The 86,234-nt window shown below is 69.3% G+C and carries 68 protein-coding genes and 3 pseudogenes (1 of these 71 running past the window's edge); 30 read left to right on the forward strand and 41 right to left on the reverse strand.

Annotated elements, in window-relative coordinates; translation table 11 throughout:
- The 6 genes from BQ8420_RS25410 to BQ8420_RS25435 form a co-directional block, all read right to left on the reverse strand.
- Positions 1 to 306: the 5' portion of a DUF3040 domain-containing protein gene (locus BQ8420_RS25410; RefSeq protein WP_087101930.1), read on the reverse strand. 48 nt of this gene lie to the left of the window's left edge; only the first 306 of its 354 coding nucleotides appear in the window; its start codon is at positions 304 to 306; its stop codon lies beyond the left edge, outside the window.
- Positions 307 to 492: 186 nt separating this feature from the next.
- Positions 493 to 1,593, reverse strand: a complete 1,101-nt coding sequence (locus tag BQ8420_RS25415; protein ID WP_087102068.1) for an ABC transporter ATP-binding protein — start codon at positions 1,591 to 1,593, stop codon at positions 493 to 495.
- The gene (locus tag BQ8420_RS25420) at positions 1,593 to 2,417 is read right to left on the reverse strand and encodes an ABC transporter permease (protein WP_087101932.1); all 825 of its coding nucleotides are present in this window, start codon (positions 2,415 to 2,417) and stop codon (positions 1,593 to 1,595) included. Before BQ8420_RS25420 ends, BQ8420_RS25415 begins: the two co-directional genes overlap by 1 nt.
- Positions 2,414 to 3,265 carry a molybdate ABC transporter substrate-binding protein gene (modA, locus tag BQ8420_RS25425; RefSeq protein ID WP_087101934.1) on the reverse strand — a complete coding sequence of 284 codons (852 nt, stop codon included), beginning with the start codon at positions 3,263 to 3,265 and terminating at the stop codon, positions 2,414 to 2,416. Before modA ends, BQ8420_RS25420 begins: the two co-directional genes overlap by 4 nt.
- Positions 3,258 to 3,659 carry a molybdopterin-binding protein gene (locus BQ8420_RS25430; RefSeq protein ID WP_087101936.1) on the reverse strand — a complete coding sequence of 134 codons (402 nt, stop codon included), beginning with the start codon at positions 3,657 to 3,659 and terminating at the stop codon, positions 3,258 to 3,260. Before BQ8420_RS25430 ends, modA begins: the two co-directional genes overlap by 8 nt.
- A gap of 162 nt (positions 3,660 to 3,821) precedes the next feature.
- Positions 3,822 to 5,453 (reverse strand): glycoside hydrolase family 10 protein, encoded by a 1,632-nt coding sequence (locus BQ8420_RS25435; protein WP_087101939.1) that lies wholly within the window; start codon positions 5,451 to 5,453, stop codon positions 3,822 to 3,824.
- Between the two features lie 224 nt (positions 5,454 to 5,677).
- Between BQ8420_RS25435 and BQ8420_RS25440 the strand changes: the two genes are divergently transcribed.
- Entirely contained in the window at positions 5,678 to 6,961 is a 1,284-nt protein-coding gene (locus BQ8420_RS25440) for an isochorismate synthase MenF (RefSeq protein ID WP_087101942.1), read from the forward strand.
- 75 nt (positions 6,962 to 7,036) lie between these two features.
- Here BQ8420_RS25440 and BQ8420_RS25445 read toward each other — a convergent pair whose 3' ends face one another.
- Positions 7,037 to 9,061 (reverse strand): PhoX family phosphatase, encoded by a 2,025-nt coding sequence (locus BQ8420_RS25445; RefSeq protein WP_087101944.1) that lies wholly within the window; start codon positions 9,059 to 9,061, stop codon positions 7,037 to 7,039.
- 471 nt (positions 9,062 to 9,532) lie between these two features.
- On the opposite strand from BQ8420_RS25445, the gene BQ8420_RS25450 reads away from it, so the two are divergent.
- Positions 9,533 to 10,198 carry a Uma2 family endonuclease gene (locus tag BQ8420_RS25450; RefSeq protein WP_087101946.1) on the forward strand — a complete coding sequence of 222 codons (666 nt, stop codon included), beginning with the start codon at positions 9,533 to 9,535 and terminating at the stop codon, positions 10,196 to 10,198.
- 66 nt (positions 10,199 to 10,264) lie between these two features.
- Here BQ8420_RS25450 and menD read toward each other — a convergent pair whose 3' ends face one another.
- The 4 genes and pseudogenes from menD to BQ8420_RS31645 form a co-directional block, all read right to left on the reverse strand.
- On the reverse strand, positions 10,265 to 11,986 hold the full coding sequence (menD, locus tag BQ8420_RS25455) for a 2-succinyl-5-enolpyruvyl-6-hydroxy-3-cyclohexene-1-carboxylic-acid synthase (RefSeq protein WP_087101948.1): 1,722 nt from the start codon (positions 11,984 to 11,986) through the stop codon (positions 10,265 to 10,267).
- Between the two features lie 29 nt (positions 11,987 to 12,015).
- Complete coding sequence (gene iscB / locus BQ8420_RS25460) at positions 12,016 to 13,356, reverse strand: RNA-guided endonuclease IscB (RefSeq protein WP_087102070.1); 1,341 nt, start codon at positions 13,354 to 13,356, stop codon at positions 12,016 to 12,018.
- Between the two features lie 557 nt (positions 13,357 to 13,913).
- On the reverse strand, positions 13,914 to 14,894 hold the full coding sequence (locus tag BQ8420_RS25465) for an o-succinylbenzoate synthase (protein ID WP_087101950.1): 981 nt from the start codon (positions 14,892 to 14,894) through the stop codon (positions 13,914 to 13,916).
- Between the two features lie 14 nt (positions 14,895 to 14,908).
- Positions 14,909 to 15,052 (reverse strand): annotated as a pseudogene (locus BQ8420_RS31645) (1,4-dihydroxy-2-naphthoyl-CoA synthase); the annotation flags it as partial.
- Between the two features lie 184 nt (positions 15,053 to 15,236).
- Here BQ8420_RS31645 and BQ8420_RS25470 point away from each other — a divergent pair.
- The 3 genes from BQ8420_RS25470 to BQ8420_RS25480 all read left to right on the forward strand — a co-directional run bounded on the left by BQ8420_RS25470 (position 15,237) and on the right by BQ8420_RS25480 (position 19,026).
- Positions 15,237 to 16,487, forward strand: coding sequence for an AMP-binding protein (locus BQ8420_RS25470; protein ID WP_369825546.1), 1,251 nt, complete (start codon positions 15,237 to 15,239; stop codon positions 16,485 to 16,487).
- Positions 16,488 to 17,058: 571 nt separating this feature from the next.
- Entirely contained in the window at positions 17,059 to 18,468 is a 1,410-nt protein-coding gene (locus BQ8420_RS25475; protein WP_087101952.1) for an RNA polymerase sigma factor, read from the forward strand.
- A 204-nt stretch (positions 18,469 to 18,672) separates the two neighbouring features.
- Complete coding sequence (locus BQ8420_RS25480) at positions 18,673 to 19,026, forward strand: hypothetical protein (protein WP_200816095.1); 354 nt, start codon at positions 18,673 to 18,675, stop codon at positions 19,024 to 19,026.
- Between the two features lie 78 nt (positions 19,027 to 19,104).
- Here BQ8420_RS25480 and BQ8420_RS25485 read toward each other — a convergent pair whose 3' ends face one another.
- The 4 genes from BQ8420_RS25485 to BQ8420_RS25500 form a co-directional block, all read right to left on the reverse strand.
- Positions 19,105 to 19,521 (reverse strand): hypothetical protein, encoded by a 417-nt coding sequence (locus BQ8420_RS25485; RefSeq protein WP_087101956.1) that lies wholly within the window; start codon positions 19,519 to 19,521, stop codon positions 19,105 to 19,107.
- Between the two features lie 71 nt (positions 19,522 to 19,592).
- Entirely contained in the window at positions 19,593 to 20,078 is a 486-nt protein-coding gene (locus BQ8420_RS31650) for a hypothetical protein (protein ID WP_143847568.1), read from the reverse strand.
- Positions 20,079 to 20,292: 214 nt separating this feature from the next.
- Positions 20,293 to 20,655: a GntR family transcriptional regulator gene (locus BQ8420_RS25495; RefSeq protein ID WP_087101958.1), complete on the reverse strand. Its 363-nt coding sequence runs from the start codon at positions 20,653 to 20,655 to the stop codon at positions 20,293 to 20,295.
- Positions 20,656 to 20,805: 150 nt separating this feature from the next.
- The gene (locus tag BQ8420_RS25500) at positions 20,806 to 21,192 is read right to left on the reverse strand and encodes a hypothetical protein (RefSeq protein ID WP_087101960.1); all 387 of its coding nucleotides are present in this window, start codon (positions 21,190 to 21,192) and stop codon (positions 20,806 to 20,808) included.
- Between the two features lie 156 nt (positions 21,193 to 21,348).
- On the opposite strand from BQ8420_RS25500, the gene BQ8420_RS25505 reads away from it, so the two are divergent.
- On the forward strand, positions 21,349 to 21,981 hold the full coding sequence (locus tag BQ8420_RS25505) for a TetR/AcrR family transcriptional regulator (RefSeq protein WP_087101962.1): 633 nt from the start codon (positions 21,349 to 21,351) through the stop codon (positions 21,979 to 21,981).
- A gap of 38 nt (positions 21,982 to 22,019) precedes the next feature.
- On the opposite strand, the gene BQ8420_RS25510 is transcribed toward BQ8420_RS25505, so the two are convergent.
- The 6 genes from BQ8420_RS25510 to BQ8420_RS25535 all read right to left on the reverse strand — a co-directional run bounded on the left by BQ8420_RS25510 (position 22,020) and on the right by BQ8420_RS25535 (position 30,866).
- Positions 22,020 to 23,834 carry an ABC transporter ATP-binding protein gene (locus BQ8420_RS25510; RefSeq protein ID WP_087101964.1) on the reverse strand — a complete coding sequence of 605 codons (1,815 nt, stop codon included), beginning with the start codon at positions 23,832 to 23,834 and terminating at the stop codon, positions 22,020 to 22,022.
- A gap of 15 nt (positions 23,835 to 23,849) precedes the next feature.
- Positions 23,850 to 24,863 carry an ABC transporter permease gene (locus tag BQ8420_RS25515; RefSeq protein ID WP_087101967.1) on the reverse strand — a complete coding sequence of 338 codons (1,014 nt, stop codon included), beginning with the start codon at positions 24,861 to 24,863 and terminating at the stop codon, positions 23,850 to 23,852.
- Positions 24,864 to 25,063: 200 nt separating this feature from the next.
- The gene (locus BQ8420_RS25520; protein WP_087101969.1) at positions 25,064 to 26,878 is read right to left on the reverse strand and encodes an ABC transporter substrate-binding protein; all 1,815 of its coding nucleotides are present in this window, start codon (positions 26,876 to 26,878) and stop codon (positions 25,064 to 25,066) included.
- A gap of 90 nt (positions 26,879 to 26,968) precedes the next feature.
- Positions 26,969 to 27,994, reverse strand: coding sequence for an ABC transporter permease (locus BQ8420_RS25525; RefSeq protein WP_087101971.1), 1,026 nt, complete (start codon positions 27,992 to 27,994; stop codon positions 26,969 to 26,971).
- 172 nt (positions 27,995 to 28,166) lie between these two features.
- Entirely contained in the window at positions 28,167 to 29,855 is a 1,689-nt protein-coding gene (pgi, locus tag BQ8420_RS25530; RefSeq protein ID WP_087101973.1) for a glucose-6-phosphate isomerase, read from the reverse strand.
- A 144-nt stretch (positions 29,856 to 29,999) separates the two neighbouring features.
- Positions 30,000 to 30,866 carry an ion transporter gene (locus BQ8420_RS25535; RefSeq protein ID WP_087101974.1) on the reverse strand — a complete coding sequence of 289 codons (867 nt, stop codon included), beginning with the start codon at positions 30,864 to 30,866 and terminating at the stop codon, positions 30,000 to 30,002.
- A gap of 164 nt (positions 30,867 to 31,030) precedes the next feature.
- On the opposite strand from BQ8420_RS25535, the gene BQ8420_RS25540 reads away from it, so the two are divergent.
- On the forward strand, positions 31,031 to 31,354 hold the full coding sequence (locus BQ8420_RS25540) for a hypothetical protein (RefSeq protein WP_087101977.1): 324 nt from the start codon (positions 31,031 to 31,033) through the stop codon (positions 31,352 to 31,354).
- A 91-nt stretch (positions 31,355 to 31,445) separates the two neighbouring features.
- Here the strand turns inward: BQ8420_RS25540 and BQ8420_RS25545 are convergent, their stop codons facing one another.
- Complete coding sequence (locus tag BQ8420_RS25545) at positions 31,446 to 32,150, reverse strand: FadR/GntR family transcriptional regulator (protein ID WP_087101979.1); 705 nt, start codon at positions 32,148 to 32,150, stop codon at positions 31,446 to 31,448.
- 198 nt (positions 32,151 to 32,348) lie between these two features.
- Between BQ8420_RS25545 and BQ8420_RS25550 the strand changes: the two genes are divergently transcribed.
- From BQ8420_RS25550 to BQ8420_RS25580, 7 genes and pseudogenes are all read left to right on the forward strand, one after another.
- Positions 32,349 to 33,089, forward strand: coding sequence for a (Fe-S)-binding protein (locus tag BQ8420_RS25550; protein WP_087101982.1), 741 nt, complete (start codon positions 32,349 to 32,351; stop codon positions 33,087 to 33,089).
- A complete protein-coding gene (locus tag BQ8420_RS25555; protein ID WP_087101984.1) occupies positions 33,086 to 34,513 on the forward strand; it encodes a lactate utilization protein B in 1,428 nt (475 codons plus the stop codon). Before BQ8420_RS25550 ends, BQ8420_RS25555 begins: the two co-directional genes overlap by 4 nt.
- Positions 34,513 to 35,157, forward strand: coding sequence for a lactate utilization protein C (locus BQ8420_RS25560; RefSeq protein WP_200816096.1), 645 nt, complete (start codon positions 34,513 to 34,515; stop codon positions 35,155 to 35,157). The genes BQ8420_RS25555 and BQ8420_RS25560 overlap by 1 nt, the downstream gene beginning before the upstream one ends.
- Before the next feature lie 163 nt (positions 35,158 to 35,320).
- Positions 35,321 to 36,490 carry an acetylhydrolase gene (locus BQ8420_RS25565; RefSeq protein ID WP_087101987.1) on the forward strand — a complete coding sequence of 390 codons (1,170 nt, stop codon included), beginning with the start codon at positions 35,321 to 35,323 and terminating at the stop codon, positions 36,488 to 36,490.
- A gap of 223 nt (positions 36,491 to 36,713) precedes the next feature.
- A complete protein-coding gene (locus BQ8420_RS25570; RefSeq protein ID WP_087101989.1) occupies positions 36,714 to 37,505 on the forward strand; it encodes an SAM-dependent methyltransferase in 792 nt (263 codons plus the stop codon).
- Positions 37,506 to 37,583: 78 nt separating this feature from the next.
- Entirely contained in the window at positions 37,584 to 38,867 is a 1,284-nt protein-coding gene (locus BQ8420_RS25575) for a DUF2786 domain-containing protein (protein WP_369825547.1), read from the forward strand.
- Positions 38,868 to 38,953: 86 nt separating this feature from the next.
- Positions 38,954 to 39,436 (forward strand): annotated as a pseudogene (locus BQ8420_RS25580) (poly(A) polymerase); the annotation flags it as partial.
- A gap of 34 nt (positions 39,437 to 39,470) precedes the next feature.
- Here BQ8420_RS25580 and BQ8420_RS25585 read toward each other — a convergent pair.
- Positions 39,471 to 39,920 carry a pyridoxamine 5'-phosphate oxidase family protein gene (locus BQ8420_RS25585; protein ID WP_087101991.1) on the reverse strand — a complete coding sequence of 150 codons (450 nt, stop codon included), beginning with the start codon at positions 39,918 to 39,920 and terminating at the stop codon, positions 39,471 to 39,473.
- A 339-nt stretch (positions 39,921 to 40,259) separates the two neighbouring features.
- On the opposite strand from BQ8420_RS25585, the gene BQ8420_RS25590 reads away from it, so the two are divergent.
- Entirely contained in the window at positions 40,260 to 41,678 is a 1,419-nt protein-coding gene (locus BQ8420_RS25590; RefSeq protein ID WP_087101993.1) for an MFS transporter, read from the forward strand.
- A 403-nt stretch (positions 41,679 to 42,081) separates the two neighbouring features.
- On the opposite strand, the gene BQ8420_RS25600 is transcribed toward BQ8420_RS25590, so the two are convergent.
- The gene (locus BQ8420_RS25600) at positions 42,082 to 43,788 is read right to left on the reverse strand and encodes an ATP-binding protein (RefSeq protein WP_087101995.1); all 1,707 of its coding nucleotides are present in this window, start codon (positions 43,786 to 43,788) and stop codon (positions 42,082 to 42,084) included.
- A gap of 251 nt (positions 43,789 to 44,039) precedes the next feature.
- Positions 44,040 to 44,213 (reverse strand): FxSxx-COOH cyclophane-containing RiPP peptide, encoded by a 174-nt coding sequence (gene fxsA, locus BQ8420_RS25605; protein WP_087101997.1) that lies wholly within the window; start codon positions 44,211 to 44,213, stop codon positions 44,040 to 44,042.
- A 258-nt stretch (positions 44,214 to 44,471) separates the two neighbouring features.
- Between fxsA and fxsT the strand changes: the two genes are divergently transcribed.
- On the forward strand, positions 44,472 to 47,027 hold the full coding sequence (gene fxsT, locus BQ8420_RS25610; RefSeq protein ID WP_087101999.1) for an FxSxx-COOH system tetratricopeptide repeat protein: 2,556 nt from the start codon (positions 44,472 to 44,474) through the stop codon (positions 47,025 to 47,027).
- Between the two features lie 30 nt (positions 47,028 to 47,057).
- On the opposite strand, the gene BQ8420_RS25615 is transcribed toward fxsT, so the two are convergent.
- Both BQ8420_RS25615 and BQ8420_RS25620 read right to left on the reverse strand, forming a co-directional pair.
- Positions 47,058 to 48,371, reverse strand: coding sequence for an HEXXH motif domain-containing protein (locus tag BQ8420_RS25615; protein WP_087102001.1), 1,314 nt, complete (start codon positions 48,369 to 48,371; stop codon positions 47,058 to 47,060).
- Complete coding sequence (locus BQ8420_RS25620; protein WP_235006490.1) at positions 48,372 to 49,589, reverse strand: FxsB family cyclophane-forming radical SAM/SPASM peptide maturase; 1,218 nt, start codon at positions 49,587 to 49,589, stop codon at positions 48,372 to 48,374.
- A gap of 523 nt (positions 49,590 to 50,112) precedes the next feature.
- Between BQ8420_RS25620 and BQ8420_RS25625 the strand changes: the two genes are divergently transcribed.
- On the forward strand, positions 50,113 to 51,501 hold the full coding sequence (locus BQ8420_RS25625) for a hypothetical protein (RefSeq protein ID WP_235006491.1): 1,389 nt from the start codon (positions 50,113 to 50,115) through the stop codon (positions 51,499 to 51,501).
- A 98-nt stretch (positions 51,502 to 51,599) separates the two neighbouring features.
- Here BQ8420_RS25625 and BQ8420_RS25630 read toward each other — a convergent pair whose 3' ends face one another.
- Together BQ8420_RS25630 and BQ8420_RS25635 are read right to left on the reverse strand one after the other, a co-directional pair.
- Positions 51,600 to 52,943: an amidase gene (locus BQ8420_RS25630; protein WP_087102005.1), complete on the reverse strand. Its 1,344-nt coding sequence runs from the start codon at positions 52,941 to 52,943 to the stop codon at positions 51,600 to 51,602.
- A gap of 55 nt (positions 52,944 to 52,998) precedes the next feature.
- A complete protein-coding gene (locus BQ8420_RS25635; protein ID WP_087102007.1) occupies positions 52,999 to 53,484 on the reverse strand; it encodes a GNAT family N-acetyltransferase in 486 nt (161 codons plus the stop codon).
- Between the two features lie 158 nt (positions 53,485 to 53,642).
- Between BQ8420_RS25635 and BQ8420_RS25640 the strand changes: the two genes are divergently transcribed.
- Positions 53,643 to 55,265, forward strand: coding sequence for a hypothetical protein (locus tag BQ8420_RS25640; RefSeq protein ID WP_087102009.1), 1,623 nt, complete (start codon positions 53,643 to 53,645; stop codon positions 55,263 to 55,265).
- Positions 55,266 to 55,416: 151 nt separating this feature from the next.
- Here the strand turns inward: BQ8420_RS25640 and BQ8420_RS25645 are convergent, their stop codons facing one another.
- Positions 55,417 to 57,240 carry a choline/carnitine O-acyltransferase gene (locus tag BQ8420_RS25645; RefSeq protein WP_087102011.1) on the reverse strand — a complete coding sequence of 608 codons (1,824 nt, stop codon included), beginning with the start codon at positions 57,238 to 57,240 and terminating at the stop codon, positions 55,417 to 55,419.
- Between the two features lie 616 nt (positions 57,241 to 57,856).
- Between BQ8420_RS25645 and BQ8420_RS25655 the strand changes: the two genes are divergently transcribed.
- Together BQ8420_RS25655 and BQ8420_RS25660 are read left to right on the forward strand one after the other, a co-directional pair.
- A complete protein-coding gene (locus BQ8420_RS25655) occupies positions 57,857 to 58,594 on the forward strand; it encodes an SDR family NAD(P)-dependent oxidoreductase (RefSeq protein ID WP_087102015.1) in 738 nt (245 codons plus the stop codon).
- A 232-nt stretch (positions 58,595 to 58,826) separates the two neighbouring features.
- On the forward strand, positions 58,827 to 60,212 hold the full coding sequence (locus BQ8420_RS25660; protein ID WP_087102017.1) for a hypothetical protein: 1,386 nt from the start codon (positions 58,827 to 58,829) through the stop codon (positions 60,210 to 60,212).
- Positions 60,213 to 60,243: 31 nt separating this feature from the next.
- Here BQ8420_RS25660 and BQ8420_RS25665 read toward each other — a convergent pair whose 3' ends face one another.
- Both BQ8420_RS25665 and BQ8420_RS25670 read right to left on the reverse strand, forming a co-directional pair.
- Entirely contained in the window at positions 60,244 to 61,725 is a 1,482-nt protein-coding gene (locus BQ8420_RS25665) for a sodium/glutamate symporter (protein ID WP_087102019.1), read from the reverse strand.
- Positions 61,726 to 62,181: 456 nt separating this feature from the next.
- Positions 62,182 to 64,053 (reverse strand): hypothetical protein, encoded by a 1,872-nt coding sequence (locus BQ8420_RS25670; protein WP_200816097.1) that lies wholly within the window; start codon positions 64,051 to 64,053, stop codon positions 62,182 to 62,184.
- Between the two features lie 248 nt (positions 64,054 to 64,301).
- On the opposite strand from BQ8420_RS25670, the gene BQ8420_RS25675 reads away from it, so the two are divergent.
- The gene (locus tag BQ8420_RS25675; protein WP_087102020.1) at positions 64,302 to 65,654 is read left to right on the forward strand and encodes a hypothetical protein; all 1,353 of its coding nucleotides are present in this window, start codon (positions 64,302 to 64,304) and stop codon (positions 65,652 to 65,654) included.
- A 4-nt stretch (positions 65,655 to 65,658) separates the two neighbouring features.
- Here the strand turns inward: BQ8420_RS25675 and BQ8420_RS25680 are convergent, their stop codons facing one another.
- Together BQ8420_RS25680 and BQ8420_RS25685 are read right to left on the reverse strand one after the other, a co-directional pair.
- Complete coding sequence (locus tag BQ8420_RS25680) at positions 65,659 to 66,609, reverse strand: hypothetical protein (RefSeq protein WP_087102023.1); 951 nt, start codon at positions 66,607 to 66,609, stop codon at positions 65,659 to 65,661.
- 182 nt (positions 66,610 to 66,791) lie between these two features.
- Positions 66,792 to 67,229 carry a YchJ family protein gene (locus BQ8420_RS25685; RefSeq protein ID WP_087102025.1) on the reverse strand — a complete coding sequence of 146 codons (438 nt, stop codon included), beginning with the start codon at positions 67,227 to 67,229 and terminating at the stop codon, positions 66,792 to 66,794.
- Positions 67,230 to 67,660: 431 nt separating this feature from the next.
- Here BQ8420_RS25685 and BQ8420_RS25690 point away from each other — a divergent pair, with 431 nt between their 5' ends.
- Positions 67,661 to 69,727: an N-6 DNA methylase gene (locus BQ8420_RS25690; protein ID WP_087102027.1), complete on the forward strand. Its 2,067-nt coding sequence runs from the start codon at positions 67,661 to 67,663 to the stop codon at positions 69,725 to 69,727.
- An 80-nt stretch (positions 69,728 to 69,807) separates the two neighbouring features.
- Here the strand turns inward: BQ8420_RS25690 and BQ8420_RS25695 are convergent, their stop codons facing one another.
- The 3 genes from BQ8420_RS25695 to BQ8420_RS25705 form a co-directional block, all read right to left on the reverse strand.
- Positions 69,808 to 70,401 carry a DUF4352 domain-containing protein gene (locus BQ8420_RS25695; protein ID WP_235006492.1) on the reverse strand — a complete coding sequence of 198 codons (594 nt, stop codon included), beginning with the start codon at positions 70,399 to 70,401 and terminating at the stop codon, positions 69,808 to 69,810.
- A gap of 423 nt (positions 70,402 to 70,824) precedes the next feature.
- Positions 70,825 to 73,032 carry a rhamnogalacturonan lyase gene (locus tag BQ8420_RS25700; RefSeq protein WP_160049433.1) on the reverse strand — a complete coding sequence of 736 codons (2,208 nt, stop codon included), beginning with the start codon at positions 73,030 to 73,032 and terminating at the stop codon, positions 70,825 to 70,827.
- A gap of 277 nt (positions 73,033 to 73,309) precedes the next feature.
- Positions 73,310 to 74,167, reverse strand: coding sequence for an alpha/beta hydrolase (locus BQ8420_RS25705; protein ID WP_087102033.1), 858 nt, complete (start codon positions 74,165 to 74,167; stop codon positions 73,310 to 73,312).
- A 225-nt stretch (positions 74,168 to 74,392) separates the two neighbouring features.
- On the opposite strand from BQ8420_RS25705, the gene BQ8420_RS25710 reads away from it, so the two are divergent.
- Positions 74,393 to 75,199 (forward strand): hypothetical protein, encoded by an 807-nt coding sequence (locus tag BQ8420_RS25710; RefSeq protein ID WP_087102035.1) that lies wholly within the window; start codon positions 74,393 to 74,395, stop codon positions 75,197 to 75,199.
- 144 nt (positions 75,200 to 75,343) lie between these two features.
- Here BQ8420_RS25710 and BQ8420_RS25715 read toward each other — a convergent pair whose 3' ends face one another.
- Positions 75,344 to 76,033 (reverse strand): glycoside hydrolase family 11 protein, encoded by a 690-nt coding sequence (locus tag BQ8420_RS25715; RefSeq protein WP_087102037.1) that lies wholly within the window; start codon positions 76,031 to 76,033, stop codon positions 75,344 to 75,346.
- A gap of 331 nt (positions 76,034 to 76,364) precedes the next feature.
- Positions 76,365 to 76,738, reverse strand: a pseudogene (locus tag BQ8420_RS25720) (DUF1330 domain-containing protein).
- Positions 76,739 to 77,403: 665 nt separating this feature from the next.
- Here BQ8420_RS25720 and BQ8420_RS25725 point away from each other — a divergent pair.
- The 4 genes from BQ8420_RS25725 to BQ8420_RS25735 all read left to right on the forward strand — a co-directional run bounded on the left by BQ8420_RS25725 (position 77,404) and on the right by BQ8420_RS25735 (position 80,914).
- Positions 77,404 to 78,999: a sodium:solute symporter family protein gene (locus BQ8420_RS25725; RefSeq protein ID WP_235006493.1), complete on the forward strand. Its 1,596-nt coding sequence runs from the start codon at positions 77,404 to 77,406 to the stop codon at positions 78,997 to 78,999.
- A gap of 15 nt (positions 79,000 to 79,014) precedes the next feature.
- On the forward strand, positions 79,015 to 79,146 hold the full coding sequence (locus tag BQ8420_RS32920; protein ID WP_235006494.1) for a putative transporter small subunit: 132 nt from the start codon (positions 79,015 to 79,017) through the stop codon (positions 79,144 to 79,146).
- Between the two features lie 240 nt (positions 79,147 to 79,386).
- Complete coding sequence (locus BQ8420_RS25730) at positions 79,387 to 80,445, forward strand: type III polyketide synthase (RefSeq protein ID WP_087102042.1); 1,059 nt, start codon at positions 79,387 to 79,389, stop codon at positions 80,443 to 80,445.
- A gap of 37 nt (positions 80,446 to 80,482) precedes the next feature.
- A complete protein-coding gene (locus BQ8420_RS25735; protein WP_235006495.1) occupies positions 80,483 to 80,914 on the forward strand; it encodes a nuclear transport factor 2 family protein in 432 nt (143 codons plus the stop codon).
- A gap of 71 nt (positions 80,915 to 80,985) precedes the next feature.
- Here BQ8420_RS25735 and BQ8420_RS25740 read toward each other — a convergent pair whose 3' ends face one another.
- A complete protein-coding gene (locus BQ8420_RS25740) occupies positions 80,986 to 82,020 on the reverse strand; it encodes a methyltransferase (RefSeq protein ID WP_087102045.1) in 1,035 nt (344 codons plus the stop codon).
- Positions 82,021 to 82,342: 322 nt separating this feature from the next.
- Between BQ8420_RS25740 and BQ8420_RS25745 the strand changes: the two genes are divergently transcribed.
- From BQ8420_RS25745 to BQ8420_RS25755, 3 genes are all read left to right on the forward strand, one after another.
- Entirely contained in the window at positions 82,343 to 83,395 is a 1,053-nt protein-coding gene (locus BQ8420_RS25745; RefSeq protein WP_087102047.1) for a carbon-nitrogen hydrolase family protein, read from the forward strand.
- A 73-nt stretch (positions 83,396 to 83,468) separates the two neighbouring features.
- Complete coding sequence (locus BQ8420_RS25750) at positions 83,469 to 84,410, forward strand: helix-turn-helix domain-containing protein (RefSeq protein WP_087102049.1); 942 nt, start codon at positions 83,469 to 83,471, stop codon at positions 84,408 to 84,410.
- A gap of 206 nt (positions 84,411 to 84,616) precedes the next feature.
- Positions 84,617 to 85,051, forward strand: a complete 435-nt coding sequence (locus tag BQ8420_RS25755) for a hypothetical protein (protein ID WP_087102052.1) — start codon at positions 84,617 to 84,619, stop codon at positions 85,049 to 85,051.
- Positions 85,052 to 85,060: 9 nt separating this feature from the next.
- On the opposite strand, the gene BQ8420_RS25760 is transcribed toward BQ8420_RS25755, so the two are convergent.
- Positions 85,061 to 85,852, reverse strand: coding sequence for an SAM-dependent methyltransferase (locus tag BQ8420_RS25760; protein ID WP_087102080.1), 792 nt, complete (start codon positions 85,850 to 85,852; stop codon positions 85,061 to 85,063).
- Positions 85,853 to 86,234: the final 382 nt, after the last annotated feature.

An 86,234-nucleotide genomic window follows, 5' to 3' on the forward strand; every position in this document is an offset into this window, starting at 1 on the left:
CTCTGGGACCGGGTCCGGCACGGTATCGGTTCCCTCGCTGCTCTCCGAGGTTCCGGTGGCTCGTGGCTGGTCCGGTTGTGGGGCACTCGGAGTGAGGACGAACAACAGCACCAAGAGCCCCGCGGTGACCGCGGCGATCAAAGCGCAGGCCACCCATGGTCTCCAGCTCCGTAGCCCAGGGTCGGCCGGGGCGTCCGGATCGTCGATTCCGAAGGCCTCTAGACGGCCGGCCAGTTCCGGAGCGTCCTCGCTGAGCTGTTTCTCGATCTCAGCGAGAATCCTCCGTTCGTGTTCTCTCAGGGACATGGCACCCTCCTCAACCGCCGGGGAAGGACTTCGTCGTCGGGTGCTAACAGTCTCCCCCAGGCGGGCGGCGCTTATCCAAGCGTCCACAGGTTTTTCCGGGTCCCTTTTCTGCCGGTTCGCGAAATCGGGGCGAGAGCCCTCATCGCGCGAGGGCCATAGGTCCCCGACCAGAGGGGAAAGAGGCCCTCATCCGGGGTAGCACTCGACCTCGGTGGCCTTGACCCCGGCCCAGACCTCCTCGCCCCGGGCGAGCCCGAGTTCGGCCAGGGCCGCCGGAGTGATGTCGGCCGCCAGGGACAGAACACCCTCCAGGTTCACCCGCACCTGATCGCCGAAACGTTCGATCCCCTCCACCCGCAGCCGCCACATGTTGCGCGGGCTGCCGTGGGGACGCTCCTGGTACAGGGCCACGGCGCGCGGGGGGAAGGCCACCAGGACACGCCCGTGACGGGCTTCCCGGACCTCCACCCCGGCGGGCTCTCCCGAGCCGTCTCCGTCCAGGGTGACGGTGCCTCCTCGCGCCTCGCCCCGGAACAGGTTGAGGCCCACCAGTCGGGCGACGTAGGTGGTGCGGGGGCGGCGGGCCACCTCGGCCGGTGTGCCCTCCTGCACCAACCGGCCGTCCTCGATGACGGCGATGTGGTCGGCCAGCACCATGGCGTCGAGCGGGTCGTGGGTGACCAGGACCGTCACCCCGTCGAACTCCTCCAGAAGGTGTCTCAGGCGCGAGCGCACCGCCACACGCGTACTGGCGTCCAGAGCGGCCATGGGTTCGTCCATCAGCAGCATGCGAGGGCGGACCGCCAGGGCACGGGCCAGAGCGACCCGTTGGGCCTGGCCACCGGACAGCCGCGGTGGCCGGGACGCGGAGTGGTCGCCCAGGTCCATGTGGTCCAGCAGGGCACGGGCGCGTTCGCGTGCCTCGGCGCGCCCCACGCCCTGACAGCGCGGCCCGAAGGCGACGTTGTCGAGGGCGCTCATGTGCGGGAACAGCAGGTAGTCCTGGAAGACCATGCCGATGGGGCGGTGCTCGACGGCCGTGGTGGTGTGGTCGTCACCGTTCAGGCGGATGTGTCCGCCCGTGAGCGGGACCAGACCGGCCAGGGCGCGCAGAGCCGAGGACTTCCCGGCCCCGTTGGGCCCCAGCAGCGCCAGGATGCGGCCGGGCGGACAGGACAGGCGGACGTCCAGATCGAACGAACCCCGACTCAATCGCAGGTCCGCGTCCAGACCCGGGTGCGGCGAGGGATCGGAGTCGGTCGGGGCAGGGGTGGTCCGGGTGGCCATCAGGGGTTCACCCACCTCTCGCGCAGGGTGACCAGGACGGCCAGGGAGACCAGGAGCAGGACCAGACTGAGCACGATGGCGGCCTCGGGGTCGCGTTGCATGGCCATGTAGACCGCCAACGGCATGGTCTGGGTGGTACCGGGGAAGTTTCCGGCAAAGGTGATGGTGGCGCCGAACTCACCCAGGGCGCGCGCCCAGCACAGGATCGCGCCCGCGCCGATGCCGGGAAGCACCATGGGCAGGGTGACACGGGTGAAGATCGTGACGCGGCTCGCGCCCAGGGTCGCGGCGGCCTCCTCGTACCGTCGGTCGGCGCCGCGCAGCGCCCCCTCGACGGTGATCACCAGGAAGGGCATGGCCACGAACACCTGGGCGATGACCACGGCGGCGGGGGTGAAGGGCAGGGTCAGTCCGAACCAGGCGTCCAGGTAGCGGCCGACCAGCCCGTTGCGGCCCAGCACGAGCAACAGGGCCACACCACCGACCACCGGGGGGATGACCAGGGGGATGGTGACCAGGGCCCGCACGACGCGGCGGCCGGGGAACTCGGTGCGCGCCAGCATCCAGGCCAGCGGAACACCGAAGGACAAGGAGACGAGGGTGGCCACCGTGGCGGTGGACAGCGACAGCCACAGGGCGGCCAGCACCTCGGGTTCGGTGACGCGCTCCACCATGGTGGGCCAGGGCGCGCGGACGAGCAGCCCGGCGAAGGGCAGGATCAGGAACGACAGGCCCACCAGCGCGGGCAGGACGAGGATCCAGGGGACCCGCCCCGACCGGGTGCGCGGGGCACGCCGATCGGAGCGGGTCGCGACGGCGGTCACGGGGTGCCGAACCCCGCGTCCCGCAGGACCGGGGCACCCTCGGTGGTGACGAACTCGACCCAGGCGGCGGCCAGGTCGGTGTCGCCCGAAGCGGAGAGGACACCGATCGGGTAGTCGTTGATCGCCTCCTCGGACTCGGGGAAGTCCAGGCCCTCCACCCGGCCCTCGGCGGAGATGACGTCGGTGGCGTAGACCAGGCCGGCGTCCACCTCGCCCAGCTCGACCTTGGTCAGGACGGCCCGTACGTCCTCTTCCAGGGTGACGGGGGTGACGTCCAGGTCGGCGGCCTCCAGCGCGGTCACCGTGGCGGCGCCGCAGGGCACCTCCTGCGAGCAGAAGGCCACGTCGACGTCGTCCTCGGCCAGGTCGGCGAAGCTCTCGACGCCGGCGGGGTTGTCCGGTGGCACCGCGATCCGCAGGTTGTTGGTGACGAAGACCTGTCCGTCCTCGCTGTGTTCAGCGGCCCAATCGGCGTCCAGACCCTCGCCCTCCACGACCTGGCCCATGGTGTCGGTGTCGGCGGCGGCGAACACGTCGGCGGGTGCGCCGGAGTTGATCTGCTGGGCGAGTTCGCTGCTGCCGGCGAAGTTGAAGGTGACCTCCACCTCCGGGTTCTCCTCCTCGAAGGAGGTGGCGATCTCCTCGAACACGTCGGTGAGGGACGCGGCGGCGAACACGGTGAGCTCACCACTGAACGCGGCGCCGTCGGCCCCTCCCCCGGACCCTTCCTCGGTGTCGGCGCCCCCGCCGGAGCAGGCGGTCAGCGCCAGGACGAGTGCGGCCGTGGCCGCGGTCGGTCCGTGGGCGGTACGCCTCGGGCGGGGGGAACGAGCGGTGGGCTCACGCATGGTGTCCTCCGGTGGTCTCGATGATGACGTTGGTGGACTTGACGACCGCGGTGGCCACGGTCCCGACCTCCAGGCCGAGCTCGTCGGCGGCCTCACGGCTCATCAGGGAGACCACCCGGTGTGGTCCGGCCTGGAGTTCGACGGCGGCCATCACCTGGTCGCGGACCACATTGGTCACCAGGCCCTGGAAGCGGTTGCGGGCGGAGGAGACGCGACGGCCCGGGTCGTCGTCGACGCCGGCCCGCATGAAGGCCGCGAGTTCGGCGCCGTCGAGACGGCGACGCCCGGTGGTGTCGCGTTCGGCTGGCAGTCTCCCGGAGTCGACCCAGCGTCGGACGGTGTCGGCGCTGACCCCGAGCAGCTCGGCGGCCTCACTGATCTGGAAGGTGGGCATACGAAGAACCTACTAGCCGCAGTCGCGAGGCCATAATGGACCTTTGGCTAGCAGATCATAACTTTTTCCCTGTCCTCCTGTGGCATACGCCGACTCATCGCATACAAGACGGGCCCGTTCCCCGGCCGGGGAACGGGCCCGTCTCAGGTTCGGGCGATCGGATCAGCTGCGCACGTCGGCGACCTCGCTGACCGGCCCCTCGGCCCGGTAGTCGTCCAGCGCGGTGACCACGTAACCGGCGCCGTCCTCCAGGGGCTCGTTGTCGGTCAGGAGGGAACCACCGGTCATACCGACCAGGTTGTCCGCGGTCAGCGCCGTGCAGTAGGCGTCCTCGTCCCCGGACTCCAGGGCCTGGGCGGCCTCGGCCGACAGTCGGTACAGGGCGTAGAAGCGGGCGTCCTCGATCTCGTTCCACGCCACCTCGACGCCGCCGTCGACGCTCTGCGCGGCCACGTCGTTGACCGCTCCGACCAGGGGCTCCTCACCCTCGGGGTTCTCGATCACCGGCGGCAGCGCGGCGTTGGAGTAGTGACCGTCGAGCAGGTGGTCGACCACGTCGCCGTTCTCGCGCAGGTTCTTGATGGAGAAGTAGATGTCGCCGGAGACCTCGTCGAGCTCACCCGAGTAGTCGAGTTGGTTGCTCAGGGCGTCGTCCCCGGTCCAGCCGTCCTCACCCAGGCGGTAGGCGCCCTGACCGACGTACAGGTCGACGTCGGTGCCCTCGACCTCGTTCGACCACCAGTCGGTCATCGCCTCGTAGTCGGCGGTGTCGAAACCGCGCTCCCAGTACAGCTGAGGGGCGATGTAGTCGACCGTGCCCTCCTCGATCCAGGTACGGGTGTCGGCGTACTGGGCGTCGTAGGACTGCAACCCGGAGCTGGGCGAACCGGAGGAGTCGGTGTTGTCGTTGCGCCAGATGCCGAACGGGGACACACCGAAGCTCACCCAGGGCTTGGTCTCCTGGATCCGTCCGTGCACGTCCCGCATGAGCTGGTCGACGTTGTCGCGCCGCCAGTCCCCTCGGTCGTCGAAGTCGTCCCCGTGGGCCTCCCAGCTGGCGTCGTCGTCGAAGGTCGCGCCGTCCTGCGGGTAGGGGTAGAAGAAGTCGTCGAAGTGCATGCCGTCGACGTCGTAGCGGTCGACGACGTCCATGATGACCGAGGTGACCCACTCACGGACCTCGGGGTTGCCCGGGTCGACGTAGGCCTCGCTACCGAAGTCCACCAACCACTCGGGGTTCTCCTTGACCGGGTGGTCGTCGGCGAGGTTCTCCACGTCCGGGTCCTGTAGGCCCACGCGGTAGGGGTTGAACCAGGCATGCAGTTCCAGGCCGCGCTCGTGCGCCTCCTCGACCGCGTACTCCAACGGGTCGTAGCCGGGGTCACCGCCCTGCTCACCGGTGAGGTAGCGGGCCCAGGGCTCCAGCTCGGAGTCGTAGACGGCGTCGGCGGTGGGGCGAGCGTGCAGGAAGACGGCGTTGAGGCCCATCTCCACCGAATCGTCGAGCCAGGCGTCGAGTTCGGCCTTCTGCTCGTCGGCGGACAGACCGGGTTCGGAGGGCCAGTCGATGTTGCGCACGGTGGTGAGCCACGCACCGCGCATCTGGCGCTTGTCGTCGTCGGCCTGACAGGTGGCGGGGGCCGCGATGCCCTCGCCGCCGGGCTCGGGGGCGTCGTCGGAGGCGGAGTCGCCATCGTTGGCGGAACAACCCGCCAACAGCATGGTCGTGGCCGCGATCGCCGCCCACCGTCCCCCGGCGCGTGGCGTGGTCAGGGCCCGTGCCTTGGATCGCATCTACGTTCTCCTTCGGGGATGTCCGGCGCGTCGCCGTTCGGCCTGGCGCCACGCCGGGACCCAGATTAGGGCAAGATGTCAAGTTTCGGATACGATTCGGCCAATGTGTGGATAACATCGCACACGGTGGACCATGGGAATGTCGCCGCAGGTCAATGAAGCACCGTGGCGACGGAGTCGGGGCGGGCTCTGACCCTCCGACCGAGGTTCTAGACTCGATTCCCGTGAACGCAGTACAGAGCCCACCCAAACTCTTCGTCCGCACCATCCCGCTGGACGACCGCGCCGGCAGCCTGATCGACCAGCTGCCGCAGGAGACGCCCCTGGCCTGGTTGAGCGGAGACGACGGCCTCGTCGGATGGGGACGGGCGGCGCGGTTCGAACCCGAGATCGCCCCCGAGGGCACCACCCCCACCGACAACTCCCGCATCGGGCAGGGGGCCCGCTGGTTCGCCGACCTGCTGGCGAACGCCGAGGTCGAGGACGAAGTGGGCTTGCCCGGCACCGGCGCGGTCACCTTCGGCACGTTCACGTTCGCACCCACATCCCCCGGTTCGGCGCTCGTGGTGCCCCGAGTACTCGTGGGCCGGCGCGGTGACCACTCCTGGTTGACCACCGTCACCGACGAACCCGGCGAACGCCCCGCGCCACCATCGCGTTCGGTCACCGAGCCACGCCCTGTCGGCCCCTTGCGATGGCGCCCCGGTTCCCTCACCCCGGAGCAGTGGATGGACGTGATCGCCGCGACGATCGCGCGCATCCGCGCGGGCGAACTCGACAAGGCCGTGCTGGCCCGCGACGCCCACGCCGAGGCCGACGCGCCCTTGGACGTGCGGATGCTGTTGAAGCGGCTGCACGCTCGCTTCCCCGGCTGCTTCACCTTCTCCGTCGACGGCATGGTCGGCGCCACCCCCGAACTCCTGCTGCGTATGGAGGGCAGCGAGTTCGACTCCCTGGTACTGGCCGGGACGCGTCCGCGCGGAGAGGACGAGGAGTCCGACCGGCGTCTGGGCCGGGAGATGATGGCCTCCGCCAAGGACGTGGAGGAGCACGGCCTGGCCGTGGACTCGCTGCGCGCCGCCATGGAGCCGCTCACCGAGGAGCTCACCGTCCCGGACCGGCCGCACCTGCTCAAGCTCGCCAACGTCCAGCACCTGGCCACCAGCGCTCACGCGCGCCTGGCTCCCGGAGTCTCCGCCCTGGACGCCGTGGCGGCGCTGCACCCGACCGCCGCCGTGGGCGGTACGCCCACCGAGGCCGCGATGCGGCTGATCGCCGCGACGGAGGGCATGGACCGTGGCGGCTACGCCGGCCCCGTGGGCTGGCTGGACGGCGCGGGCAACGCCGAGTGGGGCATCGCACTGCGCAGCGCCCACGTGGACGGGGCGCGCGCCCGCCTGTACGCGGGCGGTGGGATCGTCGCCGGGTCCGACCCCGAGGCCGAACTCGCCGAGACCGAGGCCAAGTTCCGGGTGATGCGCGAGGCCCTCACCGACCCCGGTACCTGAACCGGCCCCGGTCCTCCCCCACGACGGAGGGACCGGGGCCGGTGGCCTCGTCCGGGCCGGAGCCCGGGCCCGGGGTCAGTTGCCGACGTCGCGGCCGCCCTTGTGCCAGGCGCACACCACCGACGGGCGTGGGAAGCCGCCGTCGGGCCACACGCTGGTGGGCTCTTCGACGGTGCCGTTCTCACCCGGGTGCTGCGGGGCGAGGAACACCGTCTTCTGGTCCTCGGAGATGAGCGGGCCACAGGCCTCGGCTTCGACCGGGACCGTGGCGAAGGTCCGCAGCTCGCCTCGGAAACGACCCTCGACCGGCATCACGTGCAGGGCGTCGTTGGTCTGCAGGGTGCCCGGCTGGCCATCGGTGGAGATCCACAGGTTGCCCTGCTTGTCGAAGGCCAGGTTGTCCGGAGCCGAGATCGCCATGACCTTGGACTTGTCGAAACCTGCGTAGTAGGTGGAGTCGTCCTCGGGTTCACCGCACACCAGGGGCACGATCCAGCCGAACGTGGTGGCCGCCGAATCGGCTCCGTCCTCGATGATCTCCAGGACGTGGCCGAACTTGTTGGGGCCGCGCGGGTTGGGCTCGTCGGCCTGACCCGGTTCGCGGGCGTCGTTGTTGGTCAGTGCGCAGTACACCTTGCCGGTGACCGGGCTGGGCTCGACGTCCTCGGGGCGGTCCATCTTGGTGGCGCCGACCGCGTCCGCGGCCAAACGGGTGTGGACGAGCACCTCGGCCACGGAGAAGCCGTCGACATGGCTCTCGGCGTCGGTGCACAGCGCGATCCACTCGCCGGTGCCGTCGAACTCACCGTCGGAGGGCAGTGTGCCGGTGCCGTCGATCTCCTCGGCGGGGCTGTTGCCCTCCAGACGGGCCACGTAGAGCGTGCCGCTGTCCAGCAGCGTCATGTTGTGTTTGTGGGAGCCCTCGACGTACTTCTTGTCGCTGACGAACTTGTACAGGTAGTCGAAGCGCTCGTCGTCGCCCATGTAGGCGGCCACCCGACCGTCCTCGGTGATGTTGACGTTGGCGCCCTCGTGCTTGAAACGGCCCAACATGGTGCGCTTGACCGGGGTCGAGTCGGGATCGTGCGGGTCGATCTCCACGATGTAGCCGAAACGGTGGGCCTCATTGGGGTGCTTGGCCAGGTCGAAGCGCTCGTCGACCCGGTCCCAGCGACGACCGGAGTAGTCGGTGGGGAAGCCGTAGCGGGCGTAGGACTCGGTGTCGGGAGCACCGACGAAGTACTGGTTGAAGTTCTCCTCACCGCTGAGGACGGTCCCCCACGGTGTCATTCCACCGGCGCAGTTGTTGAGCATGCCCAACACGTTCACGCCCTCGGGGTCGGCGTCGGTGCGCAGCAGCTCGTGCCCGGCGGCCGGACCCGTCACCCGGAACGGAGTCTCGTTGGTGATGCGACGGTTGAAGGGACGCTCGCCCTCGGTGATCAGCTTCCACTGGCCGGTGCCGTCGACCCGCTCCAGCTCCACCACCGAACCGCCGTGCGCGGCCATGGCGACCTTGATCCACTCCGGGTCGGCCGTCTCACCGTCGGTGTACCCGGCGAACATGATCTCTTCGTTGGTGTACTCGTGGTTGACCCACAGCAGACCGTGGTCGCCGTCGAGGGTGAAGAAACCGACGTAGTCGCAGTTGTAGCCGAACTGCTGCGCCTGGGCCTCACCGGTCTGATTCTCGAAGTCGAACTCCGGGGCGCCGGGCAACACGGGGTCGCCCCAGCGGACGATGACGTGGTGGTCGTAGCCCTCGGGGACGGTGATCTCGTCGCGGTTATTGGGCAGCACGTTCTTGAACGTGGGGCGCGGCGAGGGGTGCGGACGGTTCGGCCCCCGGTCCGCGGCGGCCGGGCTCAGGGCCGCCAGTCCCAGGGATCCGGCGCCGGTGCCGACCAGTGCCCCCTTCAGGGCGGTCCGGCGGGACAGCACACCCTGGAAGATGTCACCGAAATAGGGGTTGTCGCTCTTGTTGGGAGCAGGGTGGAAGCAGGCGTTGCCACAGCGGTACAGGCAGGTCTTCGCGGATCGACCACCACCGACACCACCGATGAGCGGCAGCAGACGACGGCGGGGCGCGGATTCGGGCACGCGTTCTCCTCGGGCTTGGTGAACTGCTCCGCGTTCCCGAGGGGGCTTGCGGGGCTCCGCTCGGGGGTGCGGAGTGGTGCGGGCAGTGGGTCCTGCCGGTCGCTCTCGACCTTGGCCGAGGTTTCACACGTTGGGGTGAAACCGGCGTGAACGCCCCTACAACTCCTCTACACGGCTGTGGTCATTCCACACAGGGCAGTCGCACGCGCACCCACAGTCGGACCTCGTGGTGATCCTCGCCTACCCGTTTCGTCACGTCCACAAGCCTCGCCCAGGTGAGGTGGGTCATGATTCGGTCATCCCCTCGAAGAGCCGCCCGATCGACTCCAAGCGCCGCCCCCGATGAGCGACACGGACCCGAGCGCCTCGGCGGGCCCGTTTCCCGTGTGGCACCCTCGGGGAACGTCCACCGGTATCGCACCGTGGTCCGGATGGGAAAATCGCCGAAAGCACCACGGCAAGGTGATGAGGATGGCTACCGTGAGCAACGAGAACGATCCGACCACCGGAGGCAGTCACGTGTCCGCTCCGACAGTTGCCCGGCAACGAGCGTCAGAGACCACCGACGGCGTGGTCATCCCCATGCCCCCACAGGACGGTTTCACCGCCGAGGACCTCGACCACATCCCGGATCTTCCACCGCACACCGAACTCATCGACGGAAACCTGGTGCTGGTGAGCCCGCAGAAGCTGTTCCACATGCTCGTCCTCGAACTCTTGGGGGACGCACTGAAAGCACACGCGCCTGAAGACCTTCGAGTGGCGAGAGAGTTCTCGGTCAAACTCGCCGAACGGCAACGGCCGGAGCCGGACCTGATGCTGGTTCGCGCAAGCGCTTTCCGGGAACTGGACCAAACGTGGTTTCCGCCGGAGGTCGTCGAACTGGCGGTGGAGGTGGTCTCCCCCGAATCAGAGATCCGGGACCGGGAGCGCAAACCCCAACTCTACGCACGTGCCGGCGTGCGGTTCTTCTGGCGGATCGAACGGGACGGGAACGACGCCGTGCTCTACGAGTACGAGAAGGACCCGGCCTCTCCGTCCGGTGACTACGGCAGGCCGACCATCCACCGGGGCACCCTCAAGACCTCCGTCCCGGTGAAACTGGAGTTCGACCTGACGGACATCCTGCGCCGTTGACCCACATGGCGAAGGGGAGACATCGGCGTCCGATGCCTCCCCTTCGTCGCGTCTGGGGACGCCGGGTCAGAACGTTCCGGTCACCGCGGTGTCGACAGCGTCCTGTAGCCGACGACGCAGGGCCGCGCTACCGGCGCGTTCGGTGCACACCTCGATGATCCGCAGTCCCTCGCCCAGGAGGGCCTTGGGCAGGTCGGTGGCCCACTCCACCCGGGTGTAGGGCAGGTCCGCCACCGCGGCCACCCGCTCCATGGACACTCCGTGCGGGGTACCGAACACTCTCTCGAAGTCCGGGTGTCCGGCCTGTTCGAGCCCGGAGAAGATCCCGCCGCCATCGTTGTTGACCACCACGATCGCCAGCTCCGGGCGAGGCTCGCCGGGGCCGATGATCAACCCGTTCTGGTCGTGCAGCAGCGCCAGGTCCCCGAGTAGAGCGTAGGCATGCCCCTCCCCCTCCCTCTGGTGGGCCAGCGCGGCGCCGATGGCCGTGGACACCGTCCCGTCGATGCCGCTCACCCCGCGGTTGCCCACCAGGCGTACCCCGCAGCGGGGATGCATGGTGGCGTCCAGGTCGCGGATGGGCATGCTGGAGCCGGCGAACAGCAGTGAACCCGCCGTCATCTGCGAGGCGAGGTCCCGGGCCAGGCGCGGCTCCGTCAAGGTCTCCTCGGCGTCCAACACCCCGTCGACGGCCGCGCGGGCGATGGCCTCGGCACGTTCCCAGGAACGCGACCAGTCGGTGCGCGCCGGCTCGTCCCAGTTCAGACCGGCGGGCGGGGCGACCGCGGCGACCACGTCGGTGGCGGTACGGACGGGGTCGGAGAAGTCGTTGAGCAGGCCCGCCGCGGGGTCACCGACCGTGGAGGAGGTGACCACCACGTGGCGTTCGGCGCGGCGCAGGTAGGCGAGGATCTGCCGGGACAGATTGGGCTTGCCCACGCTCACCACGAGTTCGGGGGCGTGCGCGTCGGCGAAACCCGGCACGGCCAGCAGTTGCCGAGAGGTGGAGATCGCACCCGAGCGGCGGGCGTTGGATGTGGGCTCGGCCAGCAGCGGCCAGCCGGTCAGTTCCGCCAGGGCCAGGAACGGCACCGGGTCGTAGTCGCCGTCACCGCAGACGATGACGCCGCGTTCGACGTCGGGCAGTACGTGGGGCGCGGGTTCGGTGTGCGGGCCGGGCCGTGAGATCCAGGGACCGCCGTCGTCGCGCCCGTCCAGGGGCGTGGTCCACTCGGGACCGCTACCGGCGGGCTGGTCGGGGGTCAGGGGGTCACGGAAGGCCACGTTGAGGTGCACGGGTCCGGGGCGTCCACCCTGGGCCGTCGCCCAGGCACGACAGCTCAGTGAACGCCAATAGGCGACCATCCCGGGCGCGGGGTCGGGGGTACCGACCTCGGCGAACATGCGTACCGCGCCGCCGTACAGGCCGATCTGGTCCACCGTCTGGTTGGCGCCGGTGCCGCGCAGTTCCGGGGGCCGGTCGGCGGTCAGCACCAGCAGCGGCACCCCGCTCTCGTCGGCCTCCATCACCGCGGGGTGGAAGTTGGCGGCCGCGGTACCGGAGGTGCACACCACCGCGACGGGGCGCCGGGAGGACCGCGCCAGTCCCAAGGCGAGGAAGGAGGCGGAACGTTCGTCCACCCGCACATGGACGCGGATCCCGGGGTGCGCGACCAGCGCCAACGCCAGCGGGGTCGAACGCGACCCGGGCGCGACGACGGCCTCGGCCAGCCCGCATCGGGCCAGCTCGTCGACGAGGACCCGCGCCAGGGCGGTAGACGGATTCATCGATTTGTTGGGCGTTTCCTCCCGGCCCTTCAGGGCCGGGAGGAAACGCCCTCTCCCTTCCAGGTGTAGCCGTAGCCGTCCGCTCGTTGGAGCAGACGCACGTGCTTGTGACGGATGCCTTGGACGGTGCCGTGGGTGGTGGTGATGTTGAAGTTGCCCGAGGCGCGTACCGCGACCCGGCCGGTGTGTGTACCCGTCTTTTTGCCTTGGGGGACCACGGCCCGGACCAGGTCGCCGGTGGTGAACCCGAAGAACCCCTTGGTTCGGGGCAGTCGCAATCTCGGGAATCCATGTTTGTCGGGTCGGGTGCGGGCGTAGGAGCCCCGACCGGCGCAGCCGGCGATCAGTACCCGGTTGGTGGTCTGGGTGATGGTGTCGACCTTGCCCACGGCCAGGGCGTCCAGGGTGTGCGATTTCGGCAGGTGGTTGCGGGTCCGGTTCCATTTGGTCCGTCCACCCGAACCGACATGGGTGGGCAATCGTTGGTCCAAGGCCCGCCAGAGCGCCCACCGGGTGGACTGCACCGCCGCCGCGTCCCGCAAGGGTGCTTTGGACCGGGCCAGAATCCTTGCTAGAGCGAGCTTGTCGGTGACGAACTCTTCCACGGGCCGGTCGCCCTTGGCCTGGTTGCAGGGCACGCACGCCAAGACCAGGTTGGACACCCGATCCGACCCGCTACGGGAGCGGGGGTGGACGTGGTCCAGGTTCAGCGGTGTATTCGTCGCCCCGCAGTACACACAGGCACGGTCGAACTTGGCCAACAGGTACTCACGAACCTCAAAGCCGTGCAGGGTGCCCCGCTGATACTCCGCACCCTCCAACGGCCGTCCAGCGGACAAGGCATGAGTGTCGAACGCCACCCGCTCCACATGCACCGCCTTGACCGGCGCCCACCGGGCGAGCCGGTCCACCCAACCGGTGGTGGTCTCCACCCGATGTTTGAGGGACGGGGGCAGCCACCCTTGAGGGCGGGTGCGATTGAAGAACCGGGGGGCACGGTAGCGCAGATTCGCTGTCCGGCGCCGTCGCCGATAAGCGGACCGTTGCCCCATCTTCTTACGGACCCGCGCACCACGATGGTCCAGCTGGATGCCGTACCGGCCGCATCGTTCCCCAGCCTGCTGGGTGAACACGGCGATGCCGGTGTGTTTGCTGCCCGGATCGACGCCGATCTCGACACCGTCCACCTCGGACTCGGCGATGGTGCGGTCCTTGAGTCGGATGGTGAAGGGGGTGTGTCGGGCCACGACCGCCCGGCCCTTGTTCAACAGTTTGCGTGCCCTGGCCGGGTGACAGGGTTGGAGCGGTGCGTGGTGTTTGTCCAGGACGAAGACGGACGGGTGCCTCTCACGCGGCCTCTCCCCAGCCAAAGGCTGGGAGGTGACGCCACCGACATCAGGTGAGATGTGGGTGGTCTCCCCTCGCACATGGTCCGCACCGGGTACCACCCTGGGGTGGTGCCGGAGTCCCGTTTCGTGCCCGATCCGGGGCGTGTCTATTGACTCCGATTCCAGAGCAGGCCGCTGAGGAAGCACGGCCTGGTGGGTCTTCTGTCCTGTGCGGAACGTAGCCATCGAGGTCACCTCCTCGTGGGTGATGGCTGGTGCTGGTAAAGACGGCTTTCAGCCACAAGGGGCTGAAAAGCCCGGCCCTTCAGGACCGGGATCCCTTTACTCAAAAACTTTCGTTCGTCAAAGTGTCGACCAAGTATCACCGCGCGGCCGGACCGCATCGCACGGTGCCCCGCATCCGAGGCGGCCACGCTCCCGCGTGCACGTGCGACGCCGGGGTTCCTCCCAGTGAACCCCGTTCCGCCGCATTGGGCGACCGAACCCGACTGTGATCTCATGCCCATCCGGTCGACCGCACCCAACGCTCCGATCGTCAGCGCAGGTCAAAACGGGGGTAAATCGCACTCTCCGGATTTTCAGAGTGTTTCCGCCTCGGCAGCGGCCCGGGCGCGTTCCCGCCAGGACGAGGCGTCGATCTCCACCGCGGACAGTGCGTCCTCCTCCACCTCGACCGGTCGGACCGGCAGGGAGCCGTCGACCGGTAAGAGCGGGTCGGCGGTGACGTCGGCGGTCAGCATCTGCATGGTCGCCAGCCCGCAGGCGTAGGGCAGTTCGGGCAGGGCGGCGGCCAGGGCCACTCCCGCGGCCAAACCCACCGAGCTCTCCACTGCGCTGGAGACCACGACCGGCAGACCGCAGGCCTCAGCCACGCGCAGAGCGGCCCGCACCCCGCCCAGGGGTTGGACCTTGAGCACCACGATGTCGGCGGCTTCGGCGGCGCGTACCCGGAGCGGATCCTCGGCACGGCGGATAGACTCGTCGGCGGCCACCGGCACGTCCACCCGGCGACGGACCGCGCCCAATTCCGCCAATGAGGCGCAGGGCTGCTCGACGTACTCCAGGTCGAACCGGTCCAGTTCGCGGACCATCCGCACGGCGGTGTCCACGTCCCAGGCACCGTTGGCATCGACCCGCACCCGACCCGAAGGCCCGAGGGTCGAACGCACGGCCTCGACCCGGGCGATGTCCTCGCTCGGGTCCTGGCCCTTCTCGGCGACCTTCACCTTGGCGGTAGCGCACCCTCCGGCGGCCACGATCGCCGCGGCGCGTTCGGGGTCCACGGCGGGCACGGTGACGTTGACCGGGACCCGTTCGCGCAGGGGTTCGGGCCACCCCTGGTGGGCGGCCTCACGACAGGCCGCCCACCAGCGGGAGGCCTCACGCGGTCCGTACTCGGCGAAGGGTGAGAACTCGCCCCACCCGGCGGGCCCGCGCACCAGTAGGCCCTCGCGCACGGTGATGCCGCGGAAGCGATTGCGCAGACCGATCGCGAAGGCTCGGCCCCGGGCGGAATCCCCCGCCGGACCGTGCTTCTCGGGTACCCGAGGCGTGCTCACGGGAGACGCGGGAACTCGTCGAGCTCCGGGCGACGCCGCTCTTTGAAGGCGTCGTGTCGCTCGGGCCGGTCGATCGTGATCTCGGCGATGCCCTCCGCTGTCTCGTGGATGACGTCGGAGTACTCGCCCGATCGCTGCCGATCGATCACACTGCTCACGGCTACTGTTTCTCCCTCGCACGGAAACCTCGGAAGACGTCCGGCGCACGAGGGATCCTCGAACCCCGGCGTCCGCACGTCGGCCCTACGCATTCTGCCAGGCGAGTCGAGGAGGACGGGCACAGGCCCGGCTCCGAGGCTCCGGCGAGCCGGTCTCTCCACCACCGGGCTACTCTGGGGCACCGTGGCAGCAGTCGAAGAACACCGGTCCCCGTCCCCTCGTATCCAAGGCGGACGTCCACTACAGGCCGTACGCGGCCTGTCCCCCGAACTCTTGGAAGGGATGCTCGGTGAGGCTCTGGAGGGCACAGGGCCGGCCCTGCTGCCCGTCCCCGACGGCACCCCCGACGCCCGTGCCGCCGAACTCCTCACCTCCATGCGTCCCTCGTCGCTGCGTACCCCGGAGGGGGTCGTTCCCCTCGACGGGGGTGTTCCGGTGGGGGCGGACGCGGCGCTGGTCATCACCACCTCCGGCTCCACCGGCGCCCCCAAGGGGGTGGAGCTCTCCGCGAGCGCGTTGTCGGCGTCGGCTCGCACGTCCGTGGCCCGGATCGGCGCGGCTCACGGCGACACCTGGCTGTGCGTGTTGCCGGCCGGACACATCTCCGGTGTGCAGGTGATGACACGGGCCCACGTCACCGGGACCCGGGCCGTGCACGCCCCCTTCGACGTGGACGGTGTCCTCGAATCGGCCGAGAGGCTGCGGCCCCACGTCTCCCTGGTCCCCACCCAACTGCGTCGACTCCTGACGGCCGGCGCCGATCTGTCGCTGTTCGGCACGATCCTGCTCGGTGGGGCTGCGGCCGAACCCGACCTGCTGGAGCGGGCCCACTCCGCGGGCGGTCGCGTGATCACCACCTACGGCATGAGCGAGACCTGCGGCGGGTGTGTCTACGACGGCGTCCCGTTGGACGGGGTGCTGGTGCGGATCGACTCCGAGGAGGAAGGGAGCCCCGGACGAATCCTGTTGGGCGGCCCGACCCTGTTGACCGACTACCGCATGCCCCCGGGAACGGCCACGGACCCCCACGTTCTGACCGACGACGGCTCCGGGCGGCGCCTGCTGCGCACCAACGACCTGGGCCGGACGGGTCCGGACGGCCGCCTCCAGGTGCTGGGACGCGTGGACGAGGTGGTCAACACCGGTGGGCACAAGGTGGTCCCCGGTCAGGTCAAGGCGCTCCTGAGCGAGCACCCGAAGGTCGCCGAGTCCGTGGTGGTGGGCCGTCCCGACCCCGAGTGGGGCGAACGGGTGTGCGCGGTCGTGGTCGCGGTCGACCCCGCCGACCCGCCCGTGCTGGACGAACTTCGGTCCCACGTACGCGAGCGGCTGCCGGCCTACGCCGCTCCTCGGGAGTTGGAGGTGCGTACGAAGCTGCCGATGCTCGCCTCCGGCAAGCCGGACCTGGTGGCGCTGCGCCGACCCGCTTCCTGATCGCCGCTTCCGGTCTGATCGACATCGCGGATCGGCCTTCAGGAATCGGCCCGGACACTGCGGCGTTACCGGTAGTACCCGAACCCGTGGGACCCTGGCCGCGGCGGATGCCGTCCCGGGCGATTCGGCCCACCACCGGTTCGGGGCGTCCCGGGGCCCACATGGTCGTTCCACCCCTTCGACCACGATCGATTCCGTTCGGGTCCGAAAAGGTGGGGAACTTCCCAAAGCTCCCTGACGTCTACCTGAGTATCCGGATGTCTTCGGTCCCGTTCCTAGGAGGTCCGCAGTTGGCGGCAGCCCTCGGCTCACCCGTACGCGTCCGTGCGGCCTCTCTCGTGTCGGGACGGTCCCGCCCCGGGGTACCCGAGGACCGACATGGAGCCGTCTCCATTACCCGCACGCTCCCGCTCACCGCCACTCACGACCCGGTGATCTATGCCACCATCCTCGATATCCAATCGAGACAGGGAACATTTGACTCGCCGACACGTTGGACATATTGGCGCGTCCAGTCGGCGGTGACCCTCCGCCACGTGCCATACGTCTTGGAAGGGAGGGATGTGCCCCAATGACGAGCACCGCCCTAGCAGCCTCCGGCCAATCGGCCCAGGCCCCCAACGGCGCCGCTCCGAACCCGGCCCCCGAGGCCCGCGCGGCCCTGACCGACCTGATAGCCCAGGGACGTGCTCAGGGACACCTGTCCCTCTCCGAACTACGTACCGCTTTCACCGCGGCCGGAGTCACCTCCAGTGACGGCCGCTCCATCCTGCGTGAACTCACCGACCACGGGGTCCGGCTCGCCGACGGGGGCGAGGAGTCCGTGAAGGTGGCCGAACCTGACGCCGAGGACGACGTGCTGGAAAACACTCTCATCGCGACGGTGCCCGACACCGACGAGGCACCCAAGGCCGCATCCGGCAAGGTCGCATCGCGAAAGGGCCCCTCCACCGGGAGGAAGACCCGCACCACGCGACGCACCAAGAAGACCGAGACCGCCCAGGCCTCCACCGACCCGGAGACCGGCGAGGCCGACCTCGACGACCAGTCACCCGCCATGGGCGACTCGGTCCACACCTACCTCAAGGCGATCGGGCGGCGGCAGCTGCTCACCGCCGAGCAGGAGGTGGACCTGGCCAAGCGTGTCGAGGCCGGACTCTACGCCGAGTACCGACTCGGACAGCACGGCGAGATCGACGAGTCCTTCAAGAGGGCCAAGGTCGGTCGCGAGGCACTCGAATGGGTGGCCGAGGACGGCCGCAAGGCCAAGTCCCACATGCTGGAGGCCAACCTGCGCCTGGTCGTGTCGGTGGCCAAGAAGTACAGCGACCGGGGGATGTCGCTGCTGGACGTGGTCCAGGAGGGTAACCTGGGTCTCATCCGCGCGGTGGAGAAGTTCGACTACACCAAGGGCTTCAAGTTCTCCACCTACGCCATGTGGTGGATTCGCCAGGCCATCCAGCGCGGGTTCGCCGACTCCGCGCGCACCATCCGCCTGCCCGTGCACGTTCTGGAGCTCCTCAGCAAGGTGAGCCGGCTGGAGCGCGACATGCACCAGGCGCTGGGCCGCGAGCCCACCCCCGAGGAGCTGGGGCTGGAGCTGGACAAGACTCCGACCCAGATCGAGGAGCTCCTGCGGGTCACCCGCCAGCCCATCAGCCTCGACTCGACCATCGGTGAGGACGGCGAGACCCGTATCGGTGACCTGATCGAGGACGTGGACGCCTCGGAGGCCTCCGAGGTGGTCGATCGTCAGATCATGGCCGACCAGCTGCGCAACGCCCTGTCCGACCTGGAGCCGCGCGAGGCGACCATCATGTCGCTGCGGTTCGGGCTGATGGACGGACGTCCCCGCACGCTGGACGAGATCGGCAAGCACCTGGGACTGACCCGCGAGCGCATCCGTCAGCTGGAGAAGCAGTCGCTGGCCAAGCTGCGCCACCCGAGCCGGGCCCAGCAACTGCTGGACTTCGCCAGTTAGCACCGCGCCAACCGAGGTTCACTCCGTCGCGGCACTGGGAATCACGACGGACACGGGGCCGTCCTCCACGCGGAGGACGGCCCCGTCCTCGTGTCCGAGGTTCCCACGGCCTGCCACGTGCCACCTCGGGGAGAACCCCGAATTCTCCCTGGGATCGACCACGATCCCTCACACGACCCGGTGCGCGGTGGGACGATGGCGAATATGACGAACCATCCCCGAGGGAACAAGGACGAGATCGCCGCCGCGCTGCGCGCCAGTCGCGAGCTGGGACCGGAGTACGACGACGCGATCTCCGCCTCCCTCGTGGAGCGGGTCGACGACGCCATCGAGGAGCGCGTCAAGCACCACGTCGCCCGCCAGATGAATGCCGGAGAGTCTCCGAAGGGCGTGGCCTCCAACACCGTGCGGATGGTCCTGGCCTTGGTGTGCCTGGGCATCAGCATCCCGATCACGGCCATCGTCGCCTCGCTGGTCGGTGGTGCCGGCCCCGTCTTCGTGGTGTGGCTGGGCCTGATCGGCTTCTACCTGGTCGCGGTGGGGGGCCTGCGCCGCTGACGGCCCGGTGGATGGCGCCGTGAGAACGCGGTGGGGCGGGGACCGATATGGTCCCCGCCCCACCTTTGTCTCCGCTCTCTAGAAGCCGCAGGCCTCCAGGATCATGTCGTGCGTTTCGGCGGTCCAGTCCAGGGCGTCCGCCAGTCCGTTCTCGTCGCCGTTGTCCAGCTCCGCCAGGACGGCGTCGACAGCGTCGGCTCGCTCGGTCGCGTCGTCGCGCAGATCGCCGCGGGCGGCCTCCTCCAAACGTTCGACGTCGTCCAGGTGGGCGGACAGTTCGTCGGCGTGCTGGTCCTGGTAGGGCACCCCGGCGACGAGGAGGTCCTGTTCCAGACTGGACGCGGCCATGTCGACCGCCGAGATGTTGGCCTGGATGTCGGCGCAGGCCGCGTCGATCTCGGCCCGATCGCCCGAACAGGCGCTCAGTACCAGCGGCAGGGCCAGAGCGCCGGCGACCAAGGACAGAACACGGGCGTTGATTCGGGGGTGGGACACGGGTGGTGCTCGTTCCTACTCGTGATTCTCAGTGGGGGAAGGGCCCGGTGTCCGAGCGGGGACCGCGCGGATCACAGAACGGCGATGGCGATGACCACGACCAGGGCCACCACGGCGAACGCCAAGCAGCCGATCGCGGAGGCGATGCCACCGCCTCGACGGCGCGGGGCGTAACCGTGACCGTCGTCGTAGTACCGGTTTCCGCCGTACCAGCGGCGCCGGTACCCGAAGGCCGGCGCGGCCACATAGGTGGAGTCGGATCGAGACGACCGAGAGGGCCTCGCGGATCTGGGGCTACGCGCCGGCCGGGCCGAGCGACCGCTACGGGAGTTGAACCCGCCACCGGAACGTGCGGCCCCGCCGCGGGCCGAACGGCCGCTGCGCGAACTGAAACCACCACCGGAGCGGGAGGAGCCGCCGGCACGGCGTCCGCTGAAGCCACCGCCGCCCGAGGAGCGGCCGCCGCCGGAACGACCACCGCCGGAGCGACCTCCACTCGAACGGCCACCACCGGAACGTCCACCCGATGACCGTCCTCCGCCGGATCTCCTGCTCATGGGGCCCTCCTTGGGGGATTTATCCTCATCGACACCGTCAGGGGAACGGTGCACCTCTGAGATTAGCGTTGGTCTTCGCAGTTCAGGGAGGATGCGAGCACTTTCGTCCGGTTATGGTCATCACCGCGTCGCAGTGGAACCGGAAGCGCCCAGGGTGCGTCGTGTCGGTACGGGGGACGTTCCCGGGATCGGTGTCGTTTCCCCGAGGGCCGGCTCAGCTCTCCAGGGCCGCCCTCAGGATCTCGACGGCCTCGTCGTGGTCCAGGCCCACCCTGGTGATGACCTCGGCGTACACCCGGGCCGCGGCCAATGCCTCGGCCCGTTGGTCGTCGCCGGCCGCCGCCACGAAGGTCCCCGAACGGCCCCGTGTCTCCACCACCCCGGCCTGTTCCAGCTCGCGGTAGGCGCGAGCGACGGTGTTGACGGCGACCGCCAGCTCTCCGGCCAAGGCCCGTACCGTCGGCAACCGATACCCGACCGGAAGTTCGCCATTGGCGGCCGCGATCGCGACCAAAGCCCTGATCTGTTCGTAGGGCGGCACCTTCGACGTCGGATCAATGCGGATGAAATCCGCCATGTCCCTTTTCGCTCCCTACGTGAATCGCCTGCTCCCGGCCCGGTCTCGACCGGGCACGCTCCCCCAACCTATCGCCCACCGATCGACATGTCGGGCGGCCTCGCGGGCCCCGCGCCAGGATCGGAGCGCGGGGCCCGCCGGGGGCACCGGTCAGATCACGCGGCGGGGCACGCGCTGGATGCCGTGCAAGCGGTGGGCCTCGCGTTCGGTGAGCAGACGCTCGGCGGTCCGCGTGGCCTGCTTGACCTGAGGACGGGCCATGCGCTTGCGGCGCTGGATGCGGTCGGCGTACCCCTTGGGGCCGACGAGTACGCGCTCGTGCGCGTAGGCCGCGCGCATGGCGTCGGTGAGCGCGGTGTCCAGGGCCAACCCGCGGTCCCGGAGCTCCTCCACCGTGACGTCGTGCTGACGGGCCGAGTCCAAGGCGTCCTCGGTCTCGGACACGCTCTTCAGCAGCTCGGGCAGCCGATCGGCCAACTCTTGGTCGTGGGCGAGCCTCTCGCGCACCTGGGTCCTGTCCTGCTTGGGAACTCGCATCTTGCGCTCTCCATCGGGCGTGACATCGGCGGTCTCGTCGCAACTCTAGACGTGACGCGGATCATCCGACGACCCGGGAGGTGTGTCGGTGCCGGCATTCACCGACCGGACCTGTCACCTTACTTTGTAGATCCCCTTGAGCCTCCGGAGGAACCCGTGGTCAGTAGGAACAACGCCGGTCTCAGCCGCGAGCTCATCATCGTGGAAGCCCTGCACATCATCGCCGGACGTGGTCTGGGCGGCCTGTCCATGCGCCGGCTGGGGGACGCCCTGGAGGTGGAGGCCATGGCGATCTACCACCACTTTCCCAAGGGCAAGGAACAGCTGTTCAACTCCATCGCCGCCTATGTCACCACCGCTCGGGTGGTGAGCGGACTGACCGAGGGCCAGGGGCCCGAGGAAGAGGAGCTGCCCGCCGCCGGGCTCGACGAGGAGGACCCCGAACAGGTCGAGAACGTGTCCTGGGACCGTCGGATCACGGCGTGGGCCGAGGCCTACCGCGCCCGGCTCCTGACCTACTCGGGGGCCATGTCGCTGCTGATGCACCGTGCACCGTTGACCTTGGCCGAACAGCGCACCATCGCCATGTTGGACGCCGCCCTAGCGGAGGCCGGCCTGTCCGGGGACGACGTGCCCCGGGGACGCGATGCCCTTTTCTCCTATTGTCTGGGCTCCGTGGGGCACCAGGTGCGCCACGAGGGCCGCGATGACGCCCCAGAGGAGGTCGAGGCCTTGGCCCGCTTCCTCTTCGGCCTGCGTGCCCTTCTGCGCGGACTCTCCACGTCCTGACCCGACCGCGTCCCGAGGCCCCCGCCTCGCCGAACCGTTCAGCCGGCGGCGCGCTGTCGCACGCGTTCGGCGCGCAGACGTCGGGCCTCGTCCGGGTCCAGGACCGGAGCGGCAGTGAGCAACTGCTTGGTGTAGTCGCTGCGCGGGGCCTCGTAGATGCTGTCGCTGTCGCCCATCTCCACGACCTCGCCCTTGCGCATGACGGCCACGCGGTCGCTGACCTGACGTACGACCGCCAGGTCGTGGGCCACGAAGATGTAGGTCAGACCGAAGTCGTCCTGCAGCTCCGAGAGCAGCCGCAGCACCTGGTCCTGCGTGGACACGTCCAGCGCCGAGACCGGCTCGTCACAGATGATGAGCTTGGGTTTGAGGATCAACGCGCGGGCGATGGCGACGCGCTGACGCTGCCCACCGGAGAACGCGTGCGGGAACCGGTTGTAGTGGTGGGGCTCCAGGCCCACCCGCTCCAGCAGGGACTGGACTCGGGTACGGATCTTCTTGCCGTCGCGCTCGCCCTGCACCTTCAGGGCGGTGCCGATGCTCTCACCGATGGTCAGACGCGGGTTCAGTGAGGAGTAGGGGTTCTGGAACACCATCTGGATCTGTTTACGCAGCGGGCGCAGGTGTCGCTCCGGCAGGTGGGTGATGTCGCGTCCCTGGAACTCCACGGTCCCGGCGGTGGGTTCCAGCAGGCGCATGATCATGCGTGAGAGTGTGCTCTTGCCCGAGCCGGACTCGCCCACGATGCCGAGCGTCTCGCCTTGGTACAGCTCGAAACCGACGTCCTTGACCGCCCAGAAGTCGCTGGAGCGGCCCCACATCCCCCCACGGACCTTGAAGCTCTGCGCGAGGTCGTTCACGCGCAGCAGCGGTTCGCCCTTCCCGCCACCTTCCTCGGCCGGGACAAAAGCCTGGAAAGCGCTTGCCCCTCCGGTCGACTCCTCGATGCCCTCCGTCGCGGGGCGAGGCGCCTCTCCCCCACCTTCCTTGTCCGCACGCTCCGCCCGATCCGCGCGGTCTTGGGCCCGGCGCTGGGCCCGGGAGACCTCCACGCGCGGCACCGCGTCCAGCAGCGCCCGGGTGTAGGGGTGCTCGGGCCGGGAAAGGACGTCGCGCACGTCGCCGCGCTCCACGGCCCGGCCGTGGCGCATCACCACGACCTCGTCCACCGAACCGGCCACCACGGCCAGGTCGTGGGAGACCAGGATGAGGCCCATGTTCAGGTCACGGCGCAGCTCGTCGAGCAGATCCAGGATCTGAGCCTGGACGGTCACGTCCAACGCGGTGGTGGGCTCGTCCGCCAGCAGCACCTTGGGGTCGCACATCAGGCCCATGGCGATGAGGACGCGCTGGCGCATACCGCCGGAGAACTCGTGCGGGTAGGAGTTGATCCGTTTGGCCGGCTCGGGGATGCCGACGCGTTCCAGCGACTCGATCGCCCGTTCGCGTGCCCCCGAGCGCGAGACCTGTGACCGATGCACCCGCAACGCCTCGATGAGCTGGTCGCCGATGGTGTACTGCGGGTGCAGCGACTGCATCGGGTCCTGGAAGACCATCGCGATGTCGTTGCCGCGCATCTGCCGCAACCTCTTGTCGGAGGCGGCCACCACGTCGTTGCCCACCACCTCGATCCCGCCGGTGATCTCGGCACGGGTGCCCCGGTGCAACCCCATCAGGGCCATCGAGGTCACGCTCTTGCCCGAACCCGATTCCCCCACGATGCCCAGGGCGCCACCGGCCGGGACCTCGAAGGACAGTCCCTTGACCGCGTGGACGTCGCCGTCCATCGTCGGGAACGTCACCCGCAGGTCGTCCACGCGGACGACGGTGTCGGCGGGAGCGGACTCACTCATTCAGGACGCCTCTCTTTAGTCGTGGATGCGCACGCGCGGGTCGATCAGCGGGTACACCAGGTCCACGATCAGGTTGCAGATGACGATGAAGAACGCGCCGAACAGGGTCACTCCGAGGATCACCGGCAGGTCGCTCTGGGTGATGGCCTGCACTGCGTACCGGCCGATGCCGTTGAGCGAGAAGACCTGCTCGGTGAGGACCGCACCACCCAGGACCAAGCCCAGGTCGAGACCGAAGATGGTGACGATGGGGGTCAGGGTGGGGCGCAGGGCGTGTTTGAGCACCACCTTGCGTTCGCTCAGCCCTTTGGCGCGGGCCGTGCGAATGTAGTCCTCGTTGAGGGCCTCCAGCATGCCCGCGCGGGTCTGGCGGGCGTACATGGCCGCGTGCAGGAACGCGAGCGTCAGCCACGGCAGCAGCAGGCCCTGGACCCAGCCGAACGGGTCCTGGGTGAAGGGGACGTATCCGGGGGTACCGAACAGGCCCCAGGAGTGCACGAGGAAGGCCAGGGCGAGCAGACCGGTGAAGAAGATCGGCAGCGACACCCCGGCCAGGGCCACCGCCATCGCCAGCCGGTCGAAGAGACTGCCCTTCCACACGGCGGAGACCACGCCCACCGCGATTCCGCCGACCAGCCAGATGATGCCGGCCCCCAGAGCCAGCGAGGCGGTCACCGGCAGCCGGGCCAGGATCTCGGGGAAGACCTCTTGGTAGGTCTGGAAGGAGTAACCGAAGCAGGGGGCGGCGCACTCGATGGTCTCGCCGCCGAAGCGGTACTGGGCGCCGAAGAAGATCCCGCGGACGAACTCGCCGAACTGCACGGCGATGGGTTGGTCCAACCCCAGCCGCTCGATGGTGGCCTGGATGGCCTCCGGCGTGGGTGCCCGACCCACGTACATGGTGGCGAGTTGTTCGGTGGTCCGTCCCGCCCAACGCGGCACCACATAGAAGATGGCGAAGGTGACCATGGTGACCACGGCCAGGAGCAGCAGACCGGCGCCCAGTCGGCGCAGGATGTAGGTCAGCAAGGCGCGTGCTTTCTGTCGTCGGATCCATGGCCCGGGGCCCGGGTCCTGGGCCGCGGTGACTCCACCCCGGAGCCAAACAGTAACCCAAGGGAAACATGCGATCACGTCTAGTCACCGGTGTGTGCGCGGGGGTTCACCCGAACAGGACGAGGGCGGCGCCCCCCGGAAGGAGGACGCCGCCCTCGGGCCCATCGCGCCGATCAGTCGGTGTTGCCGGTGCCCAGGCTCATGTAGTCGTACATGCTGTAGCCCGCGTGGTAGTACACGTTCGTCAGGTTGGCCGGCCGGTACAGCACCGTGCGCTCGAACACCGCCGGCAGGATCGCGGCCTGATCCATGGCCCGCTCGTCGATCTGCGTGTAGATCGACGCCCTGGCCTCGGGATCCTCCTCGGCGACGACCTCGTCGAACCATTCGTTGATCTGGTCGTCGTCCAGTTCGGCGATGTTGGAGTTGCCCGCGTCCTGGATGGCGTCACCGTCCAGGATCTTGCTCATGAAGCCGTAACCGCTGGCCCAGTCCGGCGCCCAGCCGTACACGGTCAGCCCCAGGTCGTTGTCGTGCACGAAGTCCGGGGAACCCGCCTGGGTGTTGGTGAAGGTGTCGGACGGGTACTGCTTGATCTCCGTCTCGATGCCCACCCGGGCCAACGCCTGCTGAAGTGCCTCGGCGGTGCTCACGTCGGCGGGGCGGTCGGCGCGAGCGCCGATGGAGGTGGAGAACCCGTCGGGTTGCCCGCACTCCTCCAGCTTCTCTCGCGCCATGTCCAGGTCGCCCTTGTTGTCCTCGGACGGGTACAGGTCGATGCTCGGGTCCGCCCCGGGCAGCGACGTCGGCATGATCTGGGTGGCGATGTCACCGCCGGTGTCCCCGCCCCAGGCACGCTGTAGGGCGTCCCGGTCGGCCGCGTACAGGATGGCCTCTCGGCAGGCGAGGTCGTTCAGGGGTTCGACGACGGTGTTGACGTTGACGTAGCGCAGGGTGCTGGTCTGCGGGTTGTCGATGTTGTGGCGCTCACTCTCGTCGGTGATCAGGGTGCCCTTCATGGCCGGGCCCACACCGGTACCGCCCAGGTCGACGTCGAGCTCGCCGTTGACCAGACGCTGGTCGATCTCGTTCTGGTCGACACCCAGCTGCACCTCGATCCGGTCGGGCAGCGCCTTGCGGATCGGGTCGGTGGAGGCGTCCCACTCCTCGTTGCGCACCAGGTTCAGGGAGGCACCGGGCCGGTACTCACCGTCGAACTTGTACGGTCCGGAGGAGACCACGCTGCTCTGGTACTGCTCACCGCGGTCGGCGTCGGCCGGCACCGGCGCGGTCTGCGGCTGGATGAGCACGTACGGGAACTCCGAGAAGCTCGTGTTCAGGTGGAAGACCAGGGTGTGGTCGTCCGGTGTCTCGATTCCGTCGAACCCTTCCAGCGGATCGTCCTCGTTGGCGTAGGGGCCCTCGTAGTCGTCGCTGTCGGCGAGCAGGTCCTGGAAGTACTTGGGCCCGTTGGGCATCGCCTGGTCACCGAAGTTGCTGCGCGCGATGGCGTACTTGATGTCCTGGGCGGTGATCTCCGAGCCGTCCTCGAAGCGCAGGCCCTCCTTGATGGGGACCGTCCACTCGGTGGAGTCGTCGTTGCCCTCGGGCATCTCCGCGGCGATGTCGGGCTGCAACTCCACGCCCTGTTCGCCGGGCGCCTCGGTGTAGGTCAGCAGGGTGCGGGCGTAGTAGCGGGAGAAGTTCCAGGAGAACGCGTAGTAGGTGTTGCCCGGGTCCGGTGAGTCGAAGTCGGCGGAGATGGCGTAGCGCAGGGTCCCGCCGGTCTCGTCGGAGGGGTTGACGACTGCGGTCTCGCCCTCGTTGAACTCCGCGTCGGACTCCCCCGCTCCGCCTCCCCCTCCCGCGCCGCCGCAGGCGGCCAGGAACAGGGCCAGGGCGGTGCCGGCCGCGGCGGATGTCGTGGTGCGTCGGAGCGCGCCGGACCGCCGGGGCGGTTCCTGGCGCGTGAAGTGATGGGTGGTCACCTTGCCTCCTGGTGGGATTCGGTAGTGGCGTGCGGCGCACGTCCCGGTGAGTGGGTCGATACCGACTGTGATGACCCTAGAGGGGGCCCGTCAGTCGGAGGAACGCGGGTCGAAGGCGTCGCGCAGGCCGTCACCGAAGAGGTTGAACGCCAGGACGGTGATGAAGATGGCCAGACCCGGGACGATCACGAAGTGCGGGGACGTGGTGTAGAAGCGCAACGCGTTCTCCAACATGCCGCCCCAGGTCGCCATGGGCGGGTTGATGCCCACGCCCAGGAAGCTCAGGGCCGCCTCGAAGAGAATGTTCGTGGGGATCAGCAGCGTGGAGTAGACGAGGATCGGGGTGATGAGGTTGGGCAGGATCTCACGGAAGACGATGTGGGTGTTGCCGGCTCCGAGGCTGCGGGCGGCCTCCACGAACTCGCGTTCCTTGAGGGTGAGGGTCTGTCCGCGCACGATGCGGCCGATGTAGGGCCAGTTGAAGAACCCGATGATGAACACCAGGACACCGATGCGCAGGTAGTTGCCCTCCAGGCCGAAGGCGCCGTCGGGGATGACGCCGACCAGGGCGATGGCGAACAACAGCAGCGGGAAGGCGAGGAAGATGTCCATGGTGCGGCTGATGACGGTGTCGACCCAGCCGCCGAAGTAACCGGCGAGGATGCCGAGGACGGTCCCGATGACCACGCACAGCAGGGTGGCGACGGTGGCGACCAGCAGTGAGGTCCGGGCGCCGTAGACGATGCGGCTGAACAGGTCTCGCCCGTTGACGGGTTCGACGCCCAGGAGGTGTTGGGCGCTGATGCCGCCCCAGGGGTCGAGCCCTTGGGAGACGTCGTCGGGGTCGCGCAGTACACCGCCGGTGAGCGGGTCGACGAGCCCCTGGTTGAACTGGTTGGGCGGGTGACCCAACCAGGCGGTGAGCAGCGGCGCGCACAGGGCGATGAGGATGAGCAGGATGACGATGACGCCGCCGGCCATGCCGACCTTGTCCTTGCGGAAGCGTCTCCAGGCGATCTGGCGCAGGGACCTGCCCCCGGCGCCTCGGTCGCCCGCGGCGACGGCTTCCGGGTCGGCGTGCTGGGACGACTCGGGCACGTCCATCGGCACGGTCATGTACCCCTGCCCCCGCTCTCTACGAGTGACTGAATCACCACACAGAGTGTGCATCAGGGGTCGTGGGGGTTTCCAGTGACCGCGCCGGAACCCGATGGGCCGGGCACCCCCTTCTCGGAAATGCCCGGCCCGTCCCGCCCGAGGTCGTTCGGTCGTCTATGACCTGTGGCCGTCAGCGTCCGCGCAGGTCCCGGTAGCGACGGACCAACCCCTTGGTCGAGGAGTCCAGGCCGGGCACCTCGGCGCCCTCGGTGAGCGCGGGCTCCACCTTCTTGGCCAGGACCTTGCCGAGCTGGACCCCCCACTGGTCGAAGGAGTTGATGTTCCACACCGCGCCCTGCACGAACACCTTGTGCTCGTAGAGGGCGACGAGCTGGCCCAGGGTGGAGGGGTCGAGCCGTTCGGCGAGGATCGTGGTGGTGGGCCGGTTGCCCGGGAAGGAGCGGTGCGGCACCAGTTCGGGGCGTACCCCCTCGGCGGCGACCTCCTCCTCGGTGCGTCCGAAGGCCAGGGCCTGACCCTGCGCGAACAGGTTGGCCATGAGCAGGTCGTGCTGGGGCACCAGTGTCTCGGCCAGGTCGGGAGCCGGTCGGGCGAAACCGATCAGGTCGGCCGGGACGAACCGGGTTCCCTGGTGCAGCAGCTGGAAGTAGGCGTGCTGGCCGTTGGTACCGGGGGTGCCCCACACCACCGGCCCGGTCTGCCACCTGACGGGGCGCCCGTCGCGCTGGACCGACTTACCGTTCGACTCCATGTCGAGCTGTTGGAGGTAGGCGGGGAAACGCGACATGTGGTGGCTGTAGGGCAGCACCGCGTGCGACTGGGCTTCGAAGAAGCCGCCGTACCAGACACCGAGGAGCCCGAGCAGGAACGGCAGGTTGCGTTCGGCGGGCGCGGTGGCGAAGTGGGTGTCCATGAGGTGGAACCCGGCGAGCATCTCCCGGAACAGCTCCGGGCCGAGCGCCACCATGAGGGAGAGACCGATGGCCGAGTCATAGGAGTAGCGGCCGCCCACCCAGTCCCAGAACTCGAACATGTTGGCGGTGTCGATGCCGAACTTCGCGACCTCTTCGGCGTTGGTGGACACGGCCACGAAGTGGCGGGCGATCGCGTCGTCCCCGGCGCCGAGCCCGGCGAGCAACCAGTCGCGGGCCACGGTGGCGTTGGTGATGGTCTCGATGGTGGTGAAGGTCTTGGAGGCCACCACGAACAGGGTGTGTTCGGGGTCGGCGTCGATGAGCGCCTCGTTCAGATCGGTGCCGTCCACGTTGGAGACGAACCGGAACTCCAGGCCGCGGTCGGTGTAGGGGCGCAACGCCTCGTAGGCCATGGCCGGGCCCAGGTCGGAGCCGCCGATGCCGATGTTGACCACGCGGGTCAGCGGCTTACCGGTGTGCCCGAGCCAGGTACGCGCACGCACCTTCTCGGCGAAGCCCGCCATCTTTTCCAGGACCTCGTGCACCTCGGGGACCACGTCCTGGCCGTCGGCTCGGACGACCTGCCCTCGGGGTGCGCGCAGGGCGGTGTGCAGGACGGCGCGGTCCTCGGTGACGTTGATGTGGTCGCCGCGCAGCATGGCGTCGCGCAGCCCGGCCACCCCGGTGGCGGCGGCCAGGTCACCGAGCAGCCCCAGGGTCCGGTCGTCGACGAGGTTCTTGGAGTAGTCGACGTGCAGCGACCCGACGTCGAGGCTGTACCGCTCGGCCCGCTCGGGGTCGTCGGCGAAGAGCCGGCGCAGGTGGGTGTCGCCCAACCCGTCCCGGTGCTCACGCAGACGGATCCACTCGTCCCTGCGGTCCAGCGGCGTACCGGCGTGATCGCCGGTGTCCTCGGTTCGAGGCAGGGGTGTGCTGGCAGACATCCGGTGGCTCCTCGTCGTCCATGGTCCGAGTGGGGGCGTGCGGGTCCACGGCTGCCCGGACCACGCACCGCGCCCACGGTTGGTGGCTGTGCCCCACCTTCCCACGAAAGGCGGCGGCCTTGTGGACCAGCGGGTCGAGGGAGGTCAGACGGGGCTGCGGTCCACGTTCTGGTCGACTCGCCGCTCTCGCAGGTGGGCGACCTCCTCGCGCAGGGACCGGAGTTCGGCGAGGATCTGGCGTTGGCCCTCGTCCGGGCCGCCCCGGGGACCATCGTCCGGCCCTTCGGAGCCCTGTCCGGACTCGCCACCGCCACCGGCTTCGCGTTCCTCGTGCCCGGCCTTGTCGAGCGCCTCCACCGCGACGGCGATGAACAAGTTGAGTGCGATGAGCGTGGACACCGTCACGAAGACCACGAAGAACACCCAGGCCAGGGGTTGATCCTTCATGACCTCCTGGGCGATGTTCCCCCAGCCATCGGCGGTGAAGATCTGGAAGAGGGTGAACAGGGACGTCCAGAGGTCACCGAAGTAGCGGGGGGTGTCGTCGCCGAAGAGCCTGGTGGCCATCACCGCCGACACGTAGAGCAGCAGCGCCACCAGCACCATGATGGAGGCCATGCCGGGCAGGGCCCGGAAGAGGCCCGTCACCACGTGACGCAGGGTCGGTATCACCGACAGCAGCCGGAGCACCCGAAGGACCCTGAGCACCCGCAGCACCGCGAACGGGCCGGTGGCCGGCAGCAGCGCGATACCGATGATGATGACGTCGAACCAACCCCAGGCGTCGCGTAGGAAGTCCTTGCGGTACGCGAAGATCCGCATGCCCAACTCGATGACGAACAGGGTCAGGATCGCCCTGTCGATAACGGTGAGCAGGTCACCGTGGTCCTCCATCATCGGTTTCGACGTCTCGATGCCGAGGATGATGGCGTTGATCAGGATGAGGGTGATGACTCCGGCCTGGAACCAGGATGAGTCGACGAGGGATCGGACCCGTTCGCGTACGGTCACTAGGAGGGGAACTCCGTCTCTTGATGTCGGACAGGCGACGAAAAAGCCTACCGTCGCGCGATGTGCCCCGTTACGCCCTCGTCGCCCTCGGCACGCGGCCCACTGGCGTCCGCCGCCGTGAACAGGCATGATCGACATAGGGAACCGAGGCGAGGGGGTCGCCTGTGACGGAATCCGCGAACGCATCCGGAGAGCTCGGCGGGGACGACGAGGACATCGACGACGTCGACGCCGAAATGGACGTGGGAGCACCGGACCAGGACACCGCCGTGGCGGAGTACCTGGAGGAGCACCCGAACGACTACCGCATCGAGGAGATCGAGGACCACGAGGTACTCGGTATAGATGCGGAAACGCGCCAGGAGGTTCCGGAACGGGCACCCGAACACGAGGAGGAGAGCCCGCCGGCGCGGGACCGCGGGGAGACGTCCCGTCTGCTGCGCGCCGAACAGTACGCCGAACGCGTGGAGCGCCGCCTGGAGCGGTGAGCGCCCCCTCGCGGCCGGCCCCTGGCGACCCGTCGTGGGCAAGCGGGCCGCGAGGGGGTCCAGCGTCCGAGCGTCCTCGTGGTCGACGGACTCACGGGCGCAGGTGGGCCCGGAGCCAGCGTTCCACCCGCAGGACGTGGGCAGTCGCCGCCGCCCGCGCGGCCTCGGGGTCACGATCGCGGAGGGCCTCCAGGATGCGCCGATGGTCCTCGTGCAGGTCCCGGGCGATCCCTTCCGCGTCGTGTCCTGCCCAGACCCGTTCGTTGAGAGTGGGCGAGGAGAGCCCGGCGTGCACGGCAGACAGGGTGGCGTTGCCGGCGCACTCGACGATCCTGCGGTGGAAACCCAGGTCGAAGGCGCCGGAGTCGCCGGGTTCGGCGGAGCGGTCGGTGTCCTCCAGCCGGTCCAGCACCTCACCGATGCGGTCCAGGTCCTCGTCGGTGGCGCGGGCGGCGGTGATGGCGGTGGCGGCGGGTTCGATCATCCGCCGTACCTGCAACACCTCCAGCAGGGTGGGGTCGGGGGAGACCTCCGAGAGGACACCGAAGGCCTCCAGGAGGTCGTCGGGGCGCAGGGCGGTGACGTACACGCCCGCTCCATGGCGGACCTCCAGGACGCCGAGGGTGGTGAGGGTGCGGATGGCCTCGCGCACCGAACCACGGGAGACACCGAAGCGGGCCGAAAGGTCACGCTCTGTAGGCAAACGCTGTTGAGGTCCTACCTCTCCAATGGCGATCATCGCCTTGATCTGTTCGACCGTCCGCTGTGTGACCGGCGTGCGCACCCCTTCACTCACGTAATTCCCCCTCCTTCTTCGCTGTGAACATGCAAGAATCCTACCCTCTCGCCCTGAGACCCCCTTGCTCACAGCGCCGAGTTATTGCAGAGTGGTCGGACCACTCGGCGTGCCGGTCACCCGGCGCGTCGAGCGCCCCCATCGGCGGCGAGCCCCGCATCATCATCGAGTGGGACCGATGGGGCACGAAGGAGGCACATGCGGATCGCGTTGTTCATCACCTGCGTCAACGACACGCTCTTCCCCGACACCGGACGTGCGGTCGTGCGGTTGCTGGAGCGGCTGGGCCACGAGGTCGTCTTCCCCACCGGGCAGACCTGCTGCGGCCAGATGCACTACAACACGGGCTATCGACGCCCGGCGGCCCGGCTCGCCGTGCGCTTCGTCCAGACCTTCGAGGGGGCCGACGCCGTCGTGGTCCCGTCCGCGTCGTGCGCGGCCATGATCCGGGAGCACTATCCGAAGCTGGGGCGGACCGGCAGCCGATTGTCCCGCCGAATGGCCGACCTGGGCCCGCGCGTGTACGACCTCACCGAGTTCCTCGTGGACGTGCTCCAGGTGACCGATGTGGGCGCCTACTACCCGCACAAGGTCGTCTACCACCCCACCTGTCACGGGCTGCGGTTCCTGGGCCTGGGCGACCGCCCCTACCGACTACTGCGCGCCGTCCGCGGACTGGAGCTGTTGGAGCTGCCCGGGGCCACCGAGTGCTGCGGATTCGGCGGCACCTTCGCGGTCAAGAACGGCGCCGTGTCCGCCGCGATGGGCTTCGACAAGGCCCGCCACGCGGTGGGGACCGGCGCCGAAGTGCTGTGCGCGGTGGACAACTCCTGCCTGATGCACATCGGCGGGACGCTGTCGCGCCAGCGATCGGGCCTGCGGATCACCCACATCGCGGAGATCCTGGCGAGCACGGAGAAGGAGTACGCGACCACATGAGCAGCGCGACGTTCCTGGGCATGCCGCCCTTCCCCGAGGCGGCCCGGAGTGCCGTGGAGGATTCACGCACCCGGCACAACCTGCACAAGGCCACGCACACCATCCGCGGTAAACGCGACGCCGTCGTCGGCGAACTCGGCGACGACTGGCAGCGACTGCGCGCCGAGGGCGAAGCGGTCAAGACCCACACCCTGCGCCACTTGGACCACTATCTGGAGAAGCTGGAGGAGTCGGTCCGGCGTGCGGGCGGAACCGTGCACTGGGCGGCCGACGCCGACGAGGCCAACGCGATCGTCACCCGTCTGGTGAAACAGACCGGCGAGTCGGAGGTCGTCAAGGTCAAGTCGATGGCCACCCAGGAGATCGAACTCAACAACGCCTTGGAGGCGGCGGGCATCACCGCCTACGAGACCGACCTGGCGGAGCTGATCGTGCAGCTGGGCGAGGACCTGCCCTCGCACATCCTGGTGCCGGCCATCCACCTGGGCCGGGCCCAGATCCGGGAGATCTTCCTGGACAAGATGGCCGAGTGGGGTGTCCCCGCGCCGGAGGGCCTGACCGACGACCCACGAGCGCTGGCCGAGGCCGCCCGGGTCCACCTGCGGGAACTGTTCCTTCGCGCCAAGGTGGCGGTGTCGGGCGCCAACTTCGCGGTGGCCGACTCCGGGACGCTCGTGGTGTTGGAGTCGGAGGGCAATGGGCGCATGTGCCTGACCCTGCCGGAGACGCTCATCTCGGTGGTGGGCATCGAGAAGATCGTGCCCACGTGGTCCGACCTCGAAGTGTTCATGCAGTTGCTGCCGCGCTCCTCCACGGGGGAGCGGATGAACCCCTACACCTCGACCTGGACCGGGGTGACTCCCGGGGACGGACCCCAGGACTTCCACCTGGTGCTGTTGGACAACGGTCGCACCGACGTGCTGGCCGACACCGTGGGGCGCCAGGCGCTGCGCTGCATCCGGTGTTCGGCGTGCCTGAACATCTGCCCGGTCTACGAACGCACCGGAGGGCACGCCTACGGTTCGGTCTACCCGGGGCCGATCGGCGCGATCCTCACCCCGCAGTTGAAGGGGATGTCCTCGGAGGCGGACCGGGCACTGCCGTACGCCTCGTCGCTGTGCGGGGCCTGCTACGACGTGTGTCCGGTGGCCATCGACATCCCCGAGGTGCTGGTGCACCTGCGCGAACAGGTCGCGTCCACCGAGGCGCCCCTGGGCGAGAAGGCCCTGATGGCGGGGGCCGAGGCGGTGTTCGGTTCCTCGACCGCGCTGGACGCGGCCCAGCGCGCGGCCGGGGTGATGCGCGGCGCGGTGCCCAAGCATCTACCGGGGCTCGCGGGCAAGTGGACCGACACCCGGGACATCCCCGACATCCCCGAGGAGTCCTTCCGGAAGTGGTGGAACGAACGAGAGGAGGGCCGGTGATGGGCGGCTCCCGTGAACGCGTGTTGGCGCGGGTGCGTGCGGCGCTGAGCGACGTGCCCGCCGACGAGCCGGTGGAGCGTCACCCGCACCGCTCCTACGCCGACGGCCATTTCGAGGGGGACACCCTGGAGGTGCTGGTGGATCGGTTGTTGGACTACAAGGCGTTGGTGGAACGGGTCCCGGAGAGCGAACTTCCGGGTCGGATCGCGGCGGCCCTGGAACGGCGCGGCGCCGCTCGTGTGGCGGTCCCGCCGGGGCTGCCGTCGGAGTGGCTGGCCGAGGCTTCGGTGGAGCGTGTGGGCGATGTCCCCGACGCCCCGCTGTCATCGATGGATCTGGACGCCACCGACGGGGTGGTGACCGGTTGCGCGGTGGCGATCGCCGAGACCGGCACCATCGTCCTGGACGCGAGCCCCGACCAGGGCCGCCGGGCGCTGACCCTGGTCCCGGACTACCACCTGTGCGTGGTCCGGTCCGACCAGGTCGTCGACGGGGTGCCGGAAGGGGTACGACGGTTGGATCCGGCGCGTCCCCTCACCTGGATCAGTGGTCCCTCGGCCACCAGCGACATCGAGCTCAACCGGGTGGAGGGCGTACACGGCCCCCGCACCCTGGAGGTGCTGTTGGTGGAGGCCGACGGCTGAGAGCGGCCCGGTCTTCGCAGGTGACGGTGGCCGGGGTAGGGCGTGCCTTACCGCGGTGGGTGAGGCGCGCCCTCCACCACTCCACCGGCCTGCCCTCTCGTGCGTGCCGGTCCCCGATCCCTAGCGTTGAGGGGAAACGGAGTCGACACGAGGGACGGATCGCATGCCATTCCCCCTACGAACGATCGGCGCCCTGGCCGGGGCGCTCAGCCTGGCCATCGTGGCCGCCTGCGGCGTCGAGAACGCCTCCTTGGCCGGTGCCGAGGAAGAGCACCCGGCGCCGCCCCTGGTGACCCTGCCCGAACCCACCGGTGAGTACACGGTGGGCGGCACCGACTTCCACTTGGTGGACGACGAACGCGAGGACCCGTGGGTCGGCGGCGCCCGGGAACTCATGGTGACGATGTGGTACCCGACCGAGGCCGACACCGGGGAGCGGGCGCCCTACCTGACCGAGGCGGAGGCCGAGGCGACCCTTGCCGAACTCGACTTGGACGACCTACCGGCCGAGGCGCTCATCCAGGTGGACACGCACACCTCACCGGGTGTGGGCCCCGTCGACGAGGCCGGACTGCCGCTGGTGCTGTTCTCCCCCGGTGCCGGGCTCTCCCGGGTGTGGGCGACTTCGCTCGCCACGGAACTGGCCTCGCACGGTTTCGCGGTGGCGGGGATCGACCACCGGTACGAGGCCGCACCGGTGGAGTTCCCCGACGGGCTGGTCGACGAGTGCACGGGTTGTCTGGCCGAGGACTGGGAGCTGGGCGCCCGTACCCGCGCCGCCGATGTCACCTTCCTGCTCGACGAACTGGAGCGTGGTGAGGCTCTGGACTGGTCGCCCGCCCTGGATACCGAGGCCGTGGGCATGATCGGGCACTCCTGGGGAGGGACCGCGGTCGCCCAGAGTCTGTTGGACGAGGAGCGGGTGGCCGCCGGGATCAACCTGGACGGGCCCTACTACCCCTCCCAGCTGGAGGGTGAGATCGACCGGCCTCTGGCATTGCTCGCCAACGACCAGGGGCGCCCTTGGCAGGGATGGGACGAGCGTTGGGAGGGACTGACCGATTGGCGGCAGTGGATCCGTGTCACCGACTCGGGACACTCCAACGCCTTGGACCGGGGCGTGGTCATGGACCGGTTGGGCCTGCGCGACCTGCTCACCCCCGAACAGTGGCGGGCGCAGTTCGGTGACCTGGAGCCCGAACACGGTGTGCGGCTGACGCGCGACTATTCCACCGGGTTCTTCGACCACCACCTGCGCGGCGGGGAGCAGCCGATCCTGGAGGACCCGGAGAGCGTCCACCCCGAGCTGGTCGAGGTGGGCCCGAAGGAGTGAGGCCGCTCTTCACCGGTCGTCGAGACACCGGCACGGGGTTCGGTGGGGCGCCGGCACGTCGATCCGGACGTGTCGGCGCCCCTCTTCGGTTCATCACCCCGTGCCGCCTGCGTGAATCCGCGAAGCCCGATGGGTCAGGGCTTTCGGCCTTGTGGGAGCGGGTTCCCCACGGGGAGAATACGGCTGTCCCCGCCACCGCGGCGGCCGACTATGAAGGGAACCCATGACCGACGCCACCCCCACCATCGACACGACCGTGCCCCACTCCGCGCGGGTATTCAACTACTGGCTCGGGGGCAAGGACCACTACCCGGTCGATCGAGAGCTCGGCCGACAGATCGAACAGGCCTTCCCCGAGATCGCCGACATCGCGCGGGCCGACCGACAGTTCATCAGCCGCTCCATCACCCACCTGGCCAAGGAAGAGGGCGTCCGCCAGTTCCTGGACATCGGCACCGGACTGCCCACCGCGAACAACACCCACGAGGTCGCCCAATCGATCGCGCCAGAGGCCAGGGTCGTCTACGCCGACAACGACCCGCTCGTGCTCACGCACGCCCGGGCCCTGCTCACCAGCTCCCCCGAAGGCGCGACCCACTACATAGACGCCGACCTGCTCGACCCGGAAGCGCTACTGGCCCAGGCCCGCGAACACCTCGACTTCACACAGCCGATCGGGTTGGCGATCATGGGTACCCTCGGGCACTTCCCCGCCGATGAGAAGACCTACGCGCTGGCCCGCGCCTACGTGGACGCGCTGCCCTCGGGAAGCTTCCTGGCCCTGAACGACAGCACCGACACCAGCCAGCAGATCATCGACGCCGCCGCGGCCTGGAACGAGCAGGCCGCCCAACCCATCCACCTGCGTTCGCCGGAACAGATCGAGGCGTTCTTCGAGGGGCTGGAACTGTTGGAACCCGGGGTCGTCTCCGTCCCCTTCTGGCGTCCCGACTCGTCCCAGGTCGGGGAGATCCGTGAAGCCGCTCAGTACGGAGGCGTGGCCCGCAAACCCTGACACCCACGGACGAAGCGAACCTTCCCCGGCCGGTAGGATGGTCTGTCGATCCAGACCCCCTTCGACCAGGGAGAACACGTGGGCAGGAAAGGCCGCCGGCGCGGCACCGACCGGAACGTCCAGGAGTGGGCCGGCCCCTCCCCCGACGACACCCCGATGGAGGTGATCGCCCAAGCCGTCGACGCCATCGTGTCTCGCCGTGAGGGGTCCGGCATGGACCTCGCGGCGGCCCGTCTGGCCGATGTGGAAGACGTCCACTGGGCCGGGGCGTCCGCACGCTCGCTCTTCGACACCCTGCTGTTCGGGGTGGCCGATGCCTGGGCGCGTGGTTGGCAACCCGCCGAAACCGTCCGCCACGTGCGGCGTGAGGCGGGCGCGCCGGCCGCCGCGGTGTGCGCCGACGCCGTCACCGCCGACCTGGAACGCCATTCCCTCGCGACCGTGGACCCACGGTGGATCGAGCAGGTACGCGCTCTGGGCGTGGACACCGCGCACCTGTCGGAGGAACGGCACCTGGACCACCTGAGCGCCGAACACGGGCTGATGCGGTTCGAGGTGGTCGAGGTGGTGTTGCGGCTTTCGGCGGTTCTGCGCACCCTTCCGCCGATGCGTCGTCTGGGACCGCCGCCCGGGACGTTCCGACCCGGTGTCCGCGCCCCGGTACCCGTGGACCGAGGCCGTCTTCAGCGGGTCCGGGCGTTGCTGGCCAAGGCCGAGTCCACCGAGTTTCCCCAAGAGGCCGAGGCGTTGACCGCCCGGGCCCAGGAGATGATGGCCAGGCACAGCATCGACCTGGCGCTGGTGGAGGCCGATCCAGAGGAGCCGGACACCGCCGGTGCCCGCAGACTGCCGGTGGACTCGCCCTACGACGAGCATCGGGCCGTGCTGCTCGACCAGGTGGCCGGGGCCAACCACTGTCGGGCCGTGTGGCACCGCGAACTGGGACTGAGCACCGTGATGGGCTTCCCCGGCGACGTGGAGGCGGTGGACCTGCTGTACACGTCGTTGTTGGTGCAGGCGGAGACGGCCATGCGGGTGAGCGGATCGGCTCGGGACAGATCCGGGCGCGGAGCACGCAAGGACTACCGGTCCTCGTTCATGGCGGCGTTCGCGGTACGGGTCGGCGAGCGTCTCACCGAGTCCGCGAGAGCCACCGAGGAGGCGGTCGGCGCCGAGACCGGCACCGACCTGGTTCCGGTCCTCGCCGCACGGGAACGCGCGGTGGAGGCCGCCGTGAACGAGGCGTTCGGGGCACTGACCACCTCGCGGGTGCGCGGCCCGGCCGACCCCGACGGCTGGCACGAGGGAAGGGCCGCCGCCGACGCCGCGTCCCTGGGCACCCGCAGCGGTGTCACCCGCTGAAGCCCGGGTGGCCTGAGTCCCCGCCGTGGGAAAACCGGTGGCCCTGGAGACGCGGGCACCGGTAGAACCTCGGTATGCGCGAGTACCCCCTGTGCACGAGGCGGGACGAGGCGGGTCGTGTCACCGCCCATGGGCACTCACGCCGGGGCGACCTCATGGTGCGCCGCGTCTTGTGGGAGGCGGGGGCTCCGATCGCCTGGCGCGAGCACATGGCGTCCCTGGTGCGCCACCACCAGGCGCTGTTCTGGGCCATGGAACGGCCCGATCTGCGAAAGATCGTGTTCCGTGTGAGCCTCAGTGCGCGTAACGACGACCTGGCGCTGCCGGCCACCGCCGACATCCTGGGCCGCCGATGTGGGGACACCGCCGAGGTGTCCGTGGGGTTGGCCGCCACCTACCGGGCACGGGTGGAGATCACGGCGTTGGAGGCCCCGCCTCGGGTCCTGCGCGATCGAATGGCGCGGCGGTCGTCCCCGGTTCCGACCGCCGCGATGGAACGCCTGGTCCGCAGGTGGGAGACGCCCGACCCGACCGAGGCCCACCGGGTCGCGCACGAATCGACCGCGTGAGTCCGCTCCGGTCCCGGGAAGTGACGAGCGAGGTTCAGGAGGTCCCCGGTTCCGGCCCGGTCCGGGTGGTCTCGGGGGCTTCGTCGGCCATCAGCCAGCGAGTCACGCCGACCTCCAGCAGGGAACGGTGCGGGTCGGCGCCGTAGGGGGTGCGGGGATCCCAGCCGTAGCGGTCCTCGAAGGCGGCGAGCACGTCGTCGGGGAAGTCCTCGCGTACGGTGACCAGCCCCTGGGCCACGACGGGATGGTCGCCGTCCTCCAGTGCCAGGCTCACCCGAGGATCGTGCAGCGCGTTACGGACCTTGACCGAACGGGTCGAGGCCCCGATCCACCAGCGTTCGCGCAGGTGGGCGAACCAGACGGGGACTACGTGCGGGGAACCGTCCGGGCGCAGGGTGCACAGCCACACGTTGCGGTCCTCCTCCAGACGCCGCAGGACGCTTCGGGGTGCGGGAACCGGGTTCGAGGTCGGATCGACGGTCACGAATCTCCTTTGTTTCGGGTCGTCAGGAGAGCCTAGAACCTCGACCCGTGTTCAGGTCAACGAACCGAATCGGTGTTCGGGTCAACCGAAATACGGACCGAAGGAAAGGTCGCCACGTCACGCTTTCCTCCGTTGACACTCGCCACCACACGTTCCCCAACCGCGGGCAAGGAGAATTCTTTCCCGATACGATGAGCGCTGCCTTGGAGAACGGCGTCGATCACGCGACCGGGGCACCACAGGGCCGACCACACCACACGTGCCGAATCTGCGTTTATCACCTGAACGCCCTTTTCGGACCTTTCGGTCCCCACCGTTCAACCACCGGCACGGATAGCGATGTCCAGCACAGATCAACTCAATGGGGAGAGCGTTCCATCACGGGCGGACGCTGGTTGGCGTCACCGATTCGCCCTGTTGTGGAGCAGCGTGGCCCTGTCCGGTCTCGGCACCATGACGTTCGGACTGGCCATCCCGCTGCTGGCACTGTTCCACACCGGCTCCCCCGTGCTGGCCGGATGGATCGCGGCCGCGGGGATGGTGCCCCGGACCCTGCTGCACATCCCGGTCGGGCTGGTGGTCGACCGGCACGACCCACGGAACGTCATGATCGCCGGCCTCGTCGGTCGCATCCTGTGCGTGGTGCTGTTCGTCGCCCCCGTCCTGCTACTGGACGCCCCCGTGGTGATCCTCGCCCTCGCCTCCGCCCTGCACGGGGTATGCGGGACACTGCACTCCACCGCGGGGGCCGCCGCCGTCCCCCACCTGGTCCCCCGCGAGGAGCTCACCGGAGCCGCCGCCAAGAACGAGGCACGCAACGACGCCACCCAAATGCTCGGTCGGCCCTTGGGCGGGGCGCTGTACGGGCTGGCACACGGGCTGCCCGCGCTGTTCGACGTCCTGGTGTGTCTGCTGTCCCTGTGGGCCACGCTGCTGCTGCCCTCCCTACGCCGCCGAGACACCCCGGCCCGAGGCCACCGAGCCTGCCGTCCCCGGCGCGGGATCGGCAGGCTCGCGCGCGAACTCGCCGGCGGGTTCCTCCTCCTGCGCGGTGACCGCTTCCTCTTGCTCTCACTGATGGTGTGCACCATCACCAACGCCCTGTTCCAGGTGGTGTGGCTGGTCATCATGTTGATGACCACGGGAGAGGGCATCTCACCGTTCGTCCTGGGTCTGGTGCTGGCCGCCACCGGAGCGGGCGGCCTGCTCGGCGCCGTCGCCGCGCCGTACCTGGTCCGTCGGCTGAACCCGGCCCGCATGGTGCGGTCGTGCACGTGGGCGTGGCTGCTGCTGACCGTGGTGCTGCTGAGCGCCGACCGGGCCGGGCCCGACTGGACGACGGTGGTCCTGCCGCTGGTCTGGGGCGGGATCGGGTTCGTCGGCGCGCACATGAACGTCACCGTGACCGCCTACCACACCGCGTACGTCCCCTCTCGGATGTTGGGGCGGCTCACCGGCACCGTCCGGTTCCTCACCGGCGCGGCCCTGCCCCTGGGCCTTTTGATAGGGGGCTACTCATTGGAACACCTGGGCGTGCGCACCACGCTGGTGCTGGTGGTGGCCGTCGCCGGGGCCGTCGCGCTGGCCGTCACACTGGTTCCTCCGGCACGTCGGGTACCAGGTCGTGCCCTCCCCGCCCGAACACCTCCGCGAGCTCTCGAAGCCCCTCCACCAGGTCACGGTGCACCGACTCCGCTCCCTCACCCGGATCCGGTCGCACCTGAACGTGGCCCAGGGTCCGGTCCACCGCCTCCCTGAGCCTGTCGACCGCCTCCTGATCGCTCGTGGGCAGCAGGTCGCGCACGCGTTCGACGGCGATCACCGCCTCGTACATGTGGCCGCGGCACGTGCGCACCTCCTCGACCAGGTCGTTTCCTCCTTCTCCCGGAGGGCCGAGTCTGCGGAGCTCACCGATCTGTCGCATGCTCTGGTCGAGCCGGTGCACCCCGTGGCGAACGTCCTCCAGTCGTTGCCGGACCTCCCGGACCCGGGAGCGTTCGCGTTCGTTCGCCCGTCGTTCCCGTTCCACCCTCAGAGTGTGCTCGGCGCGCCATCGTTCCACCGTCTCGGCCCGCCACGCGGCCAGGGCGGTGGCTCCCAGGGTGCTGGTCGCCGTCACCACACCGGTGATCAGCGCCACCAGAACAGTAGAGTCCAATCCTCACCCTCTCCATCGCTGTTGGAGGACGGGCCCCTCCTTGGCGACGGCGTCTCGGATCTCGTCGCGCGTGCGCCGCGCCTCGGAGACACCGCCCCCGCCCCGAAGAGCTCCCTCCAACTCGTCCAAGGCGGCCTCCGCCTGTCCCGCCAGCCACAGCACCTGGCCGATGCCGGCGCGCAGGCTGGGGTCGCCGTGCACCCGACCGGTGATGGCGGAGACCAGGGCCAGAGCGCTCGCGCGTTCCCCGCACAAGAGTCTGCTACGCGCCTCGGCGACCAACAGACGCAGCACCGCCACACCCTCACCGACGGACTCCCGGGTACGGGCCGCCGCCGTGTAGTACTCGGCCGCGGCCCGGTGCTCGCCCCGTTCGAAGGCCAGGTCCGCCAGCAGCGTGGTGAACAGGGCGTGCGTTCCGGGAGCGGGTGAGGACAGGGACCGCAGCGTCTGCGCTGCGTGTTCGGCGGCCAGGCCGGACTCCCCTCGGGTCCGCGCCCCCAGGGCCACACCCAACCGGTCCCGGTCGCCCCAGGCGCGCAGCCCGTGGGCGTAGGGCGACAGGGCCAGACCCATGAGGGGGCGGGCGAGCCGAGGATGGCGCAGGACCCAGGTGGTGCCCTCGGTGTGGGTGGTGACCAGCCGCCGGTCCTCCAGAGCGTGGACGATCCCAGGGGTCAAGGAGCCGTCGGGATCGTCGTGGGAGGGACCGGTCGGCCCGCGATCATCGGAGACCACGAGTCTGCGCAGCCAGGCCTGCGGGACGTCGGGCGGGACCAGGTGTTCGGCGGCCACCTCTTCTAAAAGCCCGGCCAGGCGTTCGGTGAGGGCGCGGTCGATCTCGGTGTCGTCGTCGGGCATCAGGGCCGTGTGGTCTTCGGTCGCCTCTTCCCACAGGGTGAGCCCCAGCAACTGCACCAGCGCCGGTTCGACCCCGTTCGTGCGGTGGTCGGGGCGACCGTCGGGGGCGCGGACGGTGCGCGCCTCCTCCACCAGACGTCCGGGTTCGACGGCACCGATCCGGGACCCCACCGTGGCCAGGCAGCCCGCCACCACGGACCGGGCGGTGTTCGGGGTGAACGGTCTCAGCGCCACCTCCGCGTGTTCGACCTCGCGTTTGTCCACGAGTCGGCGCAGTTCGTCGAGGTGGCCGTTGCGCACGGTCACCAACAGGCGCAAGTCCTCACGGGTCTCCAGGGCACCGAAGAGTTCCTCCAGGAAGTCCTTGCGCCACTGCTCGGGCGCGGGCGAACGGCGCAGGAGGAGTTCGGTCTGGTCCAGGACGGCGAACACGGGGCGGGAACGGCCGTAGCGATCGGTTCCGGTTCGGGTGCGCAGGAAGTCGATGAGCGAGGTGCCCGGTCCGTGGGTGGGGAACTCCTCGGGGCTCCACACCGCCAGTAGGGCCCGGGTGTAGGGGTTGTGGGCAGGCAGTACCGCCGTGGGAAAGCCCGGGTCGAAGCACAGGTCTCCGGTGGGCAGCACCGTGTGCCCCTGATCGGCCAGGACGGGGGCCGCACCGGCACGCACCAGAGAGGTCTTGCCGACACCGCTGTCTCCGTGCAGCACCGTGAGGCGGTGCCCGGTCCAGGCTCGCACCACCGCCTCGGTCTCCTCGTCACGGCCGAGGAAGAGCGGGCGGTCCCGGGTGAGATAGGGGCGCAGCCCGATGAAAGGACCGTGTGCGCGCCCGAGGACGGCTCGTGTCATGGAACGGCTCCCGGCCGGCGAGAACAAGGACGGTTCTGGCGCGAAACAGCGCTGTCCATAGTGCCACGAACCAGGCGCTCTTTCGAGCCCCGGAGACATTCATGTGGCCTTTTGGCTGCATCCGACCATGGAACGTGTCCGCGCTTCCCTAGAGAACTTGCCCATACGAGCGCGACATAATCATGGATGTCGATCGGGTGACGTCAGCGGGCACGGAAAGTGTCCGTGCCCGTGATCGGAATCCCGTTTTCTCATTCGGGGTCGTTGACGAACCCGGCGACCACCTCCGCGCCGGCGTCTCTCGGGTCGAGCACCGAGCGCAGGGCCTCGGCGATCACCGAACCCCCGATCCCGTCGAGGTCGCGCAGGGACAACCCGCCGACGTCGACCAGGGCGGTGCCGCCGCCGAACTCGTGTTCCGCCATGTCCTTCCCTCCGTGTCGCCGTCTTTCGACAGCCCACCGTGAAAGGACGGTGGGTACCGCCCTTTCACGTGATCATTCGAACCGGTTGCCGTAGGGAGTTCCTACCACACACCTGTCGCTGACTAACATCATCGCCTACTCTGAGTTTTCACACACGATTCCCGAGCGACTTTCATCGACACAACACAACACCAGGGCTTTTCACGGAGTGAGAAATGAGAAGCCTGGTGAGGCCTATGTGAAAACGGAGGATACCGAGTGACCACTTCCCAGGGGAGCTTTCCCGGCCAGGGCAGGAGCCGATTCCCGGAGGTGTGGGGCAGGGTTCCACCGCGCCACAAGAACTTCACCGGACGTACCGAGCAGCTCAACGAACTACGCGCGGGCCTGCTCAACCAGATGACCGCGGTCGTACCCACCCCCGAACCGGTGGTACCCCGGACCCTTCACGGGTACGGCGGCGTTGGCAAGACCCTCATGGCGGTGGAGTACGCGCACCGGTTTCGGGACGAGTACGACCTGGTGTGGTGGGTGATGGCCGACCAGCCCGGGCTGGTCCGTTCCGCCCTGGCCCACCTGGCGCCGCACCTGGAGCTGCCGGGACCCGCCGTCACCGGTGTGGAGGAGGCCGCCAACGGGGTCCTGGCGGCGCTGCGCAAGGGCGAGCCCTACTCCCGGTGGCTGATCGTCTTCGACAACGCCGACGAGCCCGAGGAACTCAACGACGTCATCCCCCAGGGTCCCGGACACGTCCTCATCACCACCCGCAACCACCGGTGGGGAGGGGTGGCCGAGACCGTGCCGGTGAACGTCTTCGCCGACCACGAGAGCGTGGAGTTCCTCAAGAAGCGCATCCCCCGGGGCATCAGCGGAGGGGAGGCCACCGAATTGGCCGAGGCCTTGGGCCACCTGCCTCTGGCCTTGGAACAGGCGGGCGCGTTGCAGTCCGAGACCGGCATGTCGGTCAGAGAGTACCTGGGGCTGTTGTCGGAACGGACCGGGCCCCTGCTCCGCGAGGGCAAGCCGCCCGAGTACCCCCAGCCCATGACCGCCGCCTGGCAGTTGTCGGTGGCCAAGCTGCAGGAGAACCTGCCCGAGGCGATGGAGCTCCTGCGCTGCTGCGCCTTCTTCGGGCCCGAACCGATCCCCCGCGACCTGTTCTTCCCCGTGGAGGACGGTACGGTGCGCCCGGAGATGGCGCAGCTGATGTCCGACCCGATCCGGCTCAGCAAGGCCATCGGCCAGTTGGGGCGGTACGCGCTGGTCCGTCTGGACAACTCCAATCGCACCGTCCAGGTGCACCGGTTGATCCAAGCGCTGGTCCGCGAGGAGCTGGATCCACAGACCCAGGAGGAGATCCGTGTCGAAGTGTGGTCGCTGATCAGCGCCGCGGCCCCCAGGAACTTCACCGACCCTTCTTCCCAGGCCCGCTACTTGGAATTGCTGTCCCACATGCGCCCGGCACGGGTCGCCGAGTCCGCCATCCCCGAGGTGCGGGAGTTCGGGCTGAACATGCTCGACTTCCTGTACACGTCGGGTAACTACGAGACGGCGAGCGACCACGCGCGAAGGTTCATCGAGAAGTGGACCGCCGACTCGGGCAACGAGGACCCGCACGTGCTGCGGGCCCAGGCCAAGTACGCCAACCGGCTGCGCGACCTCGGCCGGTTCACCGACGCCCAGGACATCAACCGGGCGATCCTGCCGTCGCTGACGCGGGTCCTGGGCGCGACCCACTCCGACACCCTGTCGGTGCTCTCCGGTCGCGGCGCCGACTACCGGGCCCGCGGGGATTTCTGGAAGGCCCGTGAACACGACGAGGAGGTGCTGCGTCAATACGAGGAGGCGTTCGGGCCCAACGACCCCGCCACCCTGCGCGCCCTGAACAACCTCGCCCTGGATCACGCGCTGACCAGTGACTTCACCGGTTCCCAGGCCAAGCACGAACGTTCCTACATGTTGTTCAAGCGGGTCGGGCCGGCGGGCGGCTCACCCGTTCTGCTCGCGTACTGGAACGCGCTGGCGCAGGCGGTGCGCCTGTCCGGGGACTACACCGAGGCCTGCGACCTGGGTGAGGACGCCCTGGCCTATGGTCGTGACCAGTTGGGGGTGGAGGATCCTCGTACCCTGCGCACCCAGGTGGACCTGGCCATCGCCCGCCGCCTGTCCGGTGAGCTGGAGGAGGCCCTCGAACTGGGCCAGGACGCACACTCCCGTTACCTGCGTCTGCACGGCATCCACCACCCCAGCACCCTGGCCGCGGCGATGTGCCTGGCCAACCTGTGGCGGATGACCGGGGAGCTGGACGGCGCGCTGGAACTGGCGGAGGACACCGACCTGCGCTACGCCCAGGCGTACGGCCACGACCACCCCTACAAGCACGGCTGCACCAGCAACGTGGCGCTGCTGTACCGGCTGTTGGGCGACCCGGAGCGGGCCAGGTCGATGAACGAGAGCGCGCTGATCGCCTTGGAGGCCCGTCTGGGCCGCGACCACCACTACACGCTGGCCGCCGCCACCAACCTGGCCGGCGACCTGGCGGGACTGGGCGAGACCGACAACGCGGTCCGCCTGGGACAGGGGACACTGCGCCGCTACCGCCGACTGGTGGGCGAGGAACACCCCAGCAGCCTGGCCTGTGCCTCCAACCTGGTGTTGGACCTGCGGGCCGAGAAGAAGTCGACGGAGGCCAAGGAACTGGCCGACCACACCTATGACTCCTACGTGCGCGGCTTGGGCCGCGAACACATCTTCACCAGCGCATGCGAGGAGAACCGCCGGTTGGTCGCCGACTTCGACCCACCCCTGCTGTGAGGCTCCCGCACACCGGCGGGATCTCGGGCTTCAGCCCGGGATCCCGTTGTGGGCGCGCCACTGTCGCAGGTGTCGACGGGCCGTGTCCCGCGCGGCCCGTTCGGCCCGGTCCGGGACCGGCTCCTCCAGCCACTCCCGCAGGGTGTAGTCGGTCAGGGCGAGGAATCGTTTGCCCTCGGTGGTGAGCCGCCCCGAGTCGGCCAGGGCGCGGGCCGCGTCGACCGTGGAGCGGCGCCAGTGCGCGAAGTCCACGTGAGCGCGGCGCGCCTCCTCCCCCTCGGTGACGTGCCGGTGCCTGCGCCAGAATCCGGCCACTCCCAAGTGGGCGTACACACCCTGTAGCAGCCCGGCGGCGGGGCGGGGGTCGGGCCGCCAAGGCGCGTAGTAGCGGCTCCCGTCCTCGGGCAGGGTGAGTTCGACCAGGTCGAGCAGGGCGGTGAGCTTGGCGTGCTGCACCTCGTGCGCGAAGGTGAGCGCGAACGGCACCGGGCCGGTGGGACGGGACAGCCCCAGGTTGCCGAAGGCGTGCCGGGCCGTGGCGCTGGTGTGGACCCTCCCACCCGGCGCGGTGATGGGGGTGAGCGTGGTGACGGTGGCCGCCGTCTCCTCGGCGATGGTCCAGTGGTGGTCCACCAGCGACTCCCAGGCCTCTTGCAGGGTGCGGCGCCACCAGTGCAGTTCCTCCGCGTCCAGACGGCGGGCCACCAGGTCGGTGCCGGGCATACGGTCCGGGTCCTGATCGTCCAGGAACAGTTCGAGTCGCCGGCCTCGGTGTTCGGCGGCGAGCCGCCGCAGGGCGTGCCATCCGGGTGCGTCCTCGTGCGGGTCCTCGGGGACCTCCACTTCGGGCCGACCCGCCACTCCGATGGTGGCCCGACCGCCGACGATCTCCACCAGCGCGGACGGCGCCTCACCGACCAGGGCCCGTCCCAGGGAGGGCAGCGGAGCGGTCGGACCGTCCAAGGGGACTTCGACGCGGGCCTCCACTCCGGCGCGCAGGGCCGCCACCGCGGCGAGCGCGGACAGCGCGCCGACGCGGGCGGGTTCGGGCCGGTGACCGGCCAGGGCCAAGGCGGTACGACGCGCCCACACCCCGACCGTGGGGGTGCGCAGTACCCGCGCGACCGGATCGGGCGCGTGTTGTTGGGCGCGGGTCAGTAGCTCGTAGGCGTCTCGGACGCGCTCGGCCTCGGGGTGTCCCGTCTCGTGGGCGACGTCCACGACGCGGCGCAGCAGGAGCAGGTGTTTGCCGTACTGCGCGGAGCGCAGGTGGGCGGTGGCGGCCTGCCCACCCGCTCCTCGGGCCAGGTCGTCGAACAGCGGGTCGGGAACCGGTCCCGGCATCTAGAGTTCCTTCCTGATCCGGGCCACATCGGCGGCCACGGTCCGGTGGATGTGGGTGATCAGGTGGTAGAGGTCGGCGCAGTAGACCGAGGGGTTGAGGAAACCGTGGCCGGAGCGGTAGCGGTGCGGGTAGAGCCCGCCCCCGCACACCTTGGCCAGCGGACAAGCGGCGCAGGTGGGGCTCAGGGCGCGAGCACCGATCTGACGGGCGGCGACCGAGGGCAGGTAGAGGGCGTCTTCGAAGGGGTGGGTGAAAGTGTGCAAGGGGGTGTGGGCGGCCCCCTCGAACGCCGACTTGAGGCTGTCGACCTGTTCGATGCTCCCGTCGGTCTCCACGACCACCAGCGCGGCCGGTGACAGCCCGATGCTCTCGGTGCGGGAGGGACTGCCCAGGAGCAGGCGGATGATCTCGTTGAACATGCGGACGTTGGTCTCGCGTTCGGGGGCGCCGTACCAGCGGTCGAACACCGCGGCCATCCAACGGCCATAGCGGGGTTCGGTGGGGGACCAACCCGGCGGCGGCTCGTCCCAGTGGCCGTGCGGCAGGAGGAAGTCGATACCGGGTGGGTCGTATCCGATCAGGTGCTCGAAGGTGGCGACCGGGTCCGATTCCAGGTCGACGGTGGTGAGCAGCCCGGCCAGCAGTTGGCCGTTGCGGGTGTTGAGGCGTTCGATGCCGGCCTGTACCTCGGCGTGGGTGCCGCGTCCGTTGGCGCGGGTTCGATGACGGTCGTGGTCCTCGCGCGCGCCGTCGATGCTGACGCCGACCCGGATCCCGAACTCCTCGAACAGGTCGAGGTAGTGCCGGTCGATGAGCACGCCGTTGGTCTGCATGCGCAAGGCGACGCGCACGTCGGGTTCACAGGCCTTGCGCAGCGACTCGGCGACGTACCGCAGGTGGTCGAGGCCCACGAGGAGGGGTTCGCCACCGTGCAGGACGATGTCGACGTGGTCACGGCCGTGGACGCGGGCGTGTTCGGCGATGCGTTCGGCGACCCGGTCGACGGTGGCCCTGGCCATGCGTCGAGGTTGGGAACGCCAGCCCTGGTCGGCCATCTCGTACATGTAGCAGTAGTCGCAGGCCAGGTTGCAGCGACTGTGGATCTTGAGGATGAACTCACGAAAGGGTGTGGGACGCCAGCCCTTGCCGAGGAGTCCGTCGACGTCCATGTCTTCGGGCCATTCGGGGAGTCTTTCCGATTTGGTACTCCTTGCCACGCCGGGGCCTCCTGGGGTGAGGGCACACGCGAAATACGACTGATCATCGCATTTACCGAAGTACGTACTCTCAAGGGGTATCCACAAACCTCACCCGCGGATAGTCCATCCGCTCCTTCCGGTAGCGACGACCTGTCCCGAAAGTCCGGTCCGTCCTAGTTCATCCTGCGACGGGGTGGTGGGAGCGCCTCGGAGCGGCCTCCCGCCGGCGAACTCTCCCCAATGGCCGATACCGGCCGGCTCAACGAAGATTGCCCAGCCCCCGAACGCGGTAGAGATCCCTTTCTCATCCCCAGTTCGATCCGGAGCTTTCGTCGTCTATTCCGGCGGCTTCTCCCACCTTCGTTACGATGGCCCGCCAACTCCGGAGGAATGGCGGACCATTCCCGACGAACCGGGACACGAGCTGGCACACCGGACCGCCGAGGTGGGTACCGATTTCCGCGTTTCCCCATGCGAGGCCCCTGCGTGCGGCTAGTCTGATGCCGTTTCGGCCACCCCCGTCACTGTCGGTGAAGACTTAATGACTGAGCGCCTTCTCCCTGCCATCTCCGCCTGTCTCGAATGGGCCCACACCGCTGAGGAGCCTCCCACGCTGCACATCGAGGCACTGGTGCTCCTGCTCAGCACCCACCAGGACGCGGGCGCCACCGAGCCCGGTGACTGGACCGTGGAGGACGTCCACGAGGTGGCGGCCCTGATCCGCCGCCGGGACAAGTTGCCCGAAGAGTTCCGCGATACCTGGCTCAGCTGGTGCGACCACCTGGTCACCGATGGCCGCCTCGTGTCGACGGAGACCCCGCGCCGGCTGCGCGCGGCGATCGAGGTGGTCGACCTGACCCGGTCCGGTCACGCGGCGCCCGATCCCGAGACACCACCGGAGATCGCCGCCCCGCTCCTGGAACGTCTGGGGTACGGGGAGGACCCGCATCCCGAGCCGCTGCGTCCCCACCTGCCCACACCCCTGGCCGATCTGGACACCCGTGCCGGGGCCTGCCCCACCCTGCATCTGGCCGCCCGGCTGACGGCGTGGATGGACCCGCAGGCGCTGCTGCGCCCGTACACCGAACACGACGCGCTGGGTGAGGACGACACCGCCGAGGCGGCCCGGATCCTGGACGTCCGCTCCGACGAGATCACGTTCCTGTTCGCCGTCGCCCGAGCCGCGGGTCTGGTACGCACCACCTATCTGCACGCCCTGCCCGGGCCGGCGGCACACGCCTGGGTCCGAGAGACTCCGGGTGCGGTCGCCGATGCCTGGGCCGATGCCCTGGCCACCATGACCGGCCTACCCGGGGCCACACCCTTCCTGCTGCTCGGCGAACTCTTCCTCACCGGGCGGGCCCTGTCGCTGGACGAACTGGTCCACGTGTGCGCCGAACCGGACCCGGAGTCGTATCTGCCCCGGGTGTTGGCCGCCCTGACCGACCTGGGAGCGGTGACGGCGACCGACGACGGTCGACACCGGATCACGGGCCTGGGCGACCACTGTGTCGCCCGCCGGTTGCGCGCCTGCGGGATCGAGGTGCCCAGGACGCCACCGGTCACGGGGCTGAGCGCCACCGAACTCTTGGAATTGGCGGCGACGACCCGACCGATCGACGTCGAACCCCTGCTGGATCGGTGGTTGGCCGGCCGAGACTCGGCCGAGGCCGCCCACGGGCTTCTCGCTGCCGGGCTGACTCCGGCCGACCCGGAGGACTTCGTTCGCGCCGTCATCGACCGTCCCTGGGCGGACACCATTTTGGAGAGAGCGAGCCAGAACCCGGGCCTCACCGAGGCCGTGCGCCGGGGCCCCGCCCCTTCGCCCGGCGCCGTCCTCGACGAACGCGTCGATGCGATGAGGTCTCCCTTCGAACCCGACGAGCCGCCTCTTGAGGTGTCCATGTTGTTCGGACAGTCGACCTACTGACCTTCATCCCTACCCCGGTGGGGAAGGCGGGTCCCGGTACACGACGTGGCCCCTGGTGCACGGCAGTGCCGCATCCGCGAAGCGGGGATACGAGCCGCTCACCAGGGCCGGCGATCCCGCCAGGGGACGGCTTGTTCCAGTTGGGCGGCCACCTCGATCAGCAGGTCCTCTCGACCGTGCGCGGCCACCAACTGCACCCCGATCGGCAACCCCTCGGGGCTCTGCGCCAAGGGCAGGCTGATCGCTGGGTTGCCCGCGACGTTGAACGGGGCGGTGAAGGGCCCGTGTCGATAGATCTCCCGTAGCCAGGAACGCACCGTGTGCTCCCCGTCGTGGTCGAGTGTGCCGTGCGGCAGTGGCGGACCGGCCACCGTCGGCGTCACCAGCAGGTCGTACTCGGCGAAGAAGCGTCCGACCGGTGCGGTGACCCGATGTTGGGCTTGAAGACACGCCACCACGTCCATGGCGCTGTGGGCCCGTGTCTCGGTCAGGATGCGGGCGGGAACCGACTCCATCCGCGCGGGGTCGACGGCCGTGGAATTCAGTGCCGCTCCGGTGGCGATCGCCGCGAGCACCGATGCCTCCACCACGTCCTCGGCGTCGAACACGGGGGCGTCCTCGCTCACCGTGTGCCCGATCCATTCCAGGACCCGGCCGGTGTCCCGGGCCGCCTCGGCCACCCTCGGGGCGACCCGCGCCGTGCCCCAGGCCGCGGTGGTCACGGCCACCCGTCGCCCGACCGGGGACGTGTTCAGCCGATCGACGTAACGTCCCGTCGATGGTGGCGCCGTGTGCTTCTCCCCCACCGGAGGGGCTCCCACCAGGTCCAGGAGCAGCGCGGTATCGCGGACGGTGCGGGTCAGACCGAACTCGCACACCAGCCCGAACCCGGCCTCCCCCACCTGGGGTCCGCAGGGCACCCGGCCCCGACTCGGTTTGAGGCCCACCACCCCGCAGGCCGCGGCGGGCACCCGGATCGACCCGCCGCCGTCGTTGCCGTGCGCGAAGGGAACCGCCCCGGCCGCCACCAGCGCCGCCGATCCACCGCTGGATCCGCCGACCCCGCGTCCGGGGTCCCACGGGTTGCGGGTGGGCCCGTACAACGCCGACTCGGTGGCGAAGCTCAGCCCCAGCTCCGGTGCGGTGCTCTGGCCCAGCGCCACCAGGCCGACCTTTCGGAAACGGGCCATCACCTCCTGGTCCACGGCGGCGGACGCGCCGCGCAGGGCCCGACTGCCCAGGGTGAAGGGCACCCCTCGGGCCACGGGTCCGCTGTCCTTGATCACGAAGGGAACCCCGGCCAAGGGCCCACCGGGGTCGTGGGACAGCGCCGGTTCGAACAACGGCCGGGTCAGGGCGTTGAGCTCGGTGTGGGCTCGGGTCAGGGACTCCCTGGCCGCGGACTCCACTTCGGCCGCTGAGACCTCTCCGGCCCGCAGCATCGCAGCCAGGGCGGTGGCGTCCAGTTCGGCGTACTCGTGTCCGGGCGCAGGTCGTTCAGCCCCTCAGGTGCCGGACGTAGACGAGGAGGTCCACGCCGGGGACCGGGGACCAGTCACGCTCGGGCAGTCGGGTGAAACCGTGCGTCTCGTACAGGCGTCGGGCACCGCTCATGATCTCCTGGGTGGACAACACCAGACGGTCGAGGCCTTCTCGTTCGGCACGTTCGATCACGGCCTTGACCAGGGTGGCGCCGACTCCGCGACGTTGCGCCTCGGGGGCGACGGCGAAGGCTCTGATCTCGGCTTCCCGCGGCCCTCGCGCCGCCTCGCAGCGTGGCCCCCAGGGTACGTACACGACCGTGCCCAGCACGGTCTCACCGTCCACGGCCGCCATGACCTCGTCGGGGGCACCCCACCCCAGTTCGCGCAAGGTGTCGGCGTAGGAGGGACTGGCGTCCAACAGGCTCTGGTCCCGGTAGGCCCGGACCCTGAGGTCTCCGATCACGGTGCGCTCGGAGGGCAGCGCGGCGCGAATCATCATTCCGACATTGAAGCAGAGTCGTTCCGGTCGCCGCCTCCATTTTTCCCTCACCCCCCTGACCTGGGAAAACAAAGTTATCCACAGGCCTTCTGCAGATTGCTCCGACTTCACCGACGATGGAGTCACGGCCATCTCGACACCCGATCCCGTGGGGCGCCATGACCATCGTCGAACCCTTCCGTTTCCGCCTGCTTCGAGGCACCATTCCGTATCTGCTCTCCCTCGTCGTCGAGGAGGGCCTACGCGCCCTGGGCGAACTCCTTCTGCCTTACCCCGAGCTCGCACCCCCACGTCCGAAGGACCCCGTGCCGGTTCCGGGGCACGTCGACATCGAGGCCTCGTCTCCTGAGGCCAAGACGCCGCGCACCGCTCTGAGCGATATGTGCGAACAGCTCGGCGAGGCCACGGCTCCGCCCACCGGTCTCCCCCGGCGTGAGACGGCCCGGGCACGATCACGGTGTGGGACGAGTGGCCCACCGGTGAGCGAAGGTGATGCGGGCGCCCCGAGGGCGATGTGGCGGCCGACCGGCACCCGTTCCAAGGTCGATTGGATCTCCGCCTCGGCGGCCGGTCCCGTGAGCGCGGCACATGTCGGATCACGGCGTCATGAGGAGAAGACCGCTCCCCCGGCGACCGAGGATGCGGGCCTCCCGTGGCGGCCGGAGAGGGGCGAGGAGGGACCACCGAGGGTCCGCCTGGTGCCGGTGGAACGGGCGGCCCTCCAGGCACGGGGTTGTCCGGGCCTGGCCGACGCCCTCCGACTGGCCTCGTGGGTGGGTTCGGGGGCTCCGCTGGTCCGCGGGAGCGGCCCCGAGCGGCTCCGCTCCGAGGACCGGAGTCGGGCAGCCTCCGACCTGGGTCTGACCCCCAAGGAGATCCCCCAGGTATTCGAGACGGCATTGCGGGCCGGGTTCGTGCACACCACCGCCTCAGAGGTCCGGCCCGAGGACGCCCTGGAGATCTGGCGTGACGATGACCGCCTCGTACGGGCCTGGGCCCGATCCCTGTCGATCCTGGCGGGACCCGATCCGGCCCCGCGCGTTCTGGACATCCTCTTCACCTCCGGCTGCGGGTGGCACCTGGAGGAGTTGGCACAAGAGCTCGGCGACGCCGAAGGGCTCCCGGCGGCGGTGCACGCCCTGATCCGGTCGGGAGCGGTGGAACCCCTCCCGGACGGACAGGTGCGCATCACCCGACTGGGCGACCACGGTATGGCCCATCGGTGGCGGGACCGGGGCGAACCGCCACTCGAACACCCGCCGACCGGCGGACTCCGAGCGCGGGAACTATTGCTGCTCCTGTGGGACTCGCGTCCGGTCGACGCCGAGAGCATGGGGGCGGAGTGGATCACCGAACGTGGTGCGCGGGAGGCGGCGAGGTCTCTCCTGGCCGCCTGTACCGACCCCGTGGACTGGCGACTGCGTGTGCACGCCTTCCGGGTGCTGCGCGGGGCGGGTCCCGAGGCCGACGAGGTCCTGGACTCCTACCGGGACCACCCGGTCCTGGGCGGCTGGGTGGCGCACGCTCGACGACGGGCGGGGCGGGTTCGTCCGGCACAGCTGGTGATGGCCGTGCTCGACACCTACGCGCTGCGAGTGGACTCGGGGATGCCCTTGCCGCAGGACACCGAACTCTGGCGCGACCCGGAGGCCGTCACGAGGCTGATGTGGGGGTCGGGGCATCCGGCCGCCGACAGTGTGCTCAGCGCGATCGCGCTGGGCGCCTTGGGACCACGTCCGGCCCGTGCCGCCCGACGCACCCCCGTGTTCTACGCCGGGTGAGGCCACCTCGACACGAAGGCCGCGCGCCGTCACCCGGTCCGGTGGCCCGATGACCTCCGGGCCGGGAGCCGCCTCGGCACACGCCCCGCGGTTCGGCGACCCGAAGTCCACACTCCGGGCCGCCGAACGGCGAACACGACGATGCGACCGGTCAGCCGCGAACCGTGCTCATGGTCGACGTGTCGGCCAGCAGTTCCGTCAGCTCCTCGAAGGCACCGGCCAGTTCCTGGACGAAGCGCTCCTGTACCTCGGCCAGGCTCCGCGGAGCGTGCAGGTGGAGGTCGATCCGCTCCGGCAACAGGATGTACCCGATGCCGATGCAGTCGGGGCCGGTCGAGCCGAACCCCCACAGGCGCACCGGCCGGCAGGGCACCGAACTGGTGGACAGGTGGTCCGAACGCATGATCCGCCAGCCGGGGCTGTTGTACAGGGCCATCGGGGACTCGGCGCCGACCGAGGCGCCGCGGTCCCTGCGGATGAGTTCGAGCGTCCACAGGTGCCGTTCGGGGCCCTCACCGACCTGGCAGCCCTTGGCCCGCGCCGAGTGTTCCCGGGCGGCGGCTCGCGCGGCGGTCTCGCGGGTGTCCACGTCCGTGCCGGGGTCCTCCATGGCCTCGACAAAGGCGACCGACTCGGGGGTGAGCACGCGCATCGTCTCGGTGCGGCCGTAGTGGTACTGGCGGCTGGAGATCGACTCGTAGGTGGCGCCCAGGTGCCCCTTGGCACGCCGGTGGGCGAGTTGGAAGGCCAACTGGATGAAGGCGTCGGGTGAGACGCCGAGCGTCTTGGCGCGGTCGCTGTTGAACTCGCGGCTGCTGAACGTGGCGTTGACGCCCTGGGCCGCGTAGTCGGAGAAGGCCGCACCGGATTCTCGGATGTCGGTGCGCAGGGCCTCGTCGAGGACGAACTCCACCGGCGCGAACCCGGGCACGCGATCGGTGTCCCGACCGATGCGTGCCGGTGTCGAGGAGCCATCGACCGCGTTGAGGAAGGAGGCCGCCGTGGTGCCGTCCAGTGTGCTGTGCTCGCAGTTGAGACCGGCCCTGCCGTCGGGGAAGACGATGAAGGAGAGGGCCTTGTCGAACCAGCGGTTCGCGCTGTCGCCGTGCAGGACCCGCTCGGCGGCGGCCCGGTCGTCGGCCGGGGTGTCCCCCTCCAGGGACAGGCACAGCAGCGCGGTCTCGACCGTGTCCAGGGCGGCGGGGTTGGCGGGGTCGATCTCGATTAGCGCACGCCTACTGCGCGCCCACTCGGTTCGGTCCTTGGTGGTCAGGTGACCGACCGACCGGCCCGGGGCGGCCCGTTCGGGTACCGCCGCGAGGAGCGCGCGCAACCCGGCGGTCAGCTCGTCGGGGGTGTAGGGGCGGCCGTCGGGGTCGATCACGTCGAAGGCGAACATGTGCCCGCGGGAGAACACGACCACGTGCCTCGCCCGTGAAGGCCCGGGGTGTTCGGGACTGTAGGGGGTACGGACGGTGTCCATCGTCTCGCCGGGGATCCGGGTCGTGCCGAAGAGGCGTTTGAGCTGTTCCATCGACTGGGGTCGCCCACGCGGTGCCTCCGGGGGCACCTCTTCGGTGTCGACGCGCCGCTTGAAGTCCACGGCGGCGGCCAACAGGTCGGCCGCGCGTTCGCACTGGTCGCCTTCGCGGTCGTCGAGCAGGAAGAAGTAGTTCACGTCGAGCGCGACCCGGCCCCGGGCGCCGAGGTACTGGCTGGGCCAGAAGTCGTCCAACCAGGACTGTGAGTCCTCACTCGCGTCGACGCGTTCCAGTTCGCTCTGTAGTGCCCAGGCGGGACTCTTCGGGCGCAGGAACTCCGCCACGGCGGTCTCCGTGGCGGTGAACTGCGCGTTGTCCAGCAAGGGTTCGCACCAGCGCAGGAACCGCTGCGCGCTGTCGCGGAGCGCGGGCAGCGGAAGTCGGGGCAGGCCGTCGTCATGGGCGAAGGTGCCCGGTCGGTGGGGGTCGGTCATGGGGGTTCTCGCTTTCGTTCTTCGACGGTGACGACCGAGTGCGCGCGGTCACTCTCGTGGGTCGTGGGGGCGGAGCCGCCTGTGCGGTCCGCCGCTGGGCCTCACGGGTGTACTCGGCGTCTCGGAGTCGTGGACGGCGCTGCGAGGCGCCTTCCAGCGTGGGTGTCACCGGTCGACCTCGGTGTTCCGGGCAGGGTGGTCGTCTCGTGTGCCCGGGCCGTCGGTCCAGGGGGCTTCGCCGTGGGCGGGGCGCCCATCGGCAGTGGGAGGTTCGGGGAGGTGTTCGGGGTGGGGCTCGGCGTGCCTCGGGTCGAGTACCGGTGGTCGACCGTTCCACTCGTGCGCGCGTCGCCGTTCACCCATCGCCTCCCGGAAGGTGGGATCAACCGTTGTGATCGCGGCGCGAGTCTACTGGCCGGTAACCAAGGTTTTGTAGGCGGGAGGGCCTACGACGCCGAGGCTTCGGGTGTGCGTCCGGCGGTCAGGGCCGCCAGACCCAGCGCCGGTTCCCGCGCCTTCGGCGGGAAGGACGGGGCTCCGTCCTGGTGAGGGAACGCCGATTCTCGATGCCGGGTAGCCTCGGTGCGCCATCATCGTCGTCGAAGGGCCTTCGTTCATGAGTCGTCACGTCCTGGTCACCGGTGCCGCACGCGGTATCGGCCGCGCGATCGCGCTCGCCTTCGCCGAGACGGGTGACCGGGTCGCCGTGCACTACGGGTCGCGCCGAGAGGAGGCCGAGGAGACGTTCCGACTGCTGCCCGGCGACGGGCACGTACTGGTCGGCGCCGACCTGCGGGAACCTGTCGCCGCGACCGAACTGGTCGAGACGGTCCTTGAACGACTCGGAGGGTTGGACGTACTGGTCAACAACGCGGCGGTGAACCTGCCCCACCCGATCGCCGAGACCCCCTTCGAGGCATGGGCTCAGGTGTGGCGCCAGACCTTGGACGTCAACGTCCTGGGAGCCGCGCACGTCAGTCATCGGGCCGCCCGGCACATGATCGACCAAGGGGTGCGCGGACGCATCGTCAATATCGGGTCGCGGGGTGCGTTCAAGGGGGAGCCGGATCATCCGGCCTACGGTGCGAGCAAGGCCGCCCTGCACGCGATGGGCCAGTCCCTCGCGGTGGCCCTGGCCCCGCACGGGATCGGGGTGGCTTCCGTCGCGCCGGGCTTCGTCGCGACCGAGCGGGTGGCCCACCGGGTCACCGACCAGGTGCGCGCGCAGAGCCCTTTCGGGCGGGTGGCCACCCCCGAGGAGGTCGCCGCGGCCGTACGTTTCCTTGCCTCCCCCGAGGCGGAGTGGGCCTCGGGTACCGTCCTGGACCTGAACGGTGCCTCGTACCTGCGTTGATCCCCTCCGCGGCCGTGTGCGTCCCAGGGTCCGGGACGAACACGCTCGGAGAGTGGGTCGAGGGACGCCGGCTCCAGAGCTTCCCACCGTGTAGAGCCCCGCGCACCATGTCCGAAACCTCACCTTCGCCGCTTTCGTTCCCACGAGGTCGGCGAAACCACCACACGAACACGCCGAGTCGCTGTACAAGGGAGAGAAAGGGAGTTCGAGCCACCAGGACTCGGGGGCAGGAATGTCATCGCACCACTCGGACGCGTCGGACCACCATCGTTTCGCCGCCCGACCGGTGTCCCTTCGGCCGCCCCGGGAACTGGCCCGCTCCGCCCTGGCGAGCCCGCTGTTGGGCACCGCTCTGGAACTGGCTCGATGGTGCGGGCCCATCACCCACGTGGACGTGCACGGCCTGCCGGACCTGAACGACACCCGCAACGCGATCCGCAGGTTCGGGCTCTGGCCCCGTCACCTGTGCCGGGACCCCGGCCGCCGGGACGAGTGGTTGCGACGGATCGGTTCCCCCGAACAGGCGCACCGTTTCATTCGGCCCTGGCGCACCGCCCTGAGGTTGGGGTTGATCCAGTGCGAAACGGCCCAGGCACGTCCGGCCCGGGAGCTGGACCGCTGGATGCGCTCCCCCGACCAGATCCTGCGCTGGTGGATGCTCGGTTTCCGCGAGTGCGTGGAACGTTCGTTGCGGGAGACCGCCGGCATCTCCCCCGACACAGCGCTGAGCCGACTGTACGAGTCCCCCGACGGCGCCCGTGTTCCGCTGCACATGGTGACCCAGGAGGTCGTGACCGCGCAGGAGGAAAGCCACCTGCCGACGGCGTCTCCCGGGCACAGTACCGGCAGGCTCGCCCGCGGGACGTGGGAACTGCGCGACTCCGGCGCCGTCGACATGGGACACAGTGCGCCCAGAGCGCCCAGGGACGTGCCCCGCGATCATCGGACCGATCCGCTCTGGGTGGAGCTGACCGACCTGGGCCGGTACGGGATCCGACAGATCCTGCTGGCGCGTCGGCGACCGGCGCCCTTGCTCGAAGAGTTCGTCCGGCTCGACGCGGGCGCGTTCTTGGACGCGCTGTCGACGTTCTCCCCAGACGGCCAGCTCGTCGCGCTCACCTCGTGGTCGGACGCCCGCGCACCCGAGGAGACCTTGAGGGAGATCGTCGCGGTCTGCGCCGGGCCGGGGCGGGCACTGCGTCGTTGGAACGCCGCTTTGGTCCTGGGCTCGGTCAGTTCGCGCATCGGTCAACGCCTGCGCCGGTTGCTGGCCGAACCCGATCCCACGGTGGCGGGCCTGGCGTCCGTGGTGTTGTTGGCCTCGCACATGCTCTCGCAGGAGGAACGTGAGTCGTTGAGCTCCCGGTTCGGGCACTGGACCGCCATCGACGTGTTCGCCGCGGCCACCGCCCTGGGCGAGTCCGGGATGCGGTCCTTCCTGGTCTCGGAGGCCGCCGAGGGCATCGACCGGCACCTGTTCGACGACGTCGACCGGCTCTGGAACCCGGAACATCCCGACACCCGTGAGGTTCTGCGCGTCCTGGGCAGTCACCACCCCGATCCCGCGGTGGCGGCGCGGGCACGGGCCGCTCGGGCCCGCGCACCGCACTCACCCTGAAACGGGGGGCCGACGACGGCCGCCCCGGACGCTACACCGCGGCCTTGCCTTGTTCCTTGGCCGCGGCACGCTGTTCCTTGCGGTGTCGGCGGCGCAGGACCACCAGCCCGAAGAAGAGCGCGATGGCCATCGTCACCGCCATGATGCCCAGGAAGCCCCAGGGGCCCACCAACGGGCTGACCATCAACGGGATGGCCGCCGCGGTGACCAGGCCACCGCCGAAGAAGGGTTCGAAGATGAGCTGCTTGTATCCGAACGCCGGGTAGGCGGGGGTACGCGCCTCCGGGTCCACCACGCGCATCAGCACCATGCCGGTGGCCGTCACGCCCATCGACTGACCGAACTCGCCGATACCCCGCTCGAACCAGAAGTCCGGCATCATGCGCGGAGCCAGGAAGAGGAAGGCGAACAGGCACCACAGGATGCCGGCGGTCGCCAGGATCGCGAAGGGGGCGAGGTTGTCGGCGATGGCCTGCAACGACAACGTCGCCATGGCGGCGATGATGAGCACGTCCAAAGACAGGCCCTGGATCCGCTCCACGGAGCGTTGGTCGACGATGTCGTCCCGGTCGAACCGGTCGATCACCATCTGGACGATGATTCCGCCGATCATGGCCAGCGGGAACAGCGGCACGTACGCCATGACCTCGATGGTCTCGGCCCACAGGGCCTGCTCCAGCCATTGCAGTCCGGACAGGATCAGCTGACCGATGATGACGGCGACCGCCACCAGACCGAAGTGCAGGGTCAAGGGGTCCATGGACGAGGGGTGCACGGTCATCGTCGAACCGGCGGTGCGGTCGGCGCGGTCGATCAGACCGGCCTGTTCACGGTCGGTGCCCTTGTTGTCGGCGCTGATCACCGTGGTCTTACCGCGACGCGCACCCCAGTTGATGAGGGCGATGCCGATGATGACGCCGGAGAGCAGGCCGACGGTGGCCATGCCCAGCGCGAGGTCCTGGCCCTCGGCCCAGCCGACTTGTTCGAAGGTGGTGCCCAGACCGGCGGCGGTACCGTGACCGCCCAGGAAACCGATCTCGATGAGTGCGCCGGAGATCACCGGGACGTCGAGGAAGGGCACCAGGACCAGCAGGGCCAGGAGGATGCCGATCACGTACTGGCCGCTGGCCACGGTGACACCGAAGGCCAGGTTGGGGCCGGCCAGGTTGACGGCCTCGCGCATCTTCGGCAGTCGCTTGCCGAGGAAGAGGCTGGCGAAGACCACCGAGATGAGCAGGCTGGGCAGGGCCGACCAGACCGACATGACGTCCACACCGAACAGGCCGCCCTCGGCCATGCGCGCGGTGAGGTCGACCGCGATGCCCCGGCCCGCGAGCAGACCCATGGCCCGGCCGAGGACGTCGGGACCGAGTAGCAGGGCGATACCGCCACCGATGATCGAACCGGGCAGGTAGAGCTTCTGGGTGAGCTTCCACTTGACCCGGACCAGTTTGGAGACCAGTAGCAACAGCCCCAGTAGCAGGAGCGCCAGACCAACGGTGTCAGGGGACATATCCACCTCTCGGGACGGCCCCGAGAAGTAACGGCACGGGGCGAACGTGTTACCCCCGGTGTGCGGACACACGCGTGGCTCGGCGCGTGGTGCACCTGCACGGGGGTTGTGGCTGGGAGGTAGGTCGCATGTGTCAGTGGCTCGGCTGACACGAACACCCGGGAATCGTACACACGGTGACGAAGTCGCCGAGACTTCCCCGATCCATGCTCGGGGAGAACGTGACGGGCGGGCGATAACACCCCGATAACCCCAGGGGCCGGCAGGGAGAAGGGGGAAGACCGGAAAGCACCACCGTTGCCGTGTTCACGCTCCGTCAGCGTTTTCCGAGGCGGTGACGGTTACCCGGAACGGGCCTTCGCACACATCCGGTACCCCTCCGATCACAGTGGGGATCCTCATGCTTTCCAGTGAGCCGTTCGGCTCTCCTTCGGCGTGTCCCCCCGGGCGGGACGCTTACTCGACCTCGCCCGGTTCCTCCCCTGAGGAAGCGGAACCGCTCCGTTCCGCCGCCCACGACCGCCCGAACAGCTCCCGGGCCCATCGGGTCAGCTCCCGATGACGAGTGTGCTCCGGACCGACCGGGTCGAGTGGCCCGCCCCAGTTCTCCCCCGGTTCCGGCACCCCCAACCCGAGGGTCTCCCGAACCGCCGCCAGGACCTCCTCCCCCGGCTCGTCCCGAACGCGAGGGGCCGAGCGGACTCGTTCCGACAGCGCGCGCCCCACACGGGTGGCGGCCCCCGCGCACACCACTCCCAGGAACTCGGCCTCATGGAAGGCACGCAGCACCCGGAACTCGTGGCCCGGGTCGACGGCGGTCAACGGCTGGTGCCAGTGGGCTGCCGAGATCAGCCACTCGGTTCCCGCGACCCGTTTGTCCTCCTCGGCCAGTTCCCGCGTGGCTCGCGCACCGTTGATGCCCAGGGTGATCCCGCTCGGCACGTCCGACAGCGCGCACACCACGGCCCACCTGGTGCGGGCGTCGGCGCCCTCGTCCACGGCCCCGGACGCCACGGGTTCGTCGTCGGTGGGCCACCACAGGCCGTCCTCCGCACGCCGGGCCCATCCCTCCAGCAGCGCCACCAGGCGCACCTCCGGAGCGGCCGCCGACCAATCGCCCACCTGCGCGGAGAGCATGACGTGACCGTCCTGGGCGACCAACAGCCCGGTCTGCGCTCCCACCTCGATCCAGGTCCTGGCCAGGTCCTCGTTCCCGCCCGCCGCCCTGGTGAGGCGGCGCCGAGACGGCACCGCCAGGCGACCGTCCCGGCGCAACCTCCCGGGACGTTCGGCGAGCGCGGTCACCAGCCGGGTGTCGGCCCCCGCCAGGGCGGTGAGCGCCTCCCGGGAGATCTCCTCCACCGCGCCCGGTCCACGCCCCGGCAGCATCCCCTCGACCGGGGGTCCCATGATCTGTGGCGGAGCCGGGTCGAACCGGTGCGGGAAGGCACGCCGGATCGCTAGGGCCACCTCACGCGCGACCACGAAGAGGCAACTGTCCCCCGTCTCGGTCTCGTACTCCGACGGTAGGAGCAGAGCTCGCTCCAACAACCAGTCCAGTTCAACGTCGCCCGTTCCGTTCACCGGCAAAGCGATGTTCCCCGGAGCGATCGAGTCGATCTCCACCACCTCGGAGAAGAAGGTCAACTGGAGGAGTCGGTGCCCCACTTCGTGCGGTGCCTCGCGCACCAGGGACTCCACCCTGCGTTCGTCGGTGAGGACTGCCTCCAATGCGGCCACGGACTCCCGCCAACCTTGGGTGGGGTCCAGCCCCCACGCCAATGCCATTCGGCGCAACATCGCCAGGTCGCACCACTCCAAGGCTTCCCCGACCGACCGGGGAAAGCCGCGCGTGCCGAACTGGTGACCCGCGTCGTCGGGCAGGTGGTAGCCACCGTCGCCGTCCGGCCACAGGACCGCCAGGTCCACGAGGTCGGATATGCACTCCTGCGCGCGCATCCGTGCCAGTCCGGGACGGTCGGCGCCCACCCTGGCCAATAGGGCCTCATGGTCGACCGGCCCCAGAAGAAACTGGTCCTGGGCGAGGGACCGCCGGGGGCGAGGCCACTCACCCTCCGGCCCGCCCGGGAGCAGCTCCCGCGCGTTCTCCGCGACGCCCACGATGGCGCGCAGGATCTGGTGGTGGGGCAGAGGCAGACGCTCGAAGACCGTGGGACGGTAGGCCAGAGTCATGATCAGGTCGAGCAGGGTGTCGGGAGTGGCCGTCCGGTAGCGGACGGCACCGTCGGGGATGGTGGCCAGGATGTCCGCGACCCGTTCCGGAGGCATGGTGCGGAGGTGGGCGTCCAACGCGGCGAGTCGGTCCATGGCGCCAACTCTAGGGATCGTCGTCCCCACGCGCACCGACGATCTCCAAGCCTGTGGACAACCCGGGCACGGCCGGCCCTCACTCCCGGCTTCGTACCGATCTACGCGAAAGCACCCCACCGCACCGGCGCGGAACGGTAGTAAGGGTGCACCCTCGCTCACACCCACACCCGATGCTGGAAACGGGACCGGACATGCCCTCTCACGAACCGTCACGGCCGGGACGACCTCCCCTGTCGGCCAGGCCCGTGTCGTTGCCACCGATCGAGGTCCTGGCCCGCATGGCGCTGGACTCCCCACTACTATGCGACGCTCTGAGCCTCGCCCGCTGGAGCGCCCCCACCACCCCGGTCACCTCCGGTGGGGTCCCCGGCATCGACGACGCCCGGTCGGCGATCTCCCGCTTCTCCCTGTGGCCGCACGACCTGCCCGGCCACCTGGATCAACGGGTGATCTGGCTCGGTGCCCTGCACTCGGTCGCCGACGTCGCCCACTTCGTGGTGCCCTGGTCCGCCGCGCTACGCCTGGGGCTGGTCCGCATCGACGATTCCCTGGCCCGGCCCGACCCCGACCTGGAACGTCGGGTACGCGACCCCGAGCAGGTCCTGGAGTGGTGGTTCCACGAATTCGAGCACACCATCGCGCACGCCCGCGGCGACCTGTCCCGCCCGCACGACCCCGCGCCCGGTACGACCGGGCCCGATCTACTCCCGGAGGTGTTGCGGTTCCTGTACGAGGCTCCTGACGGGCACCGGCCCGATCTGGACACCCTGGCTTTGGAAGCCCTGTCCAGACCGGTCCCGCGCTCCGCCTCGACCGACACGCCCCACACCACCGACCTGCTCCTGCACGTGTTATGGCAGCTTTCCGACACCGGGGCCGTGGCTTTGGACCACCGTCCCGAGGACGAGGGCGAGGATCGGTGCACCATCGAGCTCACCTCGCTGGGCCGCCACGGGGTACGCCGGTTGCTCCTGGAGGTGGGTATCCACGCGCCCCTCGTGGACACCCTCGCCGAGGCGTGCGCCTCCCGGTTCCTGGACGCCCTGGCCGTGCTGCCGTTCGAGGAGCGCTCACCGGAGGCCGCGCAATGGTTGGACCGGCGTGGACCGGACGAGGCCCTGCGCCAGATCACCGAAGTGGTGCGAGGCCCCGGTCTGGCCCTTCGCCGTTGGGTCGCCGCCCAGGTACTCAACACCACCAGTTCCGAGCTCGAACCGCGGCTGCGCGTCTTGTTGACCTCACCGCACAGCACGGAGGCCTGTCTGGCCGCGATGGTCCTGCTCTCCTCCGGCATGCTGGGCCAGCGCGGTATCGACCGGCTGTTGGCCGAGTACGGGCCATGGGTGGTGATCGACATGGTGGCCGCGGCGATGTCCCCCGACGGTTCCGGGTTGCCTTCCTTCCTGGCCGCGGAGGACACCCCCGACGTGTACCGACTGCTGTTGGCGGACGCCGACCCCGTGGTGTTGGGGGCGCACCCCGACGCCCTGACCGTCCTGGACGCCTTGGCCCATCACCACCCCGTCTCCGAGGCCGCGGCCCGGTCCGGGGAACTGGCCGATCGGATCCGAGCGTTCGGGCGCCCCATGGAACAGTGAGGAATCAGACCTTCCCCTCGGCCACCGCCCGGGCGATCTGTTCGTTCATCTCTCGGGCGAGCACATCCGCGTGGTAGGCGATGTGTTCGGGCAAGTGCCCTTCCATCGCGGCACGGAAACCGGTGATGTCCGTGGTCGCGTTTCGCCCGCTCGGCAGGGGCACGAGCAGTGTGTCGGTGCCGCGGAAGGCGATCTGCGTCCCGTACCCGGCGAAGGCCCGGCGGAGCGCGGCCATGGCGGTGTCGTCCGGCGTGGCGATCAGCCCCTGCCGGCGGGCGTTCTCGGCCGTGAGCCCGGCCACGCCCGCCGCGATGCGGGGCCACCGGGCCGTGGTCGCGACCACGGCCCGTTCGAAGGTCTCCACCATGTCGCTGGGCGCGAAGGGGCCGTGTCCGGGGACGAGAAGTCGCACGCTGGTGGGCGGCAGGTACTCGATCCGCAGGCCTTCCTCTTGGAAGGCCCGGACCAGAACGTCACCGAAGTCGGCGTGGACGGGGCCCAGGTCGAACGTGCGGGCCTGTTCCAGGTGGGTCCGCATCCAGCCGGGGATCTCCTCCGGGGTGCGGGGGTAGCGGCGCATCTCCTGGGCGTAGGCCAGGGGCGCGAGCCCGTTGGGCACTGCCACCTCGTCGTACTCGTACTCGACCCGGAAGCGTCCGGCGGCCTCCACCGAGATCCGCGCCTCGAACCAGGTGCCCGCTCCCGGCTTCTCGCCCAGGTCCTTCAGTTCCGTGGCCAGTACCCGGACCGGCTCGGGCGGGACGAACTCGCGGATCGTGCCGTCGGTACTCCCCGCGATGAGGTCCTCGAAGGTGAAGCCGCCCACCTGACGCGTCAGGTATATGACGTTCTGCCAGTCCTCGGGCATGATCTCGACCAGTGCGCGGGCGATCTCCTCGACGGTCTGCTGTTGCCGGAGCATGGGCGGCGTCGCGTCCTGCGGTGATTCGGTCATCGGGGGGCTCCGAAGCGAGGGGGTACTGTGACCCGCTCTTCCTACCGTGCGCGTCCGCCTTCTCCCACATCGCGCAGGTCGGTGGCCCATCGGGGATCGGTGAGGCGACCGGCCGCGCACCGTGCCCCTCCCATGCGAGCCGGTGCGACGCGGTGTCAGATCCGCTCCGCCGCGGGGCGGGGTCAGCCGACCACGGCGTCCAGGTAGACCCACTCACCCTCGTGTCGGCGGAACCGGCTGTACTCGCACAGTTCACCGTCCTGGCCTTCCTCCCGATAGCGCGCCCGGAACTCGACGGCGCCCTCCTTGTGGAAGGGGGTCCCCTCATTCGTACGCAGGATCTCCAGCCCCGTCCACTCGGTGTCGGGGTCCAGGCCCACCCGGCGGGGTCGGGTGGCGGGATCCCAGGAACGCAGGAGGTAGTCCTCGTCGCCCACGACGAAGGCGCTGTAGCGCGAACGCATGAGGTCCTCCGCGGTGGCCGCACGGGCCGTGCCCGCGTGCAGGCGACCGCAACACGCACCGTACTCCTCGGGCCGGCCGCACGGGCAGGGTGCGTCGGTGAGGACGGGTCGCGGGCCGGTGGAACGCTGGGAACGGTGGGGACGCTGCTGGGCCATGCACCCATTCTGGCGTGCCGGGGGTACCACCCGGCCCGATGGAGGGGAATCGGGTCGGATGGTTCGGGTGGAGGGGTCAGGCTCCGCCGTCACCTGGGCGGCGCGGTGGAGGTGGCGGCAACCACCGTGGAGGTGGACCGTCGTCGGGGGCAGGGCGCGGTTGAGGGATCGGGAGCGCGTTCACGTGGGCGTAGTCCATGTCCATCCCCCGGGGTGATACCCATCCTGGCCGGTGGAACGAAACGCGCGGGATGTCCACTTCCGGCGCCCGACCGTCACCTTTCGACCCTGGCTGAGCGTGCCATTCCGTGGCTTCCACACCAACCTTGCCCTGTGAAATAACCCAACCACTCACGAATGGGCGTGTCCGGGTCGAGACCAGACCACATGTGTATAGTCGGTCCGACCGCTGGCCAGGAAAGGTTGAGATCATGGACAACGTGGAGGTGAGCTCCGCCGACATCGCCCGTATCGCCGGGGTCAAACCGACGGCGGTCAGCAACTGGCGTCGACGCCACGACGACTTCCCCACCCCCGTCGGCGGTACCGACCGCAGCCCCCGCTTCGACCTGGCGGAGATCGAGGCGTGGCTGTCCACCCACCGCAGTGTGCCGACCATCGACCCCGACCAGCGTCTGTGGCAGGTGGTGGACTCCCTGCGCGGGTCCGCTCCGGTCGAGGACCTCCTCGGGCTGGTCGGCGCGTTGGCCCTGCACCTGCGCGACCACCCCGAAGCTCCCCCGAGGGACCCGGCCGCGTTGGTGGCCGCGGCCTTGGACGGCTTCGAGACACGATTGCGGGCCTCCGGTTCGGCCTGCCTGGCCGACCATCGGCCCGTCGAGGTCCCCGACACCCTGCTCCCCGCCCTGGTGGAGGCGACCGTGCGCGCCGTCGCCGAGAGCGGCCCCGGCCCGGTCCTGGAACGCATGAGCCGAAGGTCGGAGCAACGTTCCCCCGTCGGTTCGCACAACCTTCCCCCCGCCCTGGCCGACCTGATGGTCCACCTCGCCGGCACCGGCGGTGCCCTGACCGATCCCGCCTGTGGCGGGAGCGAACTCCTGTTGGCGGGGATCCGAGCCGGACGCGCGCCACTGCGCGGCCAGGACCGGGAGCGGGCGACACTGTGGCTGACCGCGCTGCGCCTGGCCTTCCACGACGCCCTGGACGAGCAGGTCGAACTACGGGTCGGCGACGCCCTGCGAGAACCGGCCTTCACCGCTGCCCCGGCCGACTCGGTGGTCATCGCTCCCCCGTTCGGTGAACGCAACTGGGGCCTGGAGGACCTGGTCGATGACCCCCGGTGGGTGCACGGGCTGCCGCCTCGCCTGGAATCCGACCTGGCCTGGGTACAGCACGCCCTTTCCCAACTGCGACCGAGCGGCAGGGCCGTGCTGCTGATGCCTCCGGCCGCGGCCCAACGTCCCTCCGGGCGGCGGATCCGCCGTTCGCTGCTACGGTCCGGTGCGTTCCTCGCGGTGGTGTCGCTGCCCGCCGGTTTCGCCGCGCACTACGCCGTGCCGCTGCAGCTGTGGGTGCTGCGCCGGACCGACGAGACGACGACGCCCACGCCTTTGCTGTTGGTGGACACCGAGCCGACCGACCCCCACGATGTGGATCGCCCCGAGGAAGTGATCGACCGGATCCGAGGACTCTGGGAGGACTTCCACGGCTATCCGGAGAGGTTCGAGGAAGTGCCGGGGACGGCCCGGGCCGTGGAACCGGTGGAGCTGCTGGACGAGGAGATCGACCTCACCCCGCGCCGCCACCTGCCACCGCCCCGTTCGAGCACCCGAGACCTGGACCTGTTCGCGCGGCGCCGCGCCGAGATGGAACGGTCGCTGCGGTCGCTGCGGTCCCTGCTCCCGGAGGTTCCCGAGGCCCTGCCAGAGGCCGCGCCCACCCCGGTCGTCACCCTGGGCGAACTGGCCAAGGCCGGTTCGGTCTCCATCCGACGCCACCGTGCCCGACGCCCCGAGGAGGAAAGCGGTTCCCAGACCCAGGCGCGAGTGCTGACGCCCCAGGACGTGATGCGGGGAACGCCGGCGACCCGGACCGAACGCGTCGACGCCGACCCCATGCGCAACCCCCCGTTGCGGGAGGGCGACATCGTCATCCCCGTCGTCACCGAACGACCGTTGGCTCGGGTGGTCACCGCCGAGGACGCGGGGGCCCACCCCCATGGTGGGCTGTACGTGGTGAGCACCAACCCCGCGTCCGTGGACCCCTGGTTCCTGGCGGGTTTCGTCAGCAGCGAGGCCGAGCGCGGACACATCACCCGGGTGAGCAGCAGCATGCGCGGGTCCCTGCGGTTGGAACCGCAGCGGTTCCGTCTACCGGTGTTGTCCATCCAGGAGCAGCGCGCGCACGGTGAGCGCTTCCGTCGGGTCGAACGGTTCCGTCGGGCGCTACGGGAGCTGCAGGAGTTGGGTACGGAACTGGCCGACCAGGCCGTCGACCTGGCCGTCGAGCTCACCACCGACCAGGCCGAACAGCCTTGACCGCACGTCGCTGAGGGCCCGAGCACCGGAGTGATATCCGGTGGTCGGGCCCTCGTGCCGTCTCAGGGGCGCGGCGATGCTCAGCCGATGTCCGCGGTGACGGTCACTCCCAGGCCGAGGTTCTCCTCGAACTCGACGGAGGCCGGGGTGAAGTCGCCCTCGGCGGTGACCAGGCCCTCGGCCCGCTGGCCGGGGTCGAGCGTCACGGTGTCGATCTGGGACTCGGACATACCCAGGGCACTGGTCGTGTCCTTCTTGGTGCCGTCGTCGGCGACGAGCGCGAAGTACAGCGGGTTGACCTCGATGGCGGTGTCACCGTTGTTCTCCACGGCGACGTGCACGCTGGTGTAGTCGCCGCCGTCGTGCAGGACGCTCGGCACGAAGTCGGCGGCCTCCGCGGTCAGCACGACCGGTTCGTCTTCGGCCGGCTCTTCGGCGGCCTCCTCGACCTCGCCTTCGGCCGTGTCCTCGGTCTGCTCGGAAGGGGCCTGCGCGGACTCCGAGCCGTCGGAGCCCCCCGAGAGAGCGGCCATGCAGCCACCCATCAGGAAGAACAGGAGCAGGAACGCTCCGCAGCCGAGACCGAGCTTCTTGCCGGTGGACATGCCCTGCTTCGGAGGCATGGGCTGGTACGGCTGCTGGGGCGGGAAAGGCTGGGGGTGGGGCTGGGTCATGGTGGGCTCCGGTCTGTGCGGTGGCGACGAGGCCGTGGGGTGTGAACACCGAACCGGGCGGTTCGGCACGCAGCGGGACAGGTAGTCTCCGGAACGCTGAACCAACCCGAAGACACTCACACCATACACGACTATCTGTGAATATAACCAACCATGAACACGAAGCTGTTTTCATGCTCAAGATGAGAGAAGAATGAACAGCACCATCTTCCAGCACTCACAGCGCAGGGCGGAGCGGCCACCGAAGGGTTCACCGTCCTGTGCTGACGGCATCACCGGGTTGGAGTCCTTTTCGGGGATTCCGGCAGAGGAACCCGTATGAGATCGCCGTCATCCTCGGTGACCTCGGACCCGCGTCCACCCGGGGGACGTCTCCCGGGTGGACGCGGGCGTCGGGGAGCGCCGCCCACATGGGCCGGGGGCTCAGGGCCGGGGATAGAGCGGTCGAGGCACGGTCACCCGCGACCAGTCGGTGTCCGACCCCAGATAGAACTCCGGGTAGGTCGGCTGGTTGTAGGTGGTCTGCTGCGAGGCGATACCGACCCGGTACTGAGGGTCGTGCATGAGCGTGTGCAACATGTGTTCGGTCTCTTCGGTGGAGGTGTGCACACGCAGCGCCGTGCCGTCCTCGGTGCGCAGGACGAGCTCCTCCCGCCAGTCACCGAACACGTCGGCGACCAGGGACGGGTTTCCCTTGGTGCCGTTGTTGGTCGAGGTTCCCTCCGCGTTCAGCAGGGTGCCGCGGTTCCAGTCCTCGATCGTGGGGGTCTCCACCACACCGTCGACCTCGGCTCCCTCGATGATCTGGGTGGTCATGTCACCCGCCCAACGAATGCTCATGTTGGTGCCGGGGACCTCCTCGCCCAGGCGCTCGCCCTCGGCCGACCACAGACCGCCGTCGCCGTCCTCCCCCGGGGGCATCGACGACCACACCTCGTACCCGGGGCTCGCGGGGTCGACGTCGCCGACCATGCCGCGGCCGGTGTCCCGGCCGGAGTAGGTACCGAACAGCACCTCACCGGTGTCGGCGTCCCGCATGGCCTGACCGTAGGGCGCCCAGGTGGCGCCCTCGTGGACGGTCCAGATCCGCACGTCACCGTCGGGGGTGAACCGGCCGGTGTGCATGGCGTCGCCGTGGCCGAGCTTGACGGACTCACCCGGGGAACCGCTTCCGGGCGGCAGGGTGGCGTGGGAGGAGTATCGCAACGTTCCATCGGAGTTCAGGGTGGCTGCACCGTAGACGATCTCCTGCCGGTGGTCGCCGTCCACGTCGGCCACGCTCAGGGAGTGGAAGCCCTGCCCGGCGAGGGTGCCGTGTTCGGGGTCGGTACCCACACCTCCGTGCGGGGTGTCGTCGAAGGGATTGTCCATGGGCACGTGCCCGCTGTCGGCCACCCAGCGTTCCCGGATCCGTTCGCCATCGAAGTCGTGGGCCACGATCACCGATCGGGTGTAATAGCCGCGCGCGAAGATCGCGGAGGGGGTGCGTCCGTCCAGGTGGACGACGCCGGCCAGGAAACGGTCGACTCGGTTGCCCGGTTCGACGCGGCTCATGGCGTAGTCGCCCCACAGGAGCCCGTCGTCCCCGCGTCCGGGGTTATAGGGGATGGTGTCCAGCTCTTGGCCGGTGAGCCCGTCGAACACGGTGAGGTACTCGGGCCCGTCCACCACGAATCCCTCGAACTCGCGCAGTCGGTTGTTCTCGCTGCGTCCGGGTGCGTAGACGTCCATGAGGTGGTCGGCCAAAGCCTCGGCGTCCACGCGTGAGAGCGGATAGTCGTACTCGGGGTCGATCCCGAAGGCCTCCTCCAGGGTGGCGGGCCAGTTGTCGGCCAGTACCTCGGGGTGTTCGTACCAGCCGAGAAACATGTCGACGACGTGGTCGTGGTAGTCCTCGGCGCTCATGCGGTGGTCTTCGTCGTGGGTGACGCCCGCCGCGACGTCTTCCTTGGGCAGGGTGACGTGCCCTTCCTCGATCACCTCCCCCTCGGACCCGTAGGTGGTGCTCTTCGTACCGGGCGCGGTCTTGAACATCAGTTCCGCGCGGCCGTCCCCGTCGAGGTCGTAGACCAGGAACTGGGTGTAGTGGGCGCCGGAGCGGATGTTCACGCCCAGGTCGATCCGGTTCAGCAGGGTGCCGTCGAGCGTGTAGGTGTCGATGAGGGTGTTGCCGGTGTAGCCCACCTGGGAGACGTCCTTGGAATTCGTGGGGTCCCACTTGACCACGAACTCGTACTGCCCATCGCCGTCCACGTCACCGACGGAGACGTCGTTCGCGGTGTGGGTGTAGTCCTCCCCCACCGGGGTGGTGCCGCCCTCGGGTTGTTGGAGTGGGATGTCGAGGTGTCCGTCGGCCCAGGGGGCGACGGCCTCGGAGGCCTGCTGTTCACGGCCGCGGACCACTGCGGCGACCCGGTACTCGGAGTCGGCTGTGCCCTCGGCGTCCAGCAGATTCGTGCCGTCGGCGACGGTCGTGATCGGTTTCCCGTCCCGATAGACGCGGAAGTCGGGGCCGGTCAGCCCCGTGTCGGTGTGTCCGGTGACCTCGTGGGCGAGCAGCCGCCAGCCAAGGTGGACGCCGTTGTCGGTGTCGACGGCGACCAGCCCGCGGTCGAGTCGTTCGAGCCGCATGAGGTGTCCGGGGCCGGTGCCCGCGGACGTCTCCGACGCGGCCGCGGCGCCGCCCGGGATCAGGAGCAGAGTGGCGGCGGTGAGCGCGGCCAGCCGGACGGGGGTGTGCACGGGGGTGCGGGGGGTCAAGGTTCCACCTCCTGGTGCGAGGGGCAACAACCTGACACGGAAAGCGCTTTCCGTCAAGAGGGTCGGACAGCCCGCTTCTTTCCCGTGGAGGCCCGGGGGCACGGGGTGTGAAACGGGTGGGCTGGGGCGATACGGCCCGCCCCGCCGGTCACAGGTTCTTGCTCTCCACGTCCCACTCCGGGTCGACGCACAGACCACACTCCTCGCCCACGAACAGGTCCGCGGCCTCGGCGTCGTCCTTGAGCTGCCAGCGCAGCCACGCGCTCCCGACCCGCCCGTACTCGCCGCCGTCGGGCTCGGGGAAGGTCCCGTAGTGCCCCACGTCGAGGTGGCCCATGAACGCGGGCAGCCCCTCCGGCAGGTCGCGCCAGTCGTTGAGCGCGTTGCCATAGGCGATATCACTCGGCCCACCGGTGAAGTAGGCGATCGGCGCGTGCAGGTGGTCGAGACGGTCGGGGTCCCCATCATCGAACATGCCGCTGTTCCAGATCACGGTGGTGGTGATGCGGGGGTCATCGGCGACATCGTAGGTTTCCAACCCACCGCACGACTGACCCATGACGGCGATCCGCTCGGTGTCCACGTGCCCGCGGTACTCGCTGAACAATCGGGTGTTCTCTTCGACCGACCAGTCCACCGACTCGATGAGCATCTCCGCGTCGGTACTGCCCGAACCACCCGGGCGACCGTTGGCGATGACCAGGAAACCGTGGGAGGCGAACTCGGTGAGGATGTTCTCGAACCACGTCCCGTCGGCGCGGCAGGCGCCGTTGCCCCAGGCCACGATCGGCAGCGGATCGTTCTCGGGCAGGTCCAACGGCCGGTAGACGGTGTGGTCGGGCAGGCGTCGGTCGACGACGTGCCCGGCCTCGTAGGGGCCACTGCCGCCGGCGACCTCCATGATGTCGGCCGAGGCGGCCCCCGAGGGGATCCCGGCCAGGGCCGCGACCAGGAGCGTTCCGGTCAGGAGGGCGGTGGATCTTCGGGCGGGGGTCGATGTTCCCATCGCGTTCTCCCTTGGCTGGAGGAAAGACACCGGCTGTCCGGTGTCCAGAAGGTGAATATCCGCGTCGCCCACCGGAGCGTCAACGGGTCCACCGACGAACGGGTGGGAACACCGATCCCACGCTCCCGGGCCCCACAGAGGTCGCGGTGTTCCACCGATGCGCGCCCCCGCGCCCGAGGCGGAGAGTGAGACGGACTTATCCGACCGGTAAGGGAGAGACCCCGCGTGGACGACAACCCCCTGCGCATCTACGACTTCATGGCCTGCGACGTCTACTGGGACTTCGACGGAACGCCGTTGCCCGCGAAGCAGCACAAGTTCCTCGTCTCCTTCCACCCCACCCCGGGGATCCCCACCCCCGAGCTGATCCGCTCCATCACCGCGCGCGGACCGGACGGGTACCGGGTGGAGTTCGCCGACCAGGAGTTCACTCCGGCCAATACCAACGGCTACATCTACGACCACGCGCTCGACCACTACTGGTACATGGTCAACCTGCCCACCGGCTTCCTTCCCGGGGGCGTGTACTCCATCGAGGTGATGGGGGTCGACGGCGAGGTCCGGACCCGTTCACGCCACCACGACATCGCGGCCTCCCGGCGTCTGGTGGAGTTCTACACCTCGCACCGGACCGAACTCTCGGAGTCCTTCACGCCCTCGGGCCGGAGCGAGCTGGGGACGGTGCCGACCGACGGCGAGCTGGAGTGCTCCTGGTCAACCCTGAAGGACCTGGGCGGACCGGACGCCCACTACATCTTCCGCCTGTCCACCGGGGGGTCGGCCCGGGAGTTCGACACCCAGAACCTGACCTGGTGGGACAACATCTTCGTCGAACACATGCGTGGGCGTCTGGACGCGGGCCTGAACCGTTCCTCGGTACGGGTGGGCGCCGATCTGGCGACGGGCACCCCCTACGCCTACTTCGTCGAGGCCACCGACTCCAACGTGCAGAGCGAGACCAACATCTGCCTCTTCCAGCCGCACCAGTACTTCCACACCCCGTCTCGGAACAAGGCCGGCACCGGGACCTGAGCCGGAGGCCGCCACGGGCCGGGTGGGCTCTGGGAGATCGCTCGACGGTGGGGTGAGCGCTCAGACCGTACCCGCGCGCCGGACCACGAGCCGGGTTCGGTGTGGCAGGGGGCGCGACGGTCGCGGACCGTCGCGCCCCCGTTCTCAGCCGCTGACGTTCAGATCGGAGCTGCCGCTGCTCTGGTAGCCCTCGGTCGCCAGGATCATGTAGTGGACGAAGTCGCCCAGTCCCATGCCCGCGGCGTTCCAGGCGTCGAAGTGGTTTCCGGTGGTGATGGTGCCGCCGGTACGGGTGGACTGGCGCACGCTCCAGAACTGCGGGAACGTCTCGCTGTCACCCTCCACTGACGGGGAGTCGTAACGCATCGTGTGGTAGAGGTCGTAGCTTCCGCCGTCGCTGTCGACCGTGCCGCGGAAATCGCCTTCGGGCCGGTAGGTACCGAAGTTATCGACGATGTAGTACTCCACGAGCGGGTTCGAGGTCCACCCGTACAGGCACAGGTAGCCGTTGCCGGACGGGTGGAAGCTCCCCGAGTAGTTCACGTTCCTGCGGCCGCCGGTGCTCCAGCCCTTGCCGCACACGAAGTTGCCGGTGTCGCTCCACTGGGTGCTATAGGAGCCCCCGGAACCCAGGGTCATGGAGACCGAGCCACCGCCGTCGGTCCAGAACGAGTAGAAGTATCCGTCGTGTGTTCCGGTCTGGTTCTCGGTGATGGTCTGGGCGTGCGCGGTGCCGGGCATCAGCAGCGAGGGCACCGCCACGGCCAGGGCGCCGGCTCCGGTGAGCCCGATGAAGTTCCTGCGGTCGAACGGGGGGTGGGGGGTGTCGTTCATGGTCGTCTTCCTCCTGGTGGGCCAGGCGGCGCGGCAGGGCACGGAAGGAGCACGCGGTGACCAGGGGTGCGTCACCGTGTGTCGGCGCCGTGCGGCGCAGCGGGGTCGGCTTTTCGCCGTGTCCCGAAGTATCTGTTCGCAAGGAACGTGAGTCAATGTTTTCCGGAAAGTTTCGAAACCTTCATCGGGCGCATGATCGACATATTCCCAGTTGAGTTCGGCTTCTCCATCACGAAAAAAGCAGAGGCCGCCGGATCCGAGTCCAGGCGGGCCTCTGCCCGAGGTGATTTCTACGAAAGTTTCGGAGATCGCGTCCGCCCTGAGGGCATGTTCAGGCGTCGCGGCGCGAGCCCCAGGGCCGGGTGGGCTGAAGTACGGCCTCACTCAGAGCCTCGGAGCGCAGCCGGGTGATCTTCTGGTATTCGGGATCGGCGACCATATCGCTGAACGCCTTTCGGTCGGGGTAACGCACCAACAGGACCGCGTCCCATCCCCGATCGTCCTCTGCCACCAGGGGCGTGTACCCGTCTCCGGCATAGAGCAGTTCGGCCCCGTATTTCTTCAGGAAGGGGGCCGCGCGGCGCGAGTACTCCTCGTACGAGGAGCGTCCTCCGGGGGCGAACCGGAGCAGGTTGAGCATGACGATAGGCCCCCTCCCTCTTCCAGCATGTCCGCGAGCGCCGGGCCCGAGGGGTCGATGGCCATGGATGACTCCTTGCGCGTTCGTCGGATGAGCGTGGACTGCGACACCCACCGTAGCAACCGACTGGTCGGTATGTAACGCTCGGACCATCGGATCACCCTTTCGCACGACTCGCGCCGCGACCCCCGCCCCGCAGCATCGACCCCCTCGGCTCGGACGTGGGCATCCGTGCCAGGGGCGGCATTCTCGCAGCCCACGCCATACGCCGAAAGTCCTCAAAGGCGGCAAATGCCACCGCGAAATGTCACGCGAAAATAACGAAACGATATCGCAGAATCGCTTCTCCGTGACTCGATTTCGGCTTGATCGACACCCTCAATTAAGCATGGTTCAACCCTTTTGCTACAGTTCGTCCGTTGACCACATCCGCCCCACGCGTCCCAAGGGTGACACGCGTCATCGAGCGGTGAACAAAGACACCACGCCCGACCGACCAGAAATCGGAAGGGCGCGCGCACCGGTGAAGCCACTGCCGGACGCCCAGCGCACAGCGTCGTGCGCCGGGGCCGGTGGCCCCAGGACCATTGCGCGCCACAAAAACCGGCAGGCGGTCCGGCACCTGCCCTAAGAAAGGAAATTAATGAGCTCGGAGGAAATGGCGAGCCAGCAATTGAGCGCCCCCGTTACCATTTTTCTCATCGTGCTTTTCTTCGGCGGAACTCTGTTGATGTCGATTCTGATCAGCAAGAAGCGTGAGAACGCCGACGGTTACATGAACGCCGGCCACAATATCGGTTTCGGTATCGCTGCCACCTCCATGACCGCGACTTGGATCTGGGCGTCCTCCATGTACGCCTCGGCCACCGCGGGCTACACCTACGGCATCTCCGGCCCGATCCACTACGGGCTGTGGGGTGCGTTGATGATCCTGTTCATCTACCCCTTCGGCCGACGCATTCGAGCGGTGGCTCCTCGCGCGCACACACTCGCCGAGGTCATGTACGCCCGTCACGGGCGCTCCAGTCAGCTGATGCTCGCAGGCTCCAACGTGCTGGGCAGCCTCATCTCGCTGACCTCCAACTTCATCGCCGGTGGCGCGCTGGTGGCGATGCTCTCGCCGTTCGGCTTCTCCCAGGGCATCGTCGTGATGGCCGCCGGTGTACTCCTGTACACCCTGTGGTCCGGCTTCCGCGCCTCGGTGCTCACCGACTTCGCCCAGGCGATGGCGATGTTGGGCGCCGTGGCCGTCATCATCCCGGTCGTCTTCTACGCCGCCGGTGGCCCGGACATGTTCGAGACCGGGGCACAGAACCTGACCCCCCAGCAGTCGAACTTCTTCTCCTCGGACGCCTTCCTGAACCAGGGTGCGCCCTACATCGCCGCCGTACTGGCCTACGCGATCGGTAACCAGACCATCGCCCAGCGCCTCTTCGCGGTTCGAGAAGACCTGATCAAGCCCACCTTCATCACCGCCACCATCGGTTACGGCGCCACCGTCATCGGTATCGGCATGCTCGGCGTCATGGCCCTCTACCTGGGCATGGAGCCGGCGGGCGGGGACGTCAACAACCTCATCCCCCAGATGGCGACCACCTACCTGGGCCCGATCCTGCTGTGCGTCTTCTTCATCATGATCATCGGCGCGCTGGCCTCCACCGCCGACTCCGACCTGGCGGCGCTGTCGTCGATCATGATGGCCGATGTCTACGGCCAGAACGTCACCGGGCGCAAGAAGGCGAACCCGAAGACGATGCTGCTGATCGGCCGCGTCACGATGATCGTCGCCACGGCCGCGGCCCTGTACTTCGCCAGCGGGCAGATGAACATCCTGGACCTGCTGGTCTTCGTCGGTGCCCTGTGGGGCGCGCTGGTCTTCCCCGTCATCGCCTCCTTCTACTGGCAGAAGGTCACCAACGCGGCCTTCACCGTGTCCACCCTGGCGGCCTTGGCGATCTTCATCCCCGTCCGCTTCGAGATGCTGCCGATGGCCATGGGGATCGATCTCGCCATCGACGTGCTGTCCATCATCGGTGTCGGCGTGGTCCTGGGTCTGATGGCGTTCGGCTTCTTCGGGCTCAAGCCGGCCCTGTGGATCGGTTCGATCGCCGCGATCGTCACCGCGCCGTTCGCGATCGGGTTCCTGCACGACTACACCGTGCTCAGCGGTTCCCTCGTCGCCTACTCCGTGAGCACACTGGTCTGCTACTTCATGTGCTTCCGCAACAAGAAGTCCTTCGACTTCGACCTCATCAAGGAGCGGATCGGTTCGTTCGACCAGAACGAAACCAAGACCTCCACCGATGACACCACCCCGACCCACTGACCGAGAAAGGAAATCATGACGACCTTGGCTCTGACCGCCTACGTGCTCATCTGGCCCCTCATCGTGGCCTTCGTGCTCTACTTCCTCGGGCGCGGTTTCTTCAAGGACTGGCGCCAATCGCGTAAGGACGGGCGTCCGATCATCTGATCCGTGTCTCCTGACCGGTCGGTGAACCGGTCGAATACCGAGCGCTGGGCGCCGGCCCCGAAGGGTCGGCGCCCAGCGCTCGTGCGTCCGAACGACCCTTCCGCTCGGCGATGGATGTTTCCCGATTCGGGGTAGGGCGGTACACAGGCGGAAGAAGACCGAGGACGCCTCCGGCCGGCACAGGTGGCGAACGCATGACGGCAGAACCTACGGCCGTGTGGCTACCAGGAGGCTTCTGGTATGGAAGCGGTACGGATCAGCAGTGTCAACGCGGCCCTACCGACCGCCGCCCTGGAGCAGGCGGACCTGCCCGACATGCTGCCCGCCGGGCACACCGGGGAGCAGGTGCTGCGCAAGGTCGTGGCCGGTTCCGGGATACGCAAACGCCACATGGCGGTCGACCCCCGTGCCGAGGACGTGGCGTACTGGTCCACATCGACCAGGATGCGCCGGTTCCAGGACGAGGGCCTGCCCCTGGCGACGGAAGCGGTCAGCGGCGCTCTCGACCAGGCCGGGGTGACCCCGGAAGAGGTCGGGTTGCTGTGTCTCGTCTCCTCGACCGGTTACGGGACCCCCGGGGTCGATTCCCGGCTGCTCCGGGATCTGGGGATGCGTCCCTCCACACGGCGACTCGTGGTCGGCCACATGGGATGCTTCGCCGCGCTGCCCGGTCTGGCCGTGTGCACCGACTTCGCCGGACACCACTCGGAGCCCGCGGTACTGCTCAATCTCGAACTGTCCTCTCTGCATCTACAGCCCCCGCCGTGGGACACCGAGCAGTTCGTGATCAACTCCCTGTTCGGCGACGCGGCCGTGGCCATGGTGGTCGAGAACGCCGCGGAACGAACGGCGGGACGAGGCCCCGCCCCGCTCGTGGTGGACCTGGCCTCCCACACCGCCTACGAGCATGAGGAGCACATGGCGTGGGAAGTGGGAGACGCGGGCTTCAAGATGGGCCTCACCGCGGCGGTCCCCGACCTGATCGCGGCCTGCCTGCCCGAACTGGTCACCGAGCTGCTGTCCCCGCACGGACTGACCACCGAGGCCATCGACTGGTGGGCGGTCCACCCCGGGGGCCGGCGCATCATCGACGCCGCCGAGGAGAGCCTCTCCTTGAGCCCCTCGGCGGTCCTCCCCTCCCGGCACGTCCTCCAGGAGTACGGCAACTGTTCCTCCGCCGGGCTACCGCTCGTCATCGCCGAGCTCCAGCGCACCATGCCCTTGGCCCCCGGAGAAGACGGTGTCGCCATGACCTTCGGCCCCGGCCTGACGCTGTGCACCGCCCTGCTGCGGGGATAGGCCGACCGCGTACAGGAACCGAGTCCAAGGGGGGACCGTGCACGAAGCAGCCTCGCGTCTGCGTTCCCTGCTCGACCGCGCCGACATCGGTGACCTGCTGACCGAGTTCGTCCACCGCCTCGACGAGCGGGACTTCACCGGATACGCCGCGCTGTTCACCGAGGACGGCGTCCTGCGGATGCCGGGGGCGGAGCACCACGGCCGTGCCGGTCTCGCCGAGTACGTGTCCGCCGACCTGGGCCGTTACCACCGGACCCACCATCTGAGCAGCAACCACCGGATCGCGGTCGACGGGGACCACGCCACGTCCCGGTCCACCATGCACGCGGTCCATCTGCGCGGCTCGGACGATCCCACGGACTGGTGGGCGGCCGGTGGCTGGTACGACAACACCTACCGGCGGGTGGGAGCGGGCTGGTTGATCCATACGGTCGACATCACTCCGCTCTGGCTCGACGAAGGACCCTGAGTCCGCCCCTCCCCTTCGTCGGAGAGCGCGGACAGAGGATGCGCGTCGGACCGGTTCGGCGGAGAACCGGTTCAGCGCTGGGCGACTTCGATGGGGGACGCCTCCACCAGACTGTGCGGCGAACGGGTCGGAACCACCCGTTCGAGCCTCAGCCCGGCACCGGCCAGCAGTTCGGTGAACTGCTCCTCCGTGCGTTCCCGGCCGCCATGGAGAACGAGCATCGCCAGGTCCATGGCCTTCCCCGGGTGGGGGTCATCGCCCGCGGGCAGCACCGACTCGATGAGCAGGAGCTTGGAATCCTCGCTCATGGACCTGCGGCAATTGCGCAGGATGTCCGTCGCCCGTTCGTCGGACCAGTTGTGCAGAACCCACTTCAGTAGGTAGAGGTCGCCGCCCGCCGGCACCTCACGGAAGAAATCCCCGCCCACCACCGAACACCGGTCGGCCAGCCCTTCCTCCCGGATCCTGTCCCGGGCGGAGTCCGCGACCCCGGGGGCCTCGAAGAGGATCCCGCTCGCGGCGGGCTCACGGTGCAGGATCGCGCTGAGCAGAGCCCCCGATCCGCCCCCGACGTCGATGATCCGAGGAGCGCCCGTGAAGTCGTAGACGTCGAGCACAGCGGGCACCACGAGGTGGGTCAGGTCCCGCATCGCCTCGTCGAACAGGCGCCCCTGCTCGGGGTGGCGCGCCATGTGTTCGTAGACGTGCTCGCCCGTGACCGCCGGGAAGGTGGCCTCACCGGTGCGGAGGCTGTGATGGACTCCCCCCAAGACCACAGGGGCCACCGTTCCCGTCAGGGCCAGCACGGAACGCACCGAAGCCGGGTGGTCGGAGCGGAGCGGGTCGCCCATCGGGGTGAGTTCGAAGACGCCGGTCCCGGTCTCGTGGAAGAGACCACGGGAGGCCAGCAATCGCATCACGCGGTGGAGGGCCTCCGGGTCGGTGTCGGTGCGCTCCGCCAGGTCCTCGCACGGACGGGGCCCCGAGGCGAGCAGGTCGGCGATGCGAAGCTCGGCCGCGATCTGTAACGCTCTGGCGTGGATGAGCTCGTCACCCAGTTCGAGGAGGGTGTAGGCCCGTTCCTGATCGCTTCGATCGCCGGCCACGATGCTCCCCCGCCCTTCGGTCCGCCACTGTCATGGGCGCGCCGCGCCGTGGCCGGCGCCCACCCAGGGGAGGGTCGGTCCGGTGCCCGGCGGCCGACCGCACATCTGTCACCGACTGTAGGTTCCCGCGGGCACGGGCCCGGGCAGAGCCCCTGCGCGGCGTGTCGACACCCCGAGACCATCCGCCCCGAGGAGAGGTCTCGCGCCGTGCGCTCTCCCCGTCAAGGAACGGCCGCGCCCCTGGTGAGATCGCCGAGAGGTGCCGGCACCGCAGTGCACGGATATCCAAGTCGCCCCACCGGGCGCTGCCTATCGTGTCGCCATGGACACCACCTCATCGACCGTCAAGGTCGCCGCCGTCCACGCCGCCGCACCGTTCCTGGACCTGGCGGCCGGAGTGGAGCAGGCCCGCGCGTTCATCCGTGAGGCCGGCCGCGCCGGCGCGCGCCTGGTCGCCTTCCCCGAGACCTACCTGCCCGGCTATCCCTACTGGGTCTGGTCCCACACGCCCAAGCACGCCGCACCATTGTTCGCCGAGCTGTACGCCAACTCCGTCGAACTGCCCGGCGAGGCCTCCCGCGCCCTGGGCGAGGCCGCCCGCGAAGCGGGGGTGTGGGTCGTCATGGGGCTCGACGAACGTGACGGCGGCACCCTGTACAACACCCAGGCCTACTTCTCTCCGGCCGGAGAACTCGTCGCCCGGCATCGCAAACTGCACCCCACGAACGCCGAACGCACCGTGTGGGGTCGTGGTGACGGCCGGGACGTCTTCGTCGTGGACACCGGATTCGCGCGTGTGGGCGGGCTGATCTGCTTCGAGCACACGATGGACCTGGCCCGCTATTCGCTGGCCACTCTGGGCGAGCAGATCCATGTCTCCGCCTGGCCGGCGATCAACGCCACCCACGCCGACCCCAACGCCGGCAAGTTCGACCACTACTCGCGCACCCTGGCCGGTGCGCACGCGATCGCCTCCCAGTCCTACGTCGTCTTCGTGCAGGGGCGTATCAGCGAGGAGATCGTGGAACGGCTGGGGATCCCGGAGGGCCCCGACGCTCCGACGGTCGGCGGTGGGATGACCGGGTTCATGGGGCCCGATGGACAGTGGTTGTCCGAGCCGCACCGTGACACCGAGGCGATCGTCTACGCCGACCTGGACCTGGGGGTCATTCCGTTCGCCAAGTACTTCGCCGACGGCGCCGGACACTACGCACGACCGGACGTGTTCTCCTTCGGAGTCGACCGCACTCCGCGAGAGCCCCTCACCACGCAGCGGGTGACACGCCTGGCCACGCCCGGCGCCGAGTCCCCCGCGAGTTCCGAGGACGGCGCCCCCGCCAGGGGCGCGGTGCTCGTCCCCACCGACCGGGTCTGATCCTCGGCGTCCCGTGGCGCGCGAGGAAGCCCGCGGAGCATAATCGGGTCCCGGCGACGTTCTTGGAGGTCCGGTGGACGATCCACGCGTTCACGTTCGGAGCGAGCTCTTCGATTCCCGCAGTGTGCCCGCCCAGGCGCGCACCACTTCGTGGGAGCGTGTCTCGACCCGTTTCCTGGTCCCCTTGCGCATCCACACCGACGCGGGAGCCGTCTCCGGTGTCATCGGCACCCGAAGGGTCGGGCAGGCCGGTTTCTGTCGGCTTCGGGCCACCCCGCACACAGGGGTGCGCACCGCGCGGATGGCGACGGGGGCGGGGGCGGGTCACTACAAGATCGCCCTCGCCCTACAGGGGCCCACCCTGATCACCCAGCACGGTCGACGAGTCCTCCTGCGCCCCGGTGATCTGGCGGTGTACGACACCTCGGAGGCCTACAGCGTGGGCAGCGAACTGGAGTTCGGGCTGCTCATCGCGTTGGTTCCGCACGAGGCCATCGGAGTGTCGCGGGACCGGGTGGCGGCAGTGGCGGCCACCCGCCTGACCGGTCCGGGGGCACGAACCGTACGGAGCGAACTGTCGGCGCTCTCCGAAGGCCGAGCCGCTCCGGCTCTGTTGGATCAGACGTTGGCGACGATCGGAGCGCTCATCGGTGACACTCCCCCGGCCCGGGCCGAACGTCACCGTGCCGGGGACGAGCTCGTGGAGTGCGCCAAGGAGATCATCGGGCACCGGCTCTTTGACCCGGGTCTGGATCCGGACTACGTCGCCGCGATCCTGGGGGTCTCCCGGCGCCGCCTGTACACCCTGTTCGCCGAGCGGATCGGTCCGGTCGCCGCCTACATCCGGACACGGCGGCTGGAGCACGCCCGTGAGATGTTGTCGCGAAGGGACGCGGCTGGTGTCTCCGAGGTAGCGCTCGAATGCGGCTTCGTCGACCCGGCGCACTTCAGTCGACTGTTCCATCGGGCCTACGGGGCGCCGCCCACCCGTTTCCGGGCACGGGCGCACGGGTGAGGCCGCGTTGACGGGCCCCGTAGGGCCATCGCGTCGAGGACCTGGACGGTCGTTCGCGGGAACACCGTCCCGGTCCCTCCGAGAGGTCGGTCCCGGAAGATCGTCTCGGGCGTCCGTCGGAACCGGTGGGAGGACCGCCCCGCATGCACCGAATCGGGCCTGTGGACAACCCGATCCGGTCCCCTGTTCCGGCGCACACTGGAATCATGCTCTCCACCAGCGCGCACACCCTGCTGTGCTCCCTCTTCCGGGACCTGTCCGGCGACCGCCACATCCTCAACCTGAGTTTCCGACACGCGATGTCCACCGCCCTCGACAGGCGGGGGGACCACTTCGAGGTGGAACACCCGGTGGTGATCGAACGCCTGCACATGGCCCTGACCGGTCACACTCCGGCCGCCCTGATCCTGCGCACCTTCACCGACCGCGTCCACGAAACCCTGCCCGACGGCACCATCGTCCCCGTCAAGTCGGTCCGTGGTTGGCGGGTGGGCCACCGCACGCTGATCCCCTTGGACGAGGCGCAGATGTTCGACGCCCATTGCACCGACGCCGCGTCCGGAGAACCCGTGCCTCCCGAGCCCGGGGTGGAGTACGTGGACGCTCCCTACGTCGACCTGTCCGATCTGGAGGGGGTGTGAACCCACCGCTCAGGGCTTGCGGGCCATGCCCCCGTACCCGTCGACCTCGGGTGGGATCCCGAACCCGTTCTCCTCGTAGCGCCATCGGGTCACCGACACCACCCCCGGTTCCACGAGCTCCAGGCCTTCGAAGAAGGCCTCGATCTCCTCCGGGGAGCGCTGGGTGTAGGGCACTCCCCCGCTCTGGTTGTACTGTTCGTGCGCTTCCACGTTGGCCTCGCTGTGCACGTTGGTGCCGTCGTTGATCGTCAGGAAACTCCCCGACGGCAACGGTGCCACCAATCGACGAACCAGGTCACAGGCCTCGTCGTGGTCGGCGACGTGTCCCAGGATCCCCATGAGCATCAGGGCGACGGGCCGGTCCAGGTCCAACACCTCGGCCGCTAGTTCCAGGATCCGTTCCGGTGCACGCAGGTCTGCGTGGAGGTACTCGGTGACGCCCTCCTCGGTGCCCCTCATCAACGCCCGCGCGTGGGTGAGCACCAGCGGGTCGTTGTCGACGTAGACGATCCGGCTGGTCGGGGCGAACGTCTGGGCCACTTCGTGGGTGTTGTCGGCCGTGGGCAGTCCCGTGCCGACGTCCAGGAACTGACGGATCCCCACTTCCCCCGCCAGGTGGCGCACCGTGCGTCCCAGGAAGGCGCGCGAGGCCCGCGCCCCCTGCGCCATGCCGGGGAACACCTCCAGGAAGGCCTCACCGGCCTCTTGGTCAACGGGGTAGTTGTCCTTGCCGCCCAGCCAGTAGTTCCATACACGCGCCGAGTGCGGGATGGAGGTGTCGATCGGGGGGTGTTCACTCATGGGGGGAGCCACCTTCGAGGTCGGGGCGGGGTCGTTCGCGCCATGATAGTCCCACCCACGCCTCGCATCCGGGCCACATCCCTTGGTGGGCAGCACTTCCCGCCCGGGGTCGGGAACGGGAGCCGGGTTCGCGGACCGACTCACGCGTTCACCGGTGAGCACGGCGGCGGCCGTGGCGCGTTCACGGTCCGTTACCGCACCCTGACTAGGTTCGCCGTGTTCGCACCCCCACACGGAAAGCAGCCCGACCATGTCGGTCACCCGCCGTTCGACGGCCCACCGCCCCCTCGCCCTGCTCGCCCTCGGCGCGCTCACCGTGGCGCCCGCGGTGGCCCTGCCCTCCACCGCCTGGGCCCAGACCGCCCCCGAACGTGTCCTGCTC

Source organism: Nocardiopsis sp. JB363 (assembly GCF_900143625.1).
Classification (GTDB): Bacteria; Actinomycetota; Actinomycetes; order Streptosporangiales; family Streptosporangiaceae; genus Nocardiopsis.

Excerpts from the sequence above, each read along its gene's own strand:
- BQ8420_RS25415 (WP_087102068.1), bottom strand. The coding sequence starts at position 1,593 with ATGGCCACCCGGACCACCCCTGCCCCGACCGACTCCGATCCCTCGCCG.
- modA (WP_087101934.1), bottom strand. The coding sequence starts at position 3,265 with ATGCGTGAGCCCACCGCTCGTTCCCCCCGCCCGAGGCGTACCGCCCAC.
- BQ8420_RS25430 (WP_087101936.1), bottom strand. The coding sequence starts at position 3,659 with ATGCCCACCTTCCAGATCAGTGAGGCCGCCGAGCTGCTCGGGGTCAGC.
- BQ8420_RS25435 (WP_087101939.1), bottom strand. The coding sequence starts at position 5,453 with ATGCGATCCAAGGCACGGGCCCTGACCACGCCACGCGCCGGGGGACGG.
- BQ8420_RS25450 (WP_087101946.1), top strand. The coding sequence starts at position 9,533 with ATGGCTACCGTGAGCAACGAGAACGATCCGACCACCGGAGGCAGTCAC.
- menD (WP_087101948.1), bottom strand. The coding sequence starts at position 11,986 with ATGAATCCGTCTACCGCCCTGGCGCGGGTCCTCGTCGACGAGCTGGCC.
- BQ8420_RS25475 (WP_087101952.1), top strand. The coding sequence starts at position 17,059 with ATGACGAGCACCGCCCTAGCAGCCTCCGGCCAATCGGCCCAGGCCCCC.
- BQ8420_RS25480 (WP_200816095.1), top strand. The coding sequence starts at position 18,673 with ATGACGAACCATCCCCGAGGGAACAAGGACGAGATCGCCGCCGCGCTG.
- BQ8420_RS31650 (WP_143847568.1), bottom strand. The coding sequence starts at position 20,078 with ATGAGCAGGAGATCCGGCGGAGGACGGTCATCGGGTGGACGTTCCGGT.
- BQ8420_RS25495 (WP_087101958.1), bottom strand. The coding sequence starts at position 20,655 with ATGGCGGATTTCATCCGCATTGATCCGACGTCGAAGGTGCCGCCCTAC.
- BQ8420_RS25500 (WP_087101960.1), bottom strand. The coding sequence starts at position 21,192 with ATGCGAGTTCCCAAGCAGGACAGGACCCAGGTGCGCGAGAGGCTCGCC.
- BQ8420_RS25510 (WP_087101964.1), bottom strand. The coding sequence starts at position 23,834 with ATGAGTGAGTCCGCTCCCGCCGACACCGTCGTCCGCGTGGACGACCTG.
- BQ8420_RS25525 (WP_087101971.1), bottom strand. The coding sequence starts at position 27,994 with ATGACCGTGCCGATGGACGTGCCCGAGTCGTCCCAGCACGCCGACCCG.
- pgi (WP_087101973.1), bottom strand. The coding sequence starts at position 29,855 with ATGTCTGCCAGCACACCCCTGCCTCGAACCGAGGACACCGGCGATCAC.
- BQ8420_RS25550 (WP_087101982.1), top strand. The coding sequence starts at position 32,349 with ATGCGGATCGCGTTGTTCATCACCTGCGTCAACGACACGCTCTTCCCC.
- BQ8420_RS25555 (WP_087101984.1), top strand. The coding sequence starts at position 33,086 with ATGAGCAGCGCGACGTTCCTGGGCATGCCGCCCTTCCCCGAGGCGGCC.
- BQ8420_RS25560 (WP_200816096.1), top strand. The coding sequence starts at position 34,513 with ATGGGCGGCTCCCGTGAACGCGTGTTGGCGCGGGTGCGTGCGGCGCTG.
- BQ8420_RS25565 (WP_087101987.1), top strand. The coding sequence starts at position 35,321 with ATGCCATTCCCCCTACGAACGATCGGCGCCCTGGCCGGGGCGCTCAGC.
- BQ8420_RS25570 (WP_087101989.1), top strand. The coding sequence starts at position 36,714 with ATGACCGACGCCACCCCCACCATCGACACGACCGTGCCCCACTCCGCG.
- BQ8420_RS25590 (WP_087101993.1), top strand. The coding sequence starts at position 40,260 with ATGTCCAGCACAGATCAACTCAATGGGGAGAGCGTTCCATCACGGGCG.
- BQ8420_RS25600 (WP_087101995.1), bottom strand. The coding sequence starts at position 43,788 with ATGACACGAGCCGTCCTCGGGCGCGCACACGGTCCTTTCATCGGGCTG.
- fxsA (WP_087101997.1), bottom strand. The coding sequence starts at position 44,213 with ATGGCGGAACACGAGTTCGGCGGCGGCACCGCCCTGGTCGACGTCGGC.
- BQ8420_RS25615 (WP_087102001.1), bottom strand. The coding sequence starts at position 48,371 with ATGCCGGGACCGGTTCCCGACCCGCTGTTCGACGACCTGGCCCGAGGA.
- BQ8420_RS25625 (WP_235006491.1), top strand. The coding sequence starts at position 50,113 with ATGACTGAGCGCCTTCTCCCTGCCATCTCCGCCTGTCTCGAATGGGCC.
- BQ8420_RS25630 (WP_087102005.1), bottom strand. The coding sequence starts at position 52,943 with ATGCTGCGGGCCGGAGAGGTCTCAGCGGCCGAAGTGGAGTCCGCGGCC.
- BQ8420_RS25635 (WP_087102007.1), bottom strand. The coding sequence starts at position 53,484 with ATGATGATTCGCGCCGCGCTGCCCTCCGAGCGCACCGTGATCGGAGAC.
- BQ8420_RS25640 (WP_087102009.1), top strand. The coding sequence starts at position 53,643 with ATGACCATCGTCGAACCCTTCCGTTTCCGCCTGCTTCGAGGCACCATT.
- BQ8420_RS25645 (WP_087102011.1), bottom strand. The coding sequence starts at position 57,240 with ATGACCGACCCCCACCGACCGGGCACCTTCGCCCATGACGACGGCCTG.
- BQ8420_RS25655 (WP_087102015.1), top strand. The coding sequence starts at position 57,857 with ATGAGTCGTCACGTCCTGGTCACCGGTGCCGCACGCGGTATCGGCCGC.
- BQ8420_RS25660 (WP_087102017.1), top strand. The coding sequence starts at position 58,827 with ATGTCATCGCACCACTCGGACGCGTCGGACCACCATCGTTTCGCCGCC.
- BQ8420_RS25665 (WP_087102019.1), bottom strand. The coding sequence starts at position 61,725 with ATGTCCCCTGACACCGTTGGTCTGGCGCTCCTGCTACTGGGGCTGTTG.
- BQ8420_RS25670 (WP_200816097.1), bottom strand. The coding sequence starts at position 64,053 with ATGGACCGACTCGCCGCGTTGGACGCCCACCTCCGCACCATGCCTCCG.
- BQ8420_RS25680 (WP_087102023.1), bottom strand. The coding sequence starts at position 66,609 with ATGACCGAATCACCGCAGGACGCGACGCCGCCCATGCTCCGGCAACAG.
- BQ8420_RS25685 (WP_087102025.1), bottom strand. The coding sequence starts at position 67,229 with ATGGCCCAGCAGCGTCCCCACCGTTCCCAGCGTTCCACCGGCCCGCGA.
- BQ8420_RS25690 (WP_087102027.1), top strand. The coding sequence starts at position 67,661 with ATGGACAACGTGGAGGTGAGCTCCGCCGACATCGCCCGTATCGCCGGG.
- BQ8420_RS25695 (WP_235006492.1), bottom strand. The coding sequence starts at position 70,401 with ATGACCCAGCCCCACCCCCAGCCTTTCCCGCCCCAGCAGCCGTACCAG.
- BQ8420_RS25700 (WP_160049433.1), bottom strand. The coding sequence starts at position 73,032 with ATGCGGCTCGAACGACTCGACCGCGGGCTGGTCGCCGTCGACACCGAC.
- BQ8420_RS25705 (WP_087102033.1), bottom strand. The coding sequence starts at position 74,167 with ATGGGAACATCGACCCCCGCCCGAAGATCCACCGCCCTCCTGACCGGA.
- BQ8420_RS25715 (WP_087102037.1), bottom strand. The coding sequence starts at position 76,033 with ATGAACGACACCCCCCACCCCCCGTTCGACCGCAGGAACTTCATCGGG.
- BQ8420_RS25725 (WP_235006493.1), top strand. The coding sequence starts at position 77,404 with ATGTCGATTCTGATCAGCAAGAAGCGTGAGAACGCCGACGGTTACATG.
- BQ8420_RS32920 (WP_235006494.1), top strand. The coding sequence starts at position 79,015 with ATGACGACCTTGGCTCTGACCGCCTACGTGCTCATCTGGCCCCTCATC.
- BQ8420_RS25730 (WP_087102042.1), top strand. The coding sequence starts at position 79,387 with ATGGAAGCGGTACGGATCAGCAGTGTCAACGCGGCCCTACCGACCGCC.
- BQ8420_RS25745 (WP_087102047.1), top strand. The coding sequence starts at position 82,343 with ATGGACACCACCTCATCGACCGTCAAGGTCGCCGCCGTCCACGCCGCC.
- BQ8420_RS25755 (WP_087102052.1), top strand. The coding sequence starts at position 84,617 with ATGCTCTCCACCAGCGCGCACACCCTGCTGTGCTCCCTCTTCCGGGAC.
- BQ8420_RS25760 (WP_087102080.1), bottom strand. The coding sequence starts at position 85,852 with ATGAGTGAACACCCCCCGATCGACACCTCCATCCCGCACTCGGCGCGT.